At 63.8% G+C, this 114,563-nt stretch carries 101 protein-coding genes, 1 tRNA gene, 1 pseudogene and 2 riboswitches (2 of these 105 cut by a window edge); of the genes and pseudogenes, 50 read left to right on the top strand and 53 right to left on the bottom strand.

What is annotated here, in order from left to right; genetic code table 11:
* The 4 genes from RX331_RS30655 to RX331_RS30640 form a co-directional block, all read right to left on the bottom strand.
* Window positions 1-1,740, bottom strand: the 5' portion of a protein-coding gene (locus tag RX331_RS30655; RefSeq protein WP_317253333.1) for a peptide ABC transporter substrate-binding protein. 57 nt of this gene lie to the left of the window's left edge; 1,740 of the gene's 1,797 nt are visible here — the first part of the coding sequence; the start codon lies at window positions 1,738-1,740; its stop codon lies beyond the left edge, outside the window.
* A gap of 258 nt (window positions 1,741-1,998) precedes the next feature.
* Window positions 1,999-3,417 carry a M20 family metallopeptidase gene (locus RX331_RS30650; protein WP_317253332.1) on the bottom strand — a complete coding sequence of 473 codons (1,419 nt, stop codon included), beginning with the start codon at window positions 3,415-3,417 and terminating at the stop codon, window positions 1,999-2,001.
* Window positions 3,418-3,509: 92 nt separating this feature from the next.
* A complete protein-coding gene (locus RX331_RS30645) occupies window positions 3,510-4,709 on the bottom strand; it encodes a multidrug effflux MFS transporter (RefSeq protein WP_410708331.1) in 1,200 nt (399 codons plus the stop codon).
* Window positions 4,710-4,876: 167 nt separating this feature from the next.
* Window positions 4,877-5,635, bottom strand: a complete 759-nt coding sequence (locus RX331_RS30640) for an IclR family transcriptional regulator (protein ID WP_410708330.1) — start codon at window positions 5,633-5,635, stop codon at window positions 4,877-4,879.
* A 183-nt stretch (window positions 5,636-5,818) separates the two neighbouring features.
* Here RX331_RS30640 and RX331_RS30635 point away from each other — a divergent pair, with 183 nt between their 5' ends.
* Genes RX331_RS30635 through RX331_RS30625 form a run of 3 tightly spaced genes read left to right on the top strand, consistent with a single transcriptional unit; the run spans window position 5,819 to window position 9,775 of the window.
* On the top strand, window positions 5,819-6,823 hold the full coding sequence (locus RX331_RS30635; RefSeq protein ID WP_317253329.1) for a tripartite tricarboxylate transporter substrate binding protein: 1,005 nt from the start codon (window positions 5,819-5,821) through the stop codon (window positions 6,821-6,823).
* A 59-nt stretch (window positions 6,824-6,882) separates the two neighbouring features.
* Window positions 6,883-7,665 carry an enoyl-CoA hydratase/isomerase family protein gene (locus RX331_RS30630; RefSeq protein ID WP_317253328.1) on the top strand — a complete coding sequence of 261 codons (783 nt, stop codon included), beginning with the start codon at window positions 6,883-6,885 and terminating at the stop codon, window positions 7,663-7,665.
* A 10-nt stretch (window positions 7,666-7,675) separates the two neighbouring features.
* Window positions 7,676-9,775 (top strand): acetate--CoA ligase family protein, encoded by a 2,100-nt coding sequence (locus RX331_RS30625; protein ID WP_317253327.1) that lies wholly within the window; start codon window positions 7,676-7,678, stop codon window positions 9,773-9,775.
* Window positions 9,776-9,789: 14 nt separating this feature from the next.
* On the opposite strand, the gene RX331_RS30620 is transcribed toward RX331_RS30625, so the two are convergent.
* Both RX331_RS30620 and cax read right to left on the bottom strand, forming a co-directional pair.
* A complete protein-coding gene (locus tag RX331_RS30620) occupies window positions 9,790-10,341 on the bottom strand; it encodes a potassium channel family protein (RefSeq protein ID WP_317253326.1) in 552 nt (183 codons plus the stop codon).
* A gap of 22 nt (window positions 10,342-10,363) precedes the next feature.
* Complete coding sequence (gene cax, locus RX331_RS30615) at window positions 10,364-11,470, bottom strand: calcium/proton exchanger (RefSeq protein ID WP_317253325.1); 1,107 nt, start codon at window positions 11,468-11,470, stop codon at window positions 10,364-10,366.
* Window positions 11,471-11,695: 225 nt separating this feature from the next.
* Between cax and hemC the strand changes: the two genes are divergently transcribed.
* Window positions 11,696-12,655, top strand: a complete 960-nt coding sequence (hemC, locus tag RX331_RS30610; RefSeq protein ID WP_317258274.1) for a hydroxymethylbilane synthase — start codon at window positions 11,696-11,698, stop codon at window positions 12,653-12,655.
* A 27-nt stretch (window positions 12,656-12,682) separates the two neighbouring features.
* On the opposite strand, the gene RX331_RS30605 is transcribed toward hemC, so the two are convergent.
* The 6 genes from RX331_RS30605 to RX331_RS30580 form a co-directional block, all read right to left on the bottom strand.
* Entirely contained in the window at window positions 12,683-13,159 is a 477-nt protein-coding gene (locus RX331_RS30605; protein WP_317253324.1) for a cyclic nucleotide-binding domain-containing protein, read from the bottom strand.
* A gap of 94 nt (window positions 13,160-13,253) precedes the next feature.
* Window positions 13,254-14,132, bottom strand: a complete 879-nt coding sequence (locus RX331_RS30600; protein WP_317253323.1) for a DMT family transporter — start codon at window positions 14,130-14,132, stop codon at window positions 13,254-13,256.
* A 225-nt stretch (window positions 14,133-14,357) separates the two neighbouring features.
* Window positions 14,358-14,582, bottom strand: coding sequence for a hypothetical protein (locus RX331_RS30595; RefSeq protein WP_317253322.1), 225 nt, complete (start codon window positions 14,580-14,582; stop codon window positions 14,358-14,360).
* Window positions 14,583-14,880: 298 nt separating this feature from the next.
* Window positions 14,881-15,681 (bottom strand): SDR family NAD(P)-dependent oxidoreductase, encoded by an 801-nt coding sequence (locus tag RX331_RS30590; RefSeq protein WP_317253321.1) that lies wholly within the window; start codon window positions 15,679-15,681, stop codon window positions 14,881-14,883.
* Between the two features lie 14 nt (window positions 15,682-15,695).
* A complete protein-coding gene (locus RX331_RS30585) occupies window positions 15,696-16,238 on the bottom strand; it encodes a carboxymuconolactone decarboxylase family protein (protein WP_317253320.1) in 543 nt (180 codons plus the stop codon).
* 1 nt (window position 16,239) lies between these two features.
* Window positions 16,240-17,220, bottom strand: coding sequence for a hypothetical protein (locus tag RX331_RS30580; protein ID WP_317253319.1), 981 nt, complete (start codon window positions 17,218-17,220; stop codon window positions 16,240-16,242).
* 195 nt (window positions 17,221-17,415) lie between these two features.
* Here RX331_RS30580 and RX331_RS30575 point away from each other — a divergent pair, with 195 nt between their 5' ends.
* The 3 genes from RX331_RS30575 (at window position 17,416) to RX331_RS30565 (ending at window position 23,211) form a co-directional block, all read left to right on the top strand.
* On the top strand, window positions 17,416-20,886 hold the full coding sequence (locus RX331_RS30575) for an indolepyruvate ferredoxin oxidoreductase family protein (protein ID WP_317253318.1): 3,471 nt from the start codon (window positions 17,416-17,418) through the stop codon (window positions 20,884-20,886).
* Between the two features lie 192 nt (window positions 20,887-21,078).
* Window positions 21,079-21,429, top strand: coding sequence for a hypothetical protein (locus tag RX331_RS30570; protein ID WP_317253317.1), 351 nt, complete (start codon window positions 21,079-21,081; stop codon window positions 21,427-21,429).
* A gap of 609 nt (window positions 21,430-22,038) precedes the next feature.
* Window positions 22,039-23,211, top strand: coding sequence for an acetyl-CoA C-acyltransferase (locus tag RX331_RS30565; protein ID WP_317253316.1), 1,173 nt, complete (start codon window positions 22,039-22,041; stop codon window positions 23,209-23,211).
* Window positions 23,212-23,280: 69 nt separating this feature from the next.
* Here RX331_RS30565 and RX331_RS30560 read toward each other — a convergent pair whose 3' ends face one another.
* A complete protein-coding gene (locus RX331_RS30560) occupies window positions 23,281-23,508 on the bottom strand; it encodes a hypothetical protein (RefSeq protein ID WP_317253315.1) in 228 nt (75 codons plus the stop codon).
* Window positions 23,509-23,784: 276 nt separating this feature from the next.
* Here RX331_RS30560 and RX331_RS30555 point away from each other — a divergent pair, with 276 nt between their 5' ends.
* Window positions 23,785-25,065: an amidohydrolase/deacetylase family metallohydrolase gene (locus RX331_RS30555; RefSeq protein WP_317253314.1), complete on the top strand. Its 1,281-nt coding sequence runs from the start codon at window positions 23,785-23,787 to the stop codon at window positions 25,063-25,065.
* Window positions 25,066-25,074: 9 nt separating this feature from the next.
* On the opposite strand, the gene RX331_RS30550 is transcribed toward RX331_RS30555, so the two are convergent.
* Window positions 25,075-26,724: an FAD-dependent oxidoreductase gene (locus RX331_RS30550; RefSeq protein ID WP_317253313.1), complete on the bottom strand. Its 1,650-nt coding sequence runs from the start codon at window positions 26,722-26,724 to the stop codon at window positions 25,075-25,077.
* Between the two features lie 98 nt (window positions 26,725-26,822).
* On the opposite strand from RX331_RS30550, the gene RX331_RS30545 reads away from it, so the two are divergent.
* From RX331_RS30545 to hpaD, 3 genes are all read left to right on the top strand, one after another.
* Window positions 26,823-27,812, top strand: a complete 990-nt coding sequence (locus RX331_RS30545; RefSeq protein WP_317253312.1) for a tripartite tricarboxylate transporter substrate binding protein — start codon at window positions 26,823-26,825, stop codon at window positions 27,810-27,812.
* Between the two features lie 97 nt (window positions 27,813-27,909).
* Window positions 27,910-28,203, top strand: a complete 294-nt coding sequence (locus RX331_RS39105; RefSeq protein ID WP_410708027.1) for a helix-turn-helix domain-containing protein — start codon at window positions 27,910-27,912, stop codon at window positions 28,201-28,203.
* A gap of 25 nt (window positions 28,204-28,228) precedes the next feature.
* The gene (gene hpaD, locus RX331_RS30535; RefSeq protein WP_317253311.1) at window positions 28,229-29,056 is read left to right on the top strand and encodes a 3,4-dihydroxyphenylacetate 2,3-dioxygenase; all 828 of its coding nucleotides are present in this window, start codon (window positions 28,229-28,231) and stop codon (window positions 29,054-29,056) included.
* A gap of 48 nt (window positions 29,057-29,104) precedes the next feature.
* On the opposite strand, the gene RX331_RS30530 is transcribed toward hpaD, so the two are convergent.
* Window positions 29,105-30,349, bottom strand: a complete 1,245-nt coding sequence (locus RX331_RS30530) for a PLP-dependent aminotransferase family protein (protein WP_317253310.1) — start codon at window positions 30,347-30,349, stop codon at window positions 29,105-29,107.
* Between the two features lie 55 nt (window positions 30,350-30,404).
* A complete protein-coding gene (locus RX331_RS30525; protein WP_317253309.1) occupies window positions 30,405-30,926 on the bottom strand; it encodes a DUF3124 domain-containing protein in 522 nt (173 codons plus the stop codon).
* 79 nt (window positions 30,927-31,005) lie between these two features.
* On the opposite strand from RX331_RS30525, the gene RX331_RS30520 reads away from it, so the two are divergent.
* The 5 genes from RX331_RS30520 (at window position 31,006) to RX331_RS30500 (ending at window position 37,230) form a co-directional block, all read left to right on the top strand.
* Window positions 31,006-32,733 (top strand): cation:proton antiporter, encoded by a 1,728-nt coding sequence (locus RX331_RS30520; protein WP_317253308.1) that lies wholly within the window; start codon window positions 31,006-31,008, stop codon window positions 32,731-32,733.
* 203 nt (window positions 32,734-32,936) lie between these two features.
* The gene (locus RX331_RS30515) at window positions 32,937-33,437 is read left to right on the top strand and encodes a peptidoglycan-binding domain-containing protein (RefSeq protein WP_317253307.1); all 501 of its coding nucleotides are present in this window, start codon (window positions 32,937-32,939) and stop codon (window positions 33,435-33,437) included.
* Between the two features lie 223 nt (window positions 33,438-33,660).
* Window positions 33,661-34,734, top strand: coding sequence for a 3,4-dihydroxy-2-butanone-4-phosphate synthase (gene ribB, locus RX331_RS30510; protein WP_317253306.1), 1,074 nt, complete (start codon window positions 33,661-33,663; stop codon window positions 34,732-34,734).
* 170 nt (window positions 34,735-34,904) lie between these two features.
* Window positions 34,905-36,119, top strand: a complete 1,215-nt coding sequence (locus RX331_RS30505; RefSeq protein ID WP_317253305.1) for an acyl-CoA dehydrogenase — start codon at window positions 34,905-34,907, stop codon at window positions 36,117-36,119.
* A gap of 190 nt (window positions 36,120-36,309) precedes the next feature.
* The gene (locus RX331_RS30500; protein WP_317253304.1) at window positions 36,310-37,230 is read left to right on the top strand and encodes an MBL fold metallo-hydrolase; all 921 of its coding nucleotides are present in this window, start codon (window positions 36,310-36,312) and stop codon (window positions 37,228-37,230) included.
* Window positions 37,231-37,401: 171 nt separating this feature from the next.
* Here the strand turns inward: RX331_RS30500 and RX331_RS30495 are convergent, their stop codons facing one another.
* The gene (locus RX331_RS30495) at window positions 37,402-38,250 is read right to left on the bottom strand and encodes a DUF1499 domain-containing protein (protein ID WP_317253303.1); all 849 of its coding nucleotides are present in this window, start codon (window positions 38,248-38,250) and stop codon (window positions 37,402-37,404) included.
* 573 nt (window positions 38,251-38,823) lie between these two features.
* Here RX331_RS30495 and RX331_RS30490 point away from each other — a divergent pair.
* On the top strand, window positions 38,824-39,972 hold the full coding sequence (locus tag RX331_RS30490) for a hypothetical protein (RefSeq protein ID WP_317253302.1): 1,149 nt from the start codon (window positions 38,824-38,826) through the stop codon (window positions 39,970-39,972).
* A gap of 308 nt (window positions 39,973-40,280) precedes the next feature.
* Here the strand turns inward: RX331_RS30490 and RX331_RS30485 are convergent, their stop codons facing one another.
* Window positions 40,281-41,909, bottom strand: coding sequence for a fatty-acid--CoA ligase (locus RX331_RS30485; RefSeq protein ID WP_317253301.1), 1,629 nt, complete (start codon window positions 41,907-41,909; stop codon window positions 40,281-40,283).
* Window positions 41,910-41,992: 83 nt separating this feature from the next.
* Between RX331_RS30485 and RX331_RS30480 the strand changes: the two genes are divergently transcribed.
* Window positions 41,993-43,141, top strand: a complete 1,149-nt coding sequence (locus RX331_RS30480; protein ID WP_317253300.1) for an extensin family protein — start codon at window positions 41,993-41,995, stop codon at window positions 43,139-43,141.
* A 28-nt stretch (window positions 43,142-43,169) separates the two neighbouring features.
* On the opposite strand, the gene RX331_RS30475 is transcribed toward RX331_RS30480, so the two are convergent.
* Window positions 43,170-43,856 carry a L,D-transpeptidase gene (locus RX331_RS30475; protein WP_317253299.1) on the bottom strand — a complete coding sequence of 229 codons (687 nt, stop codon included), beginning with the start codon at window positions 43,854-43,856 and terminating at the stop codon, window positions 43,170-43,172.
* A gap of 399 nt (window positions 43,857-44,255) precedes the next feature.
* Here RX331_RS30475 and RX331_RS30470 point away from each other — a divergent pair, with 399 nt between their 5' ends.
* Together RX331_RS30470 and RX331_RS30465 are read left to right on the top strand one after the other, a co-directional pair.
* Window positions 44,256-45,233, top strand: a complete 978-nt coding sequence (locus RX331_RS30470; RefSeq protein ID WP_317253298.1) for a magnesium transporter CorA family protein — start codon at window positions 44,256-44,258, stop codon at window positions 45,231-45,233.
* Between the two features lie 148 nt (window positions 45,234-45,381).
* The gene (locus tag RX331_RS30465) at window positions 45,382-45,582 is read left to right on the top strand and encodes a hypothetical protein (protein WP_317253297.1); all 201 of its coding nucleotides are present in this window, start codon (window positions 45,382-45,384) and stop codon (window positions 45,580-45,582) included.
* A 171-nt stretch (window positions 45,583-45,753) separates the two neighbouring features.
* Here the strand turns inward: RX331_RS30465 and RX331_RS30460 are convergent, their stop codons facing one another.
* The gene (locus RX331_RS30460; RefSeq protein ID WP_317253296.1) at window positions 45,754-46,506 is read right to left on the bottom strand and encodes an SDR family oxidoreductase; all 753 of its coding nucleotides are present in this window, start codon (window positions 46,504-46,506) and stop codon (window positions 45,754-45,756) included.
* Window positions 46,507-46,547: 41 nt separating this feature from the next.
* The gene (pdxH, locus tag RX331_RS30455) at window positions 46,548-47,189 is read right to left on the bottom strand and encodes a pyridoxamine 5'-phosphate oxidase (protein WP_317253295.1); all 642 of its coding nucleotides are present in this window, start codon (window positions 47,187-47,189) and stop codon (window positions 46,548-46,550) included.
* 122 nt (window positions 47,190-47,311) lie between these two features.
* On the opposite strand from pdxH, the gene RX331_RS30450 reads away from it, so the two are divergent.
* Window positions 47,312-47,719, top strand: a complete 408-nt coding sequence (locus tag RX331_RS30450; RefSeq protein ID WP_317253294.1) for an RT0821/Lpp0805 family surface protein — start codon at window positions 47,312-47,314, stop codon at window positions 47,717-47,719.
* A 108-nt stretch (window positions 47,720-47,827) separates the two neighbouring features.
* Window positions 47,828-48,778 carry a J domain-containing protein gene (locus RX331_RS30445; RefSeq protein WP_317253293.1) on the top strand — a complete coding sequence of 317 codons (951 nt, stop codon included), beginning with the start codon at window positions 47,828-47,830 and terminating at the stop codon, window positions 48,776-48,778.
* 383 nt (window positions 48,779-49,161) lie between these two features.
* On the opposite strand, the gene RX331_RS30440 is transcribed toward RX331_RS30445, so the two are convergent.
* Entirely contained in the window at window positions 49,162-49,938 is a 777-nt protein-coding gene (locus RX331_RS30440) for an anti-sigma factor (protein WP_317253292.1), read from the bottom strand.
* Window positions 49,939-50,012: 74 nt separating this feature from the next.
* On the bottom strand, window positions 50,013-50,501 hold the full coding sequence (locus RX331_RS30435; RefSeq protein ID WP_283029530.1) for an RNA polymerase sigma factor: 489 nt from the start codon (window positions 50,499-50,501) through the stop codon (window positions 50,013-50,015).
* A gap of 244 nt (window positions 50,502-50,745) precedes the next feature.
* Here RX331_RS30435 and RX331_RS30430 point away from each other — a divergent pair, with 244 nt between their 5' ends.
* From RX331_RS30430 to RX331_RS30415, 4 genes are all read left to right on the top strand, one after another.
* Window positions 50,746-51,345 carry a histidine phosphatase family protein gene (locus RX331_RS30430; RefSeq protein ID WP_317253291.1) on the top strand — a complete coding sequence of 200 codons (600 nt, stop codon included), beginning with the start codon at window positions 50,746-50,748 and terminating at the stop codon, window positions 51,343-51,345.
* Window positions 51,346-51,500: 155 nt separating this feature from the next.
* Window positions 51,501-52,586 carry a chorismate synthase gene (gene aroC, locus RX331_RS30425; RefSeq protein WP_317253290.1) on the top strand — a complete coding sequence of 362 codons (1,086 nt, stop codon included), beginning with the start codon at window positions 51,501-51,503 and terminating at the stop codon, window positions 52,584-52,586.
* Window positions 52,587-52,655: 69 nt separating this feature from the next.
* A complete protein-coding gene (locus RX331_RS30420) occupies window positions 52,656-53,840 on the top strand; it encodes an adenylate/guanylate cyclase domain-containing protein (protein ID WP_317253289.1) in 1,185 nt (394 codons plus the stop codon).
* Between the two features lie 126 nt (window positions 53,841-53,966).
* Window positions 53,967-55,091, top strand: a complete 1,125-nt coding sequence (locus RX331_RS30415) for a hypothetical protein (RefSeq protein ID WP_317253288.1) — start codon at window positions 53,967-53,969, stop codon at window positions 55,089-55,091.
* A 144-nt stretch (window positions 55,092-55,235) separates the two neighbouring features.
* On the opposite strand, the gene RX331_RS30410 is transcribed toward RX331_RS30415, so the two are convergent.
* Together RX331_RS30410 and RX331_RS30405 are read right to left on the bottom strand one after the other, a co-directional pair.
* Window positions 55,236-56,390, bottom strand: coding sequence for an FAD-dependent monooxygenase (locus RX331_RS30410; protein ID WP_317253287.1), 1,155 nt, complete (start codon window positions 56,388-56,390; stop codon window positions 55,236-55,238).
* Between the two features lie 23 nt (window positions 56,391-56,413).
* Complete coding sequence (locus RX331_RS30405; RefSeq protein WP_317253286.1) at window positions 56,414-57,559, bottom strand: ABC transporter substrate-binding protein; 1,146 nt, start codon at window positions 57,557-57,559, stop codon at window positions 56,414-56,416.
* 183 nt (window positions 57,560-57,742) lie between these two features.
* On the opposite strand from RX331_RS30405, the gene RX331_RS30400 reads away from it, so the two are divergent.
* Entirely contained in the window at window positions 57,743-59,335 is a 1,593-nt protein-coding gene (locus tag RX331_RS30400) for a winged helix-turn-helix domain-containing tetratricopeptide repeat protein (protein WP_317253285.1), read from the top strand.
* On the opposite strand, the gene RX331_RS30395 is transcribed toward RX331_RS30400, so the two are convergent.
* The 3 genes from RX331_RS30395 to RX331_RS30385 form a co-directional block, all read right to left on the bottom strand.
* Window positions 59,296-59,586, bottom strand: a complete 291-nt coding sequence (locus tag RX331_RS30395) for a hypothetical protein (RefSeq protein WP_317253284.1) — start codon at window positions 59,584-59,586, stop codon at window positions 59,296-59,298. The genes RX331_RS30400 and RX331_RS30395 overlap by 40 nt on opposite strands.
* A gap of 106 nt (window positions 59,587-59,692) precedes the next feature.
* Window positions 59,693-59,998 carry an ATP-dependent Clp protease adapter ClpS gene (gene clpS / locus RX331_RS30390; RefSeq protein WP_317253283.1) on the bottom strand — a complete coding sequence of 102 codons (306 nt, stop codon included), beginning with the start codon at window positions 59,996-59,998 and terminating at the stop codon, window positions 59,693-59,695.
* Between the two features lie 48 nt (window positions 59,999-60,046).
* The gene (locus RX331_RS30385; RefSeq protein WP_317253282.1) at window positions 60,047-60,223 is read right to left on the bottom strand and encodes a hypothetical protein; all 177 of its coding nucleotides are present in this window, start codon (window positions 60,221-60,223) and stop codon (window positions 60,047-60,049) included.
* Between the two features lie 185 nt (window positions 60,224-60,408).
* On the opposite strand from RX331_RS30385, the gene RX331_RS30380 reads away from it, so the two are divergent.
* A complete protein-coding gene (locus tag RX331_RS30380) occupies window positions 60,409-61,272 on the top strand; it encodes a DUF1194 domain-containing protein (RefSeq protein ID WP_317253281.1) in 864 nt (287 codons plus the stop codon).
* A gap of 9 nt (window positions 61,273-61,281) precedes the next feature.
* Here RX331_RS30380 and RX331_RS30375 read toward each other — a convergent pair whose 3' ends face one another.
* From RX331_RS30375 to RX331_RS30335, 9 genes are all read right to left on the bottom strand, one after another.
* Window positions 61,282-62,529 carry a class I SAM-dependent RNA methyltransferase gene (locus RX331_RS30375; RefSeq protein ID WP_317253280.1) on the bottom strand — a complete coding sequence of 416 codons (1,248 nt, stop codon included), beginning with the start codon at window positions 62,527-62,529 and terminating at the stop codon, window positions 61,282-61,284.
* Window positions 62,522-63,277, bottom strand: coding sequence for a TlyA family RNA methyltransferase (locus tag RX331_RS30370; RefSeq protein WP_317253279.1), 756 nt, complete (start codon window positions 63,275-63,277; stop codon window positions 62,522-62,524). The genes RX331_RS30375 and RX331_RS30370 overlap by 8 nt, the downstream gene beginning before the upstream one ends.
* Entirely contained in the window at window positions 63,270-63,842 is a 573-nt protein-coding gene (locus RX331_RS30365; RefSeq protein ID WP_317253278.1) for a nucleoside 2-deoxyribosyltransferase, read from the bottom strand. Before RX331_RS30365 ends, RX331_RS30370 begins: the two co-directional genes overlap by 8 nt.
* 82 nt (window positions 63,843-63,924) lie before the next feature.
* Window positions 63,925-65,850 (bottom strand): 1-deoxy-D-xylulose-5-phosphate synthase, encoded by a 1,926-nt coding sequence (gene dxs / locus RX331_RS30360; RefSeq protein WP_317253277.1) that lies wholly within the window; start codon window positions 65,848-65,850, stop codon window positions 63,925-63,927.
* 348 nt (window positions 65,851-66,198) lie between these two features.
* Window positions 66,199-67,497 (bottom strand): hypothetical protein, encoded by a 1,299-nt coding sequence (locus RX331_RS30355; protein ID WP_317253276.1) that lies wholly within the window; start codon window positions 67,495-67,497, stop codon window positions 66,199-66,201.
* A 174-nt stretch (window positions 67,498-67,671) separates the two neighbouring features.
* The gene (locus RX331_RS30350) at window positions 67,672-67,923 is read right to left on the bottom strand and encodes an exodeoxyribonuclease VII small subunit (RefSeq protein ID WP_317253275.1); all 252 of its coding nucleotides are present in this window, start codon (window positions 67,921-67,923) and stop codon (window positions 67,672-67,674) included.
* Between the two features lie 57 nt (window positions 67,924-67,980).
* Entirely contained in the window at window positions 67,981-68,907 is a 927-nt protein-coding gene (locus RX331_RS30345) for a histone deacetylase family protein (protein ID WP_317253274.1), read from the bottom strand.
* Window positions 68,908-69,189: 282 nt separating this feature from the next.
* Window positions 69,190-70,851, bottom strand: coding sequence for a bifunctional metallophosphatase/5'-nucleotidase (locus RX331_RS30340; RefSeq protein WP_317253273.1), 1,662 nt, complete (start codon window positions 70,849-70,851; stop codon window positions 69,190-69,192).
* 106 nt (window positions 70,852-70,957) lie between these two features.
* Window positions 70,958-71,722 (bottom strand): crotonase/enoyl-CoA hydratase family protein, encoded by a 765-nt coding sequence (locus tag RX331_RS30335; protein ID WP_317253272.1) that lies wholly within the window; start codon window positions 71,720-71,722, stop codon window positions 70,958-70,960.
* 110 nt (window positions 71,723-71,832) lie between these two features.
* Here RX331_RS30335 and RX331_RS30330 point away from each other — a divergent pair, with 110 nt between their 5' ends.
* Window positions 71,833-72,786, top strand: a complete 954-nt coding sequence (locus RX331_RS30330) for a ring-cleaving dioxygenase (RefSeq protein ID WP_317253271.1) — start codon at window positions 71,833-71,835, stop codon at window positions 72,784-72,786.
* Window positions 72,787-72,858: 72 nt separating this feature from the next.
* Here RX331_RS30330 and RX331_RS30325 read toward each other — a convergent pair whose 3' ends face one another.
* The gene (locus RX331_RS30325; RefSeq protein WP_283029504.1) at window positions 72,859-73,074 is read right to left on the bottom strand and encodes a hypothetical protein; all 216 of its coding nucleotides are present in this window, start codon (window positions 73,072-73,074) and stop codon (window positions 72,859-72,861) included.
* A 721-nt stretch (window positions 73,075-73,795) separates the two neighbouring features.
* On the opposite strand from RX331_RS30325, the gene RX331_RS30320 reads away from it, so the two are divergent.
* Both RX331_RS30320 and RX331_RS30315 read left to right on the top strand, forming a co-directional pair.
* On the top strand, window positions 73,796-74,947 hold the full coding sequence (locus RX331_RS30320; protein WP_317253270.1) for a hypothetical protein: 1,152 nt from the start codon (window positions 73,796-73,798) through the stop codon (window positions 74,945-74,947).
* 124 nt (window positions 74,948-75,071) lie between these two features.
* Window positions 75,072-75,443, top strand: a complete 372-nt coding sequence (locus RX331_RS30315; RefSeq protein ID WP_317253269.1) for a GcrA family cell cycle regulator — start codon at window positions 75,072-75,074, stop codon at window positions 75,441-75,443.
* A gap of 148 nt (window positions 75,444-75,591) precedes the next feature.
* On the opposite strand, the gene RX331_RS30310 is transcribed toward RX331_RS30315, so the two are convergent.
* Both RX331_RS30310 and RX331_RS30305 read right to left on the bottom strand, forming a co-directional pair.
* On the bottom strand, window positions 75,592-76,890 hold the full coding sequence (locus tag RX331_RS30310) for a peptidase M15 (protein WP_317253268.1): 1,299 nt from the start codon (window positions 76,888-76,890) through the stop codon (window positions 75,592-75,594).
* Window positions 76,891-77,202: 312 nt separating this feature from the next.
* Window positions 77,203-78,984 (bottom strand): acyl-CoA dehydrogenase, encoded by a 1,782-nt coding sequence (locus RX331_RS30305; RefSeq protein ID WP_317253267.1) that lies wholly within the window; start codon window positions 78,982-78,984, stop codon window positions 77,203-77,205.
* A 284-nt stretch (window positions 78,985-79,268) separates the two neighbouring features.
* On the opposite strand from RX331_RS30305, the gene RX331_RS30300 reads away from it, so the two are divergent.
* The 3 genes and pseudogenes from RX331_RS30300 (at window position 79,269) to RX331_RS39095 (ending at window position 81,368) form a co-directional block, all read left to right on the top strand.
* Window positions 79,269-79,343, top strand: a tRNA-Gln gene (locus tag RX331_RS30300).
* A gap of 440 nt (window positions 79,344-79,783) precedes the next feature.
* Window positions 79,784-80,701 (top strand): annotated as a pseudogene (locus RX331_RS39100) (alpha-amylase family glycosyl hydrolase).
* On the top strand, window positions 80,586-81,368 hold the full coding sequence (locus RX331_RS39095; protein ID WP_410708026.1) for an alpha-amylase family glycosyl hydrolase: 783 nt from the start codon (window positions 80,586-80,588) through the stop codon (window positions 81,366-81,368). The pseudogene RX331_RS39100 and the gene RX331_RS39095 overlap by 116 nt, the downstream one beginning before the upstream one ends.
* Before the next feature lie 88 nt (window positions 81,369-81,456).
* Here RX331_RS39095 and RX331_RS30290 read toward each other — a convergent pair whose 3' ends face one another.
* The 3 genes from RX331_RS30290 to RX331_RS30280 are packed head-to-tail and all read right to left on the bottom strand — an operon-like array spanning window position 81,457 to window position 82,684.
* On the bottom strand, window positions 81,457-82,170 hold the full coding sequence (locus tag RX331_RS30290; RefSeq protein ID WP_317253266.1) for a CbtA family protein: 714 nt from the start codon (window positions 82,168-82,170) through the stop codon (window positions 81,457-81,459).
* 6 nt (window positions 82,171-82,176) lie between these two features.
* On the bottom strand, window positions 82,177-82,359 hold the full coding sequence (locus RX331_RS30285) for a CbtB domain-containing protein (protein WP_317253265.1): 183 nt from the start codon (window positions 82,357-82,359) through the stop codon (window positions 82,177-82,179).
* 52 nt (window positions 82,360-82,411) lie between these two features.
* Window positions 82,412-82,684, bottom strand: coding sequence for a hypothetical protein (locus RX331_RS30280; protein ID WP_317253264.1), 273 nt, complete (start codon window positions 82,682-82,684; stop codon window positions 82,412-82,414).
* Between the two features lie 169 nt (window positions 82,685-82,853).
* Here RX331_RS30280 and RX331_RS30275 point away from each other — a divergent pair, with 169 nt between their 5' ends.
* Window positions 82,854-83,396, top strand: coding sequence for a protein tyrosine phosphatase (locus tag RX331_RS30275; protein WP_317253263.1), 543 nt, complete (start codon window positions 82,854-82,856; stop codon window positions 83,394-83,396).
* Here RX331_RS30275 and RX331_RS30270 read toward each other — a convergent pair.
* Together RX331_RS30270 and cobT are read right to left on the bottom strand one after the other, a co-directional pair.
* Entirely contained in the window at window positions 83,386-84,150 is a 765-nt protein-coding gene (locus RX331_RS30270) for an adenosylcobinamide-GDP ribazoletransferase (protein WP_317253262.1), read from the bottom strand. The two genes, RX331_RS30275 and RX331_RS30270, sit on opposite strands and share 11 nt — an antisense overlap.
* Window position 84,151: 1 nt before the next feature.
* Entirely contained in the window at window positions 84,152-85,207 is a 1,056-nt protein-coding gene (cobT, locus tag RX331_RS30265) for a nicotinate-nucleotide--dimethylbenzimidazole phosphoribosyltransferase (RefSeq protein ID WP_317253261.1), read from the bottom strand.
* A gap of 96 nt (window positions 85,208-85,303) precedes the next feature.
* Window positions 85,304-85,495, top strand: a riboswitch (cobalamin riboswitch).
* A gap of 109 nt (window positions 85,496-85,604) precedes the next feature.
* Between cobT and RX331_RS30260 the strand changes: the two genes are divergently transcribed.
* Genes RX331_RS30260 through RX331_RS30235 form a run of 6 tightly spaced genes read left to right on the top strand, consistent with a single transcriptional unit; the run spans window position 85,605 to window position 93,451 of the window.
* Entirely contained in the window at window positions 85,605-86,057 is a 453-nt protein-coding gene (locus RX331_RS30260; RefSeq protein ID WP_317253260.1) for a DUF1636 domain-containing protein, read from the top strand.
* Entirely contained in the window at window positions 86,054-86,578 is a 525-nt protein-coding gene (cobU, locus tag RX331_RS30255; protein ID WP_317253259.1) for a bifunctional adenosylcobinamide kinase/adenosylcobinamide-phosphate guanylyltransferase, read from the top strand. The genes RX331_RS30260 and cobU overlap by 4 nt, the downstream gene beginning before the upstream one ends.
* A gap of 14 nt (window positions 86,579-86,592) precedes the next feature.
* A complete protein-coding gene (gene cobW, locus RX331_RS30250; protein WP_317253258.1) occupies window positions 86,593-87,606 on the top strand; it encodes a cobalamin biosynthesis protein CobW in 1,014 nt (337 codons plus the stop codon).
* An 18-nt stretch (window positions 87,607-87,624) separates the two neighbouring features.
* Window positions 87,625-91,335, top strand: coding sequence for a cobaltochelatase subunit CobN (gene cobN, locus RX331_RS30245; protein WP_317253257.1), 3,711 nt, complete (start codon window positions 87,625-87,627; stop codon window positions 91,333-91,335).
* Window positions 91,332-91,964 (top strand): cob(I)yrinic acid a,c-diamide adenosyltransferase, encoded by a 633-nt coding sequence (gene cobO / locus RX331_RS30240; RefSeq protein WP_317253256.1) that lies wholly within the window; start codon window positions 91,332-91,334, stop codon window positions 91,962-91,964. Before cobN ends, cobO begins: the two co-directional genes overlap by 4 nt.
* Window positions 91,964-93,451: a cobyric acid synthase gene (locus tag RX331_RS30235; RefSeq protein ID WP_317253255.1), complete on the top strand. Its 1,488-nt coding sequence runs from the start codon at window positions 91,964-91,966 to the stop codon at window positions 93,449-93,451. The genes cobO and RX331_RS30235 overlap by 1 nt, the downstream gene beginning before the upstream one ends.
* Here the strand turns inward: RX331_RS30235 and cbiB are convergent.
* Both cbiB and RX331_RS30225 read right to left on the bottom strand, forming a co-directional pair.
* Entirely contained in the window at window positions 93,424-94,395 is a 972-nt protein-coding gene (gene cbiB, locus RX331_RS30230) for an adenosylcobinamide-phosphate synthase CbiB (RefSeq protein ID WP_317253254.1), read from the bottom strand. The genes RX331_RS30235 and cbiB overlap by 28 nt on opposite strands.
* Before the next feature lies 1 nt (window position 94,396).
* Window positions 94,397-95,314: an ABC transporter substrate-binding protein gene (locus RX331_RS30225; RefSeq protein WP_317253253.1), complete on the bottom strand. Its 918-nt coding sequence runs from the start codon at window positions 95,312-95,314 to the stop codon at window positions 94,397-94,399.
* On the opposite strand from RX331_RS30225, the gene cobD reads away from it, so the two are divergent.
* The gene (gene cobD, locus RX331_RS30220; RefSeq protein ID WP_317253252.1) at window positions 95,273-96,259 is read left to right on the top strand and encodes a threonine-phosphate decarboxylase CobD; all 987 of its coding nucleotides are present in this window, start codon (window positions 95,273-95,275) and stop codon (window positions 96,257-96,259) included. The two genes, RX331_RS30225 and cobD, sit on opposite strands and share 42 nt — an antisense overlap.
* 12 nt (window positions 96,260-96,271) lie before the next feature.
* Here cobD and RX331_RS30215 read toward each other — a convergent pair whose 3' ends face one another.
* From RX331_RS30215 to RX331_RS30205, 3 genes are read right to left on the bottom strand one after another with little or no spacing between them, the layout of a single operon-like run.
* Window positions 96,272-97,054: an ABC transporter ATP-binding protein gene (locus tag RX331_RS30215; RefSeq protein WP_317253251.1), complete on the bottom strand. Its 783-nt coding sequence runs from the start codon at window positions 97,052-97,054 to the stop codon at window positions 96,272-96,274.
* Window positions 97,051-98,073, bottom strand: a complete 1,023-nt coding sequence (locus RX331_RS30210) for an iron ABC transporter permease (RefSeq protein WP_317253250.1) — start codon at window positions 98,071-98,073, stop codon at window positions 97,051-97,053. Before RX331_RS30210 ends, RX331_RS30215 begins: the two co-directional genes overlap by 4 nt.
* Window positions 98,067-99,938: a TonB-dependent receptor plug domain-containing protein gene (locus tag RX331_RS30205; RefSeq protein ID WP_317253249.1), complete on the bottom strand. Its 1,872-nt coding sequence runs from the start codon at window positions 99,936-99,938 to the stop codon at window positions 98,067-98,069. Before RX331_RS30205 ends, RX331_RS30210 begins: the two co-directional genes overlap by 7 nt.
* 268 nt (window positions 99,939-100,206) lie before the next feature.
* A riboswitch (cobalamin riboswitch) is annotated at window positions 100,207-100,403 on the bottom strand.
* Window positions 100,404-100,550: 147 nt separating this feature from the next.
* On the opposite strand from RX331_RS30205, the gene bluB reads away from it, so the two are divergent.
* Window positions 100,551-101,204, top strand: coding sequence for a 5,6-dimethylbenzimidazole synthase (gene bluB / locus RX331_RS30200; protein ID WP_317253248.1), 654 nt, complete (start codon window positions 100,551-100,553; stop codon window positions 101,202-101,204).
* A 30-nt stretch (window positions 101,205-101,234) separates the two neighbouring features.
* Here the strand turns inward: bluB and RX331_RS30195 are convergent, their stop codons facing one another.
* The 3 genes from RX331_RS30195 to RX331_RS30185 all read right to left on the bottom strand — a co-directional run bounded on the left by RX331_RS30195 (window position 101,235) and on the right by RX331_RS30185 (window position 107,065).
* Window positions 101,235-102,428, bottom strand: coding sequence for a M20/M25/M40 family metallo-hydrolase (locus RX331_RS30195; protein ID WP_317253247.1), 1,194 nt, complete (start codon window positions 102,426-102,428; stop codon window positions 101,235-101,237).
* Window positions 102,429-102,603: 175 nt separating this feature from the next.
* Window positions 102,604-105,792, bottom strand: coding sequence for a multidrug efflux RND transporter permease subunit (locus RX331_RS30190; RefSeq protein WP_317253246.1), 3,189 nt, complete (start codon window positions 105,790-105,792; stop codon window positions 102,604-102,606).
* Window positions 105,793-105,826: 34 nt separating this feature from the next.
* Window positions 105,827-107,065: an efflux RND transporter periplasmic adaptor subunit gene (locus RX331_RS30185; protein WP_317253245.1), complete on the bottom strand. Its 1,239-nt coding sequence runs from the start codon at window positions 107,063-107,065 to the stop codon at window positions 105,827-105,829.
* A 202-nt stretch (window positions 107,066-107,267) separates the two neighbouring features.
* On the opposite strand from RX331_RS30185, the gene RX331_RS30180 reads away from it, so the two are divergent.
* The 7 genes from RX331_RS30180 to xylA form a co-directional block, all read left to right on the top strand.
* Window positions 107,268-107,870, top strand: coding sequence for a TetR/AcrR family transcriptional regulator (locus RX331_RS30180; protein WP_317253244.1), 603 nt, complete (start codon window positions 107,268-107,270; stop codon window positions 107,868-107,870).
* Between the two features lie 380 nt (window positions 107,871-108,250).
* Window positions 108,251-109,204: a sugar-binding protein gene (locus RX331_RS30175; protein ID WP_317253243.1), complete on the top strand. Its 954-nt coding sequence runs from the start codon at window positions 108,251-108,253 to the stop codon at window positions 109,202-109,204.
* Between the two features lie 40 nt (window positions 109,205-109,244).
* Window positions 109,245-110,747 (top strand): sugar ABC transporter ATP-binding protein, encoded by a 1,503-nt coding sequence (locus RX331_RS30170; RefSeq protein ID WP_317253242.1) that lies wholly within the window; start codon window positions 109,245-109,247, stop codon window positions 110,745-110,747.
* An 11-nt stretch (window positions 110,748-110,758) separates the two neighbouring features.
* Window positions 110,759-111,799 carry an ABC transporter permease gene (locus tag RX331_RS30165; protein WP_317253241.1) on the top strand — a complete coding sequence of 347 codons (1,041 nt, stop codon included), beginning with the start codon at window positions 110,759-110,761 and terminating at the stop codon, window positions 111,797-111,799.
* 82 nt (window positions 111,800-111,881) lie between these two features.
* Window positions 111,882-112,925 (top strand): LacI family DNA-binding transcriptional regulator, encoded by a 1,044-nt coding sequence (locus RX331_RS30160; RefSeq protein ID WP_317253240.1) that lies wholly within the window; start codon window positions 111,882-111,884, stop codon window positions 112,923-112,925.
* 77 nt (window positions 112,926-113,002) lie between these two features.
* The gene (gene xylB, locus RX331_RS30155; RefSeq protein WP_317253239.1) at window positions 113,003-114,451 is read left to right on the top strand and encodes a xylulokinase; all 1,449 of its coding nucleotides are present in this window, start codon (window positions 113,003-113,005) and stop codon (window positions 114,449-114,451) included.
* Window positions 114,448-114,563, top strand: the 5' end (the start) of a protein-coding gene (xylA, locus tag RX331_RS30150; RefSeq protein ID WP_317253238.1) for a xylose isomerase. Its footprint extends 1,207 nt past the window's final position; the window shows 116 of its 1,323 coding nt (coding positions 1-116); its start codon is at window positions 114,448-114,450; the stop codon falls past the right edge of the window. The genes xylB and xylA overlap by 4 nt, the downstream gene beginning before the upstream one ends.

Here is a 114,563-nt window from a genome sequence, read left to right as displayed (position 1 = left end):
GCTGACGACGGGACGAAGCGTGTTGGAGGCGGCTTCGACTTTCAGGCGATGCATCACCGGAATGAAGGCGACGTCCTGAATCATGATGTCGTTGGCCTTGATGTAGAGCGCGGCGCGCTTGACCAGGTCGGTCTCGGCTTCGGCGGCGTCGATCGCGGCGTCATAGTCCTTGTTGACCCAGCGCGGGAAGTTCACGCCCTGCCACTTGTTCTCCTTGGTGGCGACGTTGCGTGAGTGATAGCGGCGCATGTGCTGCGCCGGATCCGGCTGGCTCATCGGGATCTGGAACATCTCGATGTCGGCATAGAATTTGGCGTAGGTGTCGGGGTTGGCGACATCGGAGGAGAAGAACACCGAAGCGACCACCGATTTCAGTTCGACGTCGATGCCGGCCTTCTGGCAGGCCTGTTTGACGATCGCCTGAGTCTTCTGGCGCGGACCGTTGATCGCGGTCTGGTACAGGAGCTTGAGCTTCTTGCCGTCCTTCTCGCGGATGCCATCGGCGCCCACCTTCCAGCCGGCGTCATCGAGCAGCTTGGACGCCTTCTCGATGCTGAACTCCCAGGTGGTGTTCTTGGAGACGAACTTTTCGGGGCCGTTGAGGAAATTGGAGCTGACGCGTCCGGCGCGGCCGTAGATCACCTTCTTGACGGCTTCGCGGTCGACCAGCATCGAGAGCGCTTTGCGCACCGCTGGGTCCGAGAACAGCGGATGCTTGGTCTTCATCGAGGAGCGCTCGCCGTCGACCTCGGTGTTGGGATCGGTGAAGTTGAGGGCGATGAATTCGGTGTCGCCGCCGACCGCATAGACGGTCTTGCCCTTGCCGCCCTTTTCCAGGCGCAGCAGGACGTCGTCTTCGACCTGGATGTTCCAACCGAAATCATATTCGCCGGTCTGGATCACGGCGCGCGCGGCCGAGACGGCATCGCCGCCGCCCTTCATCTCAATGGTGTCGAAGTGCGGACGGTTGGGCATGTGGTAGTCGGGATTGATCTCGCCGCGGATCAGGTCGCCCGGCTTGAACTCGACGAACTTGTAGGGGCCGGTACCGATCGGGGAGAGGTTGTTTGGGGCCTCGCGCGACTTGGCGCCTTTATAGTCCGCGAACAGATGCTTCGGGATGATGGCGCCGGGGGCGCCGACAAAGGCATCCGCCCAGAACGGCGTCGGCTTCTTGAAGGTGATGCGCACCGTGAGGTCGTCGATCTTCTCGACGGTGATGTCGCGGTGCACGCCGATGGTCACGGTGGCGGTGGCGGGATCACGGGCGTATTCCCAGTTGAACACTACGTCGTCGGCGGTGAAGGGTTTGCCGTCATGCCATTTGACGCCGGGCTTGAGCTTCCAGGTCACCGACATGCCGTCAGCGGTGAGGCCGCCGTTCTGCAGCGAGGGAATCTCGGCGGCGAGAACCAGCTTCATGTTGCCGTCCGGATCCCAGCAGGCGAGCGGCTCATAGAACAGGCGCGAGCCGTCCTGGTCCTTGGTGCCGGTGGCGAAATGCGGGTTGAGCAGCGTGGGGCCCTGCCACCAGAGCAGCTTCAGCGCCCCGCCGCCGCCGCGCTTGGTCGGCTTGTAGGCGGACGGGCTCTCGGCCATGGCGACGCCGCCGATGGCGAGCAACTGCGTGGCCATCGGCGCGGTAAGGCCGACGGCCAGCATGCGCTGAACGAAGCGGCGGCGGTCCATACGTCCGTCCTTCACCTCGTTGATCATGGTTCGCAATTCTTGGTCCAGCATCGCTCGTCCCCGTCTTGTTCTTGCATGATTAGGGCGCGCCGCCGGACGGCGGGCCCTCGTGTTCGCCGGTAGATGGGACATCAAATCGGCCCGAGGTCAACGGCTGGCTGTCGACAATCGGCAGGATAGACAGCGGGTGTGATTTCTGCTTGGGCAGAAACACGCTGCGGCGCACATCGCTTCGGCAATTCGGCGTCAAAGCGCGGGAAACCGCGCTCTGCACTGCAAAAAATTTGTTCGCCGGATGGTCGGGCCGGATCAGCCCAACGACATGTTCAGGGGTGGCGCGACGCCATCGGGCAGCGGGCTGACATAGGGGGTCCGGGCGGTGCGCTTCTTCAGGTCGGCCTGCGCGGCGGCGATCAGTTCCGGTTCCGTCAGCGCCCGGACGCCGAGCCCCGCCATCGCCTTGGCGGCCTGCACCATCGCCTTGTGGGCGTGCGGGCTCTTGCCCTGTGCCACCACCTGCCAGGTGTGGAAGGGGGTGCCGATTGCGACCGTCGGGGCATGGACCTGAACCGTGGGCACGACCCAGCTGACGTCGCCGACATCGGTCGAGCCGATCTGCGGGTTACGTTTGGCATCGAGCGGGACGATGAAATCGGCCAGCGGCCGGTCGGTCGGCTCCATGCCGATCGAGTAATAGACGGTCTCAATGTCCTTCTCGGTCAGGGTGGAGCGGATTTTGGCGGCGAAATCCTTGTCGGTATCATCGAAATGTGGCGGACCCAGTTCTGCCATGATGCCATGGAGGGCCTGCTCGAGCGGCGTGTTCGGCAATATGTTGGAGACGGCGGAAATGATCTTCATCTCCACCTGGGTTTCGGTCATCAGCGCCGCGCCCTGGGCGATCTTGTGGACGCGTTCGACCAGTTCGTTCATGCCGGGCAGGTCGCGGGCGCGGATCGAGTAGCGCACGCGGGCATGGGCCTGCACCACATTGGGCGCGATGCCGCCGGTATCGAGCAGGGCGTAGTGGACGCGGGCGTCGCTCGGCATGTGCTCGCGCATGTAGTTGACGCCGACATTCATCAATTCGACCGCGTCGAGCGCGCTGCGGCCGAGATGCGGCGAGGCGGCGGCGTGCGAGGTGCGGCCGGTGAAGATGAAATCGGCGCGGGTATTGGCAAGCGAGGGGGTCACCACCACTTCCCAGAAACTCGAGGGATGCCAGGTGATCGCGATGTCGGCGTCGTCGAACGCGCCCGACCGCACCATGAACGCCTTGGCTGCGCCGCCTTCTTCCGCGGGGCAGCCATAATAACGCACGCGCCCGGGCACCTTGTGCGCGGCGAGCCAGTCTTTGACGGCGGTGGCAGCGAGCAGGGCGGCGGAGCCGAGCAGATTATGGCCGCAGCCATGGCCATGGCCGCCGGCTTCCAGCGGACGATGTTCCGCCACGCCGGCCTCCTGGCTGAGACCGGGCAGGGCGTCATATTCACCGAGGAAGGCGATGACGGGGCCGCCTTCGCCCCATTCGCCCATCAGTGCGGTGGGAATGCCTGCAACCTGCTCGGTGATGCGAAAACCCTGATGGCGCAGTTCGGCCAGATGCTCGGCGGAGGAGCGCGCCTCGGTGTAGCACACTTCGGGCATCCCCCAGACCCGGTCGGCCAGGGCCGTGAAGCGCGGCTTGATCGTGTCGACGCCACGCCAGATGTCACTGCGGTTATCCATCGTGTGATTTCCGTTTTTCTTAAGGGCGATATGAGGGCGGAATTGTTATCAGCTTCGGCAGATCAGTCCCGGCGTCAAGCGGCGATCGGCTATCACAGTTTGATGCCGTAGGGGCGGAACAGGCGGCCTTTCTCCACCACCAGCACCACGGCGAGCGCCGCCAGCGTGCAGAGCAAAAAGCCGGTCGCGAACGGCACCAGCGTGCCGTCGAAATCCTGGCCGATGCTGGCGCCGATGCCGATGCCGAGCAGGGTGGTGATCGAGCCGTACAGCGACGCCGCGGTGCCGGCGATATGGCCCTGGGGCTCCATCGCGAGCGCGGTGAAGTTCGAGATCATCAGGCCAAAGGCGAACATCAGCGCGACCGAAAGCACCATGAATAGCGGCAAGGGCAGCATCTCAAGTTTCGCCGCCGTCAGCATGATGGCGGCAATGACCACATAGCTGATCAACGCAGCATGCGAGATCACACGCATGCCGAGGCGGCCGACGAGGCGCGAATTGACGAAACCGGCGATGGCCGTGCCGACGGCGACGCCGGCAAAGGCCAGCGGAAAATAACGCCCGAGCTGGTAGATGCCGGTGAACACCTGCTGCGCGATGAAGATGTACGCGAACAGCGAGCCCAACACGCCGCCGGCAGTGAGCGCATAGCCCAACGTCTGGCGGTTGGTGACGGTCTGGCGGAACGCATCCAGGATATCGCGCACCGCGAGCGACCTGCGGTTGGCCGGCGCCAGCGTCTCCGGCATGCGCAGGGCGCTCCAGACCAGCGCCACCAAGCCATACAGCATCAGCACGATGAAGATGCCGCGCCATTGCGTCAGCAGCAGCACGGCCTGGCCGAAGGCCGGCGCGACGACGGGGACGGCGATGAAGATCATCATCGCCAGCGACATCACGCTTGCCATGCGCCGCCCGGCATAGCAGTCGCGCACGATCGAGGTGGCGATCACGCGCGTCGCCGAGGTGCTGAGGCCTTGCAGCGCGCGCGCCAACAGCAGCGTCTCGAACGAAGGCGCGGCGATCGCGAGCAGGCTGGCGGCGCAATAGACGGTCATGCCGCCGAGCAGCACCGGCCGCCGCCCGAACCGGTCGGACAACGGCCCGATCACGAACTGGCCGACACCGAAGCCGACCAGAAAGATCGACAGGATCATCTGTGGCCGGTTGAGGGAGGTGATGCCGAAGGCGGACGCGATGTTCGGCAGCGCCGGCAGCATCATGTCCATCGCAAGCGGATTGAGCGCCATGATAGACGCAATCACGATCACGAATTCGGGAAAGCCCATCGGGCGGTGGCTGGAAGCCGCCAAAGCGTTGGCACTGGTATCGGACAACGAAAAACCTCTCTTGAGGGCGGCACCTTATGGATTCCGGTGCGATGCACAATCGGCGTTTTAGGAATGGCAGACCGTCGGCGGGCGAGCGAACGCATACCGATCGGGCAGTTGCCCGTTTAGTCAGTGGCCAGCGCCTCATTGCAACGCTTGGCAAACGCCAGCAGATAGCCGCCCATTTCGGCGGAAAGCTGTGCGGTGGGGGGCACATTCTGCATGCTCATATTGAGCGCGTAGACCGGAAGACCCTTGACGATGATTGGCGTCGCGACCGCGAGAACCCCGCGCTGCCATGACACCGCGCAATAGCCATCCCGCTTGACGGACCTGATCGACGTTTGCACTTGGGCAAGCAAATTCTGCGTCGCGCCGGTCCGTCGCCGCTTGAAGCTCGCGAGAAGTCCGGCTCTTTGCTGTTCTGATATTCCTGCCAGATAGGCGCGCCCGAGCGAGGTCAATTCCATTGGGACCTGCTGGCCGGCAACGACGCTGCGCAGCGCCACGCGCGGATTGAAGCGGACCGATTCCAGATAGACCATCATCGAACGGTCCGCGGTCGCCAGTCCGACATTCATCTTCCGCCGCATGGATTCGGCGCGCATCATCGGACCCAAGGCATTGAGAACCGGGGAGCTGACGCGCATCGCGTGCCCGAAGCTGATCACAGCCGCGGCGAGCCGGTAGCCGCGTTCGCTGCGAACATCATCCAGCATGCCGGATTGCACGAGCGTTCGGGTGAGCCGGCTGACGGTTGCGCGCGGAATGCCGGTTCGCTCGGCGATTTCGCCGTTTCCGAGAACATCGATGCCCTGACGGAAGGCACGCAGGATCTCGATGCCCCTTTGCAAAGAACGATTGCCGCCGCCAGCAGAGTTCATGCGTAGTCTCCCTCCGCACTTCCAATAGCAGCTGCCACCCGCCTCGCCAATTCCACTAGATGGAAATGGCCTGAATGGGGGCGGATTTGCCTGTGCTAGCTGCATGGGGCGGCCCGGACAAAGAAGCCGGTACACCGAACGACATTTTCCAAAATGCTCGAGCAAAAACCAAAGGGAGTACGCATGCAGAAGAGCACCCATCGTTCCGGATCGACCTTGCGCCGGCGCCTGCCGATCATTGCTGCCGCCCTGTCGGCGCTCGCGGCGTTGGCTGCTACGCCGGTTCGAGCCGAATACCCGGACAAGATCATCAAGATCGTCGTTCCCTTCTCCTCGGGCGGCGGCACCGACATCATCGCGCGAACGCTGGCGCAGGAAATCTCGTCGGATCTGGGCAAACCGGTCATCATCGAAAACAAGCCGGGCGCCGGCACCGTCATCGGCACGCAGCTTGTGGCCACCAGCGCGCCCGACGGCTACACGCTGCTGCTGGCGAGCTTCGCCCATGCGGTCAATCCAAGCCTGAACAGCAAGCTCCCGTTCGATCCGCACAAGGATTTCGCGGCGGTCTCGCTGATCGCGCGATCGCTCAACATCGTTGTCGTCAATCCGGCATCGAAGATCAAATCGATCCCTGACCTGATCGCGGAAGCGAAAGCCAACCCTGGAAAACTCAATTACGGCACGTTCGGCACGGGAACTTCGGCCCATCTGGCGGGAGAGCTGTTCAAGTCGGCGGCGAATGTGGACCTGACAACGGTCGCCTACCGCGGCGCCGCGCCGGCGATCACCGATCTGCTGGGCGGCCAGATCGATGTCATCTTCACCACCGTGGCAAGCGCAGCTTCGCTTGTCGGAGGCGGACAACTTCGGGCATTGGCTGTCACGACGGCGGAGCGTTCGCCTGCATTCCCCGACCTGCCGACGGTCGCCGAAAGCGGGGTGCCGGGCTACGCCGCGGAGAGCTGGTACGGATTGTACGCGCCGGCCAAAACGCCAGCACCGATCATCGAGCGCCTCAACAAAGCCGTCGCCAAGGCGGTTCAGTCGCCGGCCTTCAAACGGCTCGAGACCAATGAGGGCCTGATCATGGTTGGCGGCTCGCCCGAACAGCTCGACCGCTACGTCCGGGACGAGGAAGCGCGATGGGGCAAGCTCATCAAGGACGCGAACATCAAGGTGGAATAGGCCGCCGCGACATGGCGCTGACGTCTACCAAAATCCTTCTACCCGTTTTGAGAGGTAACATGACGAGCCTGGTCGAGTTCTCAGTTGAAGATTCAATCGCGATCGTGAGGTTGAACAGGCCTGATGTGCGTAACGCCATCAACGACGAGATGCGTGCGCAGTTCGTCGCGGCGCTGGAGCGGGCCGGTAGCGACGACGCCGTTCGTGCCGTAGTGTTGATCGGCACCGGTAAATCGTTTTGCTCGGGCGGCGACATCTCCGGCATGCGCGACCGCCTGCAGGCGCCGGCCGGAAAGGTGGCATTCAACGGCTGGCGCAGACAGCAGCAAACGCACCGGAGTGTTGCGGCGCTCCACGGCATCGGGAAGGTGACGGTCGCCGCCGTGAACGGCTCCGCGGCGGGCCTCGGATGCGATCTCGCACTCGCCTGCGACTTCATCGTGGCGGCGGAAGACGCCGTGTTCAGCATGAGCTTCGTCCGCCGCGGGCTGGTCTCCGACGGCGGAGGCATGTACTTCCTGCCGCGCCGGATCGGGCTGTCCCGCGCCAAGGAGATGATCTTCACCGGCCGTTCCGTCGGGTCGGCAGAAGCACTCGCGGTTGGGCTTGCAGATCGCATCTGTCCATCCGGGACGCTCGTGCGGGACGCGGCCGCATGGGCGCGCGATCTCAGCAAGGGTTCTCTCGCGGCCATCGCGCTGACCAAGGGGATCATGGACCGCACGTTTGAGACGGCGGAAGAGCAGGTGTTCGCGCTGGGACGGGAAGCCCAGGCCATCTGCTACACGACGGCCGAGCACCGGGAAGCGGTGGCGGCGTTCCTCGACAAATCCGCGCGCTAGGAGTGGCGACATGAGCGCGCTGGAGCGTTTGATCCGACCGAAAAGCGTGGCGATCATCGGCGCGTCGGCCAACGCTGGTAAATTGACCGGGCGCCCGCTCGCCTTTCTGCAAAAATATGGCTACGGGCACGAAATCTTTCCCGTCAATCCACGCTATCCATCGATCGCAGGCCATCCCTGTTTTCCGGACATCCGCTCGCTCCCCCATGCGCCCGATGCCGCCATCGTGCTCGTCGGATCGAGCCGCGTTACAGACGCGGTCCGTGAACTCAGCGCGATCGGAACCGGAGCCGCCATCGTGCTTGCCGGCGGATTTGGCGAGAGCGGCGCGGAAGGAATGGCGCGACAGCAGGCGCTGAAGAGCGCTGCCGGCACCATGCGACTGCTCGGCCCTAACACGATCGGCCTCGTCAATGTCACCGACGGCATCGCGCTGTCGGCGAGCGCGGCACTCCAGGCCAGTCAGCTTGCGCCCGGTTCCATCGCGCTGGTCTCGCAAAGCGGAGGCATTCTCGGCGCGCTGCTGTCGAGAGCCGAGGCCCAGGGCGTCGGGTTTTCCAAACTGATCGCAACGGGCAATGAAGCCGATATCGACGTCGCTGATCTCGTCGATTACCTGATCGACGATTCCGCCACGCAGGTTATTGCGCTCTACCTCGAGGGCCTGCGTAAGCCGATGCAGTTTCGCCAGGCCGCGCTGCGGGCCGCGCAAGCCGGCAAGCCGATCGTCGCTTTCAAGGTCGGGCGATCGGAATCCGGCTCCCAGGCGGCAAGCTCGCATACCGGGGCGCTCGCCGGATCGGATGATGTCTATGATGCGTTGTTCAGGCAGCTCGGTATCATCAGGGCGCTGCAGTTCTCCGATCTGCTTGACATCCCGCTGGCGCTGAGTTCAGGCCGTCGGTTGAAAGGTCGTCGTATTGCTGTGGTGACCTCAACGGGCGGCGCAGCGAGCCTGGTCGCCGACGCAGCCGGCCTGGCGGGGTTTGAAACGCCGGCGCCGGATTCGATAACGGCCGAGCGCCTGAAGGCGCTCAACATCCCTGATGCCGTGCTGGACCGAAACCCGATCGACGTGACCTTGGCGGGCGTGAAATCCGAATACTTTCGAGGTGTGCTCGACAGCGTGCTCGAAAGCCCGACCTACGATGCGGTTGCCGTCATTCTGGGATCGTCGTCGATCACCGAGCCGGAAATCGTTGGCGCGCCGCTGCGCGACTGTTTCACGCGGACTGACAAGCCAATCGTCGTGTTTGCCAGCCCGCACGCACCGCAGGCGATCAGGCATCTCAATCTCTCGGGCATCCCGACCTTCGCTGCACCGGAGGCTTGCGCCGCGGCGCTGTCCGCGATGGCGCGCCATTACGAGAAGACTCCAGGGCAAACCGGTGAGCTGGCCGCGGCGGCGCCTGCCGGACCTGATATTCAGGGCATGCTGCGCCCCGGACCCCTCAACGAGTATGAGAGCAAGGCGCTGTTTGCGAAATTTGGCGTGCGGGTCACCCGGGAGGCCTGCGTCACGACGCCAGAGGAGGCCGTGCCGGCTGCGCTGAATCTGGGTGGCAATGTCGTCGTCAAGATTCTTTCGCGCGAGGTTTTTCACAAATCCGATGTCGGGGGAGTTGCCGTTGATATTTCGCCCGGCGATGCCGCCGCAACGTGCCGGCGGATGGCGAACGCATTCTCAGCGGCGACCAGCCGAGCGCCGGAGGGATTTTTGATCCAGGAACTGGTGAGCGGCGGTGTCGAGCTGATCCTTGGTTTCAAGGATGACAAGCAGCTTGGGCCGTCGATCCTGCTCGGCATGGGCGGCATCGCGGCCGAACTTTACAAGGACACAGCCGTGAGGCTGGCGCCGCTTTCGCGGCAGGATGCGGAGGAAATGATCAACGAATTGAAGTCCGCGCCGCTGCTGCGCGGCTTTCGTGGCCGTCCGGTGGCTGACGTCGAGGCTTTGATCGAAGCCATGCTGGCCTTTTCGGCCATGGTGTCTTCGATCGGCAACGATCTGCTGGAGGCGGAAATCAACCCCTTGTTCGTCTTGCCGAACGGGAACGGCGTCAAGGCGGCTGACGGCGTCGTGGTGGTTGCAGCCGACAGCAGAGGCTGATCGGCAACGACAAGCTAGCGTCTGCGGCCCACAAATCCGGCGAAGATCGAGAAGAACAGGACATTGTAGAGGAAGCCAAAAAGAATCTGCAGGCTCACCACGAATTTTGCCCAACCCGATTTAGGTGAGATGTCGCCATAGCCGGTCGTCGTCATGGTGACGATGCTGAAATACAGCGCTTCACCCAGATTGAGGTCGGCGGAAAACGCGCCCGGGCCCTGCACACGCGCGATGTAAAGATAGAGTACTGAGAAGCAGAACGCCGCCAAGATAAACCCTCCAGTCACGTCCAGGAGAATTCTCCAGAGTGGCGTACCTTCCAAGTATTGCGTGCTCCGTGCGCCATAGATACCCCGAATGGCCTTGCTGATGCGCCAGATCAGATAGAACCAGATCGCAAACACGCCGGCCTTGGCGCTTTCACCCACATAGGTCGTGATGGCATTCTCGGGAAGGATGTACGGCACAGCAGCCTCGACCAGCAAGCCGAGGATGCAATAGGTGACGACGACCGTTACAACGGCTCGGAGCCAGCACGCAGCTCTACCCCCCTTCAAGCCCATCATGATTTCATTCTCGGCCTACGGCTCATGAAGCCGCCTGCGTCCCGGGCGGGAGCACATAAAGCGTCATCGCGAAAATAGCATAGATGAACAGGAGCAGGGCGCCTATGAACCAGGCCGAACGTCCGCTGTTGGTGATGAAGCATGCGGTCAACGTCGCGATCAAGACCATGGCGACCGCGCCTGGCCAGAACTGCAAATCCATCGGCTGGGGACCGATGACATAACTGAGCAGCACAAGTACCGGCGCAACGAACAGGGCGATCTGCGAGGCGCTTCCGAGCGCAATGCCGACGCTCATGTCAAGGCGGTCCTTGCGCGCTGCGGAAAACGCCACCGCCATTTCGGCGGCTCCGCCGACCAGCGCGACGACGATGAATCCGATAAAGGCCGGGCTCATTCCCAAGTTCTCGCCGGCTTTTTGCACGGAACCGACGAAGATTTCGCTGACCAGCGCAACCAGCACGGTGACCGCGATCAATGTGCCGACTGCCACGCCGACCGGAAGCGCGGCCTCCTCTTTTTCGCCGTGAGCCTCACTGGCGAAAAGATCCTTGTGTGTCTTCAGCGAGAACACGAGACTCAAGCCGTAAGCCACGATCAACAGGATGGCGAGGCCGGTACTAAGCTGCTGCATCACCGCCGCACTGCCCTGGGCCAGATCGCGGTTTGCGACCGCCGCAGGCGTGAGCAGGGCAACCGTCGCCATCAAGAGCAGCGCCGCATGCAGCCTTCCGCCGGCGCGATTGAATTCCTGGGTGCGGTGCCGCAGTCCGCCGAGCAGGAATGACGCACCGAGCATGAAGAGCGAGTTGGTAACGATCGCGCCGGCGATCGAAGCCTTCACCAGCATGTATTCTCCGGCCTGCAACGCCGCTATCGCGATGATCAACTCGGTCAGGTTTCCCAGCGTCGCATTGAGCAAGCCGCCGACGGCATCGCCGGTCTTCTCGGCGACACTCTCGGTGGCGTGGCTAAGCACGGCGGCCAGCGGCACGATCGCCAGCACGGCGAGCACGAACAGGGTGGTGTGGGCCGACGGCGCGAACAACTCGACCGCCAGGACGATCGGCACGAACACCAGCATCCACAGCAGAGGGGTATGCCGGATTTCCTTGATCAGCGCGTTCATGGTTTGGTCTCGCCATCGTGTCGACTGCCGGAACCATTCGGCCGGGTGGCGCGATCAATATTGACGTAGCTCAACGAAAGCGGCCTCCGGAACGGCCGGTCCAAAATCATTTGTTCTGACCGGCCGCTTGCTCTATCCCCTAGCGTTGATATCGGCAGGCGATCGCTTTCGAACGGAGACCTCGTGTCCGGACAGACCTTGAAGATCGGGACGCGCAAGAGCACGATGGCGCTGGCGCAGACGGAAGGTATCGCGCGACTGCTGCGAGCGTCCGATGCCGCGCTCGATGTCGAGATCGTCAAGTTCGAAACCCGCGGCGATCAGGACCAGACCAGCAAGCTGCTTCGCCATGGCGGCAAGGGCGGTGCCTTTGTTGCCGAAATCCGCGAGGCGATGCGGCGCGGCGAACTTCAGGCGGCGATGCATTCGCTGAAGGACGTTCCCGGCAATGAGGAGACCCCCGGTCTCGTCATCGCAGCGACGCTGCCGCGGGATGCCGCCAACGACGCGCTGGTGCTGCGTCCAGGGCTTTCGCTGGATGCGTTCCGCGCCTCGAACGGCAAGGGCTTCAAGATCGGCACCAATGCGGTGCGGCGTGCCGCCTATCTGCGCCGGTTGTTCCCCGATGCCACCCTGATCCACTTCCGCGGCGCGGCCGACACGCGGGTGGCCAAACTGGATCGCGGCGACAAGCAGCGGCTGCCTGATGGCGGCGAGGTCGGTCCTGCGGACGCGCTTGTCATGGCAAGGTCGGGGCTCGAGCGCATCGGCATGGCGTCGCGGATCGTCCATGATTTCTCGGTTCGCGAGATGTTGCCTGCGGTGGGGCAGGGCATCGTCGCGGTCGAATGCGTCGAGAAGGATTGGGTGACGCGGGGGCGATTGGCGAAGATCGAGGACGCGACCTCGCGGCTCTGCGCCGAGGCCGAGCGCGAGGTGTTGTGGGTGCTCAACGGCCACTGCAATTCGCCGATTGCCGGCCACGCCACGCTCGACGGCAGCGACATGACGCTGACCGCCTCGGTGCTCGATGAGGCTGGCGACCGCTTTATCGAGGTGTCGCGGCAGGGCGCGGCCGACCGTCCGCGTGAACTAGGCCGCACGGTTGGGCTCGAACTGCTCGACAAGGGCGCGGCCGAGATCATTGCGCGGACGCGGCCGGAGGAAGATTCGCTGCTTGCGTGAGGCGGCCGACGTCGTGGACAGGCCGTGTCATCCGTCCGTGCGAGCGATCAGCTCGGCAATGCGGCCGTCGGCGCGGCGGAGCCGCCGGCAAAGTTCGCGGTTGATGTTCTGCATCACGATCACATAGGCGTGGATGTCGGCCTTGTAGTAGGTGTAGAGATTTTTCGCCGTGAGCTCGTACAGCAAGGTTTCGCTCTCCGCCACGACGCTGGCCGAGCGATTCTGCATTTCGATCAGCGTCATTTCACCGAAGAAGTCGCCGGGCTCGAGGATCGACATGAAGATGGAGCGCCCGGATTCACCGAGCTTGCTGACGACGAGCTTTCCCGAGTGAACGATGAACATCGAACGTCCCGGCTCCCCTTCGGTGACGATCGCGGCGCCGGTATCGAAGCGGCGCTCGACCATCATGGAGACCAGGAGATCGAGGCTGGCGTCGGAGAGGCCGCCGAAGAAGGGCGTGGCGAGCAAAAATGCTTTCAGATCGGGTGAGCTGACAGACATTGCCGCAATATACTCTCGCGCCCGGCAGCGGCAAAGATCTCTCCGCAGGTGGAGCGGGTCTCTTGCCGTTGATTTCGCTGGAAAACTATCGCCGCTACGCCCTGGCAAACCCCAACAGCACCACGCCGCCGATTAGGATCGCACAGCCGGCAACGCGCCAGGCGGTCACGCGCTCGCCGAGGATCAGCATGCCGAACATCGCGCCAACCATCATCGACATTTCACGGGCCGGCGCGACCAGGCTGAGCGGGGCGCCCATTTCGAGCGCCGTGAGCACGAGGATGTAGGACAGCGGCGAGAGCGCGCCGACCCAGAAGGCCAGCCACCAATGGCCCTTCATCTTTGCTTTCGCGCGCGGCCAGTTCGAGAATACGACCGGCGCCATGATGAAGAAGCGCAATAGGTTGGTCATCCAGTCGAGCACGACCGGATGAATGCCGAGCACTTTCACGCCGTAGCCGTCGACGACGGTGTAGCTCGCGATCAGCGATCCCGTCGCCGTGCCCCAGCGCACGCCGTCGAGGCCGCGCGGGCGACGGAACGCAGAGAGATCGCCCTGCGTGGTGATGAGCCCGATCCCGGCGACGACGGCAAGCAGCCCGAAGATGCCTTGCGCGGTCGGCGTCTCCCGGAGCAGGACGAACGCGCCGATCGACGACAGCATCGGGCCGGTGCCGCGCGCGACCGGGTAGACCACCGAGAGATCGGCGAGCTGATAGCCGCGTTGCAGGCACAGGCTGTAAGCCAGATGAATGCAGGCGCTCAGCACGAGGCAGACCGCGACGGGAAAATTCCAGTTGAGCTCGCCATATACGAGCAGCCAGATCATCCAAGGCAGATAGACCAGGCAGGCAAACATATTGTAGGCGAAGACGAAGGTCGGGCCGGCATCAGCCGCGCGCTTGGACAGCAGATTCCAGGTAGCGTGAATGAAGGCAGCGAGGACGACGAGGAGAAGCGAGACGAGCGACATGAGACCTCCGTGCCTGATGGCGCGAACAAGATCTCGACATCTCCGCCTCTGGGCTTTTGTCCCTCGGGTGCAGCCGCGTGCTACCGCGGTTTCCGCAACGCTCGGACCGGCGATGGCTGTCAGCCATCCGGAACCCTAGTTGCCACTCAGTCGATGGAACCCTGATATCTCCGGCCATCAGGGGAGGTCAATTCAGAATTTATGCTGCGTCTGCGTTGGGGAAAATCACGCCGCCAGGTCCTGCAGCAGCAGCGACGAGCCGCGAATCAGCACCTTGCGTCCCTTCGCCGTGAGAACCGGCGCGCCGCCGTGCATGGTGGCAAGCTCGAGCGCGATCAGGCTGTCGATCGCATAACGGCTCATGCGCGGCAACCTTGATGCCGGCGTTCGCAAGGCCTTCAGCGTCTCCCATTGGGACGGCGTCAGGTCGTAGTCGAATTCTTCGTTCATGGTGCCTCGGCTTCCACAATTCTTGTGGCGCCTCATAGCGGGCGCACATGAAATTCGTGCGACCGCAACGAGTCGGTATTTCGACAAGCGACGATGCGCTGTCACATCATCGTGTCATTGGAATTGATCTTGCTTTGTCGAATCACGCGTGCGGGCCAAAAACAAATTACGCTGGCGCAGGTTGCGTGAGTGCGGGCGGCAAAAAGGCCGTCCAATCGGCGCAACCCTTAGAAGAAGGTTACTAACGGAAAGTAAATGGCGGTGTGATTTAGCTCACAGCGCGCCGCTTTCCGCGCGCTCACCCGCGCCGCACGCTCGCCCCGCCATCCACCGGCAGCGTCACACCCGTGATGAAACTCGCTTCATCGGATGCGAGGAACAGCGCGGCGTTGGCGACGTCCCAGCCAGTGCCCATCTTCTGCCGCAGCGGAACCTTCGAATCCCGCTCGGCCTCGACTTCGGCGCGGCTCTTGCCCCATTCGCGGGCGCGGGTATCCACCGCCATCGGCGTGTTCATCAGCCCGGGCAGGATGACGTTGGCACGGATGCCGTATTGCGCGTTCTGATAGGCGAGCTGTTCGGTGAAGGCGATCATCGCGGATTTGGTCGCCTTGTATGCCACATACGGATAGGTGGTGATCGCGGCCATCGAAGAGATGTTGATGATGGCGCCGCTCTTCTGCGCCCGCATGATCGGGATCGCGTGCCTGGCGGCCCAGACGCAGCTCTTCAGGTTGATCGCGACGCAGCGGTCGAAGGCTTCCTCCGATATCTCCAGCAGTTCGGCATCGCCGCCCGACAGGCTGACGCCGACATTATTATGCAGCACATCGATGCGGCCCCAGCGTGAATGCGCATCCGTCACCATCGCCTTCAGTTCGGCCTGCTTGGTGACATCGGCCTTGAACGCCGCCGCGATGCCGCCCTTTGCCTCGATCATTTCAACCGTTTCCTGAGCTGACGCCAAATGATGATCGACGCACAGCACTTTGGCGCCTTCGCGCGCGAACGTCAGTGCGGTGGCACGGCCATTGCCGATGCCTTCGCCCGGGCTCTGGCCGGCGCCGACGACGAGGGCGACACGATCTTTCAGGCGCATCTCATTCCACTCCCTTAGATCGGGTACTGTTTCAGTACCTCTTTGTAATAGGGTTCGTTGTCGATCTTCATCGTCGCCAGTACGCGCACCACGGCGCAATAGAAGGCGATGGTGAGCACGAGGTCGACCATCTGCTCTTCGGAAAGCTGCTTCTTGATTTCGGCAAAGGTCGCTTCCGACATCGCAAGTTCCCGCACCATTTCGCGGGCGCCGCGCAGGATCGTCTTCGCCAGCGGCTCGAGCCTTGAGGGCTTGCCCTCGGTCTCGGCCATCAGGCCTTCGATATCCTGATCGGTGACGCCAAATTCCTTGCCGATCTTCACGTGGTGGGTGAACTCGTATTCGGACTTCTCCATCCAGCCGACCTGGAGGATGGCCAGCTCCCGCAAGTGCGGGTCGAGCTTGCTCTTGAATCTGATGTAGTTCCCGACACCGTTGAAGGCGCGGGCCATGTCGGGCGAGTTCACCAGCAGCTTGTGCAAATTGGTGTTGCGCTTGAGCATGTCGCGGTATTCGGGGGCGACCTGATCGGCTTCGAGATAGGGTAGGCGGGCCATTTTATTGTTGTCCTTGCTGGCGATAGCGACTCAGCCTCACCCAGCCGTAGAGCGATTTGTGCTCCTGCGCATAGTTGGCGTAGGAGTCCTTGATGCTGGCCATGTTGAGCAGCATGGTCGCGACCGGCGTATCGTCCTTGGCGAACACGGTTGTACGCATCCAGACGCTCTCGGTGCGGCGGCTGCCGCTCAGCGCAACCACTTCGCGCTCGGTGAAATAGGTCTCGCCGGGGAATAGCGGCCCGCGCAGCAGGCGGATTTCCTGGTCGGCGAACAGGCCGACCGCGGGTCCGCGAACCGGCAGCCTGTCCTCGCGCGCGCGATACTGAAACAGCACGCTCAGCATCTCCATGGGGATGATCGCACGGCCCCAGGGATTGAGCTCCTGCGAATAATACGCCGAAGGCTCGGTGATGACCTTCAGCTTGTCGGCAAGCGAAAACGGATAGAGATCGCCCATGTGCTGGTCGAAATCCATTTTCACCGCCTGGCGCGGCGTCTTCATGCCGACCTTGAGGTCGGCGAGAATGACGGGATCGCTCAGCGGCTTGAGTTCGCCGAGCCGTTTGCCCAACGCCGTTTCCGAGACATCGCCGACCGATGCGGTGCCTCGCAAAATCTCGGTGCCGTCACGCCTGGTCATGCCGATCGCGCAAAGGGTCTGGCCCGGCTTCGGCTTTTCGATATTGGCCTGCACTTCCTCGCCCTCGAAGGCGGGATTGCGGTAGTGGGCGGAGAGGCACCCGGTTTCGAACCAGGCCCGGCCCCAGATGCGCTCGCACAGCGGGGCGAACTGGCTGAAATGGGTCGGGCCCTCGATGGTGCCGCCCTGAAAGCCGAGCTTCTGCGCGGTCGCATCGTCGTGGATCGAGGCGTGAGAGTCGTAGACCTGCGCCTGCAGCATCTGCCTTGGGCTGCGCCAGGGCCCGACCAGCAGATTGTCGCGCTCCACGATCTCGGTCCTGAACGCCGGCTCGCTCATCCCTGGTGTCTCCCTTTGCCCAAGCGTTTCAAAGAAGGCGGCTTTCGGCAAGAGGTCGGCTTGGTCCACAAGCAGGCGAGATATGCCGTAGGGCCATGAAATCACGCTGGGCACGCATAGCAAAACCGGTGCATTCTGTTCGCAATTAGACCGGTTCAAAATCACCGGCGGAACGTTGCGACGGGGAGCGGACGAATGGCGTTGATGGAAGTGGGTCTGGACGACAAATACCGTCTGGACGCGAAGCGGATTTTTCTGTCCGGTACGCAGGCCCTGGTCCGGCTGCCCATGTTGCAGCGCGAACGCGACCGCGCCGCGGGACTTAACACCGCCGGTTTCATCTCCGGATACCGCGGCTCGCCGCTCGGCATGTACGACCATGCGCTGTGGCGCGCGAAATCCTTCCTCAAGCAGCACGACATCGAATTCTCGCCGGGCCTCAACGAGGATCTGGCGGCCACCGCGGTGTGGGGCAGCCAGCAGGTCGGCATGTTCCCGGGCGCCAAGGTCGATGGCGTGTTCGGCATCTGGTACGGCAAGGGCCCCGGCGTCGACCGTTCCGTCGACGCGCTCAAGCATGCCAACTCGGCCGGCACTTCGCCGAACGGCGGCGTGATCGCGCTCGCCGGCGATGACCATGGCTGCCAGTCCTCGACGCTGGCGCACCAGAGCGAGCAGGTGTTCGCCGCGGCATTGATGCCGGTCGTCAATCCCGCAACCCTGCAGGACTATCTCGATCTCGGCATTCTGGGCTTTGCCCTGTCGCGCTATTCCGGATGCTGGGTCGGCTTCAAGGCGATTTCGGAGACGGTGGAAAGCTCGGCCTCGATCGTCAGCGATCCCGATCGCATCAGGATCGTGACGCCCAGTGATTTCGAGATGCCGCCGGGCGGGCTCTCGATCCGCTGGCCGGATGCGCCGATGGAGCAGGAGCGGCGGCTGCACGGCCCGAAGATGCAGGCGGTCGCGGCATTCGCGCGCGCCAACCGTTTCGACCGCATCGTGCTGGATTCAAAACCAGCGCGGCTCGGCATCATGGCGACCGGCAAAGCCTATCTCGATCTCCGCCAGGCGCTGGCCGATCTCGGCATTACCGATGCCGAGGCACAGGCCTTGGGCCTCCGCATCTACAAGGTCGCGCTGACCTGGCCGCTGGAGGAATCTGGCGCGCGCGCGTTCGCGGAAGGTCTGCAGGACGTATTGGTCGTCGAAGAGAAGTGCGGCTTCATCGAGGACCAGCTCGTTCGCGTCCTCTACAACATGGATGCCTCGAAGCGTCCGTCGGTGGTCGGCAAGCGCGACGAGAACGGCGCCATGCTGCTGCCGAGCGAAGGCGAGTTGACGCCGACCATGGTCGCGGCGGCCGTGGTGGCGCGGCTGCGCAAGGTCGGCCATCGCAGCCCGGCGCTGGAGCAGCGTCTGGCCAAGCTGGAGGCCTTCGACCGCCCGGCGGAGGGCATCGGCGCGCCAAAACTGCAGCGCACGCCGTATTTCTGCTCGGGCTGCCCGCACAACACTTCGACCAAGATTCCGGAGGGCAGCCGCGCCATGGCCGGCATCGGCTGTCACGGCATGGCGCTGTCCGTGCCGAATCGCCGCACGCAGACGATCTCGCATATGGGCGCGGAAGGCGTCAGCTGGATCGGGCAGGCGCCGTTCACCAGTGAACAGCACGTCTTTCAGAATCTCGGCGACGGCACCTACACCCATTCCGGCCTGCTGGCGATCCGCGCCGCGGCGGCGTCCGGCGTCAGCATCACCTACAAGATCCTCTATAATGACGCGGTGGCGATGACCGGCGGCCAGCCGGCCGAAGGCGGCCTGACGGTGTCACAGATCGCTCATCAGGTGGCGGCAGAGGGCGCCAAGCGCCTCGTCATCGTCTCCGACGATCCCGACAAATACCCGGCGAACTATTTCCCGCCGCGCGCAACCATTCATCACCGCCGCGAGCTCGATGCGGTGCAGCGGGAGCTGCGCGAGGTCAAGGGCCTTACGGTCTTGATCTACGATCAGACCTGCGCGGCGGAAAAGCGCCGCCGCCGCAAGCGCGGGCTCTATCCGGACCCGCCGAAGCGTATCTTCATCAACGAGCGCGTCTGCGAGGGCTGCGGCGACTGTTCGCAGGTCTCGAACTGCGTCTCGGTGCAGCCGCTGGAAACCGAACTCGGCCGCAAGCGGCGGATCGACCAGTCGAACTGCAACAAGGACTTTTCCTGCATCGAGGGCTTCTGCCCAAGCTTCGTCACCGTGCATGGCGGCAAGCTGCGCAAGGCCGACCGCGCGGCGGCCGATCCGTCGGCGCTGTTCGCCGATTTGCCGACGCCGACGCTGCCGGCGCTCGACGGCGCCTACAACATCCTCGTCACCGGCATCGGCGGCACCGGCGTCATCACCATCGGCGCGCTGCTCGGCATGGCCGCCCATGTCGAGGGCAGGGCCTGCTCGACGCTCGACTTTACGGGATTGTCGCAGAAGAACGGCGCGGTCATGAGCCACGTCCGTATCGCACCGCAGACGGATGACCTTTCGACTGTGCGCATCGCGCCCGGCGGCGCCAATCTCATCCTCGGTTGCGACCTCGTGGTCGCCACCAGCATCCCGGCACTGAGCCGGGCCGAGCGCGGCGTGACGCGGGCGATCGTCAACGCCGACCTGCTGCCGACCGCGAGCTTCGTCATCAACCCCGACATCGATTTCGAGGCGGGGATGATGCGGGATACGCTCAATGAGGCCGTCAGCGCCTCCGATCTCGACATTCTCGATGCGACCGGGCTCGCCACCGCGCTGATGGGCGACAGCATCGCTACCAACGCCTTCATGCTCGGTTTTGCGTTCCAGCGCGGCACGATCCCGCTGTCGCTGGCGGCGATCATGAAGGCGATCGACCTCAACGGCGCGGCGATCGAGATGAACAAGCTGGCCTTCTCCTGGGGCCGGCTCGCGGCCCACGACCTGCCGCGGGTCGTCAGCGCGGCGCGCTTCCGGAGTTCTGGCGCGGCGCCGGCCAAGCGTACCCTCGATGAGAGCATCGCCTTCCGCGCCAGATTTCTGACTGACTATCAGGACGAGGCCTATTCGAAACGCTACCTCGCCGAGGTCGAGCGTGTCAGGGTGGCGGAGGCCAAGGCTGCGGGCTCGCATGAACTGACCGAGGCTTTCGCCAAGGGCCTGTTCAAGCTGATGGCCTACAAGGACGAATACGAAGTCGCCCGGCTCTATTCCGACGGCGAGTTCGCAAAGTCGTTGAGGGAGCAGTTCGACGGCCAGCCCGGCGTCAAGGTCAGCCTGGCGCCGCCACTGCTGGCGCGGCGCGATGCGGTGACCGGGCGCTTGGAGAAACGGGAATTCGGCCCCTGGATATTTGGCGCCTTCGAGATTGTTGCGCGATTCAAGTTCCTGCGCGGCAGCAAGCTCGATCCGTTCGGCTACACCGCCGAGCGGCGGATGGAGCGGGCGCTGGCGGGCGAATATTCCGCGATGATCTTCCGCCAGCTCGACCGGGCCAAATCGCATGATTGGCCGCGGCTAGTAGCGCTGGCGAAATCCGCGGAACTGGTTCGCGGCTACGGTCATATTAAGGAAGCTAATGTCGCCAAATACCGCGCCGAGTGCGCGCGGCTGGAAGCGGCGATCGGCCAGCCGGTGGCGCAGGCCGCGGAGTAGGACTGTTCACCTGGCACGTGAACTTTTTCCACAGCCGGAATCACGCATCGCCAACCTCGAGACTGGAACCGGCTGGAATTATCCGGCCGGCTTCCTACATGATGGCTGTTGTTCAGTTTTTGGTTGAATTTCAGGAGACCGGCGATGGTCCTGAAAAGCGCTTTTGCGGCTGTGCTTTGCACGGGGCTCCTGATGCCGGGCAGCGCCGCGCTGGCGGATCAGTATCGCGCGGGTGAACTGTTCAGCCTCGATCCTTCGAGCGCTCTGCTCTCACCAAAGCGGCTCGGCCCGGAAACGCAATTCGCTCCCGTCCGCATCGAAGCGCGAACCGACCGCAAGCCGGTGAAGACCGAACGCGTCGTTGTCCGTAAGACTCCGGAACGCAAGACACATGTGGTGCAGGGGCGCGCCGAGAAACCGCGCGGCATCGCCCGCACCAAGCTGACTCGCCGCCACAGCAACCCGCTCGACGCCCAGGCGCGCGATACGCGGATCCAGACTTGGCCGTGTACATCCGGTGGCATCTGCGAATGGCAGCGGTAATTTCTTTGTAGGATCGCCTTCGATACCACCTGGAGGGTGATCGCCGCCGATATGCCGATCGGCCTCGTCGGCGAAGACGCTATCGCGCTCGGCGACGGACCGCCGCGAGCACAGATCTGCTGTCGTTCGCGAAGCGCGTCGGCATCGGCAACGTGGTGCGGATGACGGATGTGCATTGGCGCAGCACATCTGAGGCCGCACCGCCTCAGGGCTTCACAACGAGATAGCCGCCGACCACCATCAGCACGGAAAGCGCAATGACCACGCCGAGCACGGCGGCGATGATCGCAGGCAGCTCGTGGGCTTCAAGCCATTGTCGCAACGCCCTTACCATCGCACCCCCGACATGATCTTGATTTGCGTCGCAGCTTGCGCGCGAGCGTTTTCAATAGCCGTCAATTTCGCGGAGTGAAATAGCCCGTCCATGCGTCTTTCGTCGCGCACCCTTGTTTCGTCGCGCGCCCTTGCCGAACCTCAGGCGTTGTGCAAATCCCGGCGTCGGGCCGGATTGGCGGGATAATTCTGTTCCGCATGCCGGAATTCGGGTTTTGGCTACACACGGGCGCGGCTCCAGTCCATACTGGATCGCACCACAGGGAGGTCTTTCAAATGCGTGAAGCTGTCATCGTTTCCTATGCACGCACGGGGCTGGCGAAGTCCGGTCGCGGCGGGTTCAACATCACACCGCCGATGTCGCTGGCGGCCCACGCCATCAAGCACGCCGTGGACCGCGCCGGCGTCGACAAGGAATATGTCGAGGACTGCTATCTCGGCAATTGCGCGCATGGTGCGCCCAACATCGGCCGTCAGGCCGCGTTGCTCGCGGGCCTGCCGAAATCGACCGCGGGCGTGTCGGTGAACCGCTTCTGCTCGTCCGGCCTGCAAACCATCGCGATGGCCGCCAACTCGATCCGTTCGGATGGCGCCGATTGCATCGTGGCCGGCGGCGTCGAGAGCATCTCGATTCCGGGCGGCGGCTCGCCGAAGGAATCGATCGATCCGGAGCTGCTCAAGGTCGCTCCTGATATCTTCATGGCGATGATCGACACCGCCGACATCGTGGCCGAGCGCTACAAGGTCAGCCGCGAATACCAGGACGAATATTCGCTGGAATCGCAGCGCCGCATGGCGGCCGCGCAGCAGGCCAACAAGTTCAAGGACGAAATCGTCCCGATGAAGACCAAGATGAAGGTGGTCGACAAGGCGACGAAAGCGGAATCGATCGTCGACTACGTCGTCGACCGTGACGAGTGCAACCGTCCGGAGACCACGCTTGAAGGTCTGGCAAAACTCGAGCCGGTGAAGGGCCCCGGCAAGTACGTCACCGCCGGCAACGCCAGCCAGCTCTCGGATGGTGCGGCCGCCGTCGTGCTGATGGAAGCCAAGGATGCCGAGAAGCGTGGCCTCAACCCGATGGGCCGCTTCGTCGCCTGGGCGTCGGCCGGCTGCGAGCCGGATGAGATGGGCATCGGCCCGATCTACGCCGTGCCGAAGCTCTTGAAGCGCCACGGCCTGAAGATCGACGACATCGATCTCTGGGAGCTCAACGAGGCCTTCGCGAGCCAGTGCCTGTATTCGCGCGACAAGCTCGGCATCGATCCCGAGAAGTACAATGTCAACGGCGGCTCGATCGCGATCGGCCATCCCTTCGGCATGACCGGCGCGCGCCTCACCGGCCACATCCTGCAGGAAGGCCGCCGGCGCAAGGCCAAGTGGGGCGTCGTCACGATGTGCATCGGCGGCGGCCAGGGCGGCGCGGGCCTGTTCGAAATCTACAGCTGAGCCTTCGAAGCAGCGTAGAGTAAAGAAAATGGCTCCGCGAGGAGCCATTTTCCGTTTCAGGTGTCAGCCTCAGTAGCGATACTTCTTGATCACCACGGTCCTGTCGCCATGACCATGCCGCCACCCGCGATGCCAGCCGCGGTCGTGCCGGAATTCAGCCCGCGCGCCGTAGTGGGGGTGATGATAGCCATGGTGATAGCCGCGCTTCTTGATGATTACCGTCTCAGCGCTAGCAATCGACGGCGCCGCGATCACGAGCGCGCCGAGTGCAGCGACGATATATGCAAGCCTCTTCATTCCAAGTCTCCTCCAATTGAGCTGACATAAAACTTCAGATCGCGAGGAACGTTCCGGCGGAATTGGAAGAGAATTCTGAACGCCTGTTCAGATACATGGACCGCGCGACTTTTGGCTCACGGGCTCTACGGGAGCGCGCGGCTGCTGGGCCGTCAGCCTGCCCACTCAGCGATCTCGGGCACCACCCTGGGCTTTGCGTGGGACACTCGCTGCTTGCGGAATGCCTGTGCCCAGCGCATCATCGCCGGACAAAACAACATCAGGGGGAGCGCTGCGATGACGGGGTTTTCACGCCGTGATTTTCTGGGCCTGACGGGGGCGGCTGCCGTTGCCGCGATGTCCGGCCGCGCCGACGCCGCGATGGGGCCGAACGACAAGTTCGACCTCGTGATCAAGGGCGGCGACGTGCTCGATCCCAGCCAGTCGCTCCGCGGCAAGCGCGACATCGGCATCCGCTGGGGTGTAATCGAGGCGGTCGAGAACGAGATTCCGGCCGCGCGGGCCGCCAAGACCATCGATGCCTCAGGCAAACTGGTGACGCCCGGGCTGATCGATCTGCATTCCCACGTCTACCCCTACGGCTCGGCAATCGGCATTCCCGCCGACGAGCTGGTGCAGGCGCAGGCGACCACCACGGTGGTGTCGGCGGGCGATGCCGGCGTCAACAACCTCGCGGCGCTGCGCCGCTTCATCGTAGCGCAGTCGCGGGCGCGGATTTACGCTTTCGTGCACATCGCCAATAACGGCCTGTCCGGATTCCCGGTCGGCGAGCTCTACAATATCGATTACGCCCAGGTCGAAGCCTGCGCGATGGCGCTGGCCGAAAATCCGGATTTCCTTCTCGGCGTAAAAGTCCGGATGTCGGAAAACGTCATCGCCAAGCATGGGGTGGAGCCGCTGAAGCGTTCGATCAAGGCCTGCGAGATGTGCGGCTGGCCGGCCAAGATGATGGTGCATATCGGCGGCGTCGAGACCAAGGAGCTGATGTCGGAAATTCTCGACCTCTTGCGGCCGGGCGACGTGCTCACCCACGCCTATTCCGGAGCGCCCAATATCGCCGGCGTCTTCACCAACATCGTGCAGGACGGCAAGCTATTGCCGGCGGCGCTATCGGCCAAGCAGCGCGGCGTGATGTTCGATGTTGGCCATGGCGGCGGCAGCTTCGACTTCACGGTGGCGGAAGTGGCGATCCCGGGCGGCTGCGGGCCGGATACGATCTCTTCCGACATCCACGTCTTCTCCGGCAATACGCCGGGCATGCCTTATCTGCCGAACGTGATGAGCAAGTTCATCCTGCTTGGATATACGGTGGAGCAGGTGGTGGCGATGGCAACCAGCGCGCCGGCCAAGATCATCAACCGCGCGCCGAAGATCGGCACGCTGCAGGTCGGCGCCCCCGGCGACGTCGCGATCATGGAGCTGATCGAGGGGCAAACCTCGTTCGTCGACACCCGCAACAACAAGCGCGACGGCAAGCTGTTGCTCAAGCCGGTGCAGACCGTGATCAACGGCGTGCCGTTCGGCCGGCCCTACCAGGCGCCGTTCGCGGTGCGGTGAGCGATCCGCTCAGGCGGAAGCGGTCTCGCGCGCACGTCCGAGCAGCTTGCTCACGAGCAGGGCGGGATCATCAGGAATGGCGTCGCCACGCCAGGCGACGTGCTGATCGGTTCGCGCCAGAATGAGCTTTCGGCCGCCAGGCGGCTGTGGTTCGCCCGCGGGTACATCGACAATGGCGAACGGAACGCCATCGGCGCGCATCGCCTCGGCAAGCGAGGTCACCGCAACGTCCGGATCGTAGCGCAGCAGCGTGTAGCCCGGCCCGAGCGCGTCATAGACCGGCCGTCCGTCGGCAAGTCTGGCGAATGGGAGCCGGCAGCCCGGCGTCGAGGACGGCGTGAAGTCGGCCATCGTAAAGCCCGGCTGCTCCGCGCCGTCATAAGCAATGATCGGGGAGTGGTCGTAGAAGTACCCGAAATTGAGTCCAGCGCAGCAATATTGCTGCACGTTCAAATCATAGGCCGCTTGCCCCACCTGCTGGCGGATGGCGTCGCCCTCTGGTCCCGGATGCTCGATCTCCGCAGGCACGGTGCGGCGCTGGCTCAGGACCCTGCCGGCCATCTCCATGGCGAAGCGGGAGACCTGCTCGGTGATCGGCAGCCGCTCGGCCTCATAAGCGTCGAGGATTTTGACGTCGGCCCAGCCTTCCAGATAGGCTGACAGCAGCCATGCGAGGTTGGTGGCGTCGGCGATCCCGGCATTCATGCCGTAGCCGGCATAGGGCATCCACAGATGCGCGGCGTCGCCGCAGATGAAGGCGCGCCCCTTGCGGAAGCGGTCGGCGACCAGGCGGCGGCCGACCCAGTCCTCCTTGCTCAGCACCTCGTATTCGAAGTCGGAGCCGACGCCGAGAATGGCGCGGATCGAGGCGTCGCGATCGACCGTCTCAAACGTCTCATCTTCGCGGTTGAGGTGATTATGGATCAGCCATTTCTCGCGGCCGTCGATCGCAACGACCGTGCCGCAGCGCCGCGGATTGAGCGACAGTGTCATCCAGGCGGGATGATCCATCATGCCGAGCAAAGCGGGCGCATGGATATAGGTCGATTGCACGCGCTGGATGATCGGTGTTCCCTGAAGATTGGCTTCGATCGCCTTGCGCACCAATGAACGTGCCCCGTCGCAGCCGACGATGAACTCGGCATGGATGTGGAAAGCTGTTCCACCATGCAGGTCCCGGACCGTCGCGACGACGCCGTCGTTCTCTTCGCGGAAATCCTCGAATGCGGTGCGGTTCAGAATCCGGAGCCCATCGATCCCTGACGCGTGGGCGAACAGCACCGGTTCCATGTAGATCTGGTTGATCCGGTGCGGCGGCTCGGCCGTCGGCCAGTCGGTATCCGGCCCGCCAGTGGCGGTGTAGCGGTCGCGCCGGCAGGGAATGAAGATGCGCGAGAGCTCGATGCCGGTTGCTGTGGTGCGGTACGAGCAATCATTCGGATAGTCCGCCGGCAGTCCGGTGTCGCGCAGCTTCCGCGCCACGCCCAGCCTTCGGAAGACTTCCATCGAACGTGCCGAGACGTGGTTGCATTTCACGCTCGGCGGCTCGCCGGCGGAGCGCGTTTCTACCACGGTCACGGCTATGCCCCGCTGTGCGAGGTCCATCGCGAGCGTCAGTCCCACCGGACCGGCGCCGACCACGAGAACGGCGGTTTTCACATTGCCGCTCGCTGCCTTCTCGCTTGCCGGCTGGTCACTTGCTGCGCTGGAACGTTCATGCATAACTGCGGGCCATAATAATCATCGGGGAGACGCCAATGTTTCGGTCGATGCGGCAGGGCATAGCCTTGGGTCTTGTTGTTGTGTTCTCGCTGCTGTCGCCGTCGGCGGCCCGCATAGCAAACGCATATCCCGATCAACCGATCAAGATCATCGTGTCGTTTCCGCCCGGCGGCAGCGCCGATATCGTGATCCGCGCCCTGCAACCCGTGTTAGTAGAGGAGCTGCATCAGCCGATCGTCATCGAAAACCGGGCAGGGGCGGGCGGCAATATCGGCATTGGCGCGGTGGCGCAGGCGGCTCCCGACGGCTACACGATCGGCGTCGCCGCCGCGGGCGTCCTTACGGTCAATCCTCATCTCAACCGCGCGGCGATGCCGTTCGACCCGATCAAGGATCTGACGCCGGTCACGCTGCTGGCGGAAATCCCGTTCGTGCTGGTCGCTTCGCAAAAATCGGAAGTGACGTCGGTCGCGGACCTGATCGCGAAGGCCAAAGCCCAGCCGCAAACGCTATCGATCGGCCACGGCGGCAACGGCACCGCCATGCACCTGACCTCGGCGCTGTTTGCGCAAAAGGCCGACGTGAAAGTTCAGTTGATCGCCTATCGCGGCACCGCGCCGGCGACCACCGACGTTCTCGCCGGCCACATTCCACTCGCCGTGCTGGACATCCCGGCCTCGCAGCAGTTGATCCGGGAAGGCAAGCTAAAGGCGCTCGGGGTCTCCGCCGCGAAGCGCGTCGCCTTTCTGCGCGATGTTGCGCCGCTGGCGGAACAGGGCCTCAGCGGATTTGAATCCGTCGGCTGGTTCGGGATTGTGGCGCCCGCCGGCACGCCGACCGATATCGTCGGCAAATTGAATGCGGCTTTCGTCAAGGCCTTGAGCGATCCGGCGGCGATCGAAAAGATCCGTGTGCTCGGCGCCGAGCCCGCGCCGACATCCTCAGACGCTTTCGCAAAATTCATCCAGAGCGAAAGCGCGAAGTGGGGCAAGCTGATCGCCGAGGCCGGCATCAAGAGCGAGTAGGGCGCCATATCGCTGGATGTTGACGACGGCCGTTTGATCCTGATCAATGCAGCCATCCCGTTCGCTTCGTCATCATTGACGAACGAAAGGAACCAGCGTGGCACGCAGCGAAAGCCTATCCCACATCGAAACATCCGCCCGGCCGCCTGCGGGCGCAACGGCGTATGACGAAGACGGCCGCCTGCCGTTCGAAAGCGAGTTTCTCGCCCAGCTCGGCAGAAGGGTGCGCGAGATGCGCACGCTGCGCGGCATGTCGCGCCGGGAGCTAGCGCAGCGCGCGGGCCTGTCGGAGCGGTACGTCGCCCAGATCGAAGCCGGCAAGGGCAACGTCTCGATCGTGCGGCTATTGCGGATCTCACTGGTGTTTCGCTGCGAGGGGACGGCCGGCTGAACTGCCGCGCGGGGGAGGCGATGCCATGGGAGATCTCGTCCTTGCGGCCAAGGTCAGCCATGTGCCGTCCCTGATGCTGTCGGAAGTCCCGGGCAGTCCGCTCGCAGGCGCGCGGAAGGGAGCGGTGGATGCGCTGCGCGAGCTTGGCCGGCGGGCGCGGGAACGGCACGTCTCGACCTTCGTCGTGTTCGACACGCACTGGCTGTCGAATTTCGGCTATCACATCAACGCCAATCCGCATCATCAGGGCGCCTTCACCCGCCATGAAGCGCCGCAGATGATCCAGGATTTGCGTTACGATCTGCCGGGCGATACTGCGCTCGCCGAAGCGATCGCGGGCGAAGCGACCGGCGCCGGACTCAATGTCATCGCGCACAAGGTGGCGCGCCTCGGGCTCGAATACGGCACCATCGTTCCGATGCACTACATGAACGGAGATGGCTGGGCCAAGGTCGTCTCGGTCGCGACCCCGCTGTTCACCTTGCTGGAGGAGAGCCGTATTCTCGGCGAAGCGACGCGTCGTGCCATCGCGCGCGCCGGCGAGCGGGTGGCGATCCTCGCCAGCGGATCGCTGTCGCATCGGTTGTGGCCGAACAAAAAGCTCGGGCCGGCGGCGTGGACTTCGATCGCGAGCGAGTTCAACCCCCAGGTCGATCTGCGTGTGCTGGAGCTCTGGCAGCAGCGCCGCTACCGCGAATCATCGACATGCTTCCGGACTACGCCGTCAAATGCAACGGCGAGGGCGGCATGGCCGATACCATCATGCTGTTCGCGGCGCTCGGCTGGGACAGTTTTGACGGCGATGCCGAGCAGCTCTGCGATTACTTTCCATCGAGCGGCAGCGGCCAGGTGACGTCGAGTTTCACATCGGCGGGTGAACTGACCACTGCGTCGCGCTGGCTCAGCTTCGCGCCCGCTTCTCCACATTGGCGATCCTGGCGGGCACGCCGAACTCCTTGCGGCAGACTTCGGCGAGCACGGCGACGCCCTCGCGGATCTGTTCTTGCGAGGGGCTCGCGAAGCACAGGCGCAGGCGGCTGCCGGCATAGGTCTTGTCGGTGGACCATTCGGGCCCGGGATTGATGGCGACGCCGGCGGCGAGCGCGGCCTGGTAGAGCTTTAGCGTATCGACATTGTCGGGCAGCTTCACCCACAGGAAGATGCCGCCCTCGGGCGCCTCGAATTCGGCCGCGGTGCCGAACTGCTCGTTGAGCGCTTCCATCAGCGTGTCGAGCTTGGCGCGCAGGCCACGCGTCAGTTTCGGCACATGGGTTGCAAAATGCGGTGCGCAATATTCGGCCAGCACCATCTGCTCCAGCGCGCCGCTGCCGGCGTCGGTCTTCAGCGCCAGCATCCGCGACATCATTTCCCAGGGCGCGACGATGAAACCGACCCGCAGCGCAGGGGCGATTGATTTGGAGAACGAGCCGATATGAATGACGCCACCATGCTGGCTCATGGCATAGATCGCGGGCGGCCGCTCACCTTTCCAGATCAGGTCGGCGTAGCAGTCGTCTTCGAAGATCGGCACGCCGTATTCCTGAGACAGTTTCAGCATCTCCGCGCGGCGCCCCAGCGGCAGGATGGAGCCGGTCGGGTTTTGCACGGTCGGGATGGTGTAGATGTATTTCGGCGTGATGCCGCGCCGCTTGTGATCGGCGAGCGCGGCCGCCAGCGCGTCCATCCGCATGCCCTGATCGTCGAGGGGAATGCCGACCGCATTGACGCCGAGCCGCGTCAGCCGGGTCAGCGCGCCCTGATAGGTTTCCTGCTCGACCAGCACGGTGTCGCCGCGCGTCAGCAAGGTCTGGTTGACGAGGTCGAGCGCCTGCAGCGAGCCCGAAACGATCATGATGTCGTCGGCCGTGCAGGCGATCCCGGCGTCGCGCTTCAATTTAGTGGCGAGGAATTCGCGCAAGGCACGATAGCCCTGCGGCCCGCTGGCAAGGCCATAGGTCGCCAGCGTCTTGCCCTCGCGCCGGAGCACGGCATTGACCGCCTCGATCAGGCCGTCGACCGGCACCTGCTCGGGATCGTTGTTGCCGCCGACGAAGCTGTATTTGGCAAGTCCCGTCCACCGCGCGGCCGGCGCCGGCAATCCGGCAGGCAGCAGGGCTGAAAAATTGAAGGGGGTTGCGGTGGACATCGATATTCACTCCCGTTTTGTTTTTCGTTGAGAAGGCCTGAGACCTTCCGGCAGGCTAGTTCTTGATGGCCTTGATCGGCCGTCCCTGGCTGATGAAGGCATAATGCCCGGCGCCGACGCTGCCGAACATCAGGGCCTCGACGGCGGGCTCGGCGATCTCCCCCGTGGCCGCCCAGTCGACCACGAAATTGGCGCCCGTTCCGCCGCGCACGTCGCTGGCTGCGATGAACACTTCGATGGTCGCGAACGGTTTTAGCGCAACCGGCGACTTCAGGTAGCTCTCCACCATCTTGCCTGATGTGTCGAAATAGGCGATCCGCTTCAGGACCAAGGGGCGTGTTTCGGACGTGTTGTGGACGCTGAGCGTCACTGCAAAATCCGCGCGCAGCTTGCCCTGGCTCATCGAGACGCTGGAATAGACGGGAATGTAGAATGCGCCGGATACGGCGAGGTTTTCTGTGGGCACGGCGGTGAGGGAGGCGGCGAAGTTCTGCTCGATAGCGCCAGCGGGCTGCGCGCGGGCAGGGGGAGCGGAAAGGATCGACATCGCGGCCAGAATCGCGACAAAAGCCCCCATTCTATGGCTGTGACACATTGCTTGTTTGACCCTTGCGCCGGGACCTCTAGGTTGCAAGAAGGGGAAGTCCGGAACCATCATGCACGAGCTTATTCGCGATATCACCTTATGCATCCTGTTTGCCTGGGTGCTCGGCCTGTTGGCGCATTTCTCCCGGCAGCCGCTGATCCTGGCCTACCTTATCGCCGGGTTCTTCATTGGTCCATTCGGCATGGGCTGGGTCAAGTCCCAGGAGTCGATCAACGTCATCTCCGAACTCGGCCTGATCTTCATGCTGTTCATGATCGGGCTGGAGATCGACCTGAAGAAGATCGTGCGAGCCGGCAAGGTCATCCTGTTCGCCGCCGGCGGGCAGTTGATCGGCGGCGTCGTGCTCGGCATCCTGTTCTTTGTCGCCATCGGCCTGTCGATGGGTTCGGGCCGTTTCGACGCGCTGTATCTGTGCGTTGCCTGCGCGCTGTCGAGCACGGTCATCATCGTCAAGGTGCTGTACGAGAAGCGCGAGCTCGATACGCTGCCGGGGCGGATTACGCTCGGCGTATTGGTGCTGCAGGACATCTTTGCGATCCTGTTTCTGGCCGTACAGCCTAGCCTCGACAATCTGCAGGTGACTGTCATCCTGCTGTCGATCGCCCGGGTCGGCGTGCTGGTCGCGACGGCGCTGGTGCTCAGCCGCTATGTGCTGCCATGGCTGTTCCACCAGATCGCGCGGCGGCCGGAGCTGATCCTGCTCGGCGCCCTGGCATGGTGCTTCCTGATCGGCGAGATCGCAGAAAGGCTGCACCTGTCGCGCGAGATGGGTTCGCTGGTGGCGGGCGTTTCGCTCTCGACCTTCCCCTATGCGCTCGATGTCACCGCCAAGGTGACGACGCTGCGCGACTTCTTCATCACGCTGTTCTTCGTCTCGCTCGGCATGACCATCCCGATCCCCGGGGCGTCGGTGATCGGGCTGGCGCTGACGATTGCCACCTTCACCGTCGTCAGCCGCATGGTGACGACGTTTCTGCCGCTCTATCTGATGAACCAGGGTCTGCGCGCCAGCCTGTTGCCGGCAATCAACCTCGCGCAGATCTCGGAGTTCTCGCTGGTGGTGATCCAGACCGGGGTTCTTGCCAACCACATCAGCAAGGAGACGTCGAGCGCGGCTTCTTTCGCCTTCGTGGTGCTGGCGGTGCTGAGCACCTTCGTCATGGGCCGCAGCGATCAGGTCACGCGCGGCTTGATCGGCCTCTTGAAGGGAATCGGGCTGCGCGACCTCGATCACAAGCAACAAGGCGAGGCCGGCCATGAGGGCGGGCACGGCGAGGCGCGCCGGATCGTCATCCTCGGCTTCTTTCGCGCCGCCAGTGCGCTGGTCGCCGAGATCGAACGCCGCAATCCGCCGGTGCTCGAGCAGATCACCGTGATCGACTTCAACCCGCTGGTGTTCCGCACCCTGACCGACCGCGGCATGCACGTGGTCTATGGCGACATCAGCAATGTCGACACGCTGGTGCATGCCGGCGTCGGCAAGGCCGAGCTGATCATCCTCAGCATCCCGGACTCGCTGCTCAAGGGCGCCGACAACGAAAAGCTGGTCCGCCACGTCCGCTCGCTGAATCCGAGCGCCAAGATTGTCGCGACCGCGGAGATCCTGGCCAATGTCAACGATCTCTACGAGGCCGGGGCCGATTACGTGACGGTGACCAGGCTCAGTGACGCCCATGAGCTCTACACGGTCATCGAGGCTGCCCAGGCCGGGCTGCTCGAGGACAAGCGTGCCGAGACCGACACGCTGCTCAGCGAGCGCCGCGAGGTGCTGCCGTGACGTCCCAGGACTTTAGTTGCGCCGATCCCGCGTGCAATGCGGCGTAACAATCGGCGCGAGGCCAGGGAACTGTGTGCCGCATACAACAGTTACCTCCGCGACGAAGCGGTGGCGCCACCGGATGTTGATCGTTCGGGACGGCACAGTGTACCTTTACTTTCTAGATCGAACCATCGGCAGACTTGAGAGCGAAGGAAGGGCCAATGCGCGCCTTGATCCTGGCGTTGTCCATCCTAGCGATCGTCGGCAGCGGGCACTCTGCTAGGGCTGGTCTAAGCAGCACGCCCCGCGAAACCTTGGCACCCGCCGATACGACAACCGTTACCGACGAAGCTACCCAGGAGACCGAGGAACAGATCGGCCTCACCAAGGCAAAGCGTCGTTCAGTGCAGCGTGGGTTAACCAGGCTCGGGTTTGACACCAAGGTCAATGGCAAGTTCGACGAATCGACCCGCGCCGCCATCGCACGCTGGCAGGAGGAGCACGGCTACCCTACGACTGGCTTCCTCAACGCTGCCCAGCACAAGGTACTAACGGACGCAGCGGCAGAGGCTCGCAAATCTGACCGTCAAGACCGTCGTCGCGCTGGCAGAGGTACTCGCTATTCGCGTGGCGTCGGCGGTCCAATCGGCGCGGTGGGCGGCGCGGTGCGCGGCGTTGTAGGAGGAGTGGGGGGAGTGGTGGGCGGACTATTCCGCAGGTGACGCGTCCAGCCTGAAGGACGCACCGCTCAGCTGGCCTTGCCGCCTTTGCCAAATCCTTCAGCGCTAGCAGCATGGAGCCGGCCCTGCCATGCCGGCCTGTTGCGGCAGGGCTTCCATCGACCGGCCGGCCGCGGTTCTGCCCTGCGTATTGAGGCTGGCGCTGGCCCAGAAGTCCGGCTAATGCACTCCTCGACCGAGCGAGATTTGGCGAGATTTTTACGAAATGGCCGATACCATCCAGGAAGTTCTGCAAGCCTTTGCCAAGGGTGAGCTCGTCGTCGTCACCGACGATGACGATCGCGAGGGCGAGGGCGATTTGATCGTCGCGGCCTCGCTCTGCACCGCCGATAAGATGGCATTCATCATCCGCCACACTTCCGGCATCGTCTGCGCGCCGATCACCACCGACGACGCCCGCCGGCTGCGGCTCGATCCGATGGTGGCGCATAACGAATCTAACCACACCACCGCCTTCACCGTTTCGATCGACTACAAGCCGGATGGCGGCACCGGTATTTCGGCGGAGGAGCGCGCCTCCTGCTGCCGCGCGCTCGCCAATCCCAACGCCGGCGCCAATGATTTCGCCCGGCCCGGCCACATCTTCCCGCTGATCGCCCGCGACGGTGGCGTGCTGCTGCGTTCCGGCCATACCGAGGCGGCGGTCGATCTCTGCAAGCTCTCCGGGCTGCCGCCGGTCGGCGTCATCTCCGAGTTGATGAACGACGACGGCACCGTGATGAAGGGCGAGCAGGTGGCGCGCTTCGCCGCCAAGCATAAGCTCAGGCACGTCACGATCGCTGACATGATCGCCTACCGCCAGGCGCGCGAGAAGCTGATCGAACGGGTCGCGACCTTCACCACCGAAAGTCCGATCGGCCCGCTGCAGGGCTATGCCTATCGTTCGCCGTTCGACGAGATCGCGCATGCCGCCTTCGTCTATAACGGCGTCGGCGACGGCAAGAACGTGCTGACCCGGCTGCACAAGCCGAACATCGTCAAGGATCTCTTCACCGGCCAGGCGCGTATGCAGATCGTGCTGGGCCACTTCAAGAATGCCGGCCGCGGCGTGCTTGTGTACTTGCGCGACGGCGCGGCCGGGGTTCCAGTCGAGCCGGTCGGCGAACAGAAGACCGCGGAAGCCGATCGCAACCGGCAATGGCGCGAAGTCGGCGTCGGTGCCCAGATCCTGCGCGATCTCGGCATCACCTCGATCGTCAACCTGACCTCGTCGGTGCACGACTATAAGGGACTATCCGGTTTCGGCATCGAGATCGTTTCGAACGAAAAACTCGACTGACACCATCGTCATTCCGGGATGGTGCGCAAGCACCAGACCCGGAATCTCGAGATTCCGGGTTCGCATCTTCGATGCGCCCCGGAATGACGGGTGAAACATTTGCGCTTCCGCCGATAGCGCATTAATTTGGCGGCAATTTACATGAGGACAGTGATGCGAAAGGGATTTTCATGAGCGTGCGCCCTCAAACCAAGGACAAGCCGGCGGCGGCTTCCTTCCAGTGGGATGACCCATTCCTGCTCGACGACCAGCTCACCGAAGATGAGCGCATGATACGCGACACCGCGCGTGCCTACGCGCAGGACAAGCTCCTGCCGCGTATCGTCAAGGCCTATATGGAAGAGAAGACCGACCGCGAAATCTTCAACGAGATGGGCGAGCTTGGCCTGATCGGCATCACGCTGCCGGAAGAGTATGGCTGCGCCAATGCGAGCTATGTCGCCTATGGCCTGGTGGCGCGCGAGATCGAGCGCGTCGATTCCGGCTATCGCTCGATGAACTCGGTGCAGTCGTCGTTGGTGATGTACCCGATTTACGCCTATGGCGACGAGAACCAGCGCAAGAAATACCTGCCCAAGCTCGCGACCGGCGAGTGGGTCGGCTGCTTCGGCCTGACCGAGCCGGATGCCGGTTCCGATCCCGGCGGCATGAAGACCCGCGCCGAGAAGGTCTCCGACGGCTACAAGCTGACCGGCAGCAAGATGTGGATTTCCAACGCCCCGATCGCCGACGTCTTCGTGGTCTGGGCCAAGTCCGCCGCGCATGACAACCAGATCCGCGGCTTCGTTCTCGAGAAGGGCATGAAGGGCCTGTCGGCGCCGAAGGTCGGCGGCAAGCTTTCATTGCGTGCTTCGATCACAGGCGAAATCGTGATGGACGGGGTGGTGGTGCCGGAGGACGCGCTGCTTCCCAACGTGTCAGGGTTGAAGGGCCCGTTCGGCTGCCTCAACCGCGCTCGCTACGGCATCTCCTGGGGCGCGATGGGCGCGGCGGAGGACTGCATGCATCGTGCACGGCAGTATACGCTCGACCGCAAGCAGTTCGGCCGGCCGCTGGCGGCGACGCAACTCGTGCAGAAGAAGCTCGCCGACATGGAGGCCGAAATCGCGCTCGGGCTGCAGGCCTCGCTGCGCGTCGGCCGCCTGATGGACGAGGGCAAGATGGCCCCGGAGATGATCTCGATCGTCAAGCGCAACAATTGCGGCAAGGCGCTCGACATTGCGCGGGTGTCCCGGGACATGCACGGCGGCAACGGCATCCAGATCGAGTATCACGTGATGCGCCACACCGCGAATTTGGAAACCGTGAACACCTATGAAGGCGCCCACGACGTCCACGCTCTGATCCTCGGTCGGGCCATCACGGGGATACAGGCGTTTTCGTAAGAGGTACCCCGGCGTGGCCTCACTTTCCGCTGTCATCGCCCGCCTTGTGCGCAATTGCGCACTAGGGGCGGCGATCCAGTACGCCGCGGCCTCTCGTTTCATCTTGAGCGTTGGCGTTTACTGGATACCCCGCCTTCGCGGGGTATGACGACTGAGATTGTTTCAACGGCTCGACACTCAGGAAGTCCGCATGGCCGACAACGACGACATCCCGTTCAACCGCGACTTCCCGCTCAAGCCCGGCATCGCCGACGAGGTGCGGCCCGGCGTGCGGCGTGTCCTATGCAACAATCCGAGCCCGTTCACTTTCACGGGCACGGTCAGCTACATCGTAGGCCGAGGCAACGTCGCGATCATCGATCCCGGTCCCGATGACGAAGCGCATGCGAAAGCGCTGCTCGATGCTGTCAGCGGTGAGACCGTGACGCATATTCTGGTCACCCATACCCATCGCGACCATTCGCCGAACACCGCACGGATCAAGGCGGCGACCGGCGCGCCTGTTTATGCCGAGGGGCCGCACCGTGCCTCGCGGCCGCGCTTCGAAAGCGAGAAGTACAATCCGGAATCCGGCGCCGACCGCGATTTTCGCCCCGACATCGAGGTCAAGGACGGCGACTTCATCGAAGGAAAAGGCTGGGCGCTGGAGGCGGTCGCGACCCCCGGCCACACCGCCAATCACCTGGCCTTCGCCTGGCCGGAGCGGAAGATCAATTTCGTCGGCGATCACGTGATGGGCTGGTCGACCTCGATCGTGGCGCCACCAGACGGATCGATGATCGACTACATGGCCTCGCTGGCGCGATTGGAGGCCCGCGAAGAGGATCTGTATTTCTCAGGCCATGGCCCGGAAATTCCGGAAGGACCGCGTTACGTCCGCTTCCTGACCCGGCACCGTCAGGCCCGCGAAGCCTCGATCCTGCACCGCCTCGCCAAAGGCGAAGCCGACATCCCGACCATGGTGCGCGCGATCTATATCGGCATCGACCCGCGGCTGACAGGCGCCGCCGGGTATTCCGTGCTGGCCCATCTGGAAGACCTGGTCGCCCGTGGCATCGTCGCAACCGACGGCGACCCGGTGATCGGCGGGACGTATCGGTTGGCTTCTTAACCTCTCCCCGCTTGCGGGGAGAGGTCGGATCGCTCTTGCGATCCGGGTGAGGGGGTACAGGTCAATCAACTGGCACCACGTTCTGCGGATAGAGCCCCTCACCCCAACCCTCACCCCAACCCTCTCCCCGCAAGGGCGGGGCGAGGGAGCGCACATCTCGTGCGGTAAGCGTCACTTCTTCACCGTCTTCGCCGGGGCTTTCGTCGGCGCCTGCGGCTTCTTGGTTGCCGGCTTGGCGTTGTCGACGGCCGTATTGATGTCCTCGATCAGCTTGGAAACGCGCGCGGCGTTGCTGCCGAGATCGCTTTCGAAATAGCGCGAGGAGGAGCGGATATCGACCCGCGATTCCTCGCCGTCGGGCGTGATGCGGATCGAGACGTCTTCGCGAAATCCCATGATCGGCGTGCGTGCCACCGCCTCGATGCGGCCGATGCGGCGCGGCGGTTGCGGTGGCCGCTCGTCGATGACGAGCCATTTGCGCCTGATGACCAGCGCCAGCGCCACCTCATAGGCCCGCTGCGGCGGCACTTCGAGCTCCACCGTCTCGATGTCAGGATAGGCGATCCGCTGCTGCTCGGCCGAATAGAGCCCGGCATAGACCGCGGAATTGGTGCCGTCGCCGCTGCGCAGCCGCGCCAGCGCCTCGAAACGCGGCGGATCGACCGGATCGGTGGTGATGTCGTGGATCGCCGGTAGCTTGCGGTACTGCAAGGCGAGATAGGCCGGGTAGGCCAGCAGCACGGCATTGATCAGGAAGGCCAGCAGGATGCGTCCCATGCCGCGCGAGCCGTTCTGCCAGATCGCGGCAAAGGCGGCGAGGCCGACCAGGATGGAAAGCACGGCGCAGCCGAGCGCACCGAAAAAGGTCGCCAGCGCCGGCTTCATCTCCAGAAAGCCGAAGCGGACGATCAGGATCGAGACCACGACCGCCACCACGGCGAAGATGGCAAGGTTGCGCGACCAGGTAGCGAGGCTGGACACGGGCTCCGTCTGGTAGGGAGCGGAAAACCTTCGGGCCATCGGTCAAAATCTGCCGTGTTGGGGTCCAGCCGGGCAGGGCGGGCCGGGCTGCAAACCCGCAGCTTGAGACCACGGCATGGCGCGAATTTCAAGGTTTTGCACGCGATATCAGTCGGTCAATCGCTTTGCTGAGAAAGCTCCGAGGGGTTAACTATCCCCGTAAAGTGATTATTAGTTGTAGATTGAAGTCAGCCCAACTTTCGTCTACCTGTTGCCGCCGGGTTGTCGTATTTGCCGCAACAGGGGACTGTTCTGCACGGGACGCGGCGAACGCCAACCCATTGGGGAAACGGCGGGTGTCAGCCGCAAGCGCTGCAGGGTGATCTCAACCACTCCTTATCCTTGGTTGCGGGTAGATTCGCAAAAAAATTGCGGTTGCGCCCCGGGAGTTCTAGGATCGCATCGGGCGCAATCGGCATACGTCCGCGGGGCTGGCGGAAGGCCCCACGAGGGCGAGTGTTCAGTATGAGTAATGCAAAGCACGAAGGATATGTCGGCCCCAACGACCCGGCATATTATGCGCCGCGTGAGTTGAGGGAACGGGCAATCAGTGAGCAGGCGGAGCCGTTGCTCATGAAGAACGACGATGGCTGGCGTCCGCGCGTGCAGACGGAAGGACCGCCATTGCAGCCGCTTGGCAAGCCGGCACGCCGCCAGGATTCCGAAGTTTTCACCAAGGCCGTCGCCCAGGCGATGCAGGAGGCGAGGGACAACGTGCCTGTCGAGGCGCCGTCCGTGCTCCGCGACCTGTCGGGGCGCCGCGCCTTGCTTCAGCAGGTGATCCGCTTCTCGATCGCAGTGGCGATCGCAGCCAGTATCGCGATGCTGCTCGTCATGGCGATTCCGTCGTCGCAACGCCCGGCCAACCAGGAAAATGCGTCGCTCTCGGCGGCCTGGCAGTCGGTGAAATCCTCGGTGCTGCCGGCCCAGCAACCGTCGCCGCCGCCGCGCCGCTCGGCGACTTTGGCCGTGCAGGACGGCAGCGGCTTCACCAACGATCCGGTGCCGCTCGGGATTCATGTAGGTTCCCCGCCGCCAGATGCCTACGTATCCATCGCTGGACTGAGCGCCGGCGCACGGCTGACGTCCGGCCGGCGCGTCGGTCCGGGCGAGTGGCGCGTGTCGGCGACCGAAATTTCCGGCGTATCGGTCATCCCGCCGGATGGCTTTAGCGGACAGATGCTGGTGACCGCCGAACTGCGCGACGGCAGCGGCGCTGCGGTCACGGGCACTTCGACGCGGCTGACCTGGGCGCCAGTGCCGGTCGCTGCAGCGCCGGCCGCACCACCGCCGCCGGTCGTTGCCCCGCCGCCGCCGGTCATTGCGCCGCCGGTCGCCGTCGTCGCGCCACCGGTAGCCGCGCCTGTCGCCGTTGCCACGGCCGCGCCTTCGCCGCCGGCCTTGGCCGCCGCACCGCGGCCGGAGGTCGTGCGCAGCCTCGATCCCAGGGAAATTGCCGCACTGATCAAGCGCGGACAGGATCTGCTCTCCGCCGGCGATGTCCAGTCGGCCCGGCTGTTGCTGCTGCGCGGGGCCGAGGCGCGGGACGCGCGCGCGGCGCTGCTGGTCGGCACCACCTACGATCCGGCGCGGCTCAGGCAGATCGGCGCCGATGGTCCGCTGGCTGATATCGCGCAGGCCCGCATGTGGTATCAGCGGGCCAAGGAATGGGGCGAGCCCGACGCCCAGCGACAACTCGACGCGCTGGCGCTCTCGCGCTGATTCTGGGACGGGCGCCACGCGCCCCCCCCCGTTGCACTGACATTCTCAATCGTGGGACGGCGGCCATTTGCCGCAAAGGGCGACGCTTTGCGCGTTCTCAGCCCAGACCGTTCGTCTGCGTGGCCATGAAAACTCAGGCGCTCCGGTAACCCTCCGGCTGGCGTGAACCGGCGAAACGGCGGGGAGGGTGCGGCGTTTTCCGGCGGGAGGTTATGAATTCGAAAAGTAAGAAAGCGCCGGCGTGAGGTTCTCATTCACGCCGGCGCTTTGTTGAACCATCCTCCCGACGGGGAAGGGACAGCCGCGCTTCACGCCGCAGCGTTCGGGAAGCGGTAGCTCTTGAACTGCTCGCGCAGCGCGGTCTTCAGGATCTTGCCGGTTGCGGTGTGGGGAATGCCCTCGACGAAAGCGACGTCGTCGGGCATCCACCATTTGGCGATCTTGCCGTCCATGAACTTCAGGATCTCTTCCCGCGTCGCCGTCTGGCCGGCCTTGAGCTGCACGATCAGGAGCGGGCGCTCGTCCCATTTGGGATGATAGACGCCGATCACGGCGGCTTCCGCGACGGCGGGATGGCCGACGGCGAGGTTCTCGAGGTCGATTGACGAAATCCATTCGCCGCCGGACTTGATCACGTCCTTGGAGCGGTCGGTGATCCGCATGTAGCCGTGCTCGTCGATGGTCGCGACGTCGCCGGTGTCGAAGAAGCCTTCCTCGTCGAGGATGTTGGTGTCGAGCTTGAAATAGGCCTTGGCGACCGCCGGACCGGAGACTTTGAGTCGGCCAAAGGTCTTGCCGTCCCAGGGCAGCTCCTTGCCGGCATCGTCGGTGATCTTCATCTCGACGCCGAACGGCGGATAGCCCTGCGTTTGCAGGATGTCGAGCCGCTCCTCGCCGGACAGTTCGGCAAACGGCGGCTTCAGCGCCGCGACCGTGCCGATCGGGCTCATCTCGGTCATGCCCCAGGCATGGCGCACGCGAACGCCCATGTCGACGAACGACTTGATCATCGAGCGCGGCATCGCCGAGCCGCCGCACACCACGCTCTTGAGGTGGGGCAGCTTGAGATTATTGGCGGCCATGTGGTTGAGCAGCATCAGCCACACGGTCGGTACGCCGGCGGTATGCGTGACCTTCTCGGTCTCGAGCAGTTCATAGACGGAAGCGCCGTCGAGCTTGGGACCGGGCATCACCAGCTTGGTGCCCATCGAAGGCGCGGAGAACGCAATGCCCCAGCTGTTGGCATGGAACAACGGCACCACGGGCAGCATTGTCTCGGCGGCGCTGGTGCCGAGGGCGTCGACATTGTTGGCCATCAGCCCGTGCAGCACGTTGGAGCGATGCGAATACAACACGCCCTTCGGATCGCCCGTGGTGCCCGAGGTATAGCACATCGCGGCGGCGGTATTTTCGTCAAAGTCCTGCCATGTGAACTTGCCGTCGACCTCGCCGATCCAGTCCTCATAGGCGATCGCGTTCTTCAGCGTGGTCTGCGGCATGTGCGCCCTGTCGGTCAGCACGACGTAACGCTCCACGCTCGGCAAATTATCGGCGAGCTTTTCCAGGATCGGCACGAAGGTGATGTCGGTCATCACCATGCGGTCCTGCGCATGGTTGATGATCCAGGCGATCTGGTCGGGGAAAAGCCGGGGATTGACCGTGTGGCAGATCGCGCCGATGCCCATGATGCCGTACCAGCATTCGAGATGGCGCCAGGTATTCCAGGCGATGGTGGCGACGCGGTCGCCGAGCCTGATGCCGTCGCGGTCGAGCCGTTGCGATACTTTCAGCGCGCGTGCATGAATTTCGGCGTAATTGGTGCGATGAATGGGACCTTCGACGGACCGCGTGACGACCTCTTGCGTGCCGTGATACTTCGCCGCGTGTTCGATAATCCGGTGGCACAGCAAAGGCCAGTCTTGCATCAATCCGAGCATACCCACTTTCCTCCAATGGTTTGTTCTTTGCCGCGATCTGCTCTCTCTACGAGCCGACCGGCGGTTGGGTTCATGGAATTGACATGAACTTTACCGCGCGGAAAGCAAGCCGAAAATGGGCTAATGGCGCCTTTGGCCGCATCGGAGCAGCAATGGTTACCGCTGCCGCGGGCGCGCTGTTGGTTGGCATGCCAGCCGATCCGGCTTTGGCGGCCAAGGCATCGCGCGCCGCGCCATGGGATGGTCTGTTCAGTCATTTGGAGCCCCGCGCGCGCGCAAAGTCGCGCCATGCCGTGGTGCCGCTGCCGAAGCCGCGTCCGGACGAGGCGCCTTCGGCCGAGCGCGACGAAGAGACCGACAAGGACCAGGCACCCCTCGAGACGGACAAGACCAAGGACAAAGCCAAGGAGCAGGCGGCGCCGGCCCCGCAGCCCACGCCACAGCCATCGGCCTGCCGGCTGGCGCTGACGGACGACATCGCGATAGCGCCGAGCATCCCCGACATTCGCGGCGCTAACGGCTGCGGCGGCGAGGATCTGGTGCGGCTGGAGGCGGTCGTGCTGCCGGACAAGCGGCGGGTTTCGGTGAAGCCGGCGGCGATCCTGCGCTGTACGATGGCTTCCGCGATCGCCGGCTGGATCCGCAGCGACATCGCGCCACTGGCGCAGCGCCTCGGCGGCGCGGTCGCCGAGCTCGACAATTTCGATTCGTTCGAGTGCCGTGGCCGTAACCGGATCGTCGGCGCAAAACTCTCCGAGCACGGCCGCGCCAACGCGCTCGACGTGCGCGGCTTCAAGCTCGCCGACGGCACCTTGATCTCGCTGACCGACCGTACCGTGCCGCGGCAATTGCGCGAGACCGTGCTGCACTCGGTCTGCGCGCGATTCTCGACGGTGCTCGGCCCGAGCTCGGACTGGTACCATGAGGACCACATCCATCTCGACCTGATGGAACGACGCGGCAATTACCGGATCTGCCAGTGGGACGTATTGGACCCACTGCCGCAGAAGGCCCCGCTATTGCCGGCCGAGAGGCCCGAGGAAGCGCCGCCGCGCGAGGTCGCCGCCAAGGCGGATCATGCAAAGCCGGAAGATGCCAAGCCGAGCGCCGGCAAGCCGGAGGCTGAAAAATCCGATGCGGAGAATCCGGATGCCGAGAAATCGGAGCAGACCGAGCCGCCGCGCGAGGAGAAGCCCGCAAAGAAAAAGCGCCGGCAAAGCCGGCGCTCTTGATCTTCGACCGCGGCGTAACCGGCGTCGGCTACTGAGATGTCGGGATGTTGCCGCCGCCCTGCAGCGCCATCTTGGAATTGTACGGCGAGTCGCCCTGCTTCGGCTCGAGCACGACGACGACGGTGCCCTGCTTGACGCGGCTGTAGAGGTCGATGACGTCCTCGTTGGTCATGCGGATGCAGCCCGACGAGATCGAGGCGCCGATATATTCCGGCTGGTTGGTGCCGTGGATGCGGAACAGCGTGTCGCGATTGCCCTGATAGAGGTACAGCGCGCGGGCGCCGAGCGGATTGTCGACGCCGCCGGGCACCGAGGCAGGGAGGCCTTCGATCCGCTTGTGGATGTCGGCGGTTGGCGTCCATTTCGGCCATTCAGCCATGTTGCCGACCTTGGCGATGCCGGAGAACGCGAGCGCTTCCTCGCCGACGGTGACGCCGTAGCGGATCGCCTTGCCGCCATCCTGCACCAGATAGAGATAGTGGTTGTCGGAATCGACCACGATCGTGCCGGGCAGTTCCTTGCGGTGATAGTCGACGATGGCGCGGCGGAACGGCTCGGCCACTGGAACGGCAGCATAGCGCGCCTTGGCGAGCTGAGCCTTGTCGTTCGGCTTGAGGGTAGCTTCAGGGGCGGCCTGATAGGTGGTCGCAGGCATGCAACCAGACAACGCAAGACCGGCAGCGAGCAGCCCCAGGATTACTTTCAACGACGACATGGCACACTTCCAATCGAAAGTCTGGCGTTCGCAGGCCAATCTTGCGCCCGAAACGCGACGATTCCATTAATCCCATTATCCGCAATTACCGGCTGATAAGCCAGCTTTTGCAGCTCCGTTCGGCGCTGCGGAAGGCCAGCTGTGGCTTTTGTGCCGCAAAATCTGCGACCGCCGGTTGTTTTTGGGTCACAGGGTACGCCCGAGCCTGATCAGGGCCGCGCCGGCGCCACCTCATCGCCACAAATATGGACCGCCGGTTAATGCGCGGGTCATGAAGCGCTTGCCAGAATCGGGTTTAGTGCCGCTGGTACCGATGGCGTTTTGCAGCGAAATGGGTACCGGTTCGCGTGACGCACGTGCGTCAGAACAACGGCCTGTCGCCCCGTTCCGGAGTTGCTCATGTTTTCGGTATTTGTTCCTGCCGGAGCCGCCCTCAAGAAGCTCCCCGCCATGGACCCGGCGGCACTGCCGGACAATGCGGTCTGGATCGACCTGTTGAACCCGACGGCGGAGGAGGATCGCGCGGTCGAGCGTCTGGCCGGGATCGCGATCCCGACCCGGGAGGACATGCAGGAAATCGAGATTTCCAGCCGCCTCTATATCGAGAACGGCGCCCGCTACATGACCGCGACGCTAATGTGCAATTCCGATACCGACATGCCGAAGACCACGGCCGTGACGTTCATCCTGGCCGGTCACCGCCTGGTCACCGTCCGCTACGACGAGCCGAAGCCGTTTGCCCTGATCGAACACAAGCTGGCGCGCTCATGCATCCCGGGCATCCCGGGCGAAATGGTCATGATGGAACTGCTCGATGCGGTGATCGACCGCTGCGCCGATATTCTGGAGCGTGCCGGCGCCGAGGTCGACCAGGTTTCCCATGACATCTTCGAGCCGGAGAGCGCGCGCCACGGCCAGGCTAAGCGGTACTCGCAGATATTGATCGCGATCGGGCGCAAGGGCGACCTGGTCTCCAAGATCCGTGAAAGCCTGGTCTCGATCGGCCGCGTCGTCACCTTCCTGTCGGCGGCGGTGGAAGGCGTCAAATGGTCCAAGGACATGCGCGAGCAGCTCAAGACCATGCAGCGCGACGTCGGTTCCCTGACCGACCACGCCTCCTACCTCTCCAACAAGATCACCTTCACGCTCGACGCCATGCTCGGCGTCGTCAATCTCGAGCAGAACAACATCATCAAGCTGTTCTCGGTGATGGCTGTGGTCCTGATGCCGCCGACGCTGATCGCCTCGGTCTACGGTATGAATTTCAAGGCGATGCCCGAGCTCGATTGGCCGCACGGCTATCCGATGGCACTTCTCATGATGCTCATGGCAGCCGTGCTGCCATACTTGATCTTCAAGTGGAAGAAGTGGCTGTAGGAAATGGTTCCCCTGCAACTCACGACGTACGAAAGATCGGTTCAACTTCACCGCTAAAATTTGAGCGGTGGACTGAACGAATGGTCGAAATTTGTCTGCGATAAAGCGTCTCTCAGGCCGCGAGGATCCAATGGTTGAGAAACTCATAATGTCGCCACGCAATGTCATCGACCTGGCGCGCTATCAGCAGGGCCGCACCGGTGACAAGGCGCAGGCGTTCTCGACGCGGCTTTGCCGGCACTGTGGCGCGGCGCTATCGGACGGCGAGAACGAGGACGAGTGTTCGAGCACGTTCAATATTGCTGCAGCCAGTCTGCGCAGCGCGCAGCGCGCATTTCGCGCGGAGTGACCGGCGGGCTTTGCGAGGTGATGTAGGGTGGGCAAAGCCACCGGGTCGCGCGAATGCGCGCCCGATGACAAGCTCCGCGTGCCCACCATCAGGCAACGTCGTCGGTAATAGATGGTGGCACGTCGCTGACGCTCCTTTGCCTACCCTCGATACCTACAACATCGTCACGCCCTAGACGTGCTGGCCGCCGTTGATGTGAATCTCGGCGCCGTTCACGTAGGAGCTGGTTTCCGTACACAGCACATAGATGATTTTCGCGACCTCGTCCGGCGTGCCGAGCCGGTGCATCGGGATCTGCTGTTCGACGATCTTCTCGGTGCCCGGCGAGAGGATCGAAGTGTCGATCTCGCCCGGCGCGATCGAATTGACGCGCACGCCGACGCGGCCGAAATCGGAAGCCATCTCGCGCGTCAGCGCGGCGAGCGCCGCCTTTGAGGTCGCGTAGGCCGCGCCCGCGAACGGATGCACGCGCGAACCGGCGATCGAGGTGACGTTCACCACCGCGCCCCGCGCGTGCTTCAATTCCTCGATCAGGCCGCGCGCGATCATGACCGGCGCGAAGAAGTTGACGTGAAAGACGTGAGTCCAGGTTTCAATGTCGGTGTCCATGGTGCCGAGCCGCCCGCCGTCCGGCGCCTTCGGCGAGATCGCAGCGTTGTTGACGAGGGCGTGCAGCTCGTCGTTCTCCAGCCGCCGGCGGATTTCGGAAATCGCCCGCACGGTGTCGTCGTGGCTGCCGAGGTCGACCTCGATGTGATCTTCAGGGCCAGCGCCCCACGGGCAGATTTCCGGAAACGCATGCCGCGAGCAGGTGATGACGCGCCAGCCGGCCGAGGAGAAACGGATCGCGGTGGCGTGGCCGATGCCACGGCTGGCACCGGTCAGAAGCAGCGTGCGCCGTGGCGCATTGGATGGAGCGGGCATGCAGGTCTTTCAACTTTGAACGTCGTCGCGTGCGTATGGCGTCAAGGATAGAGCCGCACCTTGCTCCATCCTTGTCCCGGCGCATCGCGGCGGAATTCGATGCGGTCGTGCAGGCGGAACGGGCGGTCGTGCCAGAATTCGATACGCGCCGGGGTGATGCGCCAGCCGCTCCACCCGGGCGGCCGCGGCACTTCGCCGACGACATGCTTGGCGGCGACGAGCGCGATCGCCTGCTCGAAGGCGAAGCGGCTTTCCAGCGGCTGCGACTGCTTGCTGGCCCAGGCGCCGATCTGCGCCTGCTTCGGCCGCGTGGCGAAATAGGCATCGGCTTCCTCTGATGTCACCGGGGTCACGCTGCCGCGAATGCGGACCTGACGGCGCAGCGATTTCCAGTGAAATAGTAAAGCGGCCTTAGGATTTGCGGCGAGTTCGCGGCCCTTCTGGCTGGCGATGTGGCTGTAGAACACGAAACCGTCGGCATCATAGCCCTTTAGCAGCACCATCCGGACATCCGGCAGCCCGTCGGGATCGACGGTCGCGAGCGCCATCGCGTTGGGATCGTTCGGCTCGGACTTCACGGCTTCCGCAAACCATTCGGCGAACAGCGCGAACGGTTCCCCGGCCGCGGTAAAATCACCCGATGTTAACGGTGTCGGGTGTTTGATGGAGGTCGTGTCCGTCATGGCAGGAGTCCCAGTTGCGTACCCTCGCGTCCCAGAGCGCGTTGCAGCCCACTTACGGGCAAGCCCTATATAGGGCATGGGGACGCGTTGGCCTATCGGCGATCGGGTCTATGCGTGCGGCGATGACGCTGATTTTGATCGGCCTCGGCTGTGGCGGCTGCAGTCTGTCGCGCCCCGATGCCTATGCCAAGCTCAATGCTGCCGACGTCACGGGCACGCTTGGCAAGCAGGTGACACCCCCGCCGGCGCCGACCGAGAGCGATCTCGCCTTTGCCCGCACCGCCGCCTCCGACGTGCTCACCAAGGGCGACAAGGATACCAGCCAGCCGTGGGAAAATCCGCAGACCGGCGCGCGCGGTTCGGTAACGCCGCTGTCGCAGGCCTATTCCGCCGAAGACGGCCGCACCTGCCGGGATTTTCTGGCGAGCTATGTCAATGGCCGTTCGGAAAGCTGGCTGCAGGGCGCAGCCTGCAAGGCCGGCCAGGGGCGATGGGAAATTCACACCATCAAGCCCTGGACCAGGGGATAAGTCGCTCTTTCGGCCGTTGCAAAAATGCAACTGGCTCCCCAGATGAAGCCAAAGCGGGCGAATTGCCCTAAGCTCTACACCTGAATTTCCGTGAAGGAGACGTGACGGATGCGCGACCCCTATGAGGTCTTGGGGGTGCCGCGGGGCGCCAGCGCTGCGGCGATCAAGAGTGCCTATCGCAAGCTCGCCAAGAAACATCACCCCGATAGCAACAAGAACGATCCGAAGGCGGCTGCCCGCTTTTCCGAGATCAACGCGGCCAACGAGATCATCGGCGACGAGGACAAGCGCAAGCAGTTCGACCGCGGCGAGATTGACGCCGAGGGCAAGCCGCGCTTCCAGGGCTTTCCCGGCGGCGGCGCAGGCGGCCGCGCCGGCGGACCGGGCGGCTTCGAGTCCTATACTTTTCGCTCCGGCGGCGGCGCGGGCGGCGCGGGATTCGAAGATATCCTCAACAGCATGTTCGGTGGTGCTGCGCGGGGCGCGCGCCCCGGCGGTGGCCGTGCCTTCGAATTCGACACCGGCGGGATTGGCCTCGACCTCGACCTGAACGTCGCCATGACGGTGTCGCTGGAAGAAGCGGTCAAGGGCGGCGAGAAGCGCGTGCGCCTGCCTACCGGCAAGGAGCTCAACGTCAAAATCCCGGCCGGCGTGACCGCCGGTCAGCAGATCCGGCTGAAGGGGCAGGGCGAGACCGCGCCGGGCCATCCGCCCGGTGACCTCCTGATCACCGTCAGCATCGCGCCGCATCCCCATTTCAAGGTCGATGGCAGCGATCTGCGGCTCGATCTGCCCGTCACGCTGTATGAAGCCGTGCTGGGCGGCAAGGTCCGGGTGCCCACCCTCGGCAGCGCCGTCGAGCTGTCGATCCCGAAAAACACCTCCAGCGGCCGCACCTTCCGCCTCAAGGGCAAGGGCCTGCCCAAGCCTGGCGGCACCGGCGACCTGTTCGTGACCACCCGAATTATTTTACCTGACGGGAACGATGCCGAGCTTGAGGCATTGATGCAAAAGTGGCGCGACAGCCACCCCTACAATCCGCGCAGCGATCTCGGCTGAGTAGCCCTGATTCGCGGCGTCGGTGTTGTGTGGAATTGACAGCGGGGTCCGAGCCGGAGCTTCCCGAAAAAGCACGCTTCTCCCTGAAAACTAAGGGGTTTTCGGGAAAAGGGGCGGCCTCGAAAGGGGGACCAGCGCGGTACCAAACCCCGATCGAGGCCGCTTGCGCCGATCGGCGGATCGAGCGCTACTCATTTTCGCGTGATCACCCGGTGCATTAATGAGACCGGCTGGTGGTTTCATTCCAGATTTTCGATGTCAGAATTGGGACAAAGCGCCTGCCCGTAGCGTTTTCGAGCGAAGGGCCGCCGGTTCGCGTTAAGAAAACGCGTCAAAACAGAATTTGGAGCACCGGTTCCAATTCAATCGGAACCGATGGCGACCTAGCCGCCCTTCTTCTCCATCTGATCGTAGACCGCCTGGGCGACCTGGGTCAGCCGTCCCCGGTCGGTGCCGGTCGAGACCACCGCATAGACCACCCCGTCATCGGCCCAGAACAGGGTGCTTTCCTTGCCTTCCGCCGCGAAGCGCATCTGCGTTGCTTCGGCTTCCGACTTGGCCGTGTAGATCGTGAACCGTTCGCCCGAGGCGCTCTCGTACATCATGAAGGAGGCGGGGCCGGCGGAGCTCGGCAATAGCCGGCCGCCGACCAGCTTCAAACCGGCGCCCGTCAGTTCGGGGGCGCGGACGACCCAGCCGCAGCGCTTGGTCAGCCATTGCTGCAGATGGCTGCGCTCGCTGCCCGGCACTTCCACGGGATGACGGACTTCCACCACGTAGAGCCGGTGCGCCTCGATGGCATGCACCGTGAAGGCTTGCAGAACCGAAGGCACCGCCGCCGTTGCGCCACGCGCCACCCAGCCCATGCCGCCGCCGACGACGAAGGCCGCCAGCGTGGCCGCGACGGCCCCAACCACCCACCGACGCGGCTGTTGCACCAGGCGCTCGATTTCCAGCCGCTTCGGCACCGCCTCATCGACGATCGAATCGTACCTGGCGTGCAGCGCTTCCGCCATCGCGCGCCACGACTGCACCCGCCCGGCATCGTCGGGATGCGTAGCGAGCCATGCCTCGACATCGCCGCGGCGTTCGGCCGGCAACTCGTTGTCGACGTAGGCATGCAGCTCGTCTTCGGTGACGGGGATATTGCGATCGGTCATTGTCGTCGTCTCTGCCTATTCCAGCTCTGTCTGTCTGTCCGTAACGCGTTTCACACGCCGTCTCTTTCGCGCCTTCATTTCACCCGCCGCAGCGCCGTACGCTCGCCCTCGAGCGAAGCTTTGACATGCGCGCGTGCGCGGGCAAGCCGGGACATTACGGTGCCGATCGGCACGCCCTGGATGTCGGCGACCTCGCGGTAGCTCAAGCCTTCCAACATCACCAAGAGCAGCACCGAGCGCTGCTCCTCCACCAGCGTCGCGAGCGCGCGGGCGATGTCGCGGCCTTCGGCTTCGGTGCCGCTGGCGTCGGGGTTATTGTCCGACAGCGGCATGAATTGCGGCCGCCGCGCCAGCGACCGCCGCCGGTTCTTGTTCAGATTGGTCAGGATCGTATAGAGCCAGCTCCTGACGTCGCCGCCGAGAAACAGCCGCTCCGAACGCAGCGCGCGCACCAATGTGTCCTGCACCAGATCGTCGGCGATGTCGGCATCGCGCGCGAGCGCGCGTGCATAGCGGCGGAGCGCCGGAATCATGGCTTCGACACTTTGACGAAACGCGCTCATCGGTACCACGTCGCAAGGGTTGTCGGGCGCGAACGCCTTATCCGGAATAACACCACGTCACCGCGTCTATTCCGGCCATTGAGGCCTAGCTGAAACGGCGTTAATCGAAAAGCCGATTCAGGCTCGACCGCGCTGGAGTGCTGGTGTACCTCCAACTCCGCTGGGAAAGCGCGATGGAAAAGCGGATGTCGCAGAAATCAGGTCTGCTCTCCAATTCGGTTGCGAAGGAATAGCTGACAGTCCGATGCCTATGCCCGTGATCTACTACATTCGCCATGGCGAGACGTCGTGGAATGCGGAAGGCAGGCTGCAGGGCACGCGGGACATCGCGCTGAATGATCTCGGCCGGCGGCAGGCGGTCCATGCCGGCTCTGTCCTCGCCGGTCTCTTCAAGCGCGAAGGCCGCGACATTTCGGCGCTGCCATTCGTCGCAAGTCCGCTGTTGCGAGCGCGGACGACGATGGAATTGGTGCGCGGGGCGCTCGAACTTCCGTTGCAAGATTATACGCTCGACGACCGGTTGCGCGAGATCGGCTATGGCGTCTGGGAAGGTTCGACTTTGGCCGAGATGCAGGCGGCCGATCCGGTGCTGTACGCCAAACGGCTGACCGCGAAATGGACGATGGCGCCGGAAGGCGGCGAGACCTACGCCGAGGTGCAGGCGCGGATGCGCGACTGGTACGATTCCGTCGGCGCGGACACTGTCGCGGTGGCCCATGGCGGCACCGCGCGGGCGCTGATGGTGGCGCTCGGCATCGAAACGCCGCAGAGCGCCGCCGACCTCCTGATCGAGCAGGGCGCGGTCTACGTGTTCCGCGACGGCGGGCTTAAGAAGTATAGTTAAGGAAGTCGTTTACCACCGTCATTCCGTTGCGAGCGCAGCTCGAACCCGGAATCTCGAGATTCTCAGGGGTGCAAGAGGCACCCCATAGTTTGCCCTTCGGGCGCCCCGGAATGACAGACGTTTGACCGCCGCGCGCGACCGCGTTACGACACGCCATGTCCCACAACACCTTCGGCCACCTGTTCCGCGTCACGACCTTCGGCGAGAGCCATGGGGTCGCGATCGGCTGCGTGGTCGATGGCTGCCCGCCGCTGATCCCGCTCACCAACGAGGACATCCAGCGCGATCTGGATCGCCGCCGTCCCGGCCAGTCGCGCTTCACCACCCAGCGCCAGGAGCCGGATGCGGTCAAAATCCTGTCCGGCGTGATGGCGCATCCGGAGACCGGCGTGCAGGTGACGACGGGCACGCCGATAGCGCTGTTGATCGAAAACACCGACCAGCGCTCCAAGGACTATTCCGAGATCAAGGACAAGTTTCGCCCCGGTCACGCCGACTTCACCTATGAGGCCAAATACGGCCTGCGCGACTATCGCGGCGGCGGCCGCTCCTCGGCGCGCGAGACCGCGACGCGGGTCGCGGCCGGCGCGATCGCGCGCAAGATCCTCTCCGACGTGAAGGTGCGTGGCGCGCTGGTGCAGATGGGCCCGCACAAGATCGACCGCGACAAATGGGACTGGGACGAGGTCTCGCGCAATCCGTTCTTCTGCCCCGACAAGGACAGCGCGGCGTTCTTCGAGACCTATCTTGACGGCATCCGCAAGAGCGGCTCCTCGATCGGCGCCGTCATCGAGGTGGTGGCCGAGGGTGTGCCGGCCGGATGGGGCGCGCCGATCTACGCCAAGCTCGACGGCGAGCTGGCGGCCGCCATGATGAGCATCAATGCGGTGAAGGGCGTCGAGATCGGCGCGGGATTTGCCGCCGCCGAACTGTCGGGCGAGGAGAACGCCGACGAGATGCGCACCGGCAATGACGGCACGCGCTTCCTCTCCAACAATGCTGGCGGCGTGCTCGGCGGCATCTCGACCGGCCAGCCGGTGGTGCTGCGCTTTGCGGTCAAGCCGACCTCGTCGATCCTATCGCCGCGCAAGACGGTGGATCGCGCCGGCGCCGACACCGACATCATGACCAAGGGCCGTCACGATCCCTGCGTCGGCATCCGCGCAGTGCCGGTGGGGGAAGCCATGATGGCCTGCGTGCTGGCAGACCAATTCCTGCGCCACCGCGGACAGGTCGGCTAGCAGGACCTCAACGTCAAGCGTTTTGCGCGCCTTGACGCGCGCTGAACTTGCGCGGCAAATACCTGCGCCATGAATATCGCAGAGCTGCAGAAGCTGAACGACTGGCTGATCGACGGCGGCAGGTCTGCGACCAGCCCGCCCAAATTCATGGCCGAGTGCTGCGAGCGGATGGTGGCGGCCGGCCTGCCGCTGTGGCGCGTCGGCGTCTTCGTCCGCACACTGCATCCCGAAATCTACGGCCGCAGTTTCATCTGGAAGCCGGGCGCCGAAGTCGAGATGGGCTCGGTCGATTACAAGATCCTGGACTCGCCGGATTTTCACTCCAGCCCGCTATACATCGTGTTCGGGCAGGGACTGGAAGTGCGGGCCAGAGCGAACGATCCGCAGAGCGATCGCTTTCCGATCGTCAGCGAGCTGCGCGCCGAAGGCGTCACGGATTATATCGCGCTGCCGGTGTTTTTTACCGACGGCTCGGTGCATGCCTCGACCTGGACCACCAAGCAGCCTGGTGGTTTCACCGACGAGCAGATGGCGGCCCTGCATGGGTTGATCACGCCGTTGTCGCGGGTGATCGAGATCATCAACTGGCGCCGCATGGCAGCGGGCCTGCTAGACACCTATGTCGGCAACAGCGCCGGCGAGCGGATCATGGGTGGACAGATCCGGCGCGGCCACACCGAGACGATGAATGCCGCGATCTGGCTATCCGATTTGCGCGGCTTCACCGCACTGTCGGACCGCTTGCCGGCCGAAACTGTCGTCGACATTCTGAACCAGTATTTCGATTGCCAGGTCACCGCGATCAAGAAGCATGGCGGCGACGTGCTGAAATACATGGGCGACGGCCTGCTCGCGGTGTTTCCGATCGACGAATATGTCGGCGACGAACGGCAGGTCTGCTCGCACGTGCTGGAAGCCGCCCACGAGTCCCGCGCCAGCATTGCCGACCTGCAATACCCCGTCGGCGACGCGGTCGAGCGCTTTCGCTTCGGCCTGGCACTCCATGTCGGCCGAATTCTCTACGGCAATATCGGCGGCGGCAACCGGCTCGACTTCACCTGCATCGGGCCTGCCGTGAACCTGGCGGCCCGCCTCGAAAAGATCGCCAGCCAGACGCGTCGCACGATCGTGGCATCGGAAGGCTTCGCCGGCATCTGCCGGGGAGGGTGGAGCGATCTCGGCGAGTTTCCCGTCGCGGGCTTTTCGAAAGCCGCGCGAGTCTACGGCCTGCCCGAAGAGACGTCGGCGGCTTGAAGCTCGCAGTCGTACCGCCCCGCACGCAAAAGATGCAAAGAGGAATCAATGCGCCGGCCGTCAACCCGCCGTTAACCATCTTTATTCATGTGTTGCTAATCATTTCTCGCGCTGGAGGATGCTCCCGTGTCGATCTCGGTTGGATCAAACGCAGCCTCCTATCTCAGCTATGCCGGCAATGCTTACGGGGCAGGCGGCACAGCGTCGAAGGCCAATCCTGCGCCTGCCAACAGCACTGACACGTCTTCGTCGTCATCGTCGACCTCGGTCACCCTGTCTGACGAGGCCAAGGCCTATCTGGCGCGGACGGCGGCGGAAAGCGAGCAGCCTTCGATCGCAACTCTCACTACGCGGGCGCGCGCATGGTTCGACCAGCAATATGTTGCGCTGGGAACGTCTTCGGCGATGCTCGATGGGCAGGTCGCCATCGACTTTTCCGGCCAGACCCGCGCGACCTTGTCGGTGATCTCAGACAATGCGAACGGCCAATTCTCAAAGGACGAGGTGACGGCGGCGACCAGGACATTGCAGTCGCGGTTCAACGACGCCATGTCTCCTTATGTCGTGATCGCCCGGCACACGGGAGACTATGCAAGCCTCTACGCCGCGGCGTCGGATTATCTCGATCAGGCCGGCAGCGACGAAACGGCAACTCCGGCCTGGCAGGATCAGAAGCAGGCGGTGCAGGAGGGCCTGGCGGCGGCGAGGGCAAGTTTTGGCAAGGCCCCTGTCACCGGCAATGATGCCGATCCGGTGAGAGCACTGCTCGACAAGGCGCGAACGCAAACCTCACCCGCGACGGACTCAAATCCGGATACGCTGGTGGCCGCCGCGCGGGCGATGCTCGACGCGCAGGCGGGTAACGCCAGGGACAACGGCAAGGACCTGGTATTCGATTGCGGCAGGCAGACCGGGCAGCAGGTGGATTTCACCGACTTCGACAATCGAGCCCTTGCGATCATGGCGTTGAACCGTGATGCGTCATTCTCGGCGCAGGAAGCCGGTGCTGCCAAAGCAGAGCTCAACCAGCGCACGCGAAGCAGCCTGGTGAACGCATTCGGCGGCGACGGCATAAAGGCCAGCAGCCTGGCGCTGCTCCAGCAATATTCGAAAATGAGCGCTGAGGAGCGCAGCGTTCTCGGCTTCACCGAAGATTACGCCAACAGGATCGTTGCGAGCTACCGTTCGGCGGCATCGATCCAGAGCAGCCTTGGTTCGGGGTCCGGTGGCGGGCTGGCGGCGTATCTGTAAGGCATGGGCCGAACAACGGATGGCCGCATGTGTCTGTTCAACCTCCACAGCAGCGGAAAGCAGGTCTTCCCAAGATCGCAAAAGCGCCAGAAGGCCACGTGCAAAGCGTCGATACGTTCGGCCCCAGATCGCGGGCCTTCCAGATTACAGCAGTCCCAAGGCGGCCGTCTCCGCATCGTACGGGAAGATCCACTCAGCCGCCGACATCCAGTCGCGCATCCTGTCAGCTTGTCCTGACGGGTCGTCGCTCCAGGATCGGTAGAACTGGCCGGCCAAACGCGAGGCGTCTTGCACTCGGCTAGCCCGCTCCAGTCTCAGTTTTTGGTAAGCCTGCAATCTTTCCGGAATCTCGTCGCGCCCTGCGTGCTCAAGCAAAATGGCAAGCGCGAAGCCATCCTCGATGGCCTGTCCAGCCCCTTGCCCGAAATGAGGGACCATTGGGTGGGCCGCGTCTCCAAGCAGAGTTACCGGCCCTTTCGACCAATATGGAAACGGCGGCCGATCATAGATTCCCCAGCAAAACGTCTGGTCGAGCGCTGCGATCAAATTGCAAACGGGCGCGTCCCAGCCCTTATACTTGCCAGCGAGCGTCCCGACGTCACCCGGCGCAAACCAGGTCTCCTCCATGTCACGCGGAGTAGGGACGAATGCGACAATATTGATCAGCTTTCCCTGCGACACCGGGAAGCAGATAAAGCTGCAGCCGTCCCCCATCCACACGTTTAGCCCGCGCAGCTCTGTAGACCACGGCAGCTTCTCCGATCGTACGAGGCCTCGATAAGCTATGATACCCTCGCTGGTAGGCCGCGCCGTCAGCCCGATCGCCTGCTGGACGATCGAATGGATGCCGTCCGCGCCGATCACCACATCGGCGTCGCAGAAGGTACCATTTGCGAAGGTCAATCGCGCGCCGGTGAACGTTTCATCGACTGCGATACAACGATGCCCGAATCTCACTTTTCGTTCGGTTACGCTCAACAACATGTCGAGCAGTTCGATGCGGAGAATCTGATAGCTCTGCGGCGTCGGCGCACCCGGTCTCGAAACAGGCTCTCCCTGCGATCTCCGTAGCGTCAGGCCCTGGCTCCTCGTGGTGATGTTCTCGATTGCGTCACGCAAGCGAGTGCGCTTGAGCAATCTGGCTGCATTCGGCGGGATCGATATTCCGGCGCCAGCCTCGCGCGGAGCCTCTGCTTCCTCGAAAACCGTCACGTCTATGCCTCGTGCACCGAGCGCGAGCGCAGCGGACAATCCTCCAATCCCCGCTCCGACGATAGCAACGCCCAGTTTGCTGGTCATTGGCTTTGATCCGGCTTTGGCGGTCAATTTCCGATAACATCATCGAGCAGGACCCATTTGATGCCGTCGAAACGCGCCATCCTCGCTTTCCTCCAACCGATCCGGTTTGAAGGGGTGATGTTTATGGACAAACCCGGCAGGAACAGCGGCAGTTGAAGCTCTTGAATGTTTGTGGCCTGCCTGATCAGATTTTCCCGAGACAGGTCGTTGCCGCATTTCTTCAGGACCTCGACTATCATGTGAGCGGTTGCATAGGGGAAAACCGATTCCTCAAGATCCTCGTTCGGCGCCCACTGCTTCATAAAGGCCCGATACTGCTGCATGTCGATATCGGCGTCCCACATGGGTTCTTCAGTCGACTTCAGCCAGAACGCTGTGACTGCGCCGGTCGAGGCCGTAAGTCCCGCTGGGCGCAACACAGACGAGATGCTGCTCACGCCGGACAGCAGCACATGTTGAACCTTCCAGCCAACCTCGTGCGCCTTGCGGATCGCTTGCGCGGCAAAGCGGGGGTTGGAGGCGTGAAACAGCGTATCGGCACCGGAAGCCTTCAGTGTCAGGACTTGCGAATCGACCGTCGGCTCCATGATGTCGTAGGCTGCCTCCGCCACCACCATGGTCGAGCTCGATCCAAGCGCGGCCTTCAAGCCGGCCAAGTTACCCCTTCCCAAATCGTCATTCTGATAGATTACGGCGATCCTGGCGTCTGGCTTGGTCTTCAGCAGATACTCGGCGTAGATCCCAGTCTCGACCGGTTGCGGGATCATGAACGTGGTCGTCCATGGCAGGTTTTCGGGATCGTCGAGCTTCGGCGTGCTGGCGAGCAACAGGATTTGTGGGATATGCTTGCCGTTGAGATATTTCGCCACAGACAGGTTGGTAGGCGTGCCCACCGATCCAACGATCGCAAGCACATCGTCGTCCTCCACGAGCTTCCGCGTCTGCTGCACCGTCTTCGCCGGCGTGAAGGAATCGTCGAGCGAAACGAGGGTCACTTTGCGGCCATTGATGCCGCCGGACGCATTGATCATCCGGAGATAGGCTGCTTCAATACGACCGAAGCGGCTCAACGACGAGATCGGCCCGCTGTAAGGAACCGTCTGCCCAATCTTGATTTCGGTATCGCTGACGCCGGGACCGTGTTTCTTCTCTGCAGCCGTCGCCGGCAAGACCGTAAAAACTGCGAGGCTTACGGCGGCGAGAATCAGGGGCCGGATCATGGTGGCACCTCGTACTTGGCGGCTTCGATCGGGAGAAAATTGCTTACCGGGACTGCAAGATGATGCTGTACAATCGCTCCTGCGTCCCGAAACTTCGCCTAAATTTTCCGAAAGCAGTTCCACGAGGCGCCGTTGTTGAAGTCATCACAGCCCCCGATCGTTGTCGGCGACCGGATTGTGGACCTCGCCCGTGAAACCTTGCGTGACGGACGCGGCGACGTCGTTCCCTTGCGCCCGCGGGCCTGGGCGGTGCTGCGGCTTCTTGCGACACGGGCCGGAGAACTGGTCGACAAGGACGAGATCATGGATGAGGTCTGGTCGGACTGCGAGGTCACCGAGGACTCCCTCGTTCAAGCCATCGGCGACATCAGGCGTGCCTTGGGAGATGCCGGTCGGTCGGCCCTGAAGACAGTACCGCGCCGCGGCTACATGCTGGTCGTCGACGAAAAGCCGAGCGGCGACCTCGTCATTTCCGGCAACACGCCGCGGCCATCCGCTGTCGGCGAAATGACGGCCCCTTCGACGCCGCGACTGTCCATAATGGTCCTGCCATTTGCAAATATCGGCGGCGATCCGGCGCAGGACTATTTCGTCGATGGTGTGACCGAAAGCCTCACGACGGACTTGTCACGCATTGCCGGCTCGTTCGTCATTGCGCGCAATACCGCGTTCACGTTCAAGGGAAAAGCCGTCAATGTCAGGCAGATCGGCCGCGAGTTGAACGTGCGCTATGTGCTGGAAGGATCGATGCAACGCGGCGGCAACCGGTTTCGCCTCAATGCCCAACTGACCGACGCCGAAACCGGGAGCCATGTCTGGGCCGAGCGCTTCGACAAGCCCGCGGGGGACCTGCTGGACATGCAGGATGAGATAGTGTCTCGACTTGCTAATACACTGAATGCAGAACTCATCAACGCCGAAGCGCGGCGCGCGGAACGCTCGCCACGGCCCGACGCCATGGACTTGTACTTTCAGGGCAGGGCTTGCATCAACAAGGGCGTGACGCGGACGTTCATGGCGCAGGCGCGGGACTTCTTCATGCGTGCCCTTGCGCTTGATCCGGGCAATGTCGAGGCGGCGGTCGCTGCCGCTCAGATCGACGTGTCCGTGGGATCAGCCTTCCTGACCGATGACTCATCCGTGCACTTTGAAGCCGCAGAGGCCGCCTTGAACAAGGTGCTGCTTCACGCGCCCAACCATCCAAGAGCCCACATGCTGCTCGGCGCTGTTCAAATGCAGAGTATGCGTGCTTCAAGAGGCATCGCCGAATGCCGACAGGCGCTTCTGCTGGATCCAAATTTAGCCGACGCCCACGGATTCATCGGACTTGGTAAGTTTTTACTCGGACGCGGTGAAGAGGTCGAGGAGCATATCCAGGAAGCACTTCGACTTTCCCCGCGCGATACGCGGGCCTATCTCTGGTACATGTTTGTCGGGCTGGGTAAGTTGAGCATCAGTGCGGACCACGAGGCCGTCGATTGGTTTCGCCGGAGCATTGAATTCAATCGAAATCATGCGCTCTCTCATTTTCACTTCGCAGCCGCGCTGGCTCTGTTAGGAGAGCTAAAGGAAGCTCGCGCCGCTGCCGCAGCCGGCCTTGTCCTCGACCCCAGCTTTACGATCCGTCGCTACCGCACCGATGCCAGAGTCGACAATCCGGTTTATCTTGCCAAACGCATACGTTTCTACGAAGGAATGCGCTTAGCCGAAGTGCCGGAGGGATGATTGGAACGTTGGGTTGTGCGTTGCGCAGCTTCGATGTCTGCTGTGGGGTCAAACTCGACAAAACCCAAAATGAGGATAATGCGTCCGCTCTCGGGCGCATCGCGAGCCGTTAGCTCTCTCGCGTCCTTCCAACTTGCATCGATCGGGCTGTAGCGCGCGCTGATGGAGCCCACGTCCGAGCCAATCCAGCCGCAGCCATGATGCCATTGTGCCGGTGATTTGCCCGACGCGTCAAATGGTTTGCGGAACATCGGCGGGCTGCGCCGGCCCTTGACGGCTACGGTGCATGGGGTTGTTTTCGATATTTTGTTTGGAGCGTTCAACCAGGCATCGGGCCGAGCGCCGAGCACTGGAACATCACTCCTCCGGCTCGGTCGTAAACAGCAGCGGATAACCCTTGGCGCGGCCGGCGTCGGTGGCGCGGGTCGCCTTGGTCTCGGCGACGTCCTTGGTGAACACGGCAACGACGCAGACGCCGCGGCGATGCGCGGTGATCATCACCTTGTGCGCCTCGTCCTCGGTCATGCGGAATTCGGCCTTCAGCACCGTGACGACGAATTCGCGCGGCGTGTAGTCGTCATTGAGCAAGATCACCTTGTGCAGGCGCGGCCGCTCGGTCTTGGTTTTGACCTTGGTCTTTGGCGTGACGACGGTATCGGCCATATCAGGTAGAGCCTCGCAGCGAACGAACCGAGGGGGCGGCGATTACCGTCAGCTCCTGCGGCACTCCGCCAGACGCTCCGTCATGCCCTGATCGCCCCGGCTGACGGCCGTCTCGATCAGTTTACAGGCTCCGGGGCGGTCCTGAAACTGGGCGTTTGCCGACAGTTTCAGCGCGATCCATGCCGCCGTCTTGTTCGGCCGCGTCGCATCCGTTGCGACCGGCACGCGGATCGTTCAACAGGGAAAGCCAAACACCAGGTCGGCAAATTGGTGGAGCGGAACCTGATGAACAAGTCTGGTTGCGGAATCAGGCATGATCCTAACCCGAATGTGAAGGACAAATGATTTCAGCGCTTTGCGTCGGACGTTTTGCGTGTCACCATCACTGACATTCGACGGGAGGGCCGCAAATGCGCTGGTATGTCTCGATCGGGGTCGTGCTTGTAGCCGGCGTGCTTGCCGGCGATGTGGCGGGTTTTGCCGCACCGAACCGGGCGGGCCATCAGCCCGGCGGTGATGGAAGCCAACTGGCCGCCGAAAAGGATGCCAACCCAACCGTCGACGTCGAACTCGTCCTGGCCGTCGACGTCTCCTATTCGATGGACATGGACGAGCTGGCGCTGCAGCGGGAAGGCTACGCCCAGGCGATCGTCTCCAAGGAATTTTTGCAGGCGCTGAAGAGCGGCCCGAACGGCCGGATTGCGGTCACCTATTTCGAATGGGCCGCCTCCACCGACCAGAAGATCATCATACCGTGGCGCGTGATCGACGGGCCCGAGACGGCGGATGCCGTCGCCAATGAAATCATCAAGACCCCGATCCGCCGGGCCTCGCGCACCTCGATCTCGGGCGCGATCAATTTCGCCATGCCGCTGTTCGACGAGAGTCCGCACCGCGGCCTGCGCCGTGTGATCGATATTTCCGGCGACGGCCCCAACAACAACGGCATGCCGGTAACGCTGGCGCGCGACGCCGCGGTCGAAAAAGGCATCGTCATCAACGGCCTGCCGATCATGGTGAAAGAGCCGTCTTACTCCACCATGGATATCGATAATCTCGATTACTACTACGAGGATTGCGTGATCGGCGGCCCCGGCGCGTTCGTGGTGACGATCAAGGACCGCGATAAGTTCAAGGAAGCGATCCGCACCAAGCTGCTGCTGGAAGTCGCCGGCCGAACCCCCGAGCGCCTCGTCGTCCCTGCCGCCGGCAAGGAGCCGCGGGTCAACTGCATGATCGGCGAGAAGATCTGGCAGGACAGGTGGGGGAGGTAGACCGCGCGCTTATCTCTTGAATCTTGCTACCAATTCCACATGCGGCGTGTGGCGGAACTGGTCGACCGGTGTCACGCCATCAATCCTGTATCCGCCTTCAATCAAAATCTTCGCATCGCGAGCGAAAGTCGTGACGTTGCAGGATACCGCCACAATCGTCGGGACCTTGCTCGCCGCCAGCTGCGTCGCCTGCGCCTGCGCGCCCTGCCGCGGGGGATCGAAGACCACCGTATCATAGTCACGCAGTTCCGACGGCATCAGCGGGCGGCGGAACAGGTCGCGCGTTTCGGCCTTGACCGGCTTCAGTCCGGAGGTGGAAGTCGCAGCCTTCTGCAATGCCAGCACCGCGCCGGCGTCGCTGTCGAAGGCGGCGACCTTTGCTCTTGCCGCAAGCCGCAGGGCAAACGGCCCGACCCCGCAAAACAGGTCGGCGATGTTCTTGCTGCGCTTGCAATGGTCCGCTACCTGCGCCGCCAGCGCTTCCTCGCCGGCAACAGTCGCCTGCAGGAACGAGCCGGGCGGCAGCGCGACGTTGGCACTGCCCATGGACACCGTTGGCGGCGTTCGCATCAGGACCAACTCGCCGTGGCGCGTCAGCCGCGCCAGCTTGTGCTGTTCGGCGATCCGCGACAGCCGCGTGACCATCGCGGTCGATAATGGCCCGGAGCCGCGCACGTCGACGTCGAGCCCGCTATTGGTCGCCGTGATCTGGATGTCGAGCGGCTTGCCCATCGCGATCAGCGGCTCGGCGACGGCCCAGGCCGCCTCGATCGCGCCGCCGAGCTGCGGGTCGAGGATCGGGCAGCGGTCGATCGGAATGATGTCGTGCGAGCCCGCTGCGGCATAGCCGACCTTGAGCACGTCATGCGTTCCCATCCGCCCATGCAGGGTGATGCGGCGGCGGCCGGCGCCATGGGCATCGACCAGCGGGGCGACCTCGCACGCGATGCCGGCCTGCGCCAGCGTCGTCACCACGAGCTCGCGCTTCCAGGCGCGGTAGGGCTCGGCGTCCCAGTGCTGGATCGTGCAGCCGCCGCACACGCCGAAATGCGGACAGAACGGCGCGATCCGCTGTTCGCTCGCGACCTCGACCTTGAGCAGCCGCCGCCGGTCGGGATGATGGCCGGGCACCGGGCCAGCCTCGATCGTTTCGCCACCGAGCGCATACGGCACATAGATGTTGCCGCCGCGGGCGAGCGCGACGCCGTCGCCATGATGGCCGACATGGTCGATGACGAGGCGCTCGGTGTCAGCCACGGCGTGCGCCCATGAAGAATTCGATATTGCCGTCGCCACCGGTGATGGACGAGGGAAACACCTCGATACCGGTGCAGCCGAGGGAAGCGGCGAATGTCGAGATGTCGTCGCAGATTTCCTGATGCACCATCGCGTTGCGAATAATGCCGTGCTTGGAATGTTTCCGCTCCGCCTCGAATTGCGGCTTGATCAGCGCGAGCAGGTGCATCGGGGCTGCCGCGAGCGAGAGCGCGACCGGGAGTACCGCCTTCAATGAAATGAAGCTGACGTCGATGACGACGACGTCGGGGCGCGCCGGCAGCCGTGTGTTCTCCAGCTTGCGAATGTCTGTCTCTTCCATCGAGATGATACGGGAATGATCGCGCAGCGAGGGATGCAGCTGGCCGCGGCCGACATCGATGGCGAAGACGAGGCTGGCGCCATTCGTCAGCAGCACCTCGGTAAAGCCGCCGGTGGAGGCGCCGACGTCGAGGCAGACATGACCCTCGATGTCGATCGGATATTGCTCCAGCGCCCCGGCCAGCTTGACGCCGCCGCGTGAGACATAAGGGTGCGCCGGCTGCGCCGACAGGTTCGCATTGGCCGCGATCATCTCGGAGGCCTTCAACACCAGCCTGCCGTCGGCCGTCACCCCGCCGGCATCGATCGCCGCACGGGCGCGGGCGCGGCTTTCGAACAGGCCGCGCTCGACCAAGAGCACGTCCACGCGCTTGCGTGCGGAAGTCTCGCTGTCGTTCCTGTCAGCCAATGTCAGTCCGATTGCCGATGGCGCGATCCGCCGCGAGTGCAACGCAGGCTTCGAACGAGGCGAGATCGTGCCAGATATTTTGCGGCCGCTGCCGCGGCGTCACCAGTCTAGCACCGCGGAGGTCGAGCGTGTGGATCATCATCAGATTATCCGGCAGGCCGAAATCCTCGACCGTCAGTCCTTCATCGTCGATCAGATGGCCACCGAGGGCTGTCTTCATGGCGAACGACCGCGCAACCCGCTCGGTATAGAGGGCGGGATCGTTGCTGTAGGCGAAACAGAGCTTGCCGCGGCCGGCCATGTAGCCGAGTTCATAGACGGTACCGGCGTCGGCACTGGGGCCACGAAACGGCGTCAGATTGGCGATGATCGCATCCGCGGCATCCATCATCGCCTCATTGCCCTTGAAGATGGCGAGTGAGGCGTCGGCGGCCGTGAGGTCGATCGCGTTGTCGAGCGGATAGAGCCCGGTGAGGCCATGCCGGGCGCAGATCGCGGCCTTGCGGCGGCCGATCTCAATGGCGTCCGGCAGGAACACGTCGGGACCTGCCAGATAGATCTTCATGGGATTACCGGCGAAAGTGCCAAGCTTTCAACACCGTCAAACCTTCGGTCCTGACCGGGTCAGGACTGAAGGGAAGAATGCCTTAGGCGAGCTTGACCGATTCGGTCTTGTAGTCCTTGCCGAGCGCGTCGAACACCTTGGCGACGATGCCCTTGGCGTCGAGGCCGGCACGGGCGTACATCGCCGCGGGCGTGTCGTGGTCGAGGAACTCGTCGGGCAGGATCATCGAACGCATCCGCAGGCCGCCGTCGAGCATGCCGTGATCGGACAGCGTCTGCATGACATGCGAGCCGAAGCCGCCGATCGCGCCTTCCTCGATGGTAAGCAGGACCTCGTGGTCACGCGCCAGCTTGAGCAGCAGATCGACGTCGAGCGGCTTCATGAAGCGGGCATCGGCGATGGTGGTGGAAAGGCCATGGGCGGCGAGTTCATCCGCGGCCTTCTCGCATTCGGCCAGACGGGTGCCGAACGAGAACAGGGCGACCTTGTTGCCCTGGCGGATGACACGGCCCTTGCCGATCTCGAGGGGAATGCCGACCTCGGGCATCTCGACGCCGCGGCCTTCGCCGCGGGGATAGCGCACGGCGCTCGGGCGGTCGTTGATCGCAACCTGCGTCGCGACCATGTGGACGAGCTCGGCCTCGTCGGACGCCGCCATGATGACGAAGTTCGGCAGACAGCCGAGATAGGCATTGTCGAACGAACCGGCATGGGTCGCGCCGTCGGCGCCGACCAGGCCGGCGCGGTCGATCGCGAAGCGCACCGGCAGGCTCTGGATCGCAACGTCATGGACCACCTGGTCGTAGCCGCGCTGCAGGAAGGTCGAGTAGATCGCGCAGAACGGCTTGTAGCCTTCGGTCGCGAGGCCCGCGGCGAACGTCACCGCATGCTGCTCGGCGATGCCGACGTCGAAGGTGCGGTTGGGGAACGATTTGTTGAAGATGTCGACCCCGGTGCCGGACGGCATTGCCGCGGTGATGGCGACGATCTTGTCGTCCTTTTCGGCTTCCTTGACGAGGCTCTGGCCGAACACGTTCTGGTAGGCCGGCGCATTAGGCTTGGCTTTGGCCTGGGCACCGGTGGCGACGTCGAACTTGACGACCGCATGGTACTTGTCGGCGGACGCTTCCGCCGGGCCGTAACCCTTGCCCTTCTGCGTCACGACGTGGACCAGGATCGGGCCGGTTTCCATGTCGCGGACGTTCTTCAGCACGGGCAGCAGATGGTCGAGGTTATGGCCGTCGATCGGGCCGACATAGTAGAAGCCGAGTTCCTCGAACAGCGTACCGCCGTCCATCATGAAGCCGCGGGAGTATTCCTCGACGCGGTTGGCGCGATTGGCGAGGATCTTCGGCAGGCGCTTGTTGATTTGCTTGGCCGCCTCGCGCAGCGTGCGGTAGGTCTTGCCGGAGTAGAGCCGGGACAGATAGGCGCTCATCGCGCCGACCGGCGGCGCAATCGACATGTCGTTGTCGTTGAGGATCACGATCAGGCGCGAATTCATCGCACCTGCATTGTTCATGGCCTCATAGGCCATGCCTGCCGACATCGAGCCATCACCGATCACGGCGATGATGTTGTTCTTGCCGCCGGAGAGGTCACGGGCAACGGCCATGCCGAGGCCGGCCGAAATCGAGGTCGAGGAGTGCGCGGCGCCGAACGGATCGTAGTCGCTCTCGCTGCGCTTGGTGAAGCCGGAGAGGCCGCCGCCGGTGCGCAGCGTGCGGATGCGGTCGCGGCGGCCGGTCAGGATCTTGTGCGGGTAGGCCTGGTGACCGACGTCCCAGATCAGGCGGTCGCGCGGCGTGTCGAAGATGTAGTGGATCGCGGTGGTCAATTCGACGACGCCAAGGCCGGCGCCGAAGTGGCCGCCGGTCACCGACACGGCGTCGATAGTTTCCTGGCGGAGTTCATCGGCGACCTGCCGCACCTGCTCGATTTTGAGCTTGCGAAGGTCGTCGGGAGTGCGAATGGTGTCCAGAAGCGGCGTTTTACTATATGTGGTCACAGCATATTCCAATTTTGCATGTCGGGGCCAATGGCCCGACGCGAGATGGGATGCGCGTTACCCGCGCCGTGAGAATCCGGACCCGTCCGCCAGTCAGGCAGGCAGGTACCTGATTTGAAAGCTTAGATGCACTCCAGTTAGAACCCTGTGATATGCATCACGTTAGTAGCTTCTAACCCTTCCCGGTTCATTTCTTCAGCTATTTGAAGTGCTTGCCGCCGCACGAATCCGGCCGCAAGCTGCTCTCCCCAGCCCATTGAAGTCCCAGCTTTACACTAAAGCCGCGGCCAAAGCCAACCCGGAGCCGTGATTCGGTTCCGAGGCAGGAGCCCAAAAAAGCCAAGTTTTTCAACCGCTGCGGCGCGCAGATGGTTCCAATTTACTCAAATCGTCGGCACTCGGGGCGGTCACGGTGACGGCTTCGATTCGTTTCCAGGCCCGGTCGCGTGCGACAGAATCGCCGGTCGCGACCTCAAGGGCGGCGTCCGGGACGGCCATGCGCTCAGCGAGCGGGACCGGGCCACAGACGATCATGAAGAAGTCGTAGGCGTTGGGCAGTTCGTTGGCCATCACGAACTGGAAATGCACGCGGAAGAACTGCCAGCGAAACTTGTCGTAGTGCTCGGCGCGGATGATGTCGCGGAAGCGGACCGGCACGATCTTGGGATTTCGCCTTGCAGCGCCGACATCGATGCCGTGGCTCGCAATCGGATCAAACTGGTAGAAGTTCATCACGTCCTTGCGGGCCTGGCAGTCGATCCAGTCGATCGACGGCTCGACCGCAAGCTGCCGCAGATGGTCGCGGAACTGCTTCGACACGGCGTGATAGCCGACGATCGGGAAATTGCCGCCGATGGTGAGCAGCACGATCCTGGGGCCGTGACGGCCGAGCGCCGGATCGAGCTTCAGCGCGCGCGCCAGCATTTCCGTCGACAGGAACGATCCGGAGCTGTGCCCGACGATGACGATCTCGTCGGCATCGCTGCTTTTGGCTGTCTTGACGAGATGCTGCGCAAAGCGGTCGATGCGCTGGTCCCATTCCGGGCGCTGGCGGTGCGAGAATTCCCAGGTCCAGATGGTGTCGCACAGGAGATAGAGCACGTAAGTGGCATTCTCGGTGTATTTCAGCACGACGCCGAGCAGGGCGACAAACAGCGCGGTCGCGATGGCGATGCTGAAAATATTGGGAATGCCGAGCGCGTTCAGCCCCTTCTCGAACACAAAGGCGATGGCACCGGCGCAGGCGGCTTCCAGCAGCAGCATCAGATGGGGGTAGGTGATGAAGGTCGCGAACCGCCAGTTCGCCTTGCCGAAGCGGGCGATAGTGCCGGCGAAAACAAGGCGCCAGTAGATCCACACCGCATTGAATACCGTGCGCCAGATCGGCGACGCCAGATCCTGCTGGATGAAATCCTCGAACCGGAGGAAATCGTAGGAGGTTCGGCTCTGCCAGTCCTCGGCCTTGGTATCGATAGTCCAGGACGCGATCTCGTCGTCAGAAGCGACCTTGGGCCGGCTGATGGTGGCCTCGAGCTGATAAAGCCGGCCGAACTTGCGCAGTTCGGTTCGGAACATGCGGTAATATTGCGCCAGCCCGCGCGGATCGTAGCCTTGAATATAGATGATATGGCGGTGCTGGACGCGCACGTACTGTCCCCGGATGATGGGTGACTATAACAGCCCGGACAGGGGCCAAGAACTAAATAGGAGGCTAAATCGGCCGGCCTTTTGACGTTTTGGCGGCAGACGATGCCGATTCGCCCCACCTTGCGCCGGCTTATGCCGGCCGCGCGCCGCGCCGGGCGAGCTTTCGCCGGAAAATTACTGCACGTCGAGCGGCTCGGTCCCCGTGGCCTGGCCATTCGTATCCGTCGTAATCTTGTCGACACGGGCCTCGGCCTGCCGGAGCAGTTCTTCGCAGCGCCGCTTCAGCGCCTCGCCGCGTTCATAGATCGCGACCGATTCCTCGAGCGGTACCTTGCCGTCCTCGAGCCGTTTCACGATGGATTCAAGCTCCTCCATCGCGCGTTCGAAGGAGAGCTTTTTGACGTCCGCCTGGGTATTTTCGGCCATATCGGGTTCCCGGATGTGCCCCCGGTCGAGAGCAAAAGTTTGCGTCAGGGCGAGGATTTAGGCGCCCATCAACGCGGTGACATGGGCTGCAACCGATTCTTTCAGCCCCTGCAGGTCGTAGCCGCCCTCCAACACGGAGACAACCCGTCCGCCCGAGCTGGTCTCGGCCACATCCATCACCTTGCGCGTGACCCAGCCGAAATCCTCCGCCTTCAGGTTGAGCGAGGCGAGCGGGTCGCGGTAGTGCGCGTCGAAGCCGGCGGAGATGATGACAAGCTCGGGGGCGAATTTCTGCAATTGCGGCAGGATCAGGTTTTCAAACGCCGCGCGGAACTTGGCGCTGCCGTCCTCGGAGGCCAGCGGCGCATTGACGATGGTGTCGTGCTCGCCGCGCTCGCCGCTGGCGCCGGTACCCGGAAACAGCGGCATCTGGTGTGTTGAGCAATACATCACGGTCGGATCGTGCCAGAAGATGTCCTGCGTGCCATTGCCGTGATGGACGTCGAAATCGACGATCGCGGCACGGCCGATGCCGTATTTGCGCTGCGCGTGGCGTGCGGCAATCGCGACATTGTCGAAGAAGCAGAAGCCCATCGGCTTCGACACCTCCGCATGGTGACCGGGCGGCCGCACCGCGACGAAGGCATTTTTGTGGCTGCCGGACATCACGGCGTCAGTTGCCGCTACGGCGCCGCCGACGCCGCGCATCACCGCTTCCCAGGTGCCCGGCGACATCGAGGTGTCGCCGTCGATATAGATCATGCCGCTCTGCGGTGCGATGTGACGGAGTTCGCCGACATAATGCTCGCCATGGCACAGCGTGACGGAATCGAGGCTGCCTTCCGGCGCTTCGCCGCGCACCAGCGGCTTGAAGCGTTCCTCCCCAAGTACCTCGGCCACGGCGCGCAGCCGGTCGGGACGCTCGGGGTGCCCCGGCGGCGTGACATGGTCGAGACAGGCGGTGTGGCTCAGAAGCAGCGTCATGCGAAATCCTGGCGTAAAGGTGCGCCGGCAAGAGGCGATTAATCTAGGCGGTTAGGGGCAGTTCGGAAAGGCCCGGCAAAGTCGTTCACGAGGACGAGCCTGTTTTAGTCGTTTCCGTGTCCCGGCTGCGGTGCAGCGTCTCCCGGCGATGCGAAGCATCGTCCGGTGACGATGCACCGCAGAGCCGGGACCTGGCTGCAGCATCGTGGACCCCGGATCAGCAGCGGACCACGCCGCGAAAAGCGGCGCGCTGCGCAGCATCCGGGGAACGCCGTCCGAGGCTCAGTTGATCCTGACGATGCGATCGGCCGAGGTGGGCCCGACCGGGCTATTGGCCTTGAAATAGGCGTGCAGCGCGTCGGTATCGTAGACGCCGATCAGCGGCGCGGTTCCCTGCGTGAGCACGGTAAAGCCGTCGCCGCCGACGGAAAGGAAATTGTTGACCGTGACGCGATAGTTCGCGGCGGGATCGATTGTCTGCCCGTTCAGCGACATTCGCTCGGCCAATACGCGTTCGCCATCAAGCTTGCTGTTGTCCCACGCGTAGGAAAAGCCTTTGGACACCTGCAATATCCGCGGTCGCTTCGGATCGAGCCATTGCTGCTCCAGCATGTCCTTGATCTGCTTTCCGGTCAGCGTCAGCGTCACCAGCTGATTGCGGAACGGCTGGCTGGCGAAGAGATCGGCGTAGGTCACCGCTCCGCTCTCTTTCCGCATAATGTCGGTGCGCACGCCGCCGGGATTGGTGAAGGCGATGACTGCGCCGCCCTTTTCCGCGGCGCTGGTTGCAGCGAGCTGCGCATCGGCGATGATGTCGCCGAGCGGGCTTTCGCCGGCGGCATTCGGCACGCGCGACAGCGTTGCGCTCACCGATCCCGCCGGGCGGTTGGCGATCGGTGCGGCAAGCCTGTCATAGGCCTCCAGCAGCGCAGTCTGTTCCGGGTCCTTTGCCAGCGTGGCCGTGCGGACGATGTTGTTATTCGCCCTGGCGCTGATGACATCGCGCGTGACGGGATCGAGCTTGAGGTCGATGGCGGTGACCAGCGTGCCGTATTTGTCGCCTGACGTGACGAGCCTTCCATCGATCTCGCAGACATAGGCGCGGTGGGTGTGGCCGGAGACCACGACGTCGACCGCCTTGTCGAATTTCCTGACGATATCGGCGATCGGCCCGGAGATCCCAGGACATTCGTTGTAATCGCCTGTCGGTAATCCGCCTTCGTGGATCAGGACAACGATCGCCTCGACGCCGCGCGCCTTCAATTCGGGCACCAGCGCATTGACCGTCTCGGCCTCGTCGCGGAATTCGAGGCTGGCGATGCCGACCGGTGAAACCAGGCCAGGAGTGCCCTTCAGCGTCAGGCCGATAAAGGCTACCGGGATGCCGTCGAATTCCCTGACGTCATAGGCGGGAAACACCGTCTTGCCGCTCGCCTTCTCGAACGTGCTGGCGGCGAGATAGCGGAATTTCGCGCCGACGAACGGGTGCGGCCCCTGGCACTTGTCGACCGGGTGGCAGCCGCCATTCTGCATGCGTAAGAGCTCGTCCTTGCCCTCGTCGAATTCGTGGTTGCCGACGGAGGAAATGTTCAGGCCCATCATCGACAGCGCCTCGACCGTCGGCTCGTCGTGGAACATCGCCGACAGGAACGGGCTGGCGCCGATCAGGTCGCCGGCCGCGACGAAGATCGTGTTCTTGTGTCCTTGGCGAAGCTCGCGCACTAGCGTCGCCATATGCTCGGCGCCGCCTGCGGGGACCGCGATCTTCCTGGTCTTGTCCTCGGGATCGTCGATCGTGATCCCGCCCGGGAACGGGCGGAGATAGCCGTGGAAATCATTGATCGCGAGCAGGCGCAGGTCCACCGGCGCTGACGACTGCGCACGGGAAGGCACGGCAAGCGCGATCAGGATCGCCAACGAAAGGACAGGACGGAGTATTTTCATGGCACCGGCGGGTAGCCCGCATGAGCGCAGCGATATGCGGGATCGTGGAGGGTAAAGCCCGGATGTCGCTGCGCTCATCCGGGTTACGCAGATCTCCGGTGCGCTACTACCCCTTCTTCCGCTCGAAGAACGCCTTGAACGCCGTCACCGCTTCCTTCGAGCGCAACCGTTCGCCGAACAAATGACCTTCCTGGTCGATCCGGCGGGTCATGTCCTCCGGCGGCAGCCTTAGCAGCTTACGCGTGACCGCGACGGCTTCCGCGGGCAGGTGGCAGATTTCGCGCGCGACTTTGCGCGCCTCGGCCTCGGTATGGCCGGGGGCGACCACGACGTTGACGAAGCCGGCCACGCGCGCCTCCTCGGCGGAAAATTTGCGGCCCATCACCAGCATGGCAAAAGCGCGCTGGTGGCCCATGGTGCGCGGCATCAGCAGGCTGGAGGCGCCCTCCGGCACCAGTCCGAGATTGATGAACGGCGTGGAAAACGTCGCCGTCGTGCTGGCCAGCACATAGTCGCAATGAAACAGCATGGTGGTGCCGATGCCGATCGCGACACCGTCGACGGCCGCGATGATCGGCTTGACGTTGTGCGCCAGCGAATAAAGGAGCTTCACCGCGTTGGAGGCGCCACGTGGCGTGTCGGCATCCGAAGTGCTCTCTTTAAGGAAATCTTCGAGATCGTTGCCGGCAGTGAACACGCCGGAGCCGCCTGTTATGATGATGCAGCGGATATCGGGGTTGTTCTGCGCCTTGTCGATCGCATCGCTCATTCCGCGATACATGTCCTGGGTGAATGCGTTCTTCTTCTCGGGCCGCCGCAGCTTGATCACGCGCGTCGCGTCTTCGTCTGATACAATGAGGTGCCCGGTCATGAACCCGTCCCTGGAACGCCGGCGGCAACGCTGCCGCTGGTCAATCATCGGGCCACATCCTACATGATCCGGCAAGAGGCCAAACCGTCCGCGTTCACAGGGTTAATGCAATGCAGCTAGGCGGAATACATCACCTGACCGCGATCTCCGCGAAGCCGCGGGAGAATCTGGCTTTTTACGCCGGCCTGCTCGGCATGCGGCTGGTCAAGAAGACCGTGAACCAGGACGACGTCAGCGCCTATCACCTGTTCTATGCGGACGGCAAAGCCAGTCCCGGCACGGATCTCACTTTCTTCGATTTCCCTGTCCCGCCCGAGCGTCGTGGAACCAATTCGATCTCGCGCACCGGCCTGCGCGTTAACGGCGAGAAGAGCCTCGGTTGGTGGCGGGATCGCCTCAAAGAGGCCGGGGTGGCGGCCCGCGATGTCGTCGAGGTCGACGGGCGGCTGACGCTGCCGTTCGAGGACGGCGAAGGACAGCGGCTGGTGCTGGTCGACGACGGCGGCGCCGGCACGTCATCGCCTTGGGAGAAGAGCCCGGTGCCCTTGGAGCATCAGATCCGCGGGCTCGGCCCGATCGTGCTGACCGTACATGAGCTGTCGCGTACCGCCTTCGTGCTGACCGAGGTCATGAACATGCGCCGCGGGCGCACGTATGCCGCGCACGGTGCCGAGATTCATGTCTTCGAGATGGGTGAGGCAAGGGGAGAGAGTAACCTCGCCGCCGAACTACATGTGCTCGAGGACAAGAATGCTCCAGTCGCGCGGCAGGGCGCCGGCGGTGTGCACCATGTCGCCTTCCGCACGCCTGACGAGGCGCAGTATCACGCCTGGACGCAGCGCCTGAACGAACTTCGCGTGCCCAATAGCGGCGAGATCGACCGCTTCTATTTCCGCAGCCTGTATTTCCGTGAGCCCAACGGCATCCTGTTCGAGATCGCCACCGACGGCCCGGGGTTTGCGACGGATGAGCCGATGGAGACGCTCGGAGAGAAATTGGCGCTGCCGCCGTTTCTCGAGCCGCGCCGGGCGGCGATCGAAGCCGGGCTGAAGCCGATTGAATGAATTTCGCAGGACCTCCTGGCGTTGCTCAAGGGCGTCCTTGAGCAACGCCAGGAAGTCCTACGATCTACGAGCTTACGCCTCGTTCTTCGGCACGTATTTGCCGAGGACGCATTTGTAGCTTTGCAATCGCCAGGCGTGATACGGGCCCTTGGCGAGCCAGTCGGCGATACCGATTTGCGCATTGACGGCGCAGGCGCCCATCGTGATGCCGGACTGTTCGCTGGTCGTGACGACCTTTTCGAGGCAAAGCTGGCTGTTGCAGAGAACGGCGATAAGAGTAACGAGCATGGCAACCTTCGTTGTTGAATGTCCGGCTCGCTCACGCCATGCAGGGTTCGTGCCAGCGGTGGTGCGCGCGGCCTTTCAAGAAATCGGCCCGTAAAACTACGCACTTCAAAAGCCGCGCCGTTTCCGGCGCGGGACGGTCTAGTCGAGCACTCACAAGGAAAACAATTGCTGTGAAAGTAGAATTCGGCAGGGGCCGATTCGCAAAGCGTAGAACTACGGCTTCTGTGCCGGATTAGCCGCGACTGTCATTGCGCGGCAACAGTGCCGGCGGCATCGCTCGGACGCCGTGACACTTGCGGCCGCTTCGCGGATTCTCGCACTGATTTCATCCGCGAACCGCATTCCGACTCAATTCCAACATTGCGCCGTGCTCGTCTCTCCCGCAGCGTGTGGGGCGGTTCCGCGCTGAAGCGTGGGATGCGGCATTCGTGCAACAACCGTCGTCCTAAATTCCGGAAGGCGCATCGTTAGGCAGCGATGGGCTGCGCGTGCGGATATAATCCGCGGTCAACAGTCCGAGTGGGGATTCTTCGATGTCGAAGTTTGCGATGGGCACGCAAGCCGAAGGCGTTGCCGGTGGCTGTGGATCGGTCACGGCTGTCGTCGTGTTTGCGGCTGCTGACGAAAGCTCCGGGTACGCTGTCGTGACCGAAGGTCACGGCGCATGCCCGTCGCTCGCCGGCGCAAGGTTGACTTTCACACTGGCAAGATGGGGGGCCGCATGACCAGCCGTCCGATTCCGCATGCGATCTCCGCGGCCGAGCCGATGGAGGACGCCGGCGCCGTCCGCCGCAGGCTTCTCGATGATCTGGCTAATGTCGCAAATCGCACGCCGAGGCTGGTGACGACAGCCGTCGAGGAGGTGGGCGTTGAACGATCCAGCGAGGCGCCGACCCCGGCAACGAAGCGCGGTCGCGCTGGTTCTGCGGCCAGTCGCGCCAAGGCCGCCAAGACCACCAAGACCAAACCAGCCAGGACAACCACGGCGAAGACGGTCGGGGCCGGCGCGGCCGACGTCAAGGCGGCCGAGCTCGATGTCGAGCCGGGGGCTTTCAGCGTGCCGCTTGAGCCGCTGCCGGTTTCGGTCGCGCCCGCCGCGCCGGAGGTTGTTTCCGCCGTTCCCGTCACACCAAGGCGCGAGCGGACCAGCCGCACCTTTGCCGTGATAGCTGCGCTCGCGCTGGCGACGGTGGCGGCCTATTTTTCCGTCGCCGGCATGGCGGAAATATTTCCCGGCGATCCGGTCGGAGTCATGGTGCTCGCCGCGACGATGGAAGCCGGCAAGCTCGTGATCGCCGGGTGGCTGGCTGCGCATTGGCGCCAGACCAGCTGGAAGATGCGTTCGGTCATGGTCGCCCTCGTTGCCGGCCTTGCGCTGATCAACGCCGCCGGCGTGTTCGGCAAACTGGTGGAAGCCCATGTCAGCGTCGCCGCGACCGCGCGCTCGGGGATCGCCGAACGCATTGAAGCGCTGGAAGCCCGTGTGGTGGCGCAAACCGCCGTCGTCGCCGATCTCACCAGCCGGATCGCGCAGATCGACCGTGCCGTCGATGAATCGACGCGGCGCGGCCGGGTGACGCGGGCCCTCAACATCGTGACGCAGGAGCGCGCGACGCGGGATGGGCTGGACACGCAGCGCCAGACGGCCACCGCCACGCTGGTCGGATTGCAGGCGCAGCGCGCTGCGCTGGCCGGTGAACGCTCGCGCATCGAAGCCTCCACAGGCCCGATCCAGTATCTAGCGATGATGGTCGGTGCCGCGCCCGAAGCTGCGGTGCGCTGGCTGATATTGCTGATGGTGTTGTGCTGCGACCCCGCAGCGATCGCGCTGACGGTCGCCGCCGCCGGTTCGCGATCGCGCGAGTCGGAGTAGCGACAGACATCACGGGTGCCAGTCGGCGCAGATGGGACCGCTGCATTAACGACGAGATGAAGCGTCGGCCGCGCGACATCAGCAATCACTGGCCTCTCGCGAAGATCCGGCGTATACTATTCCCATGAGTTGGGATGCGAAGGACGTAGCACTGCTCAAGCAGCTCTGGGCCGAAGGCCACAGCGCCGGTCAGATCGCAAGCAGGCTCGGCTACAGCCGCAACGCCGTCAGCGCCAAGCTGAAACGCTTGGGGCACAAGCGAGGTCACAAGCCGCCGACGGCCAGCCCGAAGATCGTTTCAGTGCCGATACGAAGGCCAAAGCTGGCAGCGGCCTGCGGCCGTCCGGTGGACAGGGTGGTGTCGAAGAAGGTGTCGAAGGCCAGGATGTCCAAATCCAAGACGTCCAAGTCCAAGACAGTTGCGACGCCGACGCGGGAGTTCACTAAGCAAGAGCTCTTCGCGATGCTGGCTGACGCGGTCAGGAACACAGGCTGAACTGTCAAGGCCGGACATAGCCGTCTGAAGGATGGTCGCTTGCGCTCGCCACGGCCGGCCATCCCCGTCCTTCTATTTGGCGACCAAAAATGTGGATGCCCGGGACAAGCCCGGGCATAACGAGTTTTTTCGGATCAAATTGAACCGCCTACATGGTCCTCGCGCGCGCGAGCTTCGCCGTCTTGGCGCCCTTGGCGATTTTAGCGGTCTTGCCGTGCTTCGCCTTGCTGCGATCCTCTCGCGCGGCGTGCCGGCTGCTCTTCTTGCCCTTCGTCTCCGCGACGTGAGTCTTCTTGGTCTTCTTCTCTGCGACCACTGTCTTCTTGGTCTTGACCTCCGCGACCTCCGTCTTCGCTCCGCCGCGGCGGGATACATATTCCTTGCCGTCGATCGGCGCGACGTGGGGCGGATCTCGGTCGAGATAGGGCCGGCCGATCCCAAAATTCTTGCCGTTCGCGTCGATCCACTTCCAGAGCTTTTCGGTGGAGACCCATCGCTGCGCCCGGGTCGCCCCCTTGACGCTTACGATGTCGGCCGCAAGCCCGTGGCCATAGCCGCCGCGCGAGCTGCCGCCATGGTAGGACCGGTCGCTGGCCGCCTTCAGGCCGCTTGCGATCGACTGACGATAGTCGTCGCGGAACGCGCTGGTGATGCCGGGGTGCAGTCCGGCCTGTTCCGCGGCATTAAGCGTATGAAAGAGCTTGAGCTTGAACGTCCGGTCCATGCCGCCGATCACATAGTCCATCATCGTCATGCCGGCCCGTTCGGCGGCCTTCGGGTCCTTCCAGGTGAAGTCCTGGTCTACTCGCTTGGTGAAGGTCCTGGTGACAGTCCTCAGCTTTCCCTTGCGCTTGATCGTCACCTTGCGCCGTTCATGCACTGCGATGGCGTCGATCTTGGGGGCCCGTTCGTAGAGCGCCCATAGAAAGCGGTCGATGCAGATCTCGGCGACGAGGCACTCCTCGTTGATCTCGAGGAGGGGCATCGCCGGCTGGGGGTTGTCAAGCACGGCATCGGCCGGGGTTATCATCGCCATCTCGGTGGACGGCTGCTCGGGCGGCAGTGCCTGCACAGAATCGATCGGCGAAATCTCGAAAAGCGATATCGGCTCATAGGTGGAAAGCTGCGCCGCCGTTTCAACGACATTCTTCAGCACGGACTCGCTGGCCGCCGGCACGATGATTTCGGTGGTGTCGGCGCTGGCCAGAACGATCTTCCGCGGCGTGTCGATCTGCGGCGGCTCTACAGGCGTAACGTTCGCGGCGACAGCGGGCGCGCTGCGTTCCACCGCCGGCACCGCACCGGTTCTCTCGACGGCCGCGCTGACTTGCTGGATCGGCGCCGAGCCGAGACCGGCGAGCCAGGCGAGAACACAACTCGCAAGAGCCGTTCCCGCGAGTGCGTTGATTCGGCGTTGCGCCTTCGTCGCTAGTCGCCAAGGGTCCATGATCCGGCCTCCCCAAGGCTCCGCAGGAGCCTGATTACGAGCCAAGCACACGACAGCACGCATTGTTCGGATTGCGAAATCAATGCGCAACGGGCGGCGACTACGGGGTTGCCCATTTTTTCACGGGTGTTGCCTCGATACCACGCGCCGCGGATGGAACTTATTGTGCAATTTCGGGACTTTATGTGCCCTACACAAGTGACGCATGCGCGGTAGAGCAGGGCGAATTAGCGACAGCGTAATCCGCCAAAGATCGCGCCGCGTCGTGCTGTCGAGGGCGGGTTATGCTGCGCTGACCCGCCCCACGGACCGTTATCCCAGCAACACCGCGTCGGCGCCGTTCACGGCGTCCGCAGCGTCCGTCACGGTCTTCTCCAGTGAGGCGGATTGCACGGTGATGTTCTCGGCAAAGAACCGCGCCACCGTCACATAGCGCTGCGGATCGCCGGCCTCGCCATTGCTCTTGGCGGCGAGCGCCTCGCCGGCCAGCATGCAGCCGCCGAGCGTCGAGCCGAACAGGCGCAAATAAGGCGTCGCACCGGCGAGGGCGTCGTTCGGCGCCGACGTCACCCGCTCGAGCAGCCATTTGCTGGCGCGCTCCAGCGAGCCGAGCGCATCGCGCAGCTTGGCGCCCGTGGTGCCGAAAGCGGGATCGTTCGAGGTTTCGACCTGCTTAACGATGCCGCGCAGTTCGCCGAGCAGCGCCCAGACCGAGGCGCCGCCGTTCGCCGCCAGCTTGCGCGTCACGAGGTCGATCGACTGAATGCCGTTGGTGCCCTCATAGATCGAGGTGATGCGGGCGTCACGGTAATGCTGCGCGGCGCCGGTTTCCTCGATGAAGCCCATGCCGCCGTGGATCTGCACGCCGAGATAGGCCACCTCGTTGCCGATGTCGGTGGAGAACGCCTTCGCGATCGGCGTCAGCAGCGCGCCGCGCGCGGCGGCATCGGCCCGCACCTTCGGGTCCGTGGCGCGCGCTGCGACGTCGAGCGCCACCGCCGTGGCGTAGCAGATCGAGCGTGCCGCCGCCGTCATGCTGCGCATCTGCAGCAGCATGCGCTTGACGTCGGGATGGACGATGATCGGATCGAGCCCGTCGCCCTTCTTGCCGACGGCGCGACCCTGGCGGCGTTCCTGTGCATAAGCCAGCGCCTGCTGGTAGGCGCGGTCGGCGATGCCGACGCCTTCGAGGCCGACGCCGAGGCGAGCCTGGTTCATCATCGTGAACATGCATTGCATGCCCTTGTTTTCCTCGCCGATCAGGTAACCGATCGCGCCGCCCTGATCGCCCATCGTCATGGTGCAGGTGGGGGAGGCGTGCATGCCGAGCTTGTGTTCGACGCCGCTAGGATAGATGTCGTTGCGTGCGCCGAGCGAGCCGTCGGCATTGACGAGGAATTTCGGAATCAGGAACAGCGAAATTCCCTTGGTGCCCGCGGGAGCATCGGGCAGGCGGGCCAGCACGAAATGCACGATGTTGTCGGTCATGTCGTGGTCGCCATAGGTGATGAAGATCTTGCTGCCCTTGATGCGGTAAGTGCCGTCGTCCGCGCGTTCGGCGCGGGTGCGCAGCGCGCCGACGTCGGAGCCGGCCTGCGGCTCGGTGAGTTGCATGGTGCCGGTCCATTCGCCAGAGACCAGCTTGGCCAGATAGATCTTCTTGAGCTCCTCGCTGCCATGGGCATCGAGTGCCTCGATTGCGGAAAGCGTCAGCAGCGGGCACAGACCGAACGCGATGTTCGAGGCACTCCAGATTTCGGTGCAGGCGGCGTTGATCGCCAGCGGCAGGCCCTGGCCGCCGAAGGCTTCCGGGCCCGACACCGCATTCCAGCCGGCGGCGGCCCAGCGCTGATAGGCGTCCGGCCAGCCCGGCGCCGTCGTCACCTTATTGTCTTCGAGCTTGATGCCGTGTTCGTCGCCGATCCGGTTCAGCGGCGCCAAGACGTCACCGGCGAATTTGCCGGCTTCCTCCAGCACGGCGGCGGTGATGTCGCCGTCGAAATCGCCGTAATGGCCGGCCTTCACGGCGGCCTGCAGCCCTGCGCCGTGGTTCAGCGCGAGCAGGATGTCGGAGATCGGCGCGCGGTAAGTCATGACGAAATCTCGCTTTTGGGATAATGAGCTGCCGCCGTCTTCCCACGAAACCGGGGTTCTCTCAACTCTCCGCCGGGTGGTATTCGGCCGCGCCCGGGGCGCGAAACCGGCCGCGGATTTCGCGTAGACGGTCATAATATAAAGGCTCGTGCTGGACGAGGCGGATTTCCGGCGAGATTCGCGCTTCTAACCAGTTGAAATGGCTGAAGTCCCTCTATAGACCGACGTTGTCCGAAACCGGTTCGCGAGGGGCGCAATTCCCCGGCGCGTTCGGCCCGGGCCGTTGGGGCGTAGCCAAGCGGTAAGGCAGCGGATTTTGATTCCGCCATTCGGAGGTTCGATCCCTCCCGCCCCAGCCAGCGCTAACGTCCTGAATTTTCTTCCGAAACGACTTTGTTTTTCGCGTGGATTTCTGAACCCAGTGGGCGGACGCCCTGGATCAAGTCATGCGATCATCGCCCGCGCTCGTTTGTGTTCATGCCTCATCGAATCCTCTGCAGGAGGCGATGCTCGCACGCAGGGAATTACGTTGCTGACGGCGAAAGCGTCCCGTTGCAGGCCCGGGGAACGGGTGTTCGGCGGAAGCGTTGGTCGCCAGCACAGGAGATCGCAGATGCCCGCCAGCGTGCCACGACAACGCCGTGCCCAAAGCGCGGTGAAGCGGGATCAAGGGCCTGTCTCACGAGGCATGATTGCCCGACAAGCCGGAAACGATACACAACCGCGCAAGCGCTTCCTCCACCATCTGCGACGAAGAAGCCGGGCTTCGTGATCCATGAATCGGAATGGTTGACTGCAAATGAGTGGATCCAGGCCGTGGTGGGAATCCGCCGTCATCTATCAGGTATATCCGAGGTCTTTTCAGGACACGGATAATGATGGCGTGGGGGACCTCAATGGAATCAGCAAGAGGCTGTCGTACTTCGTCGATCTCGGCGTCGATGCGATCTGGATCTCGCCGATTTTCCGCTCACCAATGGCCGACTTGGGCTAGGACATCTCCGATTACGTTGATATCGATCCCATCTTCGGCAACATCGGCGATTTCGAACGGTTGGTCGCGGAAGCGCACGCGCGCAGAATCAGGGTGATCCTCGATTTCGTTCCGAACCATTCTTCTGACCAGCATCCTTGGTTCATCGAAAGCCGCAGCTCGCGGACAAGCGCCAAGCGCGATTGGTATATCTGGCGCGACCCGGCGCCGGGCCGCGGTCCCCCAACAATTGGCTGTCCGAGTTCTGGCAGCGCCTGGAAGTTGGACGAGGCTTCCGGCCAGTATTACTACCATGCCTTTCTAAACTCCCAGCCCGACCTGAACTGGCGAAATCCGGAAGTGGTGGAGGCGATGTGCGATGTGCTTCGCTTCTGGATGCGCAAGGGCGTCGATGGCTTTCGCGTCGACGTGATCTGGCACCTGCTCAAGGACGAAGCCTTTCGCGACAACCCGCGCAATCCGAATTATCAGAAGGGCAAGCCGCCGAATGAAGCGCTCGCTCCGCTCTACACGACCGATCTCCCGGAGGTGCACGACGTTATCGCGGTGCTGCGTCGTACCGTCGATGAGTTCAGACCGTCTGCTGATCGGGGAGATATACCTGCCAGTGGAGCGCCTGGTTGCCTATTACGGTCGAGACCTCGGCGGTGTCCACCTGCCGTTCAACTTCGCGCTGCTTGGCGTTCGCTGGGACGCGAGGTGCATTCAGGCGCTGATCGCTGACTACGAAGGCGCCTTGCCAAAAGGCGGATGGCCAAACTGGGTGCTTGGCAATCACGATCGAACGCGGATTGGCGGCCGCGTCGGCAAAGGGCAGGCGGCCGTCGCGGCCATGCTGCTGCTGACTCTGCGAGGCACGCCCACGATCTACTACGGCGACGAACTGGGAATGCGTCAGGTCGCAATTCCCCGCCACCGCGTGTGCGATCCGTTCGAGCGCAACGTCCCCGGAATCGGTGTTGGCAGGGACGGCTGTCGAACTCCCATGCCGTGGGACGCGAGTGCTAGCGCCGGTTTCAGCAACATCGATCCATGGCTTCCGCTTGCCGACAATTGGCAATCGGAAAACGTTGTGAACCTGCGTGAGGATGCAACTTCAATCTGGAATCTTTATCGGCGCCTGCTGCGCCTTCGCAAGGAAATGCCCGCGCTATCAATTGGCTCCTATAGGCCGCGCTTTGTCGACGAGGACCTGTTGGTCTATTTCCGTGAGCTCGGTGATACCAAGCTGCTCATTGTCCTGAATCTGACCAGCGAGCCCCAGGTTCTCGGCTTTGAGCAGGGCACGCCTGCAGCGGTTTTGGTGTCCACGGGAGCGGACCGGGACGGTGAGAGGGTGGCAAACAGCATCTTGCTTCGGGGCGATGAGGGACTCATCATCGAACTCTGAGGCCTGTGCCGCGCGACCGAGCGACGCGCATCGGTCCTCGGCGGTGAGCGCGGCCCGGGCCGTACGGTTTTCAATCTGTTGCTGGCGACTATGATTGCGAACGCGAGATACGTTCGAACGCCAGGCTGGTCGCGACGCCCAAAAGTGCCCAGAACAACAGGCTGGTGAGCGTCACCACGACGATAAATCGATGCGAGAGCGCGGCAGGGACCGCGCTGTGAGATTCCGGAGCCAGCGGTGCACCGATCAGATGCGGCAGCGCGATCAGGGCCAGGCCGAGAACCGCCGACCAGGCGGCCGGGCTGAGAGCCAAGAGGCAAAGCCCTCCTGCCGTGGCGGCGGCAGTCGCGATCCACCAGATCTGCCGTGCCGTTAGATCAGCTACCGGCATGCCCGGCAATTCGGGGGGTAAGCCGAGGCCCGGCGCAGCCGTGAAAACGACAAAGCCGGCAAGGCCCCATAGCAGGCCCTCCCGCCATGTCACGTGCCGGCCCCGGATCGCATACACACCGGTGAGCAGCAGCGCAAAACCGATCGCGGTCAGAATATTGGCGCCGACGGTGAAGGCGTTGCGCTGGAAGCCTTCCTCAGGCTCCCACGCGCTCTCGGGATGATGGGCCTTGTCTTGATCGTTGGCGGGCGAGGCGTGGTCTTGGGTCGCCGGCGCTGCGGCCCTGCGTTCATAGACCTCGCTCTGCTGGATCAGCGGCACGGTGCCAACGAACTGCGCAATCGAAATAACCACGCCCACGATCAAGCCGGCCAGCGCAGCTGAAAATACGATCGACCTGAAAACCGGCATTCGTCGTCAGTGACAGGGAAACGCGTTGGCGTGGCGGACATCGTGCGCGGCATTATGAACCGCACTGATATGCGAGAAGCCGACCACGCCGACGATGAAGAGCCCCAAGGCCATCGCCAGCACAGCCTGAGCAATGGTGTTTGAATTGACGGTGCTGAAGGGGGCGTTGGCGGTCTGGGATTGTTGCATGGCTGTCCTCGAAGATGCTCATCTTTAGCCCAGAAAGAATGCGAGCGCGACCTCAATTTTTTAGCTCCCGGGAGACATCCCGGCTCGTCAGGTGGAAGTTCGCTGTCGTCGCCACCTGTCTCCGCAGCAATTTTGCACGGGCCGCCGCCTGAAACGCCTCCTGATGAGCGTTGAAGAATTCGATGCATTGTCGTGGTGACGGCATTGCCCGCAACAAGGTGCGGAACGCCCGGCGGTGCACCATGCAGCGGCCATTGTGCTCCTCCGGCTGAAATGCCAGCGCATCGATGTCATTCCGCCAGATGGGTGGTTTGCTTGATGGCATCAATCGATCTTCAGTGGTCGCGCGGCAACTTAGGGGGCTTGCTGTCTCGCAGGAAGGCGGCAATCGATTGACTCCTTACACCATCCGATGCCACGTTTGTGACTGGCGATACCGGCAACGGGTTTCGCTCACTCCAGTTTGCGATGTGGTTCTCGCCGGGGACAACGCCATGATCGCGGAAACTTCCGAGGGCCCGCCATGCCTTTACGTCTGCCCGCTCAGCGGGCTCTCCGGCGTTGCGGCGGGGCTTAACCGGTTCGATCTGTTGACCCTGCTGTCGCCGGATCATGGAGGCGAGGACCATCGAGCGCTTGCGTGCGAGCGACACCGGGAATTGTCGTTTCATGACATCACGGAGGCCGTGCCGGGCTTCGTCGCGCCGGACAGTGCCACGATGAAGGCGATCCTGGATTTCGGGCGTGAGGCGGGCGACCGCGCCCTGCTGATCCATTGTTGGGCCGGCATCAGCCGCTCAAGCGCTGCGGCCTATGTGATCGCCTGCGACCGCAATCCGGGCTTCGAGCGCGACATCGCGGAGGAATTGCGACGCCGTGCGCCATCGGTGACGCCGAACCGGCTGATGGTGTCGCTGGCCGATGATTTGCTCGGACGAGGCGGCCGGATGGCGGAAGCGATCGATCGGATCGGCCGCGGTGCCGACGCTTTCGAAGGCAAACCATATCAGCTCCCGTTGTCGTGGCCTATCGGATGATGGCGGCGACGCCGAGCAGGAACCCGATCTCGAATACCTGTTCAATGGCGCCGAGAACGTCGCCGGTGTATCCGCCGATCAGCCGTCGCGACCATATCGCGAGGGCAGCGGCCAGCGTGGCGCCGAGCAGCGCTCCGGAAAGCACCGAAAAGGCGGAAATGAACGCCAGCGGCAGCGCGGCAATAACGACGGTGATCAGGGCAAACCGTATTTCCTCAGCACGAACGGGCACCTCGGCATAGTTGACTTTCATTGCCGTGGTATCGCCCGTGTAGCTCATGGCGTTGATGACAAACCCCGGCGTGGCGCGTGCTGCGGCGTGGCTCGCGACCAGTGCGAAGGCGCCGGCCCATAAGGGCAACTGCGTCAGCGCCGCTATGCGCAAGGCGACGCCAAAACCCAGGGCTAGCGCGCCGTAGGTTCCGATTCGGCTGTCCTTCATGATCTCCAGCCGTCGTTCGACGGTCCAGCCGCCGCCGAAGGCATCGATGGTATCGGCGAGGCCGTCCTCGTGCAGCGCGGAGGTGATGACGGCGGCGGCGATGATCGCCAGCATCGCGGCAACAAATGGCCCCCAGATTTGGCCGGCAAGCAGCAGAACGATCGCCGAGCCGGCGCCGATGCCGCTTCCGACCAGCGGAAAATATTTTAGGGATCGGGCCAGCCAGTCCGGCTGGGGCGCGGCTTTTGTCGGCGGCGTGGGCAGGATGGTGAGAAACCGCACCGCATCGAAGAAGCGCTCGGTCTCGTTCATGTCAGATATTCCCGGCCAGAACGTCGCTGAGGTCGGCGACGTCGGTCACGAGCCGCGCGGCCGCGCGCACCAGCGGCACGGCGAGGAGGGCACCTGTGCCTTCACCGAGCCGCAGCCCAAGATCGAGCAGCGGCTTTGCGCCGAACGCGGCGAGCACGATGTCGTGGCCCTTTTCGGCGGAGCGATGCGCGAGCACGCAATAATCGCGCGCAGCGGGACAGAGCCGAATGGCCACCAGCGCGGCCGCACTGGAGATGAAGCCATCGATGACGACCGGCCGCCGCTTTGAGGCCGCGCCCAGCACCGCGCCGGCCATCATCGCAATTTCGAGCCCGCCGAACTCGCTGAGGACGTCCAGTGGAGAGCTGGCATCGCTGCGCGCCGCGGCTTTGGCGATGGCGGCCCGCTTGCGTGCCATGCCCGGATCATCCTGCCCGGCGCCGGTCCCAATACATTCATCAAGCGGCGCCGGTGCCAGGCGATGCACCAGCAGGGCGGAGGAGGCGGTGTTGCCGATGCCCATTTCGCCGAGCGCGATGATATCGGCGCCCGCGGCGATCTCGGCCATCGCGAGCGCGCAGCCCTTGGCCAGCGCATCTTCGGCCTGTCGCATCGTCATTGCCGGTTCGCGTGCGGCGTTGGCGGTACCCATCCGGATCTTGGCGTCGATCAAATTGGGATGCGCGGGCAGTTCGGCGGCCACCCCGGCGTCCACGACGCGAATCCCAACATCGCCCGCGGTGGCAAAGGCATTGGCGCTGGCGCGGCCCGCCAGATAGGTCCTCACCATCGCGACTGTCACCGCCGACGGATATTGCGACACGCCTTCCTCGGTGAGACCGTGGTCGCCGGCGAAGACCAGCAGCACGGCCTTGTCGGCTTTGGGAGCCGCTGGATGCGCGATCATGCCAAGCCGCACAGCGAGGTCCTCGATGCGCCCGAGCGACCCCAAAGGCTTGGCCTTCCCGTCGATTCGCGCGCGCATCGTTGCCTCCAACTCCTGATTGAGCGGGGGAACGAAAGGCGGCTGCCAAAGCGGTCGGGATTCGGTCGTCATGGGGTTCCTTTCCGGGCCTACCTGACCCAACAGCCCATGTCAGGTCAATCCGATCTGACCCAAGGGCCGCACCGGTTGACCCCGGCTACCGCGGCGGCTAGCGTCATCCGCGATGGTCCTCCCGCGAGGGAGGTGAAAAGGGAAGCCGGTGCGAGTTCTCTCAATGCCGGCGCTGCCCCCGCAACTGTAAGCGACGAGCCCCGAGCCGATGCCACTGGGATTCCCGGGAAGGCGGCTGACGGCAACGACCCGCGAGCCAGGAGACCTGCCATCACGAACTGTGCTTTGGAGGCGTCGTCGGGGCGGGGTGCACCGGACGGGAGCGAGCCTGACGGCGATGAGCCGTCGGCGCGACCCAACAAAGCTCGTGGCCCGACGGCCGTGATGTGAGCCTGTGATGGATCGCGAAAAGGCTGAGCAAAATCCCGCTGATTTGGCGTTGGTCGAAGCTGCGCGTGCGAACGCACCGAGCGGCCCTACCTTCGTGAGCGTGTGCATCACCTGCAGGAACGCCGATGGCGGCGCCGTGGTCGGCCCCGATATGTTTGAAGCGGTCAAGGCCGCGATCGGTTCGTCCGATCACGTTCAGGTGCGGCCGGTGCAATGCCTTAGCGTCTGCAAGCGGCCCGCAACCGTCGCGGTGTCAAGTGCTGATGGTTACACGTTCTTGTTCGGCGATCTGCAGACCGAGAGCGGCACTGCGGCCCTCGTATCGTTTGTCGAGTCCTACCGTAACTCCGACTACGGCCTGGTGCCGTGGCGCGAGCGGGCGGAAGTTCTGCGCAAGGGCATGGTGGCGCGCGTGCCGCCGATGCGCTGGTCGCCGGACGACGGCAGCGCACCGAAATGACTGTTCTTGCCACCACGCTGGTGCTGGGCGGCGCGCGCTCTGGCAAATCCGCGTTCGCCGAGCGATTGGTCGCGGACAGCGGACTTGCGCGGATCTACCTCGCCACCGCGACTGCGGGCGACGACGAGATGCGCTCGCGCATCGCCCATCATCGTCAGCGGCGGGGCGACGGTTGGATCACCGTCGAGGAGCCGCTGGCGCTGGTCGATGCGCTGACCCGGGAGGCCATCCATGGCCGTGCCGTGCTGGTGGACTGCCTGACCTTGTGGCTGTCAAACCTGATGCTTGCGGGGCGCGACCCCGAAGTGGAAGCGCGCCGGTTCACGCGATTTCTCGGCGTGGCCCAATATCCCGTCGTCCTGGTGTCAAACGAGGTCGGCCTTGGTCTCGTGCCCGAGACGCCGCTCGGCCGCAGCTTTCGCGATGCCCAGGGCCGCCTCAACCAGATCGTCGCCGCCACCGTCCCCAATGTTGTTTTCATCGCCGCCGGGCTTCCGCTCTGGCTGAAGCGCTCGACTTAAAGGAGAATATTGAAATGTCCCGTGTCCCCGTCACCGTGCTCACCGGATTTCTCGGCGCCGGCAAGACCACGCTGCTGCGTTCGCTGCTGACGCAGGCCGATGGCCGCCGGATCGCCGTGATCGTCAATGAGTTCGGCGATGCCGGATTTGACGGGGGACTGGTCGAGGAGTGCGCCGCAAGGGCCTGCGCGCCCGGCGATATCGTCGAACTCACCAACGGCTGCATCTGTTGCGCGGTCGCCGATGATTTCATTCCGACCATGGACAAACTGCTGACGCGCGACCGGCCGCTGGATGCCATCGTCATCGAGACGTCGGGCCTGGCGTTGCCGCAACCGCTGTTGAAGGCATTCGACTGGCCCGCGGTGCGCACCCGCGCCACGGTCGACGGCGTGGTCACGGTGGTTGATGCATTGGCGCTGTCGGAAGGCCGCGTCACCATCGACGAGGATGCCGTTGCCGCGCAACGGGCCGCCGACGATTCCCTCGATCACGACGATCCGATCGAGGAGGTATTCGAAGATCAGCTTGCCTGCGCCGATCTGGTGGTGCTTTCCAAGAGCGATCTGGTTTCACCGGCGGCGCTGGCTGGGATCGAGGCGCGTCTCAAAGCCGTGCTGCGGCCCGGCGTCAACATGGTGCGTTCCAAGGGCGATATGGCGGCGCCGGTTTTGATCGGCCTGAACGCCGCCGCGGAAGACGACATGGCAGCGCGCGCCGGCCACCACGGCGAGGAGGAGCAGCACGATCACGACGATTTCGACAGCATCGTCGTGATGCCGCCCGCGGCCGCTAGCGTCGATGCCATGCGCGCGCGCGTCACTAGTGCCCTGAATCTCACTGGCGTGTTGCGCGTCAAGGGGCACGCCCGCATCGCCGACAAGTCGGCTCCGATCGTGGTGCAGGGCGTCGGCGGGCGGGTTGACCTCGCATTCGCGCGGCCCGACGCGATGCAGGCACAGCATCTCGTAGTGATCGGCCTGAAGGGTTTTGACGGCGATGCGGTTCGCCGGGCGCTGCAGGGGTAGCAGGGGACCTCCACGCGGATGCACCTGAAGCTCGACAGTAGCGGTAGTATCGATGATGGCGACGTCGCCCGCGATCTCGGGCAGGAGCCCGCCGATATCGTCGTGCTGTCAGCGGCCGATAGCGACCTCGCCGCCTTCGGTGCGGCCCATGCGGCGCTGGACGGCGATTTTCCGAGCCTGCGACTCACCAATCTGCTCGCGCTCGGGCACCCGGCTTCCGTTGACCTATATGTCGAGCGCACGTTGTGCCGGGCCAGGATCGTGGTGCTCCGGATGCTCGGCGGCGAAAGCTATTGGCCGCACGGCGTCGAAAGCCTGCGGGCCGACGCACTGCGCCGTGGGGCGCTGTTTGCGTGCATACCCGGCGAGATGGACTGGAACGCGGCCCTCGCGGCGCGCGGCACGCTCGGAAGCGATGAAACCCACACGCTCTGGCGCTACTGCAGCGAGGGCGGTGTCGAGAATGCCGAGCTCGCGCTGCGTTTCGCCGCGCATCTGATCGGACACGGCGAGGCGCCGCCGCAGGCAAGACCGATGCCGTCGGCCGGCTTCTGGCGCGGCGAACCTGATAACGATGAGCGCCCCAATGCCATCGTCATCTTCTACCGTGCGCTGGTGGCGGGCGGCGATACCGCGGGCATCGATGCGCTGCGGGCAGCGCTTCTGGCGCGCGGTCTCAATGCAGTGTGCCTGTTCGTCACCAGCCTGAAAGATCAACGGTCGGCGGCATTCCTGCGCGCGGCGCTGTCGGCGTATCCGCCCGACATCATCATCAACGCCACCGCGTTTGCCACGGCGACCGCTGACGACGACGCGGGCATCCTTGCGACATCCGACTGCCCGGTTCTGCAGGTGGCGCAGGCCGGCATATCCCGCGCGAATTGGGAAGGCTCCTCGCGCGGATTAAATCCGCGCGATCTCGCCATGCATGTGGTGCTGCCGGAAGTCGATGGCCGCATCTTTGCCAACGTCATCGCCTTCAAGGAGCGCGGCGAGAGCTTGGCCGGTTTCGCGCCGACGACATTCCAGCCGGTGGCCGATCGCGTCGATGCAACGGCTGATCTCGCGCTAGCCTGGGTACGATTGCGCCGCGCCGAGCCGGCTGCGCGCCGCGTCGCCATTGTGCTCGCGAATTATCCCAACCGCGACGGCCGGCTCGCCAACGGCGTCGGCCTCGATACGCCGCAAAGCCTGATCGATATTCTCGCCGCGATGCGCGGCGCAGGCTATCTCATCGGCGAGGCGCCGGATGACGCCGCCGCCATGATGGCGCTGTTGCAGGAAGGACCCACCAACGCCATCAAGGGCCGCGCGTTACGTTCCGGCGGCGTTTCGTGGCCACTCGCGAATTATGCGGCTGCGTTCGCTGAACTGCCTGAGAACGTGCAGCGCGCCGTCGAGTCTCGATGGGGAAGACCGCAGCAGGACCCGCATGTCGTCGCGGGAGAACTTCGCCTCGGACTGCATCGCTTCGGCAACGTCGTTATCGGCGTGCAGCCGGCCCGCGGCTACAACATCGATCCCAAGAGCAGCTATCACGACCCGGATCTGGTGCCGCCGCATCACTATCTCGCGTTTTATCTATGGTTGCGGCGCGAATTCGGCCTGCATGCGATTGTGCATCTGGGCAAGCACGGCAATCTCGAATGGCTGCCCGGCAAGAGCACCGGCCTATCTGCGGATTGCCTGCCGGATGCCGTGCTGGGGCCGTTGCCGCATTTGTATCCCTTTATCGTCAACGATCCCGGTGAGGGCATCCAGGGCAAGCGCCGTAGCAGCGCGGTCATTGTCGATCATCTGACGCCGCCGATGACCCGCGCCGAATTGCACGACGACCTGGCGCGGCTGGAGACGCTGGTTGACGAATATGCGCTCGCCGCTGATCTCGACCCGAAGCGGGCCACCGTTCTGGCGGAGGACATCCTGTCGCTGGCGCGGGCGCAGCGGCTCGATGCGGATGTCAATGTGGCGCGGGATACGCCGATCAACGAGGCCTTGCGCGCGCTCGACGCCCATCTCTGCGATCTCAAGGAAATGCAGATCCGCGACGGCCTTCATATATTTGGCCGCGCGCCAGTCGATGGCCAGCGTAACGATCTCATCGTTTCGATCGCGCGGCTCCCCCGCTCGGATCTGAAGCTGCAGGATGCTTCATTGCATCGGGCGCTGGCGCGCGATCTCGGCCTTGGCGAATTCGATCCGCTGACCCGCAATCTCGCCGCCGGGTTCGAAGGACCGCGTCCCGCTATCCTGGCAAGGGCAAGCAGCGCTGCATGGCGTACAGCGGGCGACACCGTCGAGCGGATCGAATGGCTGGCTCTTCAACTGGTCGCCGGCGCGCAGCCCTGCGATGGTGCCTGGAGCCGGACGCGGGTGGTGCTGGACTGGATCGATTCCAAGCTTCGTCCCGTCATCGAGGCCTGCGGGGCGGCCGAGATCAACGCATTTCTGCGCGGGCTGGATGCTCGTTTCGTCCGGCCCGGTCCATCCGGCGCGCCGACACGGGGACGGCCGGACGTGCTGCCGACGGGACGTAATTTTTTCGCAGTCGACGTGCGGGCGGTGCCGACGCCTTCGGCATGGCGGATCGGGCAACTGGCGGCGGAACGCCTTGTCGAAGCGTATTGGCAGGAGGCCGGCGAATGGCCGCGCGCGATCGCGCTGTCGGTATGGGGCACCGCCAACATGCGCACGGGCGGCGACGACGTCGCCCAGGCGCTTGCCCTGATCGGCGCACGGCCGTTGTGGGAAGAGACGTCGGGCCGGGTCACGGGATTTGCCATTACGCCGCTCCGCGAATTGAAGCGTCCGCGCGTGGACGTGACGTTTCGCGTATCAGGACTATTCCGGGACGCGTTTCCGACGCAGATGGACATCATCGGAAGCGCCGTCAACGCCATCGCAATGCTCGATGAGCCGGAAGAAGCCAACCCTATTGCCGCCAATGTTCGTATCCGGCGCAAGGCGCTCGAGGCCGGCGGGATGGATAGCAAGGCCGCGCAACGCCGCGCCGCATATCGGGTGTTCGGCTCCAAGCCCGGTGCCTATGGCGCGGGTCTCCAGGCGCTGATGGACGAGGGAGGCTGGAGCAGTCGCGCCGATCTGGCCGACGTCTATCTCGATTGGGGCGGTTTCGCCTATGGCAGCGGCACCGAAGGCGAGAGCGCGCGGGACGATTTCGCCGAGCGCCTCAAGGGCGTCGATCTCGTCGCGCAGACCCAGGACAATCGCGAACACGATATCCTGGATTCCGACGACTATTATCAGTTCATGGGCGGTCTGGCGGCAACGGTGCAAACCCTGCGGGGCAGCGCGCCGCGGATTGCCCATATCGATACCTCGCGGCCGGAAGCGCCGCTGTCGCGGCCGCTCAGCCGCGAAATATCGCGGGTCGTGCGCGGCCGCGCCGCCAATCCGAAATGGATCGCCGGCGTGATGCGCCACGGCTACAAGGGCGCATTCGAGATTGCGGCCACGGTGGACTATCTGTTTGGCTTCGCGACCTCGACCAACGCCGTTTCCAACCATCATTTCGATCAACTGTTCGCTTCCTATCTGGAAGACGAGCGCGTACGAGCCTTCATGCTATCAGCCAACCCGGCGACGCTGCGTGAGACTGCGGCGCGTTTTGCCGAGGCGATCCGGCGCGGATTGTGGACCCCGCGCTCCAATCGCGCCGCCGACCTGATCGCCGAACTCTTGCCGATAGCGCAGAAGGAAATCGCATGACCGGAATCCCAACTGAAGCAGATCAAGCAGAGAACGAACGGCACCGCGAGAAGGCGCGCAAGCACAAGGCGGCGCGCGACAAGATCATGGCAACCAAGACCGGCGAGAAGGGGCTCTTGATCGTCAATACCGGAACCGGCAAGGGCAAAACATCGGCCGCGCTCGGTATGGTGTTTCGGCACATCGGCCATGGCTATCCCGTTGCGGTCGTGCAGTTCACCAAATCACCGACGTGGGACACCGGCGAGGCCAAGGTGCTGGCGAAATTCCCCGAGCTCGTGACGCTGCACATCATGGGCGAAGGCTTCACCTGGGAAACCCAGGATCGCGAGCGCGACATCGCCGCCGCCACCAAAGGCTGGGAACGCGCCAAGGAGCTCATCCGCGACGACCGCCATCGCCTGGTGTTGCTGGACGAACTCAACATCGTGCTGCGCTACGATTACCTCGACCTCAACGACGTCCTGAGCTTCCTGCGCGAGGAAAAGCCCGCCGACAAGCATGTCGTCATCACCGGCCGCAATGCCAAGCCGGAACTGATCGAGATGGCCGATCTCGTCACCGAAATGACGCTGGTGAAGCACCCCTTCCGCGCGGGCGTGAAGGCCCAGAAAGGTATCGAATTCTGATGGAGCAGCCGACGCCTGCGCTGATGATCCAGGCCACCGGCTCCAACGCCGGCAAGTCGACGATCGTCGCAGGGCTGGCCCGGGCGCTGGTGCGACGTGGATTGAGAGTCGCGCCGTTCAAGCCGCAGAACATGTCGAACAATGCCGCCGTGGCAATCGAGGGCGGCGAGATCGGCCGCGCCCAGGCCGTGCAGGCGAGGGCGGCTAGGGTGCCGCCGAGCGTTCACATGAACCCGGTGCTACTGAAGCCGGAGAGCGACACCGGCGCGCAAATCATCGTGCAGGGAAAGCGCTGGGGTACGCTGCGCGCAAAAAACTATCTGGACAAGAAAACCGCCCTGCTGCCGGCGGTGCTGGAGAGTTTCGCTCATCTCGCGCGAGATGCCGATATCGTGTTGGTGGAAGGTGCCGGCAGCCCGGCGGAGATCAACCTTCGCGCCGGCGATATCGCCAATATGGGATTTGCCGCGGCCGCCAATGTGCCCGTGGTGATGCTCGGGGACATCGATCGCGGCGGCGTCATTGCAAGCCTTGCCGGCACGCACCTGGTTCTGGAGCCGGACGAACGGGCGCGGATCCACGGCTTCATCGTCAACAAGTTTCGCGGCGACGTTGGATTGTTTGGCGAGGGGCTCGCGTCGATCACCCGCTTCACGGGCTGGCCTTCGCTGGGTGTCGTGCCGTGGCTGCCGCAGGCAGGATGGTTGCCGGCGGAAGATGCCGTCGACCTTGACCGCGCACATGGATCATCGTCCACACGCGTCATCGCGGTGCCTGTTCTCGCCCGCATCGCCAATTTCGACGATCTCGATCCGCTCGGGATGGAGCCCGGCGTCAAGCTGGTCTTCGTCAAGCCCGGTGAGCCGATCCCCGCCGAGGCTCAAATCGTCATTCTTCCCGGCAGCAAGTCCACGATCGGCGATCTTGCCTTTTTGCGTGCGCAGGGCTGGGATACCGACATCAAGGCGCATGTGCGCCGTGGCGGCCATGTGCTCGGGCTGTGCGGTGGTTATCAAATGCTCGGCCGCACCATCGCCGATCCGGACGGCGTGGATGGCCGGGCCGGCATAGTCGAGGGCCTGGGCTTGCTCGACATCACGACCGTCATGAGCGCAGACAAATCCACTACGCTGGTGAGTGGCAGGCATTGCTCGACCGGCGCTGCGATCAGCGGCTACGAAATTCATCTCGGCCGCAGCGAAGGCGAAGATTGCGCGCGGCCCTTGCTCGATATCGATGGCCGCGCCGACGGCGCCAGCTCGGCCGATGGCCGCGTGCAGGGGACATATGTCCACGGCCTGTTCACCGGTGACGCCTTTCGTAAGGCCTGGCTCGCGCATTTCGGTATCGCATCTTCGCTGGCCTATGAGGCCCGCATCGAAGCGGCGCTGGACGCCCTCGCCGACCATCTGGAACGGCATCTCGACATGGGCCAAATCCTGAAGATTGCCCGCAGCCGTCAGGTAACGAGCACCAGCGTGGCATAGACTGCTGCCTGCAGCAGACAAGCTGCGATCAACAGGTTGAGCGCGCGGCCGATCTCGCCGGGCGTCGCGTCTTTACGTGCCGCAGCATTGAGAAAGGCATCGTCGACGACCCGTTCGCCATAGCGGCGCGGCCCCGCCAGCGCCAGGCCAAGGGCGCCGGCGGTGGCGCTTTCCGGCCACCCGGCGTTGGGAGAGCGATGCTTTCCGGCATCGCGCCACATCACCTTGAGTGCTGCTATTGTCGAACCGCCTGCGACCGGTGCAACCATCGCCACTAGAAATCCCGATAGCCGCGCCGGGATCAAATTGACGAGATCGTCCAACCTAGCGGCAGCCCAGCCGAAGGACTGGTAGCGCGGACTGAGATGGCCGATTATGGAGTCGGCGGTATTGATGGCCTTGTAGGCGATCAGGCCCGGCAGTCCCAATAGTGCCAGCCAGAATGCCGGCGCCACCACACCGTCGGAGAAGCTTTCGGCGCAGGATTCGATCGCCGCGCGGCTGACGCCAGCCTCGTCGAGCCGATCCGGATCGCGGCCGACGATCATGGAAACGGCGCGGCGTGCTTCAGAGAGCCCGCCATCGGCGAAGGCCGCGCGTACCTGCGCGACATGCTGATAGAGGCTCCGCTGCGCGATCAGCGTCGACGCGATCAATCCATCCAGAAGGTGGCCGAACGCGATCTGCCGCAACGCCAGCTCGATCAAAAAACCGGATACTGCAGAAACAGCCAGAAGCAAAATCATCACACTCACACCGGCCAATTTCCGGTGCATAGGGGACCGCTTGTCGCGGTTGAGCTTACGATCGAGAAATCCAATGAGCGCGCCACCCAGGGCTACCGGATGCGGCAACCGCCGCCATAGCCAGTCGGGATCTCCGATGAAGGCGTCGAACGCCAGGGCCGCAACGACAACATAGAGCGTATCGCTCCAGATCAGCACGTCAGTGCGCCACGCGTTCGAGTTCGGAGGCGAGGCGATCGAGCGCTTCCGACAATCTCGGGCCGCCGCACACGGTCAGCTTTTCAGGGACGACGATACGCTTCGATGCTGGATAGAAGTGCTCCAGCGCCGGATGCAGCAGGAAAGCCCGGCCTTCGTCTTCGGCAACATCACCGGCCTCTGATACCAGCAGGAAATCGGGCCTCAAACTGACGATCGCTTCCAGCGAGGCAAATCCGCCCAGTTTGAAGCCGAGATCGGCGGCTGCATTGCTGAGGCCTGCAGTGGCCAGCAGCGAATTCATCAAGCTGTCGCCGCCGGGAACCCAGCCGCGCCTGGACAGTGCCAGCACCCGATATGATCTGCGTGACACCACTTCGCGCGCATGCGCAATCGCTGCATTGAGCCGTGTGATCTCGGCGGCGGCGCGGTCGGGATGCTGCACGAGTTCGCCCATCTGGCGAATTTGCTTTTTCACATCATCCAATGAACGAGCGGCGTCAAATTCGACAACGCGCAGTCCCTTTTCCTTCAGCAGCTCCCGTGTCGCGCGCTTGGTGAAGCGCCCGGCGAGGACAGCATCCGGCTTTAGAACCAAGACGTCTTCGGCTTCCCCGGAGAGTTTTGGGAATTGCGCGGCCTTGGCCGGGTCCCAGGAGCGGGCTGGATCGCGGGAATAGGGGCTGAGGCCGAGAATTTGATCCGGGTCCGCCAATGTCACCAGCCACTGGTCGGTGCACAGGTTGATCGAGGCGATCCGCGGCAGCTCGGCGGCGTATGAAGTGCTTTGCAGGCCGATGCAGCAGAGAACTGTCAGGGCGACAAGAACGCTTCGCGGCCTCTCGCATTTTGAAGCCGATGATGGCAAGAAGCGCGCATGAAGCATGGTGGTGACCTTACCGAGGCAATCGCGCGCCATGGCGGCGATCCCGGCAGTTGGCTGGATTTGTCGACCGGGATCAACCCCTGGCCGTGGCCAATTCCGCAGCATCTGCCGGACCACGCATGGCGGCGTTTGCCCTCGCGCGCTGAATCGGAGGCATTGCTGGAAGCGGCGCGAAAAACCTATGGCGTGCCCGCCGGTGCCGGCATCGCCGCGGCGTCCGGGACGCAGGCGCTGATTCAGTTGCTGCCCTATCTGGCGGCGCCCGGGCCGGTGGCGATCGTCGGGCCGACCTATGGCGAACATGCGCTCGCCTGCCGCAATGCGGGGCATCCGGTGATCGCGATCGACGATCTCGCAGCTTGCCCCGCAGATGCCGTCCACGCGGTCGTCGTCAACCCCAACAATCCCGATGGCCGCGCCACCGATCGCGCCGTGCTGACGCGGATTGCGGCACGACTGAAGGAACGTGGCGGATGGCTTGTCGTCGACGAAGCATTCGCCGATGTCGATCCGGCGATCAGTGCGGTCGCGTTGTGCCCCGATTGGCCCATCGTGATCTTGCGCTCGTTCGGAAAATTCTATGGCCTCGCCGGATTGCGGCTGGGATTTGCGATCGGTGCGCCTGACATCATCGCGCGCATCGCTGAAGCGCTCGGGCCATGGCCGTGTTCCGGGCCGGCTCTGTTGATCGGTACCGCGGCGCTCGGCGATCAAGCATGGGCCGATCACGCGCGCGGCACGCTCGAACAGCAGGCCCGCAAGCTCGACCAGGTTTTGGCCAAGGCCGGCTTTGGGATTGCCGGAGGCACGCCGTTGTTCCGGCTTGCCCGGCATCCCGATGCTCAGAAGTTGCACGCCGCGCTGGCGCGGCGGCATATCTGGTGCCGGCGTTTCGACTGGGCTGGCGACCTCCTGCGGTTTGGGCTGCCGCCTGACGCTGCCGGTCTTGACCGCCTGGCGGCTGCGTTGAGCGACTAGGTCGACCATCGCTCAAGCCTCCGCCCAGGGCACGATCACGGCCTCGTTGCGATAATCGGCGCGGTACGCGCGGATCCGGAACACATCGGCCATGACCTGCTCCGAAAGCGCATCTGCGGGCATTCCTTGCGCAAGGAGCCGGCCGTTCGACAGCACGAGCACGGTGTCGGCAAAGCGTGCGGCGAGCCCGAGATCGTGCGTCACCACCACGACCAGCACGCCGCGGTCGGCGGCGCTGCGCAGGTTGAGCATGACGTCGATCTGGTAACGCGGATCGAGCGAAGCGGTCGGTTCGTCCGCGAGCAGAATCGGTGCTTCGACCGCGAGCACCCGCGCCAGCGCGACGCGGCTGCGTTCGCCGCCGGATAGTTCCGTGACTGGGCGGTCCGAAAATTCAACGACATTGGTCGCCTGCATCGCGCGCAACACGGCCTGTTCGTCGTGCGAGGAAAGCCGTGCCGGATCGGTGGCGCCATGCGGGTATCGGCCAAGCGCGACCACGTCCCTGGCCGGCAACGGCCAATGCACCAGATGGCCCTGCGGCAGGTAGCCAAAACGCTTGGCACGCTCCCGCAGCGAAAGCGACGACAGATGATCGCCGCCGACCTCGATCGTACCGGTCGATGAAACCAGACCCGCCAGCGCGCGAAGCAGCGTGGTCTTGCCGGCTCCGTTCGGTCCTACCAAGGCGACAAGCTGCATTGAGGCCAGCGACAGCGAGACATCGTGCAGGACGGTTCGGCCCGCCAGCATCACTTCGAGCCGCTCGGCAGCCAGCATCGGCTTTCCGCTCATGCGACGCCTCCACCAAGCGCCCGCCGTTCGCGCACGATCAGATAGAGGAAGAACGGCACGCCGATGATCGAGGTGAGCACGCCCACCTTGATATCGGTCGTGGACGGAATGATCCGTAGCGCGATATCCGCGGCCAGCAACAGCGCCGCGCCGGCCAGCGCGCTCGGGATCAGCAGGCGCGCCGGATCGTGGCCGATCAAGGGCCGCACCAGATGCGGGGCGACCAGGCCGATAAAGCCGATTGCCCCGCTGACGGCCACCGCGCCGCCGACCCCCAGCGCGACGCCCGCGATCACCGTTAATCTCAACCGGCCGACATCGACGCCAAGGCTTTGCGCGGTCTCTTCGCCAAGGCTCAGCGCGCGAAAGGCGCTGCGCTGGCTGATCAGCACGGCGGCACCCGCGATGATGAACGGCGATGCGAGCATGACATGGCGGAAGCTGCGGTCCTCCAGCGAGCCGAGCAGCCAGAACGCGATTTCAAGCGCGGCAAAGGGATTGGACGATAGGTTCATCACCAGCGCGGTCGCCGCTCCCGCGAGGCTGGAAATCGCCAGGCCCGAAAGGATCAGTAGCAGCAGGCCGGCGTTTCTTCCGGCGATGCCGAGCAGCACGAACACCGACGCGAACGCCATCGTGATTCCCGCGACCGGCAGCGCGTAGGATCGGACGTCGGCCCAGCCAAGTGCAATCATCAGCACGGCGCCAAACGCGGCCGATTGCGGCGCCCCGAACAGGGAAGGCGACGCCAGCGGATTGCGCAGCAGGCCCTGCAGCGCAGCGCCCGAGAGGCCGAGTATCGCACCGATGGCCAGTCCAAGGATCATTCGCGGCAGGCGAATTTCCGCGACGATGATCCGCTGTACGTCGGTCCCGCCGCCGAGCAGAGCCTCGAGCACGGTCAGCGGCGACAGCCGCACGGGTCCAATGCCGAGCGAGCCAAGCGCCAGCAGTGCCACCAGCGCAGCAAGCCCGGCGGTTGCGATCACCTGTCGTCTTGCGGCATCGGTGCTCACCATGTGGCGCTAAACCCCGCATACGCCGCCGGACCGGTGGTGCCGAAGTTGAAAACCTCCTGATAGTGCTCGTTCAGGATATTCTCGCCGCGCGCAAACACCTTCCAGTTCTTATCAATCTTGTACTCGGTATAGAGATCGACGCGGGTATAGGCGTCGACCTGGCTGGTCTGGCCGGCGCTGCTGAAGCGCTTGGAGACCGTGAGTATGCGGGGCTCGATCAGCCATCTGTCGGTCGGCGTGATGGTCAGCGTGAAGCGCGCCAGGTTTTTCGGCCGCCGCGCCAACACCAGCCCGGTCGCAAGATCGACCGCGTGCAGGTAGGTGTAGGCCGCGTTGAACTTCACGAGGCCCGGCAGAACATCGATCGTTGGGCCCACCTCCACGCCGCTAGTCTCGGCGCGGGCGACATTGACGTAGCAACCAGTCTGAATGCCTCTGCACGGATTGGCGGTTGGTGTCGACGACACAAAGTTGATGAGGTTACTGAAGTCGTTCGAGAAGCCGGTGACCGAGGCGATGACGCGGCCATTGAACAGCGATTGATCGATGCCGGCGTCATAGCCGAAGCTCTGCTCGGGCTTCAGACCCGGCGAGCCGTTGGCCGGATCGTAGAGCTGAAACAGCGTCGGCGCCTTGGCGCCGGTGCCTGCGCTGGTGTGGAATCTGGTGCCGGTCTCGGCAATCGTGTAGGCCGCCGTCGCGCGCCAGGTTTCGAAGCGCGCCACATCAACCACATCGTCCACGCGTCCGCCGAGCGTGATGTTCAGCCGCTCGCCGATCGGGAGCTGCCACAACGTGAACACCGAATTGGTGTCTTGCGCTTTTCCAAGCAATGCATTTCGCGGCCCCGGGGTCGGCAGCAGATTGGTCGAGTAGGTGTCGGCGGTCTCGTGCTGTGTCCGGCTGCCGACGATCAGCGAACCGAAAGCGCCCAGCTTCAGATTGCCCTGATATTCCGCGCCGCTGCTATTGCCGATGAAGTCCGAAATGATTGACGTGGTGTTTTGCGGCAGTTTGTTGGTTTTGTAGGTGACATCGTTGAAGGAGCGGTCGATATGGGTGTCAAATACGTTCAGGCTATGGGTCAGGATGCCCCCGAATGTATCGATCGAGGCACGTCCCCACACCTGCTGTAAAAGCCTCGTCGCGCTTGAAGGTGTATCGGGAAACGCGCCGGTCGATTGGTCATAGGCCGATCGTGTGAATGAGGAGAGCATACCGGTTTCCAGTCGTACGCCTTCACCGGCGTCGTAGCCGAAGCGGGCCGAGCCGCCGAGACGGTCGAAACCGTCGCGTTCCAGCGGGCCGAATTTGGCCTCCAGCGGCGGGATCCGATAACCAAAGCGGGAGAAGCCGTTGCTGTGTTGCGCGGCGCCGGTGACGGCGTAAGACCACGGGCCTGACGATCCGATCATCGATCCGTTGGTCACCGCGGTGCCATAGCTGCCGCCTTCGGTGCGGACATTGAACTGCGCCGGGCCGGTGCCCTTCTTGGTGATGATGTTGACGACACCGCCAATCGCGTCCGAACCATAGAGCGCGCTCTGCGGGCCTTTCAGCACCTCGATCCGCTCAATGGCGCTTGGCGCAAACATCGCGAAATCGAAATCGCCGCTCGCGGCGGTCGGGTCGTTGATCCGGATGCCGTCGATCATCACCAGGGTCTGGCCGGTATTGGCGCCGCGCAGCCGGATGTTCGCGGTCGAACCCGGACCGCCACTCTCAGAAATGTCGAGGCCGGGAACGGTTCGCAGCGCGTCGACCAGCGAGCCGGGATTGCTGGTTGCCAGCGTCTCGCCCTTGACCACGCTGATCGAGCTGCCGGTGCGGCTGATCGGCTCGGACTCCCTGTCGGCCGTCACCACCACCACCTCCGCCGGCTGTGCGGGCGGGGCAGGCGTATTATTCGCGGCCGGCCGCACCGGGCCGGCCCTGCTTCGATCTCGATTTTTGGGAGTTGTACGGGCCGGTTTTGGCGGAGCGTCCGGATTGATCACCACCGGCGGAAGTTGATCCGAGTTCGACCGCGCGTACGCAGCGCTGTGACAATAAGCCAACGCAACAATGGCCGCCGAGCCGGCAGCATATCCTAGCCAATTCATAGTGCCCCTTCCGTCGACCCACCGTCGAACGAGTTGATTTCTCGTCAGCGGCCGGTCTCCTGGCTCGCGGTGGTCTGCGATCCGCCTTCCCAGGCTTGAAGCCCAGTGGCCGTTTGGATCGCGAATGCCGCTTACAGTTGCGGGGGCAGCTGCGGAGTAGGGGCAATTGCCCCGCACCGCATTCCCGTTTCACCTTCTTTCGAAGGCACCGATGACGAATCCAAATAAGCACAATAGCGCGCGCACTTCAAACAGGTCTGAACAGGCGGCGTCTATTGCTGTTGACGATCAGGGTATGCAAGCGCTTTGAATTCCGCGGTTCTCACGCGATTCTCACTCCAAACCGGGAAATCCCGCGAAGCATAGGCAAAGGCCATGACCATCGATCCGCCAGCCGTGCCGCACTTTGACCAGGCTTTCCGCGCCCGCCTATACGATCTGTTTGGCTGGCGCCGCGACGTGCGCCGGTTTCGCAGGGATCCTCTGCCGCCCAGCCTGCTGGAGCGATTGATTGAAATCGGCTGTCAGGCGCCGTCCGTCGGGCTGTGTCAGCCCTGGCGTTTCGTGGTGGTGGATGACCCCGGCCGCCGGCAGAAGGTGGTTGAAAATTTCGAGGCCTGCAACCGCGATGCGCTCGGAGATTATACCGGCGATTTATCTATTCGGTACGCCGCGCTGAAACTGGCCGGATTGCGCGAGGCGCCATGTCACCTGGCCGTGTTTGCCGATCGTTCGACAGGCGTCGGCCACGGGCTTGGCCGGCGCACGATGCCCGAGATGGCAGACTATTCCGTCGTGACCGCAGTCTTTTCAATCTGGCTGGCATCCCGCGCCGAGGGCATCGGCATGGGCTGGATATCGATCCTCGATCCCTGCGCCATAACGGAGATTCTGGATGTCCCGAAGGACTGGCGCTTGATCGGATATTTCTGCCTCGGCTATCCGCAGGCTGACGACGACCGCCCAGAACTTGAGCGCGCCGGTTGGGAGGAACGCCGGCCTGCCGGAGATTTCATTTTTCGGCGATGATTCTTGTAACCATGCGACCCGTCAGGCCGTTCATCGCGTGGTCGCAAGCTGCAGTGCGAGCGCGCAGGCACGGTCGTATTCGTCGAGATTGATCCACTCGTCGATCGTGTGCGGCTCGTTCTGGCCGGCGCCGAAGGTCACCGTCGGCACGCCGTGCCGGACCATCCAGTTCGCATCCAAGCCGCCACTAGCGGCGCGGATATTCGCTGTCGCGCCGACGCCGGACACGGCCGCGACTGCCCGTTTGACCACCGGCAAGCTCTCCTTCATGCGGAACGGATAATAGTCGGTCTCGGCCCTGAACTTGATGCGGCCCGACTTGCCGGCGCTGTTCTTCACCTTCTTTGCAGCCTTCTCGAACGCCGCCTTGTAGGCTTTCGTGATCTCCTTGAAGAACTTTGCATCGTGACTGCGGCTTTCGCCGCGCACATGCACATAGTCGGTGACGACATTGGTGGCGTCGCCGGCCGGCCGTCCGTCGCCGCCGGTGACGGGACCGACATTGCTGGTGCCCTGCCTTTTGCCCTTCACCACCTTGCCGAACCAGCCGCCGGCCTTCACGTCGGCGAGCGCAAGCGCCAAAATCATCGTCGAGCTGATCCCGCGCTCCGGCGCGACGCCGGCGTGCGAGGCGCGGCCGAAAATCTCGACGTGCCAGCGATCCGCGCCGACGGCACCGATCGTGACGTTGGAGGCAGAGCCGCCGTCGTAGTTGAAGGCCATGGCAGGGGAGCCGAGCTCGTCGGTCTTGACGTATCGTGCCCCGTATAGCCCGCTCTCCTCGCGCACGCAGAACAGCAGCGTGATCGGCGGATGATCGAGATTCTGCTTCGCCAGCTCAGACGCCAGCGTCACGAGAACGCCGCAACCGGCACGGTTGTCGCCGCCGAGCGCGGTCTTCGCCTCGTTGACGATCTTGCGCCCCTTCAGCTTCGGCTTGGCGCCGGCGCACAGCGGCACGGTGTCCATGTGGGTCATGAACATGATGCGGGGCTGGTTGTGCATCGCGCCGCGGCCGGGCAGGTCGACAATGAGGTTGCCGGTCTCCGTCGGCACGGGAATCCGTGTGTTGGCGTCGTCGAGGCGGATCGCCTCCGCCGGCACGCCACTTTCCTGCAGCGCGGCGGCCAATTCGCGCCCGATCGCGGCCTCCTTTCCGGTCACGCCCTCGACGGCGAGGAAGCGAAGGAGACGATCGGTGGCGGCCTGCGTGTCGACGGACATGACGGATCCCTTTTGACGAACGGTGCTTTGAAGCATCGTTCGCGGCACCTTGTTTCGCAAGGCAGCTCCGATACTTCGCTAGGGCAATTTAGAGCGGAGCAGGCGGGAATTCGTCAAGGCATCAAACGGCGGGTTGAACGTGCAACCCGCCGCTTCCGGGCAACCCAGCATTGCATCAGCGACCGGGCTCCGGCGCGTGACCGGTCGTTACACTGGCGGAATGGTTTGTCAGTGGCTTCAGTCCCGTGACGACGCGCAACAGAACGTAGAATACGGGTGTCAGGAACAGGCCAAATACCGTGACGCCGATCATGCCGGAGAACACGGCGACACCCATCGCGCGGCGCATTTCCGACCCGGCACCGCTCGAGAGCACCAGGGGCAGGACGCCCATGATGAACGCCATCGAGGTCATCAGGATCGGACGCAGCCGCAGGCGGCTCGCCTCGATCGCGGCCCGAATCGGCGAACGGCCGGCGAATTCCAGCTCGCGTGCGAATTCGACGATCAAGATGGCGTTCTTGGCGGACAATCCCACCAGCACGATCAACCCGATCTGGGTGAAGACGTTGTTGTCGCCCTTCGACATCCAGACGCCGAACATTGCGGCAAGCAGCCCCATTGGCACAATCATGATGATCGAAAGCGGCAAGGTCAGGCTCTCGTAGAGTGCTGCCAGCACCAGGAACACCAGCAGGATCGCCAGCGGAAAGACCCAGATGCCGGAATTGCCTGCGATGAACTCCTGATAGGTCAGGTCGGTCCATTCGAAAGCAAAGCCGGGCGGCAGCACTTCAGCCGCGATGCGCGTGGCCGCTTCCTGGGCCTGACCTGAGGAATAGCCGGGCGCTGCCGCGGCGTTGATGTCAGAGGACAGGAAACCGTTGTAACGGATCGCACGTTCAGGCCCGGCGCTCTGGCGAATCTTCAACAGCGCCGAGAGCGGGATCATGTCGCCGGACGCGGAGCGCACCTTCAATTGCCTGATATCGTCGGCCCGCGCTCGGAACGGCGCGTCGGCCTGGACGTAGACCGAATAGGTGCGCCCGAACTTGTTGAAGTCGTTGACATAGTATGAGCCCAGGTAAATCTGCAGCGTGTTGAAGACCTCCGTCACGGGCACGCCGAGTTGCAAGGCCTTGGTGCGGTCGATATCGGCGAACAGTTGCGGCACGTTGACTTGGAAGCTCGAGAACACGCCCGCGATTTCCGGGGCCTTCTGCATCGCGGCCATGAACGCCTTGGTCGCCTCGTTCAGCGCATCATAGCCGAGGCCGGCGCGGTCCTCGATCTGGAGCTTGAAGCCGCCGATGGTGCCGAGCCCGTTGACCGGCGGCGGCGGGAACATGGCGATGAAGGCCTCCTGAATCCCCGCATATTTCTTGTTCAGCTGGGCCGCGATCGCATTGCCGCTCAACGCGGGATCCTTGCGCTCCTCGAACGGCTTCAACGTGGAGAACACGATACCGGCATTGGAGGAGTTGGTGAAGCCGGAGATCGACAGGCCGGGAAACGCCACCGAGCTCTCGACGCCAGGCTGCGTCAGCGCAATGTCACTCATCTTGCGGATGACCTCTTCGGTGCGGTCGAGCGTGGCGCCGTCGGGCAGTCGCGCGAAGCCGACGAGGTACTGCTTGTCCTGGCCCGGGACGAAGCCGCTTGGCACTTGCTGGAACAGCACGGCGGTCAGGCCAATCAGAAGCACATAAACGCCCATCACCGCCGCCTTGCCCGAGATCACTTTGGACACACTGCCGCTATAGTTCTCCGAGGCGCGCGCAAAAGCGCGGTTGAAGCCGCGAAAGAACCAGCCGAGGCCTTTTTCCATGATGATGGTCAGCCTGTCCTTGGGCTCATCGTGGCCCTTGAGCAGCAGTGCCGACAAGGCCGGCGACAGCGTCAGGGAGTTGATCGCGGAAATCACGGTCGAGATCGCGATCGTCAGCGCGAACTGCTTGTAGAATTGCCCGGTGAGGCCGGAGATGAAGGCGAGGGGAACGAATACGGCAATCAGGACCAGCGCGATCGCGACGATGGGGCCGGAGACTTCCCGCATGGCCTGGTAGGTGGCGTCTCGCGGCGACAGCCCGGCCTCGATGTTGCGCTCGACATTCTCGACCACGACGATGGCGTCGTCGACGACGATGCCGATCGCGAGCACGAGGCCGAACAGGCTGAGCGCGTTGATGGAGAAGCCGAACACATGCATCACGGCGAACGTGCCGACGATCGATACCGGCACGGCCAGCAGCGGAATGATGGAAGCCCGCCAGGTCTGCAGGAACAGGATCACCACCAGCACCACCAGCGCGACGGCTTCGAGCAGCGTGTGGATCACCGCCTCGATCGACGAGCGCACGAACTGCGTGGGGTCGTAGACGATCTGGTAGGACACGCCCTCGGGCATGTTCTTCTTGATCTCGGCCATGGTGGCGCGAACGCGGTCCGAGATCTGCAGCGCGTTGGAACCCGGCGCCTGGAAGATCGGGATCGCCACCGCCTGCTTGTTGTCGAGCAGCGAGCGCAGGCCGTATTGGGAAGCTCCCAATTCGATACGTGCGACGTCGCGCAGCCGCACCACCTCGCCACGCGAACCGGTCTTGACCACGATGTCGCCGAACTGCTCCTCATCGGCAAGACGGCCTTCGGCGTTGACCGACATCTGAAGATCGATACCCCGGACGCTCGGCGAGGCGCCTACCACGCCGGCGGCCGCCTCGACGTTCTGTGCCTGGATCGCCTTCACGATGTCGCTTGCGGTCAGGCCGTGCTCGGCGGCCTTCTGCGGGTCGGCCCAGACGCGCATCGAATAGTCGCCGGCACCGTAAAGCTGGACATCGCCGACGCCGTCGATCCGCGCCAGGCGATCCCTGACGTTGAGTACCGCGTAATTGCGCAGATACGTCATGTCGTAGCGGTTGTTCGGCGACAGCAGGTGCACGACCATGGTGAGGTCGGGCGAGCTCTTCTTGGTGATAATGCCGAGCTGGCGAACAACCGCGGGCAGGCGCGGCTCTGCCTGCTGCACGCGGTTCTGCACCAGCTGCGTCGCCTTGTCGGGATCGGTGCCGAGGCGAAACGTCACGGTGAGCGTCATCGCCCCATCGGTGGTGGCCTGGCTGCTCATATAGAGCATGTTCTCGACGCCGTTGATCTGCTCCTCGATCGGCGTTGCCACGGTTTCCGCGATCACCTTCGGATTGGCGCCGGGATAGGTTGCGCGCACCACCACGGAGGGCGGCACGACGTCGGGATATTCCGAGATCGGCATGCCGAACAGTGAGATCAGGCCGGCCAGAAAGATCACGATCGAAAGCACGCCAGCAAAGATCGGCCGGTCGATGAAGAATTTCGAGAGATTCATTGCAATGCCCCAAGCGCCAGGATTCGAAGGATCGTTAGCGCTGCACGATTTGTCGGCTGTCGTCGTTTGACGCCTGCTGCGGTCCGCGCGCGCCCATCTGCGCAATTTCGCTCTTCAGGAGCGCGCCCGGGCGTACCCGCTGTAGGCCATTGACGACGATGCGATCACCGGATTTCAGGCCGTCCTTCACGATACGGAGTCCGTCGACGGAGCCACCGAGCGTTATGCCGCGATAGATCGCGCGGTTGTCGTCGCCGACCACCATGACGAACTTCTTGTCCTGGTCGGTACCGATGGCCCGCTCGTCGATCATCACCAGCGTCTGTTGCTGCGGCTGACCCATCCGCACCCGCGCGAACTGGCCTGGAATGAGGCGGCCGTCCTCGTTGCGGAATACAGCGCGGACACGAATTGTGCCGCTCTGACCATTGACCTGGTTGTCGATCAACTGGATATGGCCTTGGGTCGATCTGCCGCCGGAAGTGGTCATCTCGACGGGTATGCGGTCGAGATTGCCGCGCTGGCCTGAATGATCTGCAATCGAATTCAGCGCCCGCAGCACGATCTCCTCGTCCGCATCGAAACTCGCGTAGATCGGGTTGACGGAAACGAGAGAGGTCAGGACCGGGGAGGCCGTTCCTGCCGCCACGAGATTTCCGACGGTTACCTCGATCTTGCCAACGCGGCCATCGACCGGCGCGCGGACCTCAGTGTAGTCGAGATTGAGCCTTGCGGTCTTCAGCGTCGCTTCGGCCGCCTTCACATTGGCGATCGCTTCGCGATTGGCGTTGTCGCGCTGATCGAAATCACGCCGCGTGACGACGGCGTTGCCGACGAGCTGCGCGCCACGCTCGACCTCGCTCGCGGTAAAGATCGCACGCGCCTTTGCTGCTTCGAGCTGCGCGCTGGCCTTGTCCACTTCGGCGGCGTAGGGCGCCGGATCGATCTTAAACAGGACATCGCCGGCCTTCACCAGCGCGCCCTCGGCAAAGTTGGCCGATAGGATCGCGCCAGCGACGCGCGGGCGCAGCTCGACGCGGTTGACGGCTTCGAGACGTCCGGAAAAGTCGTCCCACAGCGCGGTCCGGCGCGGCTCGATCACCGCGATCGTAACGGCGACGGCCTGCTCGGGGGCAGTCCCCGCGGTTGCTTGGGCCGCATGAAAATAGCGGCCGCCCACGATCGAACCGGCCGCCGCGAGGACGCCGAGGATGGCTGCGCCGACGACACGCCGGAATTGGGTGGAGAGGAAGGTCTTGGCGGATGGGGGCATTTGCGCGCTCCATAATTGTAGTGTTCACTACAAATGTGGAGCTGGACGGTGGTTCGCAAGATACTTATGTACCATCCACTACGAAAATATTAGCGGGCCAGCCGCAAGACTGGAAATCAAATAAAAGAATCACGATAAATCAGAAGGTTAGAGAATTGAACGCCGCGCGAAAAGCGGCGTCGGCTTCATGGGAGTAACGCAAATGGCCATGGGACGCCCGAGAGAATTCGACGCCGATGCCGCATTGGATCAGGCGATGGAGGTGTTCTGGCGACATGGTTATGAGGGCGCGACCATTGCGCAGCTAACCGAGGCGATGGGCATCAACCCGCCGAGCCTTTATGCGGCATTTGGAAATAAGGAAGGTCTGCTGAAAGCGGCCCTCGACCGGTACACGGCCAAACGTGCCGCCTGGATGGAAGGCGTTTTGAGCGCGCCGACCGCCCGCGATGTCGCGGAGCGGATGCTGATGGGCACCGCAGACAGCCAAACCGATCCCGACAATCCGCCCGGTTGCCTGCTCGTGCAAGGCGGCCTTGCCTGCGGTACGGGTTCTGAAAACGTGCCCTTCGAACTCGCCGCGCGCCGCGCATTGACCGAAGATCAGTTGCGCGAACGCTTCGTCAGGGCGACGAAGGAAGGCGATTTGAAGCAGACTGCCGACCCTGCCGCGCTGGCGCGTTACCTTTCGGCGGTGTCCGCCGGCATGGGCGTGATGGCGTCATCAGGCGCCGATCGCGAAGCGCTCCGGCAAGTGGCAAATGTTTCGGTGAAAGTTTTCGAGGAGCAGTCGACGAAACGCTGACGCCGTTCAGCTTTCCGGGATGCCGCGGCCGCTTCCCTGGCGCTCGTCACGTCGCGCACGCGGGTCGCGGCCGGTCTAACCGCGCACCGCCGGCGGCTGCCACGATCAGATACCGTCCTGCCAAGCTGCCGTAAGCTTGTAGCGGATCTAGTCCTGAATCGGCGAGTCCTCACCACCATCAGGCGAAAAGGGCGGATGCCCGCAGTTGCACGCATAGCGGGCGTCTGGTATCTGAGGTGCGTGCCTCATTTGCCTCGCGATCCGAGCTGACGATGCGGTCTGTTGCGCAGCCGCTGACGGCAGGAGACGGGGCGGTCGCTCAACAGTAGAAGAGTTGGCCCTACTTAGATGGCTGACCACACGAAAACAGGGAGGGTGGAATGCAGCGTCTCTTGGTTGCGGGTCTGTCGGTCGCCTTTGCGGCAGCGCTTGGTTTCGGTTCAGCGAACGCGGCGGACAAGAAGGTTTTGGCGTTCGTCGTCAATGGTGCGTCCGACTTCTGGAAGATCGCGGAGGCCGGCGTGAAGAAGGCGCAGGGCGAACTGCCCAAATACGATCTTCAGTTCAAATATCCTGAACAGGCCGCAGCCGCCGTACAGCAGCGGGTGATGGAAGACCTTGTAGCCGCGGGCGCCGCCGGAATCATGGTCAGCTCGGTGGATCCGAAGAACCAGACGGCGCAGCTCGACAAGGTCGCCTCCCAGACCGTGCTGTTCACGACCGACAGCGACGCCCCGCAATCGAAACGGGTCGCCTATATCGGCTCGTCCAACACCGATCTCGGCAAGGAAGCGGGCAAGCTGATGCTGAAGGCTCTGCCGAATGGCGGCAAATGCGTCGGCTTCGTCGGGCTGCCTGGGGCAGACAATGCACGTGAGCGCATCGAAGGCGTCAAGGAGACGATCAAGGGCTCGAAGATCGAACTGGTCGACGTTCGCGGCGACGAGATCGATCAGACCCGTGCCAAGCGCAACGTGGAAGACATTCTCGCCGCCATGCCCGACGTCAGCTGTCTCGTCGGTTTCTATTCCTACAACACGCCGCGCATCTACGAAGTGCTGAAGGAGGCGGGTAAGCTCGACAAGATCAAGATCATCGGCTTTGACGAAGATCCGATCACGCTCGGCGGCGTCAAGGAAGGCAAAATCGTGGGCACCGTCGTGCAGCAGCCGTTCGAGTGGGGCTATCAGGGCATGAAACTGATGGCAAAATACATCGAGGGTGACAAGTCGGGCATTCCCGCGAACGGCATCATCATCGTGCCCGGCAAGGTCATCGAGCACTCGAACGTCGACGACTTCATGGGGCAGATGAAGCAGATGCTTCGTAAGTAAGGGCGGGAGCGTTAGGGCCGTTCGCGGGGTGCCAGCGCCAATGCCAGAGCCGTTCCTCGAACTGGTCGATATCAGCAAGAGCTATCCCGGCGTGGTCGCGCTCGACCACGTCGGTTTGTCCGTATCGCGCGGCGAGGTGATTGCCCTGATCGGCGAGAACGGCGCCGGCAAGTCGACGCTGATGCGCGTGCTCGGTGGCGTGGTCGAGCCGGATAATGGCGTCATCCGGCTCGATGGCGTCGAGCGGCGGTCGCTTACGGTGGCCGACGCGATCAAGGCGGGTATCGCCTTTGTCCATCAGGAGCTCAATCTTTTCGACAATCTGGACGTTGCGGGTAATGTCTATATCGGCCGCGAGCCCGTGCATGGCGGACCATTGAAACTCATCGACCGCAAACGGCTCCATGCGCAGGTCCGGCCGCTGCTCAGTCGTCTCGGCGCCGATTTCGAGGCCGATGCGCCGCTCGCCGAACTGTCGCTGGCCGAGTGCCAGCTCGTCGAGATCATCAAGGCGTTGTCCCTCGATGCGCGCCTAGTCATCATGGACGAGCCGACCTCCAGCCTGACCCTGACCGAGACCGGCCGTCTGATGCGGGTCATCGAGGGGCTCAAGGCAGACGGTGTCAGCGTCATCTTCATCACGCACCGCCTCAACGAGGTGATGCAATGTGCCGATCGCGCGGTGGTGTTGCGGGACGGGCGCGTGGTCGGAGCGCTCACACGCGCCGAACTTACGCCGGCCGCGATGATCCGCCTGATGATCGGGCGTGACCTGAAATCGCTATACGTGCCGCCCGCGGCGCCTCCCGGCGACAGCGTGCTCGAAATCGCCGGGGCCGTTACCGACACCTACCCGGACCGCGCCGTGAGCCTGTCGGTCCGCCGCGGCGAAATCCTCGGTCTCGCCGGGCTCGTCGGCTCCGGGCGCACCGAGCTTGCCCGCGCCATCTTCGGGATCGATCCGCTCCGCGGCGGTGCAATCAAGCTCGAGGGACAGCCGATCCGCATTGCCACGCCGCGGGCGGCAATCGAGCACGGGATTTACTTGATTCCGGAAGACCGTAAGGGGTCGGGTCTGCTGCTCGACGTCTCGATTGCAGAAAACATCTCGTTGCCGGATCTGGCATCCTACCTGCGCTTCTGGATGGTGGACACCGCGCGCGAAGCCGAGAACGCGCGGCGCCAGCGCGAGCGCCTCATGATCCGCGCGCCTGATGTGGCCACGCCCGTGGGCACGTTGTCCGGTGGCAATCAGCAGAAGGTCGTGCTCGCCAAATGGCTCTCGATGCGGCCGAAGGTTCTGATCTTTGACGAGCCGACGCGCGGGGTCGACGTGGGGGCCAAAACGGAGATCTACGACATGTTGCGCCGCCTCACCGACGCGGGTGTCGCGATTCTGATGATCTCGAGCGACATGGAGGAGGTTATCGGGGTCAGCGACCGCATCGCGGTCATGCACGAGGGTGCGATTTCAGGTTTTCTTGATCGCACGCAGTTCAGCGAGCACAATGTGCTTCAGCTTGCCGTCGGCCACACAGTCTAGGCGAGGGTACCTTGCACAAGAAAGACTTGAGCCTGCTCGTCCTGATCCTGGTGGTCGGCGCCGTTGTCGCCTTCATCAATCCGCGTTTCCTTCTGGTCGGCAATCTCTCCAATACCGCCAACCAGATCGGGTTGTTCGGCATCATTTCCATCGCCGAAGCCTTCGTCATCATCATCGGCGGAATCGAACTGTCGGTCGGCTCGGTGATCGCACTGCTCGGCGTTCTGTTCATCGACCTGATCGTCAATCACGACGTCCACTGGCTCCTGGCCTTCGCCATCATCATTGCCGCCGGGCTGGCGATCGGTGTGGTGCACGGCACGCTCGTCACCAGGATGCGTATCCAAGCCTTCGTGGTCACGCTGTGCGGACTGCTGATCTACCGTGGCGCCGCACGCTATTACACCGAAGATGCCACGGCGGGCTTCGGTTTCGGCGCGAGCTTCCCGACGCTCGAATGGCTGACCGCGGGCCGCACCAACGTGTTGGGCTTTCCGCTGCCACATAGCGTGGTGGCGCTGATCCTCGTCGCCGTGGTTGCCTGGGTGGTGCTGCACCGCTCCGTATTCGGGCGTTATCTCTATGCGGTCGGCAAGAATGAGGAGGCGGCGCGCTATTCTGGCATTCGCGCCAATCGCGTCGTCATCTCCGCCTACATTATCTGTGGCGGACTAACCGCGTTCTCGGCAATCCTGATCGCGATGTACACGCGCTCCATCTCTCCAGCGGTGCACGGCTCATTCTACGAGCTCTACGCCATCGCCGCCGCCGTGCTCGGCGGCTGCTCGCTGCGTGGCGGCGAGGGCTCGATCATCGGCGTCGTACTTGGCACCGTGCTGCTCCAGGTGCTGCAAAATCTCGTCAATCTGTTGGGCATTCCGAGTTCCCTCAACTTTGCGGTGATGGGCACGGTGATCCTCATCGGTGTTGTCGCGGACCAGTACCTCACGCAGCGCGGACGCCGCACCAAGGCTGCCAGGGAACGGCCGGAAACTGGGCGGCCTGAAACCAAAATGGCCGCGCCGCTGCTCGATCGGGCGAAAGCAGAGTGACGCCTGAGCGTTACGGCCAGTTTCCATGTTTCTCCCTCAAAATGAGTTGCGTACCTCAAATAACCTCTGCTAGCCTTCAGCCATGAAGGAGCCGGACACCGACAGCCCGCTGACGCTCAGGGACATTGCCCGCCAGGCTGGCGTCAGCCTCGCGACGGTCGATCGTGTCCTGCACAACCGGCCCGGCGTGCGACCGGACACGGTCCGCCGCGTCAAGGACACGATCGCGCGCAACGCGTTTCAGCCGCATGTCGCCGGCGCCGAGCTTGCGCGTAGCCGCTTCCGTCGCTTCGCCTTCGTGATGCCGTCGGGGCCGAACCCTTTCATGCAGCAGATCGAATCCTATCTCGGCGAGATGTCGGGCTGGCTGTCGGCGCGCCGCCTCGCGCTCAAGATGGTCGCGACCGACGTATTCGACGGCCCCGTTCTCGCAAACGCGCTGGAGGCCCTTGCCGGCGAGTATGACGGGGTGGCGGTCGTTGCGCTCGATCATCCCGCCGTGCGGGCCGCCATCAACGATCTCGTCGATGGCGGGGCCAAGGTGGTGACGCTGGTCTCTGATGTGCCGTCGTCGCGCCGCCATCATTATATCGGCATCGACAACATCGCCGCCGGGCGCACCGCCGGCGCGCTGGTCGGGCGGCTCGTTGGTCAAAGATCCGGCAAGGTCGCGATCGTTGCCGGATCGCAAGGCCTGCGCGACCATGCCGAGCGCATCTTTGGCTTCAATCAGGTGATGGCAGCGGAATTTCCCGGGCTCGACGTCCTGCCTGTGCTCGAAGGGCGTGACGAGGATGAGCGTTCGGAACGGCTGATGTCGCGGCTGCTCGGCAAACATCAAGATATCGTCGGTCTCTACAATGTCGGCGCTGGCACACAGGGCGTTGCCAAGGCGCTGATCGATTCCGGCCGCGAAAAACAGGTGGTATTCGTCGGCCACGACGTCACTTCACTGACGCGCAAGCTGTTGTTGCAGGGCGTGATGGACGCGGCGATTTCGCAAAACCCGGGACATGAAGCCCGCGCCGCCGTGCGCGTGCTGCTTGCGCTCGCGCGCGGCGAGCCGATCTTGAGCGAACAGGAAAAGATCCGGATCGACATCGTGATGCGGGACAATCTGCCGTAGCCGGCAGAACGGATTTGCAGGACGGCCCGATAGGGAAGGCGACGGAGATTGCCAATCAGGCCGGAAGGGAGGACGAAGTGTATCTTGGAATGGACATCGGCACGTCCGGTGTGAAGGCGGTGCTCGTGAACGAGGCTGGCGCGGTTGTCGCGACGGCCGCGCGCGAGCTTGCGCTTTTCCATCCCGCACCGCTGTGGTCCGAGCAGGATCCCGACGCCTGGGTCGAGGCGGCGATCGGCGCCGTCGACGATCTCGCGTCCGCTCATCCGCGCGAGGTCGCAGCGGTGCGCGGCATCGGTCTCTCGGGCCAGATGCACGGAGCCACCTTGCTCGGCGAGGATGGCTGTCCGCTGCGGCCGGCCATCCTGTGGAATGACGGCCGGTCCCATGCCGAATGCAGGGAGCTCGAGGCGCGTTGTCCCTCGCTCCACGCGATCGCCGGCAATCTCGCAATGCCGGGCTTCACGGCGCCAAAGCTGCTCTGGGTGGCCCGCCATGAGCCAGAGATTTTCGCCAGGGTCGCAAAAGTGCTGCTGCCGAAGGCCTATGTGCGCTATCGCCTGACAGGCGAGATGGTCGAGGATATGTCGGACGCCGCCGGCACGCTCTGGCTCGATGTCGGTCAGCGCCGCTGGTCCGAGCAGCTGCTGCAGGCCGCCGGGCTCGATCTCAGCCACATGCCGCGCCTGGTCGAAGGCAGCGAGGTCAGTGCAACGCTCGCCCCCGAATTTTCGCAGCGCTGGGGCATGGCGAAAGATGTCGTGGTTGCCGGCGGCGCGGGAGACTGCGCGGCGAGCGCGATCGGGCTCGGCGCCATCACGCCGGGCGATGCGTTCCTGTCGCTGGGAACGTCAGGCGTCCTGTTTCGCGTCACCGATAGTTTTGCGCCCGCGCCCGCATCGGCCGTGCACGCCTTCTGCCATGCGCTTCCACGTCTCTGGCACCAGATGGGCGTGATGCTGGCGGCGGCGGCCTCGCTGGCCTGGCTCTCGGGCGTCATGGCGACGCCTGCCGCCGCGCTGCTGGCCCCACTCGGCGAGACCGTGCACGGACCGAGCCCGGTCAAGTTTCTTCCCTATCTCGATGGCGAGCGCACGCCGCACAACGACGCCGCCGCCAGCGGCGCATTCGCAGGTCTTCGCGGCGCGACCGGGCGCGATCAGATCGTCCAGGCCGTGCTCGAAGGCGTCGCTTTCGCCGCGCGCGACAATCTTGCGGCGCTCGGCGGCGGTATCTCGGAGGTCGATCTTGTGGGCGGCGGCTCGCGCTCGGTGCTGTGGGCCCAGATCTGCGCCGACGTCCTCGGTATTGCCGTCCATCGTGTCGAGGAGGGCGAGGTCGGTGCGGCGCTCGGCGCGGCACGGCTCGGCCGGCTTGCCGCAACCGGCGAAAACCCCGCCCAGGTCTGCACGCGTCCGCGCCGGCTTGCGAGCTTCACGCCACGCGCGCCTGCGATGGCCGCCTACGATGAAACCTATCACCAGTGGCGAAAACTTTATCCCGCGCTGAAGGAGTGCTCCCCGTGAACGTATCACCCAAATTTTTCGGAGCGAGTGCGCCGGTCGCCTATGGCGGCAAGGACGCCAAGAGCCCGCTCGCGTTCCGCTGGTACGACAAGGATATCCTCGTGCGCGGACG

The organism is Bradyrhizobium sp. BWA-3-5 (assembly GCF_032917985.1).
Lineage (GTDB): Bacteria > Pseudomonadota > Alphaproteobacteria > Rhizobiales > Xanthobacteraceae > Bradyrhizobium.
This window is presented reverse-complemented; position numbering and strand designations above follow the sequence as displayed.

Bases quoted from the DNA above. Each gene is read 5' to 3' on its own strand.
- RX331_RS30620 (WP_317253326.1), bottom strand. From the start codon at position 10,341: ATGATGGGCTTGAAGGGGGGTAGAGCTGCGTGCTGGCTCCGAGCCGTT.
- RX331_RS30575 (WP_317253318.1), top strand. From the start codon at position 17,416: ATGGCGTTGATGGAAGTGGGTCTGGACGACAAATACCGTCTGGACGCG.
- aroC (WP_317253290.1), top strand. From the start codon at position 51,501: ATGTCCCACAACACCTTCGGCCACCTGTTCCGCGTCACGACCTTCGGC.
- RX331_RS30270 (WP_317253262.1), bottom strand. From the start codon at position 84,150: ATGAACGAGACCGAGCGCTTCTTCGATGCGGTGCGGTTTCTCACCATC.
- cobD (WP_317253252.1), top strand. From the start codon at position 95,273: ATGAAGCATGGTGGTGACCTTACCGAGGCAATCGCGCGCCATGGCGGC.
- RX331_RS30410 (WP_317253287.1), bottom strand. From the start codon at position 56,390: ATGACCAGCAAACTGGGCGTTGCTATCGTCGGAGCGGGGATTGGAGGA.
- RX331_RS30530 (WP_317253310.1), bottom strand. From the start codon at position 30,349: ATGTCCACCGCAACCCCCTTCAATTTTTCAGCCCTGCTGCCTGCCGGA.
- RX331_RS30195 (WP_317253247.1), bottom strand. From the start codon at position 102,428: ATGTCCGTCGACACGCAGGCCGCCACCGATCGTCTCCTTCGCTTCCTC.
- RX331_RS30500 (WP_317253304.1), top strand. From the start codon at position 36,310: ATGGCCGACAACGACGACATCCCGTTCAACCGCGACTTCCCGCTCAAG.
- hpaD (WP_317253311.1), top strand. From the start codon at position 28,229: ATGGGAGATCTCGTCCTTGCGGCCAAGGTCAGCCATGTGCCGTCCCTG.
- RX331_RS30420 (WP_317253289.1), top strand. From the start codon at position 52,656: ATGAATATCGCAGAGCTGCAGAAGCTGAACGACTGGCTGATCGACGGC.
- ribB (WP_317253306.1), top strand. From the start codon at position 33,661: ATGGCCGATACCATCCAGGAAGTTCTGCAAGCCTTTGCCAAGGGTGAG.
- RX331_RS30330 (WP_317253271.1), top strand. From the start codon at position 71,833: ATGCAGCTAGGCGGAATACATCACCTGACCGCGATCTCCGCGAAGCCG.
- RX331_RS30445 (WP_317253293.1), top strand. From the start codon at position 47,828: ATGCGCGACCCCTATGAGGTCTTGGGGGTGCCGCGGGGCGCCAGCGCT.
- cobO (WP_317253256.1), top strand. From the start codon at position 91,332: ATGACCGGAATCCCAACTGAAGCAGATCAAGCAGAGAACGAACGGCAC.
- RX331_RS30450 (WP_317253294.1), top strand. From the start codon at position 47,312: ATGACGCTGATTTTGATCGGCCTCGGCTGTGGCGGCTGCAGTCTGTCG.
- RX331_RS30315 (WP_317253269.1), top strand. From the start codon at position 75,072: ATGAGTTGGGATGCGAAGGACGTAGCACTGCTCAAGCAGCTCTGGGCC.
- RX331_RS30505 (WP_317253305.1), top strand. From the start codon at position 34,905: ATGAGCGTGCGCCCTCAAACCAAGGACAAGCCGGCGGCGGCTTCCTTC.
- RX331_RS30215 (WP_317253251.1), bottom strand. From the start codon at position 97,054: ATGAGCGGAAAGCCGATGCTGGCTGCCGAGCGGCTCGAAGTGATGCTG.
- RX331_RS30275 (WP_317253263.1), top strand. From the start codon at position 82,854: ATGATCGCGGAAACTTCCGAGGGCCCGCCATGCCTTTACGTCTGCCCG.
- RX331_RS30335 (WP_317253272.1), bottom strand. From the start codon at position 71,722: ATGACCGGGCACCTCATTGTATCAGACGAAGACGCGACGCGCGTGATC.
- pdxH (WP_317253295.1), bottom strand. From the start codon at position 47,189: ATGACGGACACGACCTCCATCAAACACCCGACACCGTTAACATCGGGT.
- RX331_RS30290 (WP_317253266.1), bottom strand. From the start codon at position 82,170: ATGCCGGTTTTCAGGTCGATCGTATTTTCAGCTGCGCTGGCCGGCTTG.
- RX331_RS30480 (WP_317253300.1), top strand. From the start codon at position 41,993: ATGAACTTTACCGCGCGGAAAGCAAGCCGAAAATGGGCTAATGGCGCC.
- RX331_RS30515 (WP_317253307.1), top strand. From the start codon at position 32,937: ATGCGCGCCTTGATCCTGGCGTTGTCCATCCTAGCGATCGTCGGCAGC.
- RX331_RS30595 (WP_317253322.1), bottom strand. From the start codon at position 14,582: ATGAACGAAGAATTCGACTACGACCTGACGCCGTCCCAATGGGAGACG.
- RX331_RS30640 (WP_410708330.1), bottom strand. From the start codon at position 5,635: ATGAACTCTGCTGGCGGCGGCAATCGTTCTTTGCAAAGGGGCATCGAG.
- RX331_RS30465 (WP_317253297.1), top strand. From the start codon at position 45,382: ATGTCGCCACGCAATGTCATCGACCTGGCGCGCTATCAGCAGGGCCGC.
- RX331_RS30580 (WP_317253319.1), bottom strand. From the start codon at position 17,220: ATGAGCGAGCCGGCGTTCAGGACCGAGATCGTGGAGCGCGACAATCTG.
- RX331_RS30485 (WP_317253301.1), bottom strand. From the start codon at position 41,909: ATGCTCGGATTGATGCAAGACTGGCCTTTGCTGTGCCACCGGATTATC.
- RX331_RS30365 (WP_317253278.1), bottom strand. From the start codon at position 63,842: ATGAAGATCTATCTGGCAGGTCCCGACGTGTTCCTGCCGGACGCCATT.
- RX331_RS30650 (WP_317253332.1), bottom strand. From the start codon at position 3,417: ATGGATAACCGCAGTGACATCTGGCGTGGCGTCGACACGATCAAGCCG.
- RX331_RS30185 (WP_317253245.1), bottom strand. From the start codon at position 107,065: ATGCCCCCATCCGCCAAGACCTTCCTCTCCACCCAATTCCGGCGTGTC.
- bluB (WP_317253248.1), top strand. From the start codon at position 100,551: ATGACCATCGATCCGCCAGCCGTGCCGCACTTTGACCAGGCTTTCCGC.
- RX331_RS30570 (WP_317253317.1), top strand. From the start codon at position 21,079: ATGCCGGGCAGCGCCGCGCTGGCGGATCAGTATCGCGCGGGTGAACTG.
- cobT (WP_317253261.1), bottom strand. From the start codon at position 85,207: ATGACGACCGAATCCCGACCGCTTTGGCAGCCGCCTTTCGTTCCCCCG.
- cobU (WP_317253259.1), top strand. From the start codon at position 86,054: ATGACTGTTCTTGCCACCACGCTGGTGCTGGGCGGCGCGCGCTCTGGC.
- cobW (WP_317253258.1), top strand. From the start codon at position 86,593: ATGTCCCGTGTCCCCGTCACCGTGCTCACCGGATTTCTCGGCGCCGGC.
- RX331_RS30525 (WP_317253309.1), bottom strand. From the start codon at position 30,926: ATGGGGGCTTTTGTCGCGATTCTGGCCGCGATGTCGATCCTTTCCGCT.
- RX331_RS30520 (WP_317253308.1), top strand. From the start codon at position 31,006: ATGCACGAGCTTATTCGCGATATCACCTTATGCATCCTGTTTGCCTGG.
- RX331_RS30600 (WP_317253323.1), bottom strand. From the start codon at position 14,132: ATGTCGCTCGTCTCGCTTCTCCTCGTCGTCCTCGCTGCCTTCATTCAC.
- RX331_RS30590 (WP_317253321.1), bottom strand. From the start codon at position 15,681: ATGCGCCTGAAAGATCGTGTCGCCCTCGTCGTCGGCGCCGGCCAGAGC.
- RX331_RS30380 (WP_317253281.1), top strand. From the start codon at position 60,409: ATGCGCTGGTATGTCTCGATCGGGGTCGTGCTTGTAGCCGGCGTGCTT.
- RX331_RS30180 (WP_317253244.1), top strand. From the start codon at position 107,268: ATGGCCATGGGACGCCCGAGAGAATTCGACGCCGATGCCGCATTGGAT.
- RX331_RS30260 (WP_317253260.1), top strand. From the start codon at position 85,605: ATGGATCGCGAAAAGGCTGAGCAAAATCCCGCTGATTTGGCGTTGGTC.
- RX331_RS30320 (WP_317253270.1), top strand. From the start codon at position 73,796: ATGACCAGCCGTCCGATTCCGCATGCGATCTCCGCGGCCGAGCCGATG.
- RX331_RS30605 (WP_317253324.1), bottom strand. From the start codon at position 13,159: ATGTCTGTCAGCTCACCCGATCTGAAAGCATTTTTGCTCGCCACGCCC.
- cobN (WP_317253257.1), top strand. From the start codon at position 87,625: ATGCACCTGAAGCTCGACAGTAGCGGTAGTATCGATGATGGCGACGTC.
- cax (WP_317253325.1), bottom strand. From the start codon at position 11,470: ATGAACGCGCTGATCAAGGAAATCCGGCATACCCCTCTGCTGTGGATG.
- RX331_RS30285 (WP_317253265.1), bottom strand. From the start codon at position 82,359: ATGCAACAATCCCAGACCGCCAACGCCCCCTTCAGCACCGTCAATTCA.
- RX331_RS30585 (WP_317253320.1), bottom strand. From the start codon at position 16,238: ATGGCCCGCCTACCCTATCTCGAAGCCGATCAGGTCGCCCCCGAATAC.
- RX331_RS30310 (WP_317253268.1), bottom strand. From the start codon at position 76,890: ATGGACCCTTGGCGACTAGCGACGAAGGCGCAACGCCGAATCAACGCA.
- RX331_RS30490 (WP_317253302.1), top strand. From the start codon at position 38,824: ATGAAGAACGACGATGGCTGGCGTCCGCGCGTGCAGACGGAAGGACCG.
- RX331_RS30555 (WP_317253314.1), top strand. From the start codon at position 23,785: ATGACGGGGTTTTCACGCCGTGATTTTCTGGGCCTGACGGGGGCGGCT.
- RX331_RS30645 (WP_410708331.1), bottom strand. From the start codon at position 4,709: ATGGGCTTTCCCGAATTCGTGATCGTGATTGCGTCTATCATGGCGCTC.
- RX331_RS30210 (WP_317253250.1), bottom strand. From the start codon at position 98,073: ATGGTGAGCACCGATGCCGCAAGACGACAGGTGATCGCAACCGCCGGG.
- RX331_RS30560 (WP_317253315.1), bottom strand. From the start codon at position 23,508: ATGAAGAGGCTTGCATATATCGTCGCTGCACTCGGCGCGCTCGTGATC.
- RX331_RS30430 (WP_317253291.1), top strand. From the start codon at position 50,746: ATGCCTATGCCCGTGATCTACTACATTCGCCATGGCGAGACGTCGTGG.
- RX331_RS30475 (WP_317253299.1), bottom strand. From the start codon at position 43,856: ATGTCGTCGTTGAAAGTAATCCTGGGGCTGCTCGCTGCCGGTCTTGCG.
- RX331_RS30190 (WP_317253246.1), bottom strand. From the start codon at position 105,792: ATGAATCTCTCGAAATTCTTCATCGACCGGCCGATCTTTGCTGGCGTG.
- RX331_RS30470 (WP_317253298.1), top strand. From the start codon at position 44,256: ATGTTTTCGGTATTTGTTCCTGCCGGAGCCGCCCTCAAGAAGCTCCCC.
- RX331_RS30495 (WP_317253303.1), bottom strand. From the start codon at position 38,250: ATGGCCCGAAGGTTTTCCGCTCCCTACCAGACGGAGCCCGTGTCCAGC.
- RX331_RS30635 (WP_317253329.1), top strand. From the start codon at position 5,819: ATGCAGAAGAGCACCCATCGTTCCGGATCGACCTTGCGCCGGCGCCTG.
- RX331_RS30225 (WP_317253253.1), bottom strand. From the start codon at position 95,314: ATGGCGCGCGATTGCCTCGGTAAGGTCACCACCATGCTTCATGCGCGC.
- RX331_RS30305 (WP_317253267.1), bottom strand. From the start codon at position 78,984: ATGACTTACCGCGCGCCGATCTCCGACATCCTGCTCGCGCTGAACCAC.
- RX331_RS30625 (WP_317253327.1), top strand. From the start codon at position 7,676: ATGAGCGCGCTGGAGCGTTTGATCCGACCGAAAAGCGTGGCGATCATC.
- RX331_RS30170 (WP_317253242.1), top strand. From the start codon at position 109,245: ATGCCAGAGCCGTTCCTCGAACTGGTCGATATCAGCAAGAGCTATCCC.
- RX331_RS30160 (WP_317253240.1), top strand. From the start codon at position 111,882: ATGAAGGAGCCGGACACCGACAGCCCGCTGACGCTCAGGGACATTGCC.
- RX331_RS30235 (WP_317253255.1), top strand. From the start codon at position 91,964: ATGGAGCAGCCGACGCCTGCGCTGATGATCCAGGCCACCGGCTCCAAC.
- RX331_RS30630 (WP_317253328.1), top strand. From the start codon at position 6,883: ATGACGAGCCTGGTCGAGTTCTCAGTTGAAGATTCAATCGCGATCGTG.
- RX331_RS30565 (WP_317253316.1), top strand. From the start codon at position 22,039: ATGCGTGAAGCTGTCATCGTTTCCTATGCACGCACGGGGCTGGCGAAG.
- RX331_RS30175 (WP_317253243.1), top strand. From the start codon at position 108,251: ATGCAGCGTCTCTTGGTTGCGGGTCTGTCGGTCGCCTTTGCGGCAGCG.
- clpS (WP_317253283.1), bottom strand. From the start codon at position 59,998: ATGGCCGATACCGTCGTCACGCCAAAGACCAAGGTCAAAACCAAGACC.
- RX331_RS30435 (WP_283029530.1), bottom strand. From the start codon at position 50,501: ATGAGCGCGTTTCGTCAAAGTGTCGAAGCCATGATTCCGGCGCTCCGC.
- RX331_RS30545 (WP_317253312.1), top strand. From the start codon at position 26,823: ATGTTTCGGTCGATGCGGCAGGGCATAGCCTTGGGTCTTGTTGTTGTG.
- RX331_RS30395 (WP_317253284.1), bottom strand. From the start codon at position 59,586: ATGTTCCGCAAACCATTTGACGCGTCGGGCAAATCACCGGCACAATGG.
- RX331_RS30345 (WP_317253274.1), bottom strand. From the start codon at position 68,907: ATGACGCTGCTTCTGAGCCACACCGCCTGTCTCGACCATGTCACGCCG.
- RX331_RS30440 (WP_317253292.1), bottom strand. From the start codon at position 49,938: ATGACCGATCGCAATATCCCCGTCACCGAAGACGAGCTGCATGCCTAC.
- RX331_RS30280 (WP_317253264.1), bottom strand. From the start codon at position 82,684: ATGCCATCAAGCAAACCACCCATCTGGCGGAATGACATCGATGCGCTG.
- RX331_RS30460 (WP_317253296.1), bottom strand. From the start codon at position 46,506: ATGCCCGCTCCATCCAATGCGCCACGGCGCACGCTGCTTCTGACCGGT.
- hemC (WP_317258274.1), top strand. From the start codon at position 11,696: ATGGCGCTGGCGCAGACGGAAGGTATCGCGCGACTGCTGCGAGCGTCC.
- RX331_RS30340 (WP_317253273.1), bottom strand. From the start codon at position 70,851: ATGAAAATACTCCGTCCTGTCCTTTCGTTGGCGATCCTGATCGCGCTT.
- RX331_RS30350 (WP_317253275.1), bottom strand. From the start codon at position 67,923: ATGGCCGAAAATACCCAGGCGGACGTCAAAAAGCTCTCCTTCGAACGC.
- RX331_RS30325 (WP_283029504.1), bottom strand. From the start codon at position 73,074: ATGCTCGTTACTCTTATCGCCGTTCTCTGCAACAGCCAGCTTTGCCTC.